Genomic DNA, 115,343 nt, shown 5'->3' with positions numbered 1-115,343 from the left:
TATTGAAATAGGGCATATTTTTTATTTTGGTGATAAATATTCGAAGCCTATGAAGGCAAGTGTTACTTCTCAAGATGGAAAAAATGTCAATATACATATGGGTTCGTATGGCATTGGGGTTTCAAGACTTGTTGGTGCAATAATAGAAGCTTTTCATGATGATAAAGGAATTATCTGGCCAGAATCGGTAGCTCCTTTCAGAATTGGTTTAATCAATTTACAACCGAAAGTAACGGAGGCTGCAGATAAAATATATAAAGCTTTGAAAAGCGATGAAGTGCTTTACGATGATACGGAAGGGAGTGTAGGAGTAAAATTTTCTAGAATGGATCTGATAGGCTTGCCGTGGCAAATAATTGTCGGAAAAAAGGCAATAGATGAAAAGATAGTTGAAGTAAAAAATAGAGCAACTGGAGAGGTAAAGGAAATGCAGATTGAAGAAGCAATAAATCACTTTAGCACAAAATGATACACGGTATCGGCACTGACATAGTATATATACCAAGAGTATCGAGGATATTACAAAAATACGGGGAAAAATTTCTCAATAGAATCTACACTGAAAAAGAAATAGAGCTAAGTAGAAAGTATAATAGTCAAGAAATGCGAGCAAGGTATTTTGCTAAACGCTTTGCAGCAAAGGAGGCTTTTGTTAAAGCACGAGGTAGTGGTCAGGGTATTATAATGAAAGATATAGAAATATACAATGATGTAAGAGGCAAGCCATATCTTACCGTTAGCAAGGATTTTATCTCCAAAATTCATCTTTCTCTAAGTGACGATGGAGATTACGCTACTGCATTTGTTGTAATTTGCGTCTATAGCTCACACAGATAAAGTTTACTCTTTTGTCATCCTATGGCTTACTGTATGAACATTCATTTTTAAAGGTAAACTGCACAGCAAATGGTCAGTGCTTGACACTGTCCTCCTTTGTCATCCCAGTGCCCAGACACTGGCTTTCTGCAATCTCATCGAAAACGTTTTTCTATGCTAGTTTGCTTGCTCACAAGCAAACTTTCCTGGATCCAAGTAGTCAGGGCACTGGGATGACATCTTTGTTGTGTTTAACAAAAACAAATGTTCGTACAGTTGTGGAATGAATCGCAGTATAGCTATAGCATACACAAACAACTAAAAAAACATAGCGGTTTTTCTATGATTTTAGTATAATTCTAGCTTTACCTAAACAAAAAGATGAATTATTTAATGGACTGTGTTTTAACGTCTCTTTCCTTACCATTTTCAATTACCGAGAATTATTTATTAATTACTGCGTTGATTCCACTTTTAAGTGCGTTAGTTATTTTTTTTACTGGTAAATGGCCCAGAGTGAACAATAGTATCACTGTCACTTCTTCTGTACTTCTATTTGCGTATACGTGTCTGTGCACTTTATATTGGGTGTACGGTGATCATTCTCAATTTATCCTCATGGATTTTGGTAATAATTTGCACATTAGTTTAAAGCTAGAGTCTACCGGAGTAATATTCAGTTTATTGATATCGTTTTTATGGATACTAACCAGTGTATATGCAATATGTTATATGCAGAATAACTATGCTGATAGCAATCACTCAAGTTTTCTATGCTTTTTTTCAATATCGATTAGCTGTGCAATGTTTATTGCTTTTTCTGGAGATTTGCTCACTACATTTGTCTTTTATGAGCTTCTAACTATTAGTACATACCCTCTGGTTACTTACAACTCAACAAATGAATCAATGATTGCAGGACGCTATTACTTTGGCGTGCTATTTTTCTCTTCTTTGGTATTATTTTTTCCTGCAATAGGCCTTTTATATAATGAATTTCATACTTTAGACTTTGTAAGTGGTGGAATATTCAAATTTGATACTTCACTCATCACTTTTATTGCAGTGTGTTTTGCTATGCTAATTTACGGAATAGGAAAAGCTGCATTAATGCCAATGCATTTTTGGTTACCAAAAGCAATGGTTGCACCAACTCCTGTGAGTGCACTACTGCATGCTGTTGCTGTTGTGAAATCCGGAGTTTTCATCATCATAAAAGTTATATTATACACTTTCGGCGTCGATAATATGCAACGTTTTGTGCAGCAAAATTGGTTTGCTGGAGGGTGGCTTCCGTACGCTGCTGGATTTACTATTATTACTGCATCATTGATTGCACTAAAGCAAAAAGAATTAAAGAAGTTGCTTGCTTACTCTACCATCTCTCAATTGTCGTATATTATATTATTCGCTTCAATTTTTAGTGATCTCAGCATGAGGGTTGCAATTTTTCAATTAGTTTGCCACGCATTTGCAAAAATCACTTTGTTTTTCGTTGCCGGAGCAATAATAACGAGAGCAGGTGAGAAATATATAGATAAGATTTACGGTATAGGACGCAGTATGCCAATTAGCATGACAGCATTTGCTATAGGTGCATTGTCTATGATAGGGGTGCCGCCTGCTCCGACTTTTTGGGGTAAATTTCTCATTTTTCAAGCTGTTTTCAACTCTGGCAATGTAATACTTTCTGTGTTTGTAACTCTAGTGTTAATTGTTAGTACTATACTCAACGCTCTGTACTTTTTACCGATAATTTACAATGCCTTTTTCTTAAAACCTTCTCAGAATTACTTTATTAAAAAAACACCAATTCTTCTAGTTTTACCTCTAGTTATTACTGCTATGTGCACTTTGGTTATTTTTTTTAGCTACCAAGTAATATTTTAAAATCTGTATTTATAACCATTAACAATAAATTTAAATGGTATTATACCAGCCAGAGTTGCTTTTATATTCGACAAAGTGAAGCTAATCTCCACAGTATCCTCCTTATTTTGCTCGGTTGTAAAAACTACAGTAGCATTTCCAGCAAATGTAACTAAGTCCTTGGTCGATCGATCAATAGATAATGTTATTACATTTATGTTGGCGATTTTTCTTTTAGATAAAGACAAATTACCAGCTTCATTATTCGTTTTTTCCTGAAAGCATTGATAGATTTTATGTATAGAATTGTTTCTTATAAAATTTTCTTGGTACTTCGGTTCAACGATCTTAATGGACTCGTATATTTCAATGTATTTACTTATTAAGTACCTCGCTGTGGAAGTGTATTCATCTTCCTTTTTACTGAAACTAAGCTTATGCATTGCAGAGAACTCATCTTCTGTGTGGTTCATATACTTCACAAAATTTAAATCTTTTTTAATAGGAAATAACAGGTATATGTTTAATGTTAATAAACATAAGCATACTAGGAGAAGCGATACTATTAATGCCATCCAAGATCTTTCTGCTACACAAAACAGATACCTATGGCAGTACCATTCGACTGCTTTACTGAAATAACTTTTGTTTTTTACTGATTCAAGCAATTTATCTTCCATAACACAATGCTACCAAATCCAATTATAATAACAACAAGATTAGATACTCTAAAAAACTTTAAAATATGTCTAAATTTTCCAAAATAGGATGAATGATTATATCACCTTGTTCCGCAATAAGGTAGAATTTGTCGATTTTGCTCACATCTATATTTATCATTTTTATACTGAAATTTTCAGGATTGTAAATATTACTTTCAGCACTTTTGTGATAATTATAATAATGTAATTTATTTTGATCATCAAAATAACCAAATTCATCAGCGAGGGTTCCCACTTTGCTACCTTTACCATCTTTGACTAGCCTAAGAGGTTGTCCGGAAACAAGTAAATTCAAGCATATTCCCTCTTTAACATAACCCTACTCATAGCTAGGTATATGAAATTCTCAGTGGATGTTGTGAGTAAATCATACTCCTTCGATAGCCTTCTATTCCTATTAACCCAAGCAAAAGTCCTTTCTACAACCCATCTTCTTGGCTGTACTTTAAACCCTTGTTCTCTTGTTGGTAGTAGCTCAGGTGGCGTATCTTTGTGCACCCAAAATCTACATGGAGGCCTTGTAACAATTTCAATATCTATGTCATATTCTTCCTTTATGTGATTCTTTAAATTTCTTCCTTGGTATCCCATGTCAGCCCACATTTTTTTAACTTTAGTATATTTTGTTCTCATATTGTTTAATGCTATTTTAATACCATCTCTATCATTTTCGTTAGCAGCGCCTACGTAACAACCTAGTATAAAACCCTGAGTGTCTGTAATTATATGCCTTTTTCTACCCTTTACTTTTTTACTTCCATCATAGCCTTTGATCCCCCCTTTTCTGTAGTCTTTACAGATTGACTATCTACTATACAGGCACTCGGCTGCTCATTCCTTCCTATTTTTCTTCTACTATATTTTGTAATTTCATAATTCATTTTCTCAAAAATTCCCTGCTTCTTCCATTGCCTGAACTGCTCATACACAGTCTTCCATAGCGGAAAATCATTTGGTAAATACCGCCATTGACACCCTGTACGCAATACATAGAAAATTGCTTCTAATATTTCTCTTTTGCTATACTTTGGCGGCCTTCCTCCTTTCTTGTATGATACTCTGAAGTGTTTTTCTATTCTTGCCCATTCCCTTTCGCTTAGATCTGTTGGATACTTTTTTCTCATCTTTACCCCGTACTAAAATTTCAGATATTATAGCCTTTTACTTGTTTCCGGACAACCTCTAAATAGATCAATTGCATGGTTTTGAGATCCAGGCTCAATAGGACCTTCTGCAGCAAAAAACTTAGGTGCATGACCAACATATTCCTTAAATTTTAGATTATGAGTCTTTTTTACACTACCAAAATCCACAAATTTATATTCATCTGAAACGCCAGAATATTGTGGATCATACTTTTTATATTCAAAAAACTCATTACCTAAAAAATTACAAAACGTTAATTTATAATTATCATGATCGGATTTAACGACTTTAAGGTAATGAAAATCTCCAGGAATCTTTACTTCCTCTTCCGTAATATGATTACGTACAACAAGCTCACCATTTAGCATATGATAGCCAATTTTTGGCAAAGTAGCTATATTGATTGTCTTGTTTAGCTTAAAATTTGCTTCATAAATGCCACTTAACAACTCCTTTCCTTTTTCTAGGGTTACGTCTTGATCTGAAGCTATATTCTTAATTAAGCTTAATTTTTTCTGCATGTTCAATATGGCTTTCGTCAAAACTTCTATTGATTGCCATACAGTTAATTTATTATCAGTCAAATTATATACTTCGAGTATTAAATTAACAGAATTTTATCATGAATTTATGTTAAAAGTATTATACTTCGTAAACTTATGTCATGATATTAACTACATTAGCTAAAACATGCTTTTTATCTAAGTGAAGTTGCTTAGCAACAACGAAAAGTTCATCTATTTTTTTCCACTGACTTAGCAGAATTTCAACACCATTTACCTCTCTCTTTATGCTTTCTAAAATGAAGGCCTGAATTATATATGATGCTAGTTCTAGTTCGATTTCGCTATTAATTACTTTATTAATCATATTGGGATTCTTTAAATCATGAAGAAATTTATAAAAGCATTTGTATGCTTCATAAGCATCACTACTTATTGTATTTATTATCATTCCTGGCATTCCAGGAAATAAAGTAATCATTTCGTCAAACGTTTGATTATCAAATTTACATTGAGATGAAGCAACTTGCTTTGTTTCATCATAAGTTAATGGGAGTAAATTTAGCTGAAAGCACCTACACAAGATAGTGGTTTGTATATCATATGGCTTATGGCTAATTATAAATATCTTAGAATTTTTTGGCGGCTCTTCTAATATTTTCAATATTGCGTTTTTAGCGTTATTAGTCATTGCCTCTAAGCTATCTATTATAGCTATTTTGTGTTCTGATTGAATGGGACTTAAGTGTAGAAAGTTTTTCATTTCTCTGACTTTTTCTATTCCGATAGTATCACCTTCAACAATGTGTAAGTCCAATGCTACTTCATTATAGTTTTTTATGAGTAACCAATTGGAGAAGGATTTTGCAAGTGTTGCTTTTCCTATACCTTTTTTACCACAGATCAGCCAAGACTGAACAGATAAGTTGTTCATTATTTTTTTTTTGGCTTGGTTGTGGCCTATTACTTTTTTCATTCTTTCTCCTATAGATTTTAGTTTGAAAATGCGTTGTTTACTGTTTGTAATGAAATTGCACCTTCCCTTAAAACCTTAATCTTATCTTCGGTTAAGTCAATAATAGTAGATTCTATACCAGAAACTAGTTCGTCATCTTCAATCACTACAGATAAATGTTGCTTAATGGATTGTGGTATATCGTTTGCCTTACATACACTTTCTTTTCCTGAAACATTTGTACTAGTTGCAACTATTGGAACTTTCAGTTTGTTTAGTATTGAAATTGCAATAGGATGCTCAGGAATTCTGATACCTATACTATCTTTAAAGAATTCGTTTGGCAATATGTTGTTGTTTTTAAGTGGTAAAATATAGGTAATTGGTCCAGGAGAAAAGTGGTTTATTAAATCAATATATCTTTCCTTTACCTTTGCTATTTTTGTCAAATTGTAAATATCACTAACAAATATAGACAGTGGTTTATTTTGAGAGCGTTTCTTTATCTGATATATTTTTCCTATAGATTCATTATCTAGTGCATTACAAGCAAGAGCATACACTGTTTCTGTTGGAAAACACACTAATAAATTGTTCTGTATTGCATTTATTATTTTAGATACCATATAGCTAAAAACTTATTCATAACAACTAGATCAGTTTTGTTGCACTGTATCTTATATAGTAACTGCTAGTTTTTGTAAACGTAATGCAACGCAGCTTACCATTTGTTATGCAGATTTGCTACAACCCAAACTCTTCATTGACTTTATCAATTATTGCCTGTGGTGGATCCTCTCCCCATCCTGAATACAAAATCTCTCCATAGTCTGCAACATCTATAGAGCCAGTTCTGCTTTTTGCTAGAAACATTTCTCTTTTCTCTTTATCAACTAATACATAATGCCACGCTGATTTTCCACGATCTTTACCACGGACTAAGTATACAAGATCTGACCTACTTCTTTTTGTTGCATCAGCAAAAGATCTTTCATTGACAGTTCTGCTTTTACTTTTTATGCCGCCACTTTCAGAAAAAGCTTCCTTGGATTCGGTTTTTTTGCCTGCTAATTCAGAAATTTTTCCTTTTTCCCCTAATGCCCGTTCTTTGGTGTTTTGAGACGAATACTTACTGGAAAAACCTTCCCCTGTACCGCCAGGAGTCCTGTTTGTGAAACGCTTAGTAAATGAATTATTGTCGTTGTTTTCTGCCATAAAAATCTCCAAACTTTAGATTGTAGAATCCAAACTTTTACTACACTCTATCATATGTTAATTAAATTAATATAAATGAAAAATAATATAGTAATTATTACAGGAATTACGGCCTCAGGTAAATCAGAATTATGCGATAACCTGATAGAAAAATATGGAAATATTAGTATAATAAATTGTGATTCAAAGCAGGTATATGAAGAAATTCCCATAATTACTGCTCAACCACCAAAGCAAGAAGTATTTTATAAACTATATGGTTATGTTTCAGCAAAAGAAAATTATTCCGTGGGTCTATGGTTAGAAGATTTAGAAAAAGAAGTTAATCACGCATTAGAAAATGCTCAAATACCTATCATCACTGGAGGAAGCGGGCTTTACATCAGCAGTTTAATCAAAGGCTTATCATCAATGCCACAAATAAGTCAGAAAGTGAGAAAAAACGTAAGTGAGCTCAGGAAAAATTTAAGTAAAGAGGAGTTTTACAAATTAGCGCTAAGCAAAGATCCAAGGATTCAAGGTAAAGTGTTCATGAATGACTCGCACCGCCTTTCAAGGGCACTTGAAGTTATCACTGAAACTGGCAAGTCAATTTTTGTATGGCAAGAGAATAGACAGCCTCCTTTATTCAACAATTTTAAGATATATACAATTCTGCCTAAACGTGAAGATGTATACCGAAAAATAAATTCTCGTTTCATTACAATGATTGAAAATGGAGCAATTGATGAAGTAAAAAAGCTACTTAGCATGAACCTAGCCCCACATTTGCCAGCTATGAAAGCACACGGAGTGCCAGAAATTATAAAGTACTTGAAAGGTGAGATTACTTTAGACGAAGCGATACAAATTGCTCAAACAAACACAAGACACTACGCGAAACGTCAGTATACCTGGTTTAAAAAACAATTTCTAAATGCTGAAGTGATTGATTGTGCAAACAAGCTCAAGATATTTTAATTCAGGCCGTGCTCATTACTACGAATAGGGGGTTCCATATTTTCCAGATGGTCGCTTACTTCTAGTGGATCGCCTAAACCATGCTCTATTTTTATTTTAAAAAATCCAAGCCTCTCGCACAATTTCTGAAAGTATTCTTTTATAATGTCAAATAAGCTTTTATCACCTATATTATAGTCCTTCAGTCTCTCAGGAACAGTAAGTGACAAGTTACCATTTGTGTATGTTACATTTTTATCATCTTGAGACTTAAGCGTGAATTCTAGTGAGCTGGATAGATCACACACCTTGTCACCGAATGTACCGTCACTCCTTTGGAAAAATATTGGTAATGTCATATCAGATTTAACACTCACATTATTTTGGCTAACACAGTCAATACTTATCACTTTTTCAGGGCTTTCTATTATGAATGAATGCTGGCTAAGTGCACCTTGAAACTCTATATGTACACCAGCTTCATATCCTGCTTGATTACAATTGATAACTAATTCTTCCAAGATAGAGTCACTTGGAACTTCTGCCTTAGCGTATTTGAACATCTCCTTAAAAACTTTTCTTGCAAATGGGCGGTAGTCTTCATTTTTACCTTCACTTTTTGGCAGTAAACTATCATGTTCTTTGTATAGCTCGGCAATCAAATCTCTACTTATACTTTTGCCGTTAATAACAAAATCCATTCTCTGAAAATCTAAGAACGCTGTATTACCAGAATTCGCTTCAGCATTGTCTTTACCAGCTCTTAACTTGCTAAAACCAAACTTTTCTGCTTGAGCTCTTAATGTAACTACTGGGTTTTCCTTTTCTTTTGGTGTAGAGCTGTTCATCATTAATACCTTGATATAGACTGCTAATGGTATAATAACACATAAAAATGATTAATAAGTTAATAAAATACCTACTATAAGCCCTATGATAGCAAATATAGTTAGGGGTAACTTAGGCTTACCGACGATTTTAAAAACAACAAATTCGTCATTCCGTTACGTGTTAGCGGCTGAGATACCGCGAATGAATCGCGGTATAACGTTAGAGAGCTGTGCTAGCTATAGTGCATACCTGACCATAAGGTGACAAGATTTTAAAAAGGCTCTATAACAGTTTTACACATGTATGAATCTCAATGAGCAATCAGATTTTTCTAAATAGCAGGCTGGAGAATATACCTAAATTTCATTCAGCAATATTACCTAAACTTTGTGGTGGGGACAAGGTGGTGGATCTGCTGTTTTATAAGCCACTTAGTTATGTGGATAGAAGCAAGTTACTATCTGATGCTCGAGTTGGAGAATTTACAACTTTCATTGCAAAAGTTTATGAACATCAGTCGCCCACTTTTAGAGGTAGACCATATAAAATAGTCGTTGAAAGTGAGAGTCAGTATATATTCATAGTCTTTTTTAATTACTCAGTTAAGTATTTATATAAACTATTTCCAATTGGAGCGAATGTGATCATCAGTGGCAAACTCGAAAAATTTGCTGAACATTGGCAAATTACTCATCCAGATTACGTGTCGCTTGACATCAACCAATTTAAAGAAATAGCTTGCATAGAGCCAGTTTACCAATTATGCCGTGGCATTACCAATAAGCGCATTGGGAACATAATAAGCTCTAATCTAAAGGAATTGCCTGATTTACCAGAGTGGATAGATGATACATTAATCAAGCAAAAAAAATGGTTAAGTTGGAGGGAAAGCATCATAAAGTTGCACAGACCAAGCTCATTGGCGGAAGCTGAGGTTTGTAGAAAAAGGCTTGCTTATGATGAATTGTTTGCGTATCAGCTAGCGCTGAAACTTGCAAGAAAAAATCATGTGAAAGAAAGGGGAAGAGAATTTATAATATTGAGTAAATACAAAGAGCAAGTTTTAAATGAATTGTCGTTTCAATTAACAAATGATCAAACTCGTGCAATAGATGAGATCTCAGAGAGACAAAAATCCAAGTATCGCATGATAAGCTTGCTGCAAGGTGATGTTGGTAGTGGCAAAACCGTAGTTGCACTTTTTGCAATGATAAATGTGGTAGAAAACAACATGCAGGCAGCTCTAATGGCACCGACTACTATCTTGGCGGAGCAACATTATAATTGGATTGAGGAAGTTTTATCCTGTACCGATATAAAAGTTGCGCTGCTTACTGGTAAAACTTCGCGCAAGGAAAGAAAGATTATCATGAACGAACTTGCAAGTGGTGTTTTAAATATAGTGATTGGCACTCATGCACTATTTCAAGCTAACGTTACATTTAAAAATTTAGGGCTTGCAGTCATAGACGAGCAACAGCGATTTGGAGTGATGCAGAGAAATCGCTTGGTAGGAAAAGGAGAAAATGCCGATATACTTTTCGTTACTGCAACTCCCATTCCAAGAACCTTGCAGCAAGCTATGTATGGTGATGTTGAATGTTCAATTTTGAAAGAAAAACCAAAATCCAGATTGCCAATAAAAACTGTAACTATGAACATTAGTAGGGTGCCAGATGTTATTGAAAAGCTAAAAGGTGCTATAAACAGGGGCGAAAAAGCATATTGGATTTGTCCATATATAGAAGAAAACGAAGAGACCAATATTGCTGCAGCAGAGATGCGTTTTCAGGAATTACAAAAAACATTTCTTGATAAAGTCGGGATAATACACGGAAAATTGACTCAGGAGCAGAAAGATCAAGTTATGTTTTCCTTCAAAAGGAATGAATTTTCTCTGCTTGTTGCAACCACTGTGATAGAAGTTGGTATAGATGTGCCAGATGCAACCATCATGATTATAGAAAATGCAGAGCAATTTGGGTTATCACAATTGCATCAGTTAAGAGGCAGAGTAGGGCGAGGAAACAAGCCATCTTTTTGTGTATTATTATACGATAATTTAAGTAAAAGCTCATCTTCAAAGTTAAAGATCATGTGTGAGTCACAAGATGGATTTTACATTGCTGAAAGGGATATGATGCTAAGAGGCAGTGGAGATATTTTAGGCACAAAACAATCAGGATGTATGGAATTTAAATTTGCTGATTTATATCAGGACAAAGAGCTGCTCAATCTCGCGTATAATAACGCAAAAGGCGCAATGGCTGATTTTGAATTACTGCTTGATATATTTGAATATAGGAGTAGATTACATTTTTCAAAATTTCAGTAGAAAAACCAGGTAGCCCGCAGAAACGAAAAAACTTCCTTGACAAACCTCACCAGCCCCCTTACCATGAAACTGAAGCTATTGTATTTGCTTTCGCCAATCTGCAGATTAAAAGGTAAGGATTACTTAATGTATCGGCGTCTTATGTTCAATTTTTTGCAGTATATAGATACTGTATGTCTTTACAAAACTTCATCTACATCTAGGTTTTTATCTAAATAAGCTGAACGCGCTTATAAAGCGTTACAAGACATCAAAAAATGCCAATACTCGACAGAGATAGTAAAAGACTAGCTAACTCGGGGATTCTTTGTCTTTTTTTCTGCTTAGTAAATTTCTTAAACATTTGCAGCGTAAGTTAGTTGCAATTAAAAGCGGCTGAATCTCGCTTGTCAAGCGTTTAAAACATAAAAAACGCCAATATTTTAAAGCGGATAATAACCACGGGGCTTCTTTTGCCTTTTTTTTCATTTGGTAAATTTCTTAATGTTTATGGCTAAACGACAACCGTCATCCCGCTGCTTGTTAGCGGGATCTCTTGTTAGCGGCTGAGATACCGCGAATGAATCGCGGTATGACGGTTCGTGGCGGGATGACGATAAGCTCGTCATCCCGCTGCTTGTTAGCGGAATCTGCTGTGGCGACATAAACTCAAATCATTTCAAATTTCAATCCAAAGAGGTATCATTATGTCAAACAACTTCAATTTTAAAGAATTTTTTAACCACTATGAAACAAATAGTACGTCAGATGATATACAAAGGTATTATTTGCTGTGGAAATCAGTAATAGCGCAGGCAATGATTGATGCAGCAAGTCACTGCAAAAAAACAGAAAGCTTGGTAGAAAAACGTAAGGCAATTTCTTGGTTATCAGACTTTAGTCAAGATTTTGTGCACACATGTATATTGGCTGATTGTGATCCGGTATACGTAAAAAATAAAATACAGCCAACCTTAAAAAGCCTTACTAGATAAAGCCTTTTTATATACTTAATGAGGTTTACTCCTTTTACCGAAAAAAATATAATTCAATCTCCTATCTATAGTTGCCTCTATATCTTTGATTAATAGCTGCTTTATCATGTTTACTTTTCGCTTTGCATCTTGAGCTTGACGCTCATTGTTACCACTGTTATTGCTGTAATTATTCTTATCACTATAACTACTGCCACTTGGTTTGCTACTGTTACTGAACTCACTACCCTTTTTTCTTCTTGTGTTGAGTATCTGTATTATCTTTTCCTTTAAAAAGGACTTCCAGCCTGTGCCAAGTAATAATTTATAGAGAAAATGCGGAGTAAGAAACGCCACTAATATTCGAATAGAAATTCCGTAACCGAGATCTTCCCTATTTTCATAATACCACTTGCAATATTGAAACAAACGGTAAAACGCATTTTTGAAAGAGCAAAATTCTACAGCATACCAAAAACCATTGCTGAGAAACATGAGCACAATGCTGAATGTGTAAAGATACATTGTGAAGAGAAACAGTTTCACAATTATATCTTTGAGACTACCTAATATATAATTCAATAATCTTAATTTATAGAAAAGTGATATCATTTCACACCCACTTCAATATGGCTGGGGTGGAAGGATTCGAACCTTCGCGTGGCGGTATCAAAAACCGCTGCCTTACCACTTGGCTACACCCCAATGCTACTTACATCAATAACACTATTAGCCCAATTAGTAAAAGATTTATTTGCTTTTTCTATGTGCATCACAGCAATAGCTGGCTGATCATAAGAATGCATTGCTTCGATTTTTTCTACAATTTTATCAACTTGATCATTCCTGCTCTTCATAATTGCCACTACTTCACAACTATTACTAATTTTACCTTCCCATAAATACAGAGAATTCACTTCGGGAAATATATTTACACATACAATTAATTTCTCGTTTAACAATTCTTCAGAAACAGTTTTAGCCTCCTCAAAATTTGAAAAAGTTGTATAAACCAAAACTAAATTATTCATTAGTAGCTACATAAATGCATTGCTACTATACTCTACCGAGATTTATTCATCAAGAGAAAATAACGCCAGCGCGTACTGTATGAACATTTGTTTGCAAAGGTAGTATGTTAAGTATTATAGCTAGTTTGCCTCAAACGTAAAGGTGTCATCCCAGTGCCCCTGTGATGTCATTCCAGTGCTTGACACTGGAATCCAGTTTTCCATATAATCTCATCGAAAACGTTGTAACCACTTTCTATGCTAGTTTGCTTGTAAACAAGCAAACTTTCCTGGATCCCAGTGGGCTTTGTTGCATCGCTAGCTATGATGGATTAAAGATAAAAAAGATAGCGAATATCAGTAGCTTATTATTCTGGTATTTATAACAAGAACGGTCAATGAATACCTAAATTTGAGTAAAAGAAATTTCACTACCATTTACCAATCCGGCTAAAATTCAAGAATTTCAATGCTTTAGCTATTTTCAATAGAATTAAATTTATTAATATAAATAACAAATTACTATTCTTAAATTTGATCAGATTGATTGCAAAAAAACAAGATTTTCAATAGGTTGCTTATAATCCTAACTATAGTTAGCCTTTCATAAGTAGCGATGCAACAAAGCCATCCCAGTGTCAGCTACTCGGATGACACCTTTCCTAGCAGAGAAATCACAATGTTCATACGGTTGTACGCATACCGCTGGGATCTAGGATTTTTCTATAGTTTAAAAACAAAAAAAGGACGTTACTCATTGAGTAACATCCTTTTGGAGAAGGTAGAAGTTTTACTTATTACACTGTTCCTGGAGTTGCTGTAGCTCTTGAGTTGACAGGTTCTGCACTAGGTTGATCTAGAGATGCGCGTCGTTTTGCCAACTTTTCTTCGAGTTCTCTGTCAAATTCTTCTTTTAAAGGAAGAACTTGTTTTCTTGTTAGCGTAGAAGAACCAGAACCCATTCCACTATCAGTAGAATTACTGTGAGTGAGAGTTCTGTTACTCAAACTATCCAGGTTTTGCTCCACAATAGGATCACTGAGAACATCTTCACTGAAAGAACTTTGTCCATTTAAGTTAGTCAATGAGGCGCTTCTAGGTAGTTCTGGTGGAGCAACTGGAGTAAGCTTAGGAGTTAAGCTACTAGATGAATTGCTTCTACGGACTGTTGCAAAGTTCTGAGAATCTGAATCAGAGACAGTAGCAGTACTTTCAGTTCCCATAGAATTTAGTGAATTGCTTTTTGACAAGCTGTTAGATTGTTCAGAGCCTTTTCTTCCCAGTGAAGAGAATGATGATGACACAGACCTAGTTAAACTTTTGACAGAAGGCCTGTTAGCTTTTTTCTCTGCTCTGTCAAACATATTGCTTACGCTTGAGTACAAATGATTTTCTCTACATTCTTTAATAACCTTCTTAATTTCATCGTGATGTTCAGAGAAAACACTGTCGATTAAATAACTACCTTTAGGTAATGACCTTTTTGTTAACAAGTTATGCAAGCTTTTTTCATTTAAATTATTAATGAATTCTTTCTGTATTTGCCATCCAGAAGTATGTTCAATCTCCCCTGATTTTGCCTTCTCTGCCATTTTTAAATCAATTTCTGACGATATTCCAGAAAGTATATTTTTCACTAACCCAGAATTATTTCCTTTATCAGCAAAAATTGCTTTCATATCATTTCTTATTTCGTCAGATTTCTTAATTGCATCTGGAGTAAACCTTTTTACCTTATCTAAATAGTCCGTCTCACCAGATGCCTTATGGAACTTATTTGCCACTCCTTCGCCTACAAAACTAGCGCCTTTTTTCAGTGAATCTACTGAATGTTCATAACCTTCTTTCACCTTATCTTTAACATGCATAGCACCATCTCTAACTTTTCCGGCAGCGTATGTTGATGCGTCCTTAACTTTCCCAGCAGTATATTTCGCCCCATCAACTGTTTTTTCTGCTGACCACTTGAGCCCTTTATATCCAGATTGAACTGCTTTTACAGCGACTTTTACAGCGAAATATAAAGCAAGACCAACTATAGCACCCGGTATAGCAAGTGTTGCACCAACTGCCAAAAGTGGTAGTACTGCCGTAAATAACCCACTTGCTGTACTTACTACAAGAATCTTATCTCCTTGTTTCATCTTAGAGAATTCTGTCTCTCCTTTTAACAGGTCAGTCATTCTTTCTTTTAGCTTCTTGTGATCATTAGCAATATCTGAATTTGATAGATTTTGCATAGTTTTATTCAAATCAAGACTACCTTCTTGTTGTAGGCCTATTTCAGTTTCAACAGAATTTAAACTTTTTTTATTAGGTAACATTTTTAACCTCACTATTAATTAAATATATTATAATTGTATTCCTTGATTCTTAAGTTAGTGTTAAATTGATTGCCAGTATTTATTTGTCTTCAAATAATTTCGCTTGACGTGTTTTTTGATAGTGTGGAAAATTAGGTCAAGAAGCTGCAGCATTTATGAAGTATAGAAAAAGAACACTCATCTTTTTGGCTGTTATAACTTTAATAATAATAGCTTTACTATTTAGGTATAATTCCCATTTTCACAAAGACGTAGTGCACTTAAAGAGTGACAACAAAGAATTCAAAAAAAAGCCAGAAAATTCCATAGAGTCGACCATATTACATAGAGAAAAGGAAGTGTACGATCATGTTTTCCATCCTGATGATTAATTTGTAAATAAAATAGCAATTTATGTTTGCATTTTCTTATTAAAGAAGTAATATTAGCGTATTAATTATAGAATCGATCATTATGTTTGATGATAATAATCCTTGGAATCTGGGAAAGAAACCGGTAGGGAACAAAACTCCTAATAATGAAGATATTTTAAGTAAAGCTGTATCTGATATAAGGTTCTTTCTTAATGGATTAACCAGAAACAGGGGCAAAAAACCTTATTTCATCATTTTCATTATTTTGCTGTTCTATGCTTGCACTGGCTTTTATATTGTCCATCCTAGTGAAGAAAGTATAGAACTTACCTTTGGTAAATATTCTAATACAGAAACACCTGGTTTGCGTTATCACTTCCCCTACCCTATTGGCAAGGTTTTTAAAGTGAACGTTAAGGAAGTAAATCGTGAAGAAATTGGGGTAAGTAGTTCTTATGGGCGAGATACAGATCGCGGTGAAGGCGTGATGCTAACTGGAGATGAAAATATAGTCAACGTTAACTTCGAGGTTCAATGGCGCGTTAGAGATGCTAAGGACTATTTATTCAAAGTGCGGGATTACAAACCCGGTTTCAGTGTTAAAAATGCTGCTGAGAGTGCCATGAGAGAAATAATAGGTAAAAACACGATCTCTTTTGCACTTGGTCAAGGCAGACCAGAAATTTCTAGAGATACTAGAATTCTATTGCAGCAGATTCTTGATGGATACCAAATGGGCATAGAGATTTTATCTGTTCAAATGAAAAAAATTGATCCACCAGAAAAAGTAATCAGTTCGTTTAGAGATGTACAAAGTGCTCGTGCAGACAAAGAGCGTACTATAAACGAAGCATATGCTTATAATAATGGTATTATACCTCGAGCAAAGGGTGAAGCGATAAAGATAAAATTAGATGCACAAGCATATGAAAATGAAGTAATAAATGAAGCAAAAGGTAATGCAAATCGCTTTTTATCTCTTTATGAGGAATATAGACAGAATCCTTCTCTCGTTAAGAATCGTATTTATCTTGAAACTATGGAAAATATTTTCAGTAAGGTAGACAAAGTTGTTGTAACTGATGATCTGAAAGGTATGTTTTCTTATTTACCTCTTACAAATTTAGGAAAATAACCATGAGTAGTAATATTAAAATTGTTTTTGTTTCTGTATTTGTTGTTTTATTGATTGTTTTATCTAATTCAATATTTGTTGTGCAAGAAACAAAGCAAGCAATAGTTATACAACTGGGTAAAGTTGTAAGGGATGTTAGGGAAAGTGGCTTATATTTTAAGTTACCATTCATAAATAGTGTAGAGTTTCTTGATAAAAGAGTTTTAGATTTAAGTCCTGATAAGATCCCAAGGGAAGTGATAACAGCGGATCAAAAACGTATTATAGTAGATGCGTATGCAAAATATAAAATAACAAATCCTGTTACTTTTTACCAGGCTGTGAGGAATGAATCAGGTCTGGTTAGAAGATTATATCCGGTTATAGAAGCTCACATAAGAGAAAATATAGGCAGATTTTCGTTGATTAGCTTGTTGAATGAAAAAAGATCAGAGGTTATGCAATTGATTCAGCGTGGAGTTTATTCTGAAGCTGAAAAATTTGGCATAGAAATAATAGACGTAAGAATTAAGAGAGCAGATTTACCAGAAGAAAATAGTTCTGCAATATTTCGCCGTATGCAAACTGAAAGGGAAAAAGAAGCAAAAGAAATCAGAGCAGAAGGAGAGCAAGCTGGGCAGGAAGTTAGATCAAAAGCTGATAAATTAAAAAGGGAAATTATCTCCAGTGCAGTAAAAGAATCGTACGAAATAAGGGGCCGTGGTTATGCTGAAGCAACTAGAATTTATAATGAGGCATTTAAGGTTGATGAAGAGTTCTTTAACTTTTATCGCTCTATGAGCGCTTACAGTAAATCATTTGCCGAAAATAATACTAAATTTGTACTTTCACCAAACAATAACTTTTTAGATATTTTAAATAAAGGATGGAAATAATTTATGAAAAGTAAGGCATTTATTTTATCTATATTTGCATATTTTCTAATTGCGTTTTCTTCGTATGCTAATATGTTTGATTGGAATGCAAAAAAGGTCGTTGATGCTAGCACTACTGCATGCAACTGTAATCAAGGACTTGCCGATTTAGTGGAAGAACTCATTCCTGCGGTTGTAAATATTTCAAGCGAACAAATCATCAAACAAGAAAATAACAGCAGAACTAGAGTTCCATCTATGCCAGGAAATAATTTTTTTGATGATTTTAGAGAGTTTTTTGAGCATTTTGATCAGTTTTTTATGGATAGGGGCCCTAGTGTTAACAAAGAGGTGGTGTTGCTTGGTTCTGGGTTTATTATAGATAAAGGTGGAAGTATAGTAACCAATTATCACGTTATTAAAAACGCCAAAGATATCACAGTTACTATGAACGATAATACTTATTTCAAAGCAGAAGTTTTAGGCTATGATGCAAGAACTGATCTTGCTGTGCTTAAGATTAATTCTGATAAAGATCTTTCTTCTGTTGCATTTGGTGATTCTGATAAAGCAAGGGTTGGTGATACGGTTATGGCAATAGGTAACCCATTTGGTTTGGGTGGCTCTGTAAGCACAGGAATTATATCTGCAAGGTCCAGGGACATTAGTATTGGCACTATGAATGAATTTATTCAAACTGATGCTGCAATTAATAGGGGTAACTCTGGAGGACCGTTATTTGATTTAAATGGAAAAGTTATAGGTATTAATACTGCTATCTATTCTCCATCTGAGTCTGGCGGCAACGTGGGTATAGGTTTTGCCATACCATCTAATTTAGCTATGTCAATTATTGACACATTAAAAAGTGGCAAAAAAATAAAACATGGTTGGCTTGGTGTGCAAGTTCAGCCTATAACGAAAGAATTTGCTGAGTCCTTGGGTTTAAAAGATATAAAAGGCGCATTGGTTGCAAGTATAGTAAAGGATAGTCCTGCAGAAAAAGGTGGGATTAAAGTAGGTGATATATTATTAGAATTTGACGGTAAAAAAATCGATAGAATGACACAATTACCTCAAATGGTTTCAAGAGCTGGACCTGAGAAAAAAGTGCAAGTTAAGTTACTTAGAAAGAGCAAAGAGGTTAATATTAAAGTTGTGATCGGAGAATCTACAAATGATGGCCAAGATAACAATCAAGAAGAAAATAAATCAACATCTGATTATGTAACCGGTTTAACTGTTTCAAATCTGCCAAAAGAATCAAAAGAAAGTAAAAATAATGTACCTACAAAAGGTGTGATAGTTACCAATGTAGATAGTAACAGTAATGCCACGCTGCGTGGCATTAAAAAAGGGGACATCATTATCCAATTGGATGGAACTGATATAGAAAATACTAACGATTTTCAAAAACAAGTTGATTTAGCAGTAAAGAAAAACGGTAAAGATTCAATAATGTTGCTCATTTACCGCAATGGAAATCAATTTTTCGCTTCAATAAAGTTAAAGAAGTAATTTTATTCACTAAATTTACAAAACAGTAGTGTTGTAAGCTCGCTACTGTAACACTTCAATCTTATAAAATAAATAAAAATCTACACTAGATTTCTTGCATAACCATATAAAAAATCAAAGGATGTCATTCCAGTGTCAGCTACTTGCATGACGCCGTCATAAAGGAACCAGTGTCGGCCACTTGGATAACACCATAGGGGTTACTTGGGTGATACTATAGGAGGTCTAACATGAACTTTCTAAAATTCATTGAACTGTGCTTTCAAACAGTGGTGCCGGGATGTGAGTATAATGATTATCAGTACATAAAAGTCATAGCAGACAGGCTGGAAGCAGCGAATGCTGGCGAAGTAAGGCGCATAATATTCAATATGCCTCCGCGTTCAATGAAGTCCATATGTATGAGTGTTGCGTGGCCCGCATGGATACTGGGAAATCAGCCAACTGCAAGAATAATAGTTGCAAGTTATTCTAAGTTGCTTAGTGAAAAACATTCGCTCGATACCAGGTGCATAATGCAATCTGATTGGTATAAAGAACTATTTCCAGAGGTAGAACTATCCAAAGACCAGAACACTAAATATAAATTCCAAACAGTGCAGAGAGGATTTAGAATCGCAACATCAGTTGGAGGAACATTAACCGGTGAAGGTGGTGACTTTATTATTGTGGATGATCCGCTTAACCCTGCTCAAACTTTGAGTGAAACATTTAGAAAACGTGCCACAAACTGGTTCGATCAGACTTTAGTAACGAGACTCAACGATAGAAAAAAAGGAGTAATTGTGCTTGTGATGCATAGGCTCCACCTGGAAGACTTAACTGGGCACCTCTTATCTAAGCCAAAAAACATATGGCATCACATTTGTTTGCCAATGATTTCTGAAAATAAGGAGGTTATTTATTCAATTAATAACCATACTGGTGTCATTCCAACCCCCCCTCCTGTCATCCCAGTGCCCAGACACTTGTATCTTGTATCTGGGATCTCGTTCCTTAACTTTATAGTGTAAATTATTTCAAATTGTGTCTAGCTGCAAGTATAATAATTTCCATTTATAGGTAAAGTATGTTGCAAATGTTATGCCAAAGAGTATAATAAAATCTATATCAAATACTTTACAAGAAAAAGCGGGATAGAGGCAAAAGCAAATATTAATAAGGATAATTTAAGAAAAGCGCATGCTAGAGTTTGAAGAAGCAGTAAAAATAAAAAATATTATTGAAAGGTTAAATAGCACATGATATAATATATATATAGTGTAAAAATGTAAATAATTTTATTGACATCTTTACATTAATAGTTCTTAAATATTTAGTACTGTAGAATTAAATTATTAAGTTTTATGAAGGAAGTAAAAATGGTGGAAAGCTTCTCAGATAATAATAAAGATAGTAATTTTATCGAGGGGCAAAAATAATGGAAAATTTTTCAGATAATAACGGAAACGGTAGCTCGATCTTCCAAGGAAAAATCAGGGAGCAAGATTTCTCTGCAGAGCAGAAGTTAAATGAACTAAAAGCAGCCATAGAGGAGCTCACCAGACAAGATTTGCTCAGGAGGCTCGAGTGTGAGCGTCAGGCTTCTAGTTGTATCGATGAAATGTCATCTCAAGCAGAGCTACATATCGGAGAAGGTGATGATGAGAATTACTTCACTGGTGAAAAAGGAAGAGTACTCGGAGATTTCTGGAATTTCTTTGAATCTCTCTTCAACCTTTTTGAAGTAGATGTAGATGATCCGAAAATCTACCAAATGCTCAAGGAGAAGAAAGAAAAAAATTGGCTTCTTTCGATAATTAAGTTTTTGCGTGATAAGCTTAAGGAGTTAATCAAGAAGATTTTTGCACGCGATTTAAGTTTCGATCAGAGGTTGGACAAAGAGATAAAAGAATTACAAGAGAAATTAGGCAGTGGTGAGTTATCAGAAGAAGAGTTTGCAAGGGCGTTAGAAAGATTAACTGCATTGCAAGATCTGAAACTCAGGTTACAAATGGCTGTTGTCGGATGGATTGTTACAATGTTCGCAGAAATGTTTGGAGTTGAGTTGGCGGCTGCGGTAGAGGCATCTACAGAAAAAGAAGATAAAAAAGCAGAAAAAACATCATTAAAGGAAGAAGCAATTAAAGAAGTTCATAAAGACGTAGAAATCAAGGTAGATGAAAGAGAAAAGCCTAAAGTGCCAGTTTTCCTTTTTGAAATTTCACCAGGATTTGTAAGGCCAATTCCTCTGAGCAAACCAGAGCTTGATCTTTTGTCGAATTCTCTGAAAGATCGAGTGCCTTTTGTGCAAACACATGATAGAGGTAAGGAGGATATTGAGAATTTGCCAAAACAAGAAGTAAATAAAGAAGACACAAAAGCGAAGCCGAAGAAAGGGGTGTGTCCACCTGATCCAAAGACTGCAACGAATACGACGGGGAAGGTACAAAAGCGGAGAGTGCAAAGATTCAATAGTGATTGGCAAATAAGAAAAAACCTAGAGACCCACGGAAGCACTCCAAGCCGGCCTGCTCAAAGCTCTATTTCCAGCAAAGAAGCTTCGAATCAATCTGTCAAAAGTTCTGTTGCTGATTATGAATACGATTTTATAGTTGGTGTTTGGAATGATGCTGAGAATGAAGGTTCTGTAAGTAATGCTCAGCCAGCAAGCAAATGTAGTAATGTAAAAGTTAATAATCATGTGGATTCAATGGGAAAGGCACCAGAAAGAGCACCATCAAGGGGATACTAGTGTAGCTTTAGATGACAAAAAGACTAGATCCCAGTGTCTGGGCACTGGGATGACACCCTTCTTAGTTGGGATGCCATTCTATGTTAGAATGGCTACTAAGGCGACAAGAAAAAGGAATTTTACTCTTTTTGGTACCTCTTTCTTGTCATTCCAGCGCGTGACGCTGGAATCTAGAAAACTGAATTTTATGAAAAAGAGTGAATAAAATTTTTTGAAAAAAAATATAAAAAAGTGCTTGCACTTAATTTTATTTTTAGTACAGTAATTACATAATATTTTTACTGGAGGGCAATGTGCCAAATGATAATGGTAAGGAAAGGTTCAAGGGAGAAAAAGAATGGGATGAGCGGAATAAGGGACCAGGTGGTGGACAATTGCTGGGAGTTAAAGGAGCAAGGCTTGATGATCATCGTGAAAAAGCCAAGGAGATAGAAGAAAGGAGGCGTCAGTCTGAGCAAAAAAATAATCCCGGTGGTCCTAGACGTTAAGTAAAGAGTAGCTGTTGTAATTTAAAAATGGGGAGGTTGGTATGCCTAATACAAAAACAGTAAGAGCATTGGTTAGTGCTTTTAATGTACATAATTATGCTCGTAATACAGTTAAAACTAATTTTACGCTGCAAAGCAGGTACGGGAAGGACTGTATCGTAGTCTCATTTGATAAAGGTATGGAGGATTATCAGTGTAGCGAATATCTTTACAATATGAAAAGGAAGATAGTAGGTGAGTTCTACGGTATTGAAGAAGGAGATACGGATGAGGTAGTGTTAAATACAGCCAAGTTAATTTTTGATGTTAAATCTTTTCCATTTAACGACTATAAAGGAGACTGGTCTGTAGGTAAACAAGGTAGGATTGAGTTTGTAGCACCTATAGATCAAGGTGTAATTTTTAATTTGAAGTCTCATTTGGCTTCTTCACTTGTAAAGGATGTTTTAGAAGATATGCCAACTTGTAGCATAGTTACTAACTCATTCAACAAGGAAAAATATTTGTGTCATTCTAAATTTCCTAATAAAAAATTACGCAAGGAATTTGAGCGTGAGTTTTTATCAAGGATGAGGGAAAAATATGAGAATGCTCCTAAGAACCCTCTGGGGGGTCGAGACAATAGTGTATATATCAGGGACGTTTTTGATGACGCTCGTTTTATTGATAGTGTAACACGGCGTGTCGCATGGCTTATAGGCCGTGATCTTCAAGCTGATAGCAAAAGTCGTAGTGATGTAAGGGCATTTAAAGATTTGATAGTGGAAGTTCTTGATCCATCAACACGTGTGGTGACAAGTGCCTTTTTGTGTGCCTCTCCTTTGAATAGAGAGGAAGCCTCAATTCTTATACCTGTTATACTAAGTAATAGAGGAACTAGGTTTTTAACAAAGGAAGAAGCACGTGATATAAATCATAAATTTAATAATCCTGTACTTGATGATATGAGTGATAAAACTCAAGCAACATTCAAAGTAAATGGAAGCAGTGGGGTATATGGCATAGACTTTTCTAATAAAGAAATTTCTCACTGTATGATAACTAAAATTATAGAAAGCTCTGTAATCAATGCAAAGCATGAACTGTCCATTGACCATGAGTTTCCTCGAACGCTATTAGCTGAAGCATCACCGACACGGGAGTTTCCCAAGCGAAGTCGTGGTGAAGGGTTAGAGAAGCATCCCAGGCGAAGATCGAAAAAAGAGGAAGAAACAGAGCCTTTCCGGGGGGTGCTGGGGGAAATAGATCCAAGTCAATCCACTTGTGATCAATCACAGCTATCTTTAGGTGCTTATGAAAGTATGCTAATAGAGATTCGGGGTCAGCAAGTGAGATATAGGCCATTATCGATTCCTTCTCCTAGAGCATGGGATAATTCAATATTCTTAAATCCTGGGGTTTCTAATGAGGAACCTGAAAAACAGCAAGTTACTGATAAAAGTGATCGAAAAAGTAGTGATGAGTGTTCTGAAGCAAAGTCACAAGAGAGTGAATCTCCGGAGAAGAAACATGGGGGTGGTCCTTTGTGTAGTAATTCGTTTATAGGTAGTGTGTGGTCAAAACTAAAAGGCAATGTGCCACCTTCTCTTGAGCGAAATAACAGAGAACGTAGTTCGGTGTGTTCGATATCTTCGAGTGTAAGTGCTCCTGTAACTCCTGTAACTGAAAAACCACCTGTGTCTAAGTCATCTTCTTCATTCCCAGGTAGAATAAGAGCAGAAAGTAATCCACCCTCAGAAGTGACTTCTCCTACGCATGAAGGTGGATCAGAGTGGCAACAACGTCTTAATCCTGATCAGAGAGAGGAACTACACCCATTTCTTTCTCCTGAGGAACAAAAGAAGCTAGACTCCAACTCTTTCTCCCCTGGGAAGGAGCAGCATTTATATTTGACGCGTACTCCTGAGGGGAAAAGGGAGCTAAGCAGATCTCTATGTGAGAGTGAAGAATCACAGTTACGGCGACTTGCAGAAGCACAATTATCGTCACCTGATAACTCTAGTTCTAAAAAAGTTGATAGAGATAGTGGTTTTTGTTCTATGGGTTCTCCTGCTGCGCAACATCAGGGAAGTGTCCCTTCAGAGGTTAAAGAGTGTGAGGTAGAGCCTGTATCAGAGGCTTTGAGAAAATAAATTTAGGTTTTTAGATATCCACCCAAGTGTTTTATTAGGGTTGGAGCCAAAATCCCTGACCCTGAAAGCACTGGTGTTAATTTTTCTCATCCATTGCAGATATTGCACGGTACTAAATATTTAAAAAGTATTAATATAAAGATATCAATAAAATTATTGTATCCGTTCAGCGAGTGGCAGAATAAGGTAGACAAGGTGATCTAAAAAGATAATCATAGAGCAAAAGTGAAATAATATGGTAAACCTTTTAGAACTTTGCAAAAATTTACAGCAAAAAATAGAAAGGTTAGAAGCAAAAATAGAAAGATTGGAAAAAGAGAATGAAAGTTTAAAAGCAGAAAATAAGGCTTTAAAGATAGAAAATGCTGAGTTAAGAGAAAGACTCGGTTTAAGCTCAAAAAATTCATCAATACCAAGTTCCAAAGAGTTGTATAAAATAAAAAAGAATAAGCCGAAAAGCGAAAGGAATATTGGCGGTCAGGTTGGTCATAAAGGAAGTTTTCGCGCCAACATGGATGCAGATAAAGTAGTAAAGATAGAGTTGCCTAATACTTGCGAATTCGGAGGAGAAATTGCAATATGTGAAAAACCATATATTCATCAGAAAGTTGATCTTCCAGAAATCAAGCCTTATGTAGTGGAATATCAGTTAGAACATGGCCGTTGTCGGAGATGCGGAAAGAGAAGAAGTAGCAAGTTACCAGAAGGTGTTACGCCAGATACATTTGGTCCAAGGGTTAAGTCAATAATTGCAGCGTTCAGCGGATTCTACAAAAATTCAAAACGCGAAATAGCGAGTGTCGTAAATGATATCTTCAATTTGAACATAAGCGTCGGTAGCATATCAAATAGTGAACATAGAGTTGCTTCAAAATGCAAAAAAATGTATGAGCAGATCGAACAAGAGATAAGTAGGAGTAAAGTTCTACATATTGATGAAACGAGCCATTATAACAAAGGTAAACTCGCTTGGTGTTGGATGTTTGCAAGCAATACGGCAAGTTTTGTAAAATTTACAGAGTCAAGAGGAATGAAAGTTTTACAAAATAGTAAATTCTGCAATCGCAATAGCTTGGTAATAACTGACAGGTATGCAGCATACAATTATTTTGCCGATAAAAACAGGCAAATCTGTTGGGCACATTTATCAAGAGATTTTGAAAGATTAGCACATAGTTGGAATATTGAAGTTAAAGTTCTGGGTTGTTACTTGAGAAACGTGGCCACTGAATTATTTGCACTAAAAAAAGCTTTACTAAAAAGTGAGATAGATGTTTTGAGGTTTGTCAGACGTGCCAGAAAATTAAGAAAACGTACAAAGTATTACTTGAAGGAGATATCTCGTTTACCTGAAGCAATTGGAGCCTCTCGAGTTGCAAAAAATGTTCTGAGATCTGAAAGAATGATGTGGAAATTTTTAGATGACCCAGAAAATATTCCGCTGACAAATAACCACGCTGAACGGCAAATTCGGCATTATGTCGTTTATCGCAAAAACTCATATTTTACACAATCAAAGCGGGGAAATACATTCCTTGAGCGGATAATTTCATTATACTTAACTTGGAAACAAAGGGGTCTCAATCCTTTCCAAAATCTCCTATCTATTGTTTCTTAAACCACTCTCCTGAACGGATACTATTTTTTTTCTAATATTCCCAACGCTAGTACTTCTTCATATAATGTACCTATACTAGCATAGCCCTACGTCATACCGTGATTCATTCCACAACTGTACAAACATTGCAATATGGCACGATATCACATAGTAAACGATGTCATTCCAGTGCGTGAGACTGGGATGACATCATCCTTTTTTTTGGATTCCAGCGTCACGCGCTGGAATGACACCTCTCTTGGGCTCTCTTAGCTATAAATATTAAGGAATTTACCAAACGAAAAAAAGGCAAAAGAAGCCCCGTGGTTGGCTAATTACTTACATTATACTTTCAAGTATGGCGTTTTTTTATTCTAAACGCTTAATAACCGCGATTTAGTTGCTTTTAAGCCGCAACTAATCTAAATTATAAACATTAAGAAATTTACTAAACAGAAAAAAAGGCAAAAGAAACCCTAGGGTAGCTAGTTATTCACTATCCATTTTTTAAATCGGCGTTTTTTGATGTTTTAAATAGCGCATTTCAGCTTATATTAGGTAAAAACCTAGAAATTTTATAAAGACATAAGGTGCACATAGTGCAAAAAATTAAACATGGGACGCCAGATACGTGAGTTTTTTTGTCATTTAATCTGTACAGAGAAGATAAATAAATAGCTTCAGTTTCATGATAAGGGGGCTGGCGGAGTTTGTCAAGGGATTTTTGACGAAATGATTTTGAAAGCAAAGAGCGGGAGAAGGGGTTCGAACCCTCGACCTCAACCTTGGCAAGGTTGCGCTCTACCAACTGAGCTACTCCCGCAATTAAATTAACCTAAATTTACTTAATTATAGGCATATACAGCGATTTGTAAACCCCGTGTACACGAAAAATGTGAGAGCCCATAAATTTGCGTGGTTCCTTCTATGATCTTTTCGTATACTTAAGACTCATTTTTGATTATCATAGGTTTTCAATTGTGCCAAAAAATGTATTAATTTTATGGGAATATTTTTATATAAAGACGACTTGCCAGCTAGTTCAATACCAGATGATATAAGGTCTATAGCTGTTGATACCGAGGCAATGGGGCTACTTCATAGCAGAGATAGATTATGCCTTGTGCAGCTCTCTTTTAATGATGGCAACGCTCACTTAGTTCAACTCAAGAACGATTATACAGCGCCAAATTTGAGAAAAATATTAGAGGATAAAAATATAACTAAAATATTTCACTTCGCGCGATTTGATGTAAGCATAATACGTTATTACTTGGAAACTTGGGCACTTCCGTGCTATTGCACAAAGATAGCTTCACGTTTAGTTCGTACTTACACAGATAATCATAGCTTAAAAGAGTTGTGCTTAGAGCTGCTTGATACCAAACTAAATAAGCAGCAGCAATCTTCTGATTGGGGAAATGAAAATTTAACAGACAAACAAAAAAGTTATGCTGCATCTGATGTTTTGTATCTCCACAGGATAAAGGAAAAGCTAGACTTAATGCTGGAACGTGAAAATAGAAAAGAATTGGCCCAAAAGTGCTTTGAATTTCTTCCTACTCGTATTGAGTTAGACTTAATGGGTTGGGAAAACGTGGATATCTTTAACCACCAGATGTAATAGAAGTTTTTTGTTTGTGCAAAACACTTTAGGGCAATTTTTCAAGCTCTGCGGTAAGAATTTAGTTGATTAACTGCTAATGGATACGCTATATTTTACAAAAATTTAGGTATTTTATGAGTGATGATATTACATCGGTAAATGATCAAAATTTCAAATCTGAAGTCACTGACTATAAAGGGTTTGTTCTGATAGACTTTTGGGCAGAATGGTGTGGGCCATGTAAAAGTCTAATGCCACGTATCGAACAATTGGCTAAAGACAGAAAAGGCAAGATTAAGATCTGCAAATTCGACATAGATGAAGGGACTGAAGTGCCAAGTAAGTATGGAGTGCAATCTATACCCACTTTAATCATATTTCAAGATGGTAAGGAAATTGCACGCAAAATTGGTGCAACAAATGATTTGTCAAGTTGGGTTGATAGTGAAATAAGCTAATAGACAAATTTGCTTTTGTGTGTATTATAAATATTGATAAAAGGGATTGTAGCTCAGTCGGTTAGAGCAGTTCGCTCATAACGAATTGGCCGTAGGTTCGAGTCCTACCAATCCCACCATTGTATTGATCTTAGCATGATCGTAACAATGAGAAAGCTATAGTATATGAACTATATATTAATGTAATGGGGGAAATGATGGAATTTACTAAGTCTCTAAATAACAAGTTAGATGAATTGCACTTACTAAATCATCCATTTTACCAGTCATGGAATACAGGAAGCTTAAGCTTGCAAGCTTTACAAACCTATGCTAAAGAATATTATCACCACGTTGCTGCGTTTCCTCGTTATATCAGTGGTATACATTTTTTGTGCCCAGATCTAAAAATGCGACAGGTTTTGCTTGGTAATTTGATAGAAGAAGAACAAGGTGATGAAAATCATCCAGAGTTATGGAAGCGTTTTGCTGAAGGACTTGGAGTAGCACGGTCTGATCTTCTTGAAGATGCACAAGTTAAGGAGACACAAGAATTAGTTGACGGTTACTTTGATATTGTACGATCAGATTTTGCTTCCGGTTTGGGTGCACTTTATGCTTATGAACGTCAAACTCCAGAGGTTTCTAAGTCTAAAATTGAAGGTTTAAAAAAACACTATTCAATAAGTGATGAGCGTTCTCTTCAATTTTTTACGGTCCATATGCATGCTGATGAATGGCATTCTGAGGAATGTGCAAATCTTATTGAAGATCTAGATGAAAAAGAGCAAGATAAAGTTATGCAGGGTGCTCAAAAGGGAGCAAGGCTCTTGTGGGGTTTTCTTGATGGAATGATGAATGCTAGCGTGTGTTAGTAGTTGTAAGTAGCTTAAACTCAGTGATGTTGGAATGCAATGTCTGCATGTAATCTTCTTATATCTGACTTACGGCTTTGGGTTCATTTAGGTTATAGTGCAGAAGAGAAGTATCATTCTCAATTAGTTAGTGTTAATATTGATTTTACCTTTAAATCCCCCCCTTTAGGACTTACAACTGACCGGCTTGAGGATACTATATGCTACTTGGAGGTAGTTCAGAGTATTCAATCTCTCGTTCAAAGCAAGCAATTCAACTTAATCGAGCATTTAACTCATGATATATACAGGACCATTAATAACCTTGTGATGCAAAAAAAGCTTATTATTTCTTCTATAGGCGTAACTATTCACAAAGTTGCACCACCTGTCCCCAGTGTGCATGGAGGTGTTTTCTTTACTTATCGTAATGCGTTGCAGGAATGATTTACATTTCTATTGGCTCAAATATGGGGAATCGCTTTTCCCATTTACAAAAGGCTGCTCAGTTACTGCAGGAACGCTATTTTAAAAATTTAAAATCTTCAATTATTCTGGAAACTAAGGCTATTTTACCAAATGATGCTCCACCTGGGTGGGACAGGCCATTTCTAAATATGGTTGTGTATGGAAGTTGTTCTTCTTCTCCTGAAGAGCTGTTAAAGGGCCTTAAACAAATTGAATGTGACATTGGCCGTCTGCAGGTCTATGAAAAATGGGCACCTCGCGTTATTGATTTGGATATTTTGTTATGGGATGACCTGACACTTGATACACCCTACCTTAAGATTCCTCACCCAGAATTGATAAACAGACCATTTTTGCTTCACTTGATGGCAATGCTGAGTCCCATGGCAGTAGTTAACAAAACGTTTGGTACTGTTAACCCTAACATTAAGGATTGCTTTTTAAGGAGTTTTACGCTTTCACCAGAGCTTATAGGTATTGTCAATATTACTCCTGATTCATTTTCAGATGGTGGTCTTTATTATGATGCAGATCAAGCAACCAAGCAGGCACTGCGGCTGTTATCAGATGGTGCAAGCATAGTTGAACTTGGTGCTCAATCAACAAGACCTGGCTCCTCAATACAAACTCCAAAAGCAGAGTATGCACGCTTAAAACCAGTGCTTGATGACCTTAATCAATATATGAAAGTTGGTGACATTAAAGTCAGCATTGATAGTTTCTGGCCAGATGTTATTTTGAACGTTTTGGAGCACTACAACATTGCCTGGGTAAACGATCAGAAGGGAGATCTAGATGATAATACCTTAAAAGCGATTGCTAGCAGTGGATGTAGTATCGTTATTATGCATTCACTCTCCATACCACCACATAGTGACAACATTATCCCAAGTGACATTGATCCAATTGATACCATAAGTAATTGGGCAGAAAGGAACATTAATAGATTACTAGCTCTAGGTTTTGATCAAAGCTCGATCATTATTGATCCTGGTATTGGTTTTGGCAAATCTATGTACCAGAATATCCAGATTTTACGCAGTATAGAAACGTTACAAAATTTTGGCTGCAAAGTTCTGGTTGGTCATTCTAGAAAGTCATTTATTTCTTCTTTTTCTACAGAACCTGTCTTTAACCGAGATTTAGAAACAATTGCTTTATCATCTGCATTGCACAACAAGGTTGATTTCCTTCGAGTGCATAATGTGCGTGATCACATGCGATTCTTTGTAGCTCAAGCTGCTTTACAGGGATGCTAGTTATCGGAATTATGGCTGTTGATCCCAAGGGGGTAATTGGAATAAATAATGGATTGCCCTGGCATTATCCAAGTGAGTTAGATCATTTTCGTCAGGTGACTGACAAACAAGTTATTGTTATGGGAAGAAAAACATTTGAAACTATGCCTCAAAACATATTGAAGGATCGTATCCCTGTTGTTTTTTCTCGTAACAAATTAAATTCTTGTTTTAACAGAGGAGTAAAATGCACTATTATTTCTTCTATGCAAGAGTTTTTGTCAATCCAAAGTAGTTCTAAAGTCTTCATGATTGGTGGAGCACAAATAGCGCACCTTTTTTTGGAGTATGATCTAATTTCAGAGTTTATCATAACAGAAATTCACAGACTTTATAAAGGTGATGTATATTTCAACTTAACACTTCTTGATGGATGGTATAAAACCGCTCTTGCTCAAACAAAAGATTATACTATATGCAAGCTGACACGTTAATATGCATGTTGAAGCAATTTATACCCACCGCATTGAATGTGGAGAAGTATTAGAGCAGGTTCTTGATTGCTATGTTTCAGAGTTGCTAAGAGAGGAAGTTGTTCTTGCTATCACATCAAAAATCATTTCTATTTGTCAAAAACAAGTGGTTTGCAAAACTGCTTGTTCTAAAGAAGAGCTAATCAAAAGAGAAGCTGATGCAATTGTTGATGTAGACCATAATTCTTACGGCATCTATTTAACAATCAAAGACAATATCTTAATTCCATCTGCTGGTATTGATGAATCAAATGGTAATGAAATGTATATTTTATACCCAAAGGATGTTCAGAAAACAGCTCTATCAATATGGAACTATCTCAAGACAAAACACTGCATAAAACATCTTGGTATTTTGATTACAGATAGTAACATAACACCTATGCGCCTTGGGGTTACGGGCGTTGCTCTTGGTTGGTGTGGATTTGAACCACTTTATTCCTATATAGGCAAGCCAGATCTTTATAATCAACCACTGCAAGTAACACAAGTCAATCTTCTTGATGCACTGGCAACATCTGCTGTTTTAGTTATGGGAGAAGGGGCAGAGCAAACACCGATGGCAATAATTAGTGGTGCACCAAAGGTTCACTTTCTTACTCATCCGCCAACTACAGAAGAAGAAAAAAGTGTGAAGATATCTATGGAAGAGGACCTTTACTCTCCTCTCCTCATGCGAGCCCGCTGGTTAAAGAGTTAAAGAGGAACTTAAAAATTTGCTATTAGACTTCTTAGAGGTTGTCCACAAACCAAGGAATACGTAGTATATAAAGAAAGAATATTGAGGTAAGAGATGAGGAAAAAATATCCAACAGATTTAAGTAAAAGGGAATGGGCAAGAATAGAAAAACACTTCAGAGTATCGTACAAGAAAGGAGGAAGGCCACCAAAATACAGTAAGTGTGAGATAGTAAATGCAATTCTTTATATACTGCGCACAGGATGTCAATGGCGCTATTTACCACACGATTTTCCGCCGTGGAAGGCTGTGCATGAACAGTTTAGAAGATGGAAAAAGCAGGGAATTTTTGAGAAAATGAACTATGATATCACTAAATATAGTAGGTCAAAAATGGGAAGCCGAGCGCATGCATAGTGGACAGTCAATCGGTAAAAACCACGGAAAAAGGGGGGGCAAAGGTTATGATGGTGCGAAAAAGGTAAAGGGGAGAAAAAGACATATAATCACAGATACTCAAGGATTTGTGCTTGGTTGCTATGTAGGAGCTGCAAGCGAAAATGACAGAGATGGGGTGAAGATGGCATTGGACAATATGAAGGAAAAATACAGCAATATTAAGAAAATGTGGGCTGATATGGGATACCAAGGAAAAGATTTAAAGGATTACGTAAAGAGAGAATATGGGATAGATATTGAAATTGTCAAAAGGCCTCCATGTAGGTTTTGGGTGCATAAAGATACACCACTAGAACTATTGCCACAACGGGATCCTGGATTTTCAGTACAGCCGAGAAGGTGGGTGGTAGAGAGGACTTTTGCTTGGATCAATAGAAATAGAAGGCTATCAAAGGAGTACGATTTACTTACAACATCTACTGAAAGTTTCATATATCTGGCTATGAGTAAAGTTATGTTAAGTAGGGAATATGCTTGATTTACTGGTTTGTGGACAACCTCTGATATGCTGCCAACACTTATGTTCAAATTAAAAATGTCATTTATGATACTAGCCACTTCACGCTTTGAGTTTTTGTAAAATCCGCTGAGTGCTGCAATTATAGACTTAACCCTTGGACCAAATGTATCTGGCGTAACACCTTCTGGTAACTTGCTACTTTTTCTTTTTCTGCATCTCCAACAACGACCATGTTCCAATTACTACATAAGGCCTAATTTCCGGAAGATCAACTTTTTGGTGAACATAAGGTTTTTCGCATATTACAAGCTCTCCTCCGCATTCGCAAATATTAGGCAACTCTATTTTTACTACTTTATCCGCTTCCATTGTGGCATGAAAATTTCCTTTATGCCCAACCTGATCGCCAACATTCCTTTCGCTTTTTGGCTTGTCCTTTTTTATTTTGTATAGCTCTTTTGAGCTGGGCAGGGATGAGTTTTTTGAATTTAAACCGAGCCTTTCCTTTAATTCAGCGTTCTCTATCTTTAAAGCTTTATTTTCTGCTTTTAAGTTTTCTATCTCTGCTTTCAGTTTTTCTATTTTTTGCTGTAAATTTTTGCAAAGTTCTCAAAGGTTTACCACATTACCTCACTTTTGCTCTATGATTATCTTTATTATCTTGCTTTGTCTACCTTATTCTACCACTCCGCTGAACGGATACAATTTACTAAACAGAAAAAAAGGCAAAAGAAACCCTAGGGTAGCTAGTTATTCACTATCCATTTTTTAAGTTGGCGTTTTTTAATGTTTTAAATAGCGCATTTCAGCTTATATTAGGTAAAAACCTAGAAATTTTATAAAGACATAAGGTGCACATAGTGCAAAAAATTAAGCATGATTTACGCCAAATACATTAAGTTTTTTGTCATTAATCCACTGCAGAGATTGCGAAGATAAATAAATAGCTTCAGTGTTATAATAAGGGGGCTGGCGAAGCTTGTCAAGGAAGTTTTTATGATTTATCTAACGAACTTTACACTTGCTAAAGTTGTACCATCTTGGTAACTTTAACTGAAAGAAGTTATTTTTTATCCAATATGAAAAAAGCCTTTATATTCACATCCTTAATAGCAATTATATTGATAGTTATTACTTATTTATACAGAAACGACGGAACTAATGACTCACAAGTGGTAAATGTTTATTCATCGCGCAAAGAAGAATTAGTACGTACTTTGTTTGATGAATTCACGAAAAATACAGGTATTAAAGTACGTTACATCATTGATGATTATTCTCAGCTACTTTCACGAATGGAAAACGGTGGTGAAGCTGACTTATTTTTGACTGCTGATGCAATCAACTTAATTCTAGCAAAAAAAAGAGGACTTTTATCTCAAGTAGATTCAGGGGTTTTAAAAAGTGTTATACCTGCAAGATTTAGAGACAGTGAAGATTATTGGTTTGGTCTTACAAAAAGAGCTAGGATATTGGTTTACAATAAAGAGTCAGTAGACCCTAAGGACTTAAGTACTTATGAAGATTTAGCAAATGAAAAATGGAAAGGAAAAATATTAGTGCGTTCTTCTACAAGTCCATATAACAGATCGTTAATTGCTTTTATGATTGCAAATAATGGTTTTGAAAAGACGAAAGAATGGGTAAGCGGAATTGTGAGCAATATGGCAAGAAAACCAAGTGGTGGTGATACTGATCAAATTTACGCCGTAGCAGCGGGTGAGGGAGATGTTGCAATAGTAAACAGCTACTACTTTGCGAGAATTCTTTCATCAGAAAATAAAAAGAATGTTGCAGACAAGCTAGGGGCTTTTTTTCCTAATCGCAACGATCACGGTGTAATGGTAAACATCAGTGGTGCAGCAGTAACAAAAAACGCAAAAAACAGGGAAAATGCTATAGTCTTATTGGAATTTTTAGTAAGCAAGCAGGCTCAAGAGTTATACGCTAAAAAAAACCAAGAATATCCTATTATTGAAGGCGTTGAAACTTCCGATATACTAAAATCTTGGGGAAATTATTCACAAAGTGATTTGCCTCTAAGTGAACTTGAGAAGCATCTTTTTGAGGCTGTTATGATAGCGGATGAGTGTAAGTGGAAGTAATCCCCAGCGCCACTAAACATTGGGATGAAAGATTTATGCTAATATACCTTACTCTTGACTCGCTGAACTTTTTCTTCCTTCTAACTTAATTTTGACTTTACTATCTTTTTCCGTTCTTTCACCAAAACAATTGCTGCACAAGAAGTCTATTGAAAAAAGGTAATAAGAAAGTAGAATAGGTTCAAATAGTTGAAAAGGAAACTATGAACAAGAGAAGGAATTTGTTAAACATCTCAGACCTTACAGTCGATGATGTAGAAAATATAACTAAGTTGGCCAACCAGTACCTTAAAAAAGAAGTTGCAAATAGTCATATCTTGGAAAATAAGACAGTAATAAATTTATTCTTTGAAGATTCAACGCGTACACTTGCGTCTTTTGAAATAGCAGCAAAAAGCCTTGGAGCAAATGTTGTAACTTTGCCAATAAGATCTTCTTCTATTAACAAGGGAGAAGATCTAAAAGACATGATCAAAACATTAAATGCAATGAATCCTGATTACATAATAATCAGGCATAAAAGTAGTGGTATCATTAATACACTGGCAAAGTATGTTAACTGCTCGCTAATCAATGCAGGCGATGGAAGTAGTGAACATCCAACTCAAGCTCTTGCAGACTATCTTGTAATCAGCAATCACAAAAAGCAAATAAAGGACCTCAAAGTTGTGATATGTGGAGATATTCTGCACAGTAGAGTTGCAAGATCAAATATAAGATTGCTAAAAATGTTTGGAGCAGAGATAAACTTGGTCGCACCACCAACTTTGATTTGTAAGCATTTTCCTGAAGTAGATTCAGTCCATTATTCATTAATTGAAGGTATAAAGGATGCTGACGTAATTATGCTTTTGAGATTGCAGAAAGAGCGCATGAATAATAGTTCTTCAGAGAAAGAATATTTTTATTTGTATGGACTTGATTCACAAAAGCTATCATACGCAAAACCAGATGCGATTGTTATGCACCCAGGGCCAATAAACAGAGGGATTGAGATTAGCAGCGATGTAGCAGATTGTGTTATTTTACAGCAAGTAGAATTTGGATTGGCAATACGTAAGGCAGTGTTGCACTATTATAGGCCTTGCTAATATTAAAAGATGCTACACAACTAATGCAAAAAGGGGGGGCATGAAATGACAAGGCTTGTAAATGGTTTGAGAATGGCCATTAAGATGTTAAGGCCGAGGATATGGTGTGGAAGTTTTTACGAAAGCCTGAAGTCAATCAACAACCTTGCAGAACGGCAAATTAGACGGCTATCGTAAAAACAGCTTTTTCACCTGGTCGGAACATGGAGAAAGATTTGTGGAAAGAATGTTGTCGATATTTTTGACATCACGTCTCAATGGCCAAAATCCCTTCCAAAAGTTACGACTGCTTAGTTCTTTATTCATTCTCACAATCCGTGAACGGTTACAACCTGGATTCCAGTGGGCTTTGTTGCATCGCTAGCTATGATGGATTAAAGATAAAAAAGATAGCGAATATCAGTAGCTTATTATTCTGGTATTTATAACAAGAACGGTCAATGAATACCTAAATTTGAGTAAAAGAAATTTCACTACCATTTACCAATCCGGCTAAAATTCAAGAATTTCAATGCTTTAGCTATTTTCAATAGAATTAAATTTATTAATATAAATAACAAATTACTATTCTTAAATTTGATCAGATTGATTGCAAAAAAACAAGATTTTCAATAGGTTGCTTATAATCCTAACTATAGTTAGCCTTTCATAAGTAGCGATGCAACAAAGCCATTCCAGTGTCAGCTACTTTCATAACACCATATTACCTTAACAAAAGCAAATGTTCGTACAGATGTGCATCAGCTACTTTCATCTGCCACCTGCAAATTGCAATGTTCGTACAGTTATGTGTCACGCTACTTGGATGACGCCGTTGAAAGAAATGAACCGCCTTTTCAAAATTGTTTTGAATAGAGGAATAACATTCACAAGTAAAATTTCATATTACCATTTTTTAATTTATGTATTATAATAAGCTTAATCTATAAGAAAAACAAAGTTGGAAAAGTTGGAAGAACTAAGCAAAAACTGGGTGATAAGAGCGGGAAGATTTTTATCTTCATTGTTTTTTTTACTGTTGATTGTGCTATCAATACGTAGTTTTTTATTCGAGCCATTTCATATACCTTCTGGTTCAATGAAAAGCACCCTACTTGAAGGGGATTACATTTTTACTAGTAAATATTCATACGGTTACAGTAAACACTCCTTTCCATTTTCTCCAAACATTTTTAGCGGCAGGATTTTTTATACCCCTCCAAAGCGTGGCGACATAGTAGTTTTCAAACCCACAAGAAATGACAGCATCAGGTTTGTTAAGCGAGTAATAGGAACACCAGGTGACAAAGTGCAAATGATAGAGGGAGAATTATACCTAAATGATCAGAAAGTAGAGCGAAGGCAAATTGAAAGTTTTTTTGATTATGAGTCGAATCGTAACATACCAAGGTATATAGAAACGCTTTTAAGTGGCAAGGAGCATGAGATTTTGGTAGATAACATTTCTAATAAGCTATCATATAACACTCCGGTTTATTATGTACCTAACGATCAATTTTTTGTTATGGGAGACAATAGAAATAATTCTTTGGATAGCAGGTTTCCTGAAGTTGGTTTTGTACCAATGGAAAATATCATTGGGCGTGTAAGCATAGTTGGTTTATCATTTAAATTAGGAAAGGTCGATTGGTTACCATTTAATTTCAGGTTACCTGTTGCCTTGAGGTTAAATAGGGTATTGCACAAGGTTGTGTAAGCTTTTTCTGTATCCGTTCAGCGGAGTGGCAGAATAAGGTAGACAAGGTGATCTAAGAAGATAATCATAGAGCAAAAGTGAAGTAATATGGTAAACCTTTTAGAACTTTGCAAAAATTTACAGCAAAAAATAGAAAGGTTAGAAGCAAAAATAGAAAGATTGGAAAAAGAGAATGAAAGTTTAAAAGCAGAAAATAAGGCTTTAAAGATAGAAAATGCTGAGTTAAGAGAAAGACTCGGTTTAAGCTCAAAAAATTCATCAATACCAAGTTCCAAAGAGTTGTATAAAATAAAAAAGAATAAGCCGAAAAGCGAAAGGAATATTGGCGGTCAGGTTGGTCATAAAGGAAGTTTTCGCGCCAACATGGATGCAGATAAAGTAGTAAAGATAGAGTTGCCTAATACTTGCGAATTCGGAGGAGAAATTGCAATATGTGAAAAACCATATATTCATCAGAAAGTTGATCTTCCAGAAATCAAGCCTTATGTAGTGGAATATCAGTTAGAACATGGCCGTTGTCGGAGATGCGGAAAGAGAAGAAGTAGCAAGTTACCAGAAGGTGTTACGCCAGATACATTTGGTCCAAGGGTTAAGTCAATAATTGCAGCGTTCAGCGGATTCTACAAAAATTCAAAACGCGAAATAGCGAGTGTCGTAAATGATATCTTCAATTTGAACATAAGCGTCGGTAGCATATCAAATAGTGAACATAGAGTTGCTTCAAAATGCAAAAAAATGTATGAGCAGATCGAACAAGAGATAAGTAGGAGTAAAGTTCTACATATTGATGAAACGAGCCATTATAACAAAGGTAAACTCGCTTGGTGTTGGATGTTTGCAAGCAATACGGCAAGTTTTGTAAAATTTACAGAGTCAAGAGGAATGAAAGTTTTACAAAATAGTAAATTCTGCAATCGCAATAGCTTGGTAATAACTGACAGGTATGCAGCATACAATTATTTTGCCGATAAAAACAGGCAAATCTGTTGGGCACATTTATCAAGAGATTTTGAAAGATTAGCACATAGTTGGAATATTGAAGTTAAAGTTCTGGGTTGTTACTTGAGAAACGTGGCCACTGAATTATTTGCACTAAAAAAAGCTTTACTAAAAAGTGAGATAGATGTTTTGAGGTTTGTCAGACGTGCCAGAAAATTAAGAAAACGTACAAAGTATTACTTGAAGGAGATATCTCGTTTACCTGAAGCAATTGGAGCCTCTCGAGTTGCAAAAAATGTTCTGAGATCTGAAAGAATGATGTGGAAATTTTTAGATGACCCAGAAAATATTCCGCTGACAAATAACCACGCTGAACGGCAAATTCGGCATTATGTCGTTTATCGCAAAAACTCATATTTTACACAATCAAAGCGGGGAAATACATTCCTTGAGCGGATAATTTCATTATACTTAACTTGGAAACAAAGGGGTCTCAATCCTTTCCAAAATCTCCTATCTATTGTTTCTTAAACCACTCTCCTGAACGGATACAAATTATTTACATTTTTATACTATGCACATTACATCATGTGTTATTTAACCTTACAATAATTTTTTTATTCTTGCTGCTTCTTCAAATTCTAAATTTTCAGCATGCTCTATCATTTGCTTTCTCAAATCATCCTTATTAGTATTTACTTTCGGTTCTGCTATTGCCCTCTCCTGTAAGGTGTTTGATATAGGTTTTATTATAGTCTTTGGGACAATATTATGCAATATATTATGTTCTTCTTGTTTTTTTCTTCTTCTTTCGGTCTCTTTTAACGCACGATCCAGAGAACCAGTGATTTTATCTGCATACAAAATTACTCTACCTTCAGCATTACGCGCAGCACGACCGATCGTTTGAATTAATGAAGTTTCCGATCGCAAAAATCCTTCTTTATCAGCATCCAAAATTGCAACCAACCCACACTCTGGAATATCAAGACCTTCCCTCAGCAAGTTAACACCTACTAAAACATCGATTTCTTTAGATCTTAATTTACATATAATTTCTATTCTCTCCAGCGCACCAATATCAGAATGCAAATAACTCACTTTCATATTCAATTCACTCATATATTCAGCTAAATTTTCAGCCATTTTTTTCGTCAATGTAGTGATTAAAACACAAAATCCCTTCCCTATTGTCACTTGTGCCTCATGAATTACATCATCAATTTGACTCTCTATTGGTTTTACAATGCAGATTGGGTCCGTAAGCCCTGTTGGACGGATAACTTGCTCTATAAATACATTATTGGTCTTTGCCAACTCATACTTTCCTGGAGTGGCTGAAATGTAAACAGTCTGCGGCCTAACTCCCTCCCACTCTTCAAATTTTAATGGACGATTATCAAAAGCGGAAGGGAGCCTGAAGCCATAGTCAATCAATTTCTTTTTACGCGCCTCATTACCACTGTACATCGCACCAACCTGAGGAACGGTGACATGACTCTCATCAACAAATAAAATTACTTCTTTGGGTAAATATTCAAACAAAGTAGGCGGTGGATCCCCAGCTTCCATTCCATAGAGATAACGCGAATAATTTTCAATACCTTTACATATTCCTGTTGTTCTCATCATTTCGATATCAAAATTAGTGCGTTGCTCGAGGCGCTTTGCTTCAACAATCTTGTTTTGCGAGTAGTAATAATCCAAGCGTTCATGCAGCTCTTTTTTGACTAGTTCAATTGCCTGCAACAAAGCCTCACGCGGGGTTATGTAATAGCTATTTGGAAAAATGGTGATTTTATTTACGCCTTTGGTAACATTGCCCGTTATAGCATCAACTTCAGAAATTTCTTCTATTTCATCGCCAAATAACGATAAACGCCAAGCTTTATTTTCATAATGGGAAGGAAATATATCAACAATATCGCCGCGCACTCTGAAGTATCCTCTCTCAAACCTGGCATCAGAGCGCTTGTATTGAAGATCAGTTAAGTTGCTCAGGAAATCATTAATACGAATTTTATTTCCAACACTAAGCGGTATGATCATGCTGCGGTAGCTCTCAGGCGAACCAAGACCGTATATGCAGGAAACACTGGCAACTACGATCGTATCCCTGCGCTCCAAAAGGGAGCAGACGGTGGAATAACGCAGCATCTCAATTCTTTCGTTAATTGCAGAATCTTTTTCGATATAAGTATCAGTTTGTGGTAAATAGGCTTCAGGTTGATAATAATCATAATAAGAAATGAAGTATTCAACAGCATTATGGGGAAACAATCCTTTCATTTCCTCATAAAGCTGTGCTGCTAAAGTTTTATTGTGTGCCATAATTAATGCAGGCCTGTTTGTCCTTGCAATAACATTTGCCATAGTAAAAGTTTTCCCAGAACCAGTAACTCCAAGCAAAACCTGATCTCTTTTATTGCTATTTAGCCCTGCAATTAAGCTATCGATTGCCTGTGGTTGATCCCCAGCCGGTTGAAAATGTGTAGCGATTTGAAATTCCATAGACTTTACTTACTATCTTTGATTCATTGTATAGTAAACACTATATTGCTTTTAAGATAAGTTGTATAGCTATCGTAAAGCCATAAAACATTAACCAACAATGTCATGCAAGTAGCTGACACTGGAATCTTGTTTCAATGTTAGATGTATGGTCCCAGAGTGTGATGGTGTGGATTTAGTATAAATAATTCTGGAGACTGTGTCCACTGATAACATATAAATTCATAAGGAGTAAGACCCTTAAGAGTTTTGAGTCTCTTTGCATAATTATAAGCCATAACAAAGTTATAAAGGTGTTCTTTAAGTTGCTGGTGCGATTGATAGTAATACTTCTTAACTGTAGCATCCTTTAAAGTTTTATTCATACGCTCGACTTGCCCATTCGTCCAAGGATGGCTAACTTTTGTCAAACGATGTTCAATAACATTCTCTTCGCAAACTCTATCAAATATATGTTGGAAAGCATACTTATGACGCTTCTGGTTTGTAAATTGTATACCGTTATCTGTCAAAATAGTATGGATTTTATACGGTAAAATTCTAATCAAATTACGTAAGAACTCAGCAGCTATGGGTTTTGTAGCACTGTTACACAACTCAACATAGGTAAATTTGGATGTCCTATCAATAGCAACAAACAAATGTAATTTGCCCTCCTCAGTTCTAACTTCAGCAATATCAATATGAAAGTAACCGATAGGATATTGTTTGAATTTCTTTTTTGACTTAACTTCTCCATCAACAGTTGGTAATCTGCTAATGTTGTGTCTTTGTAAACAACGATGCAAGCTAGAGCGAGTCAAATGCGGAATTGTAGACTGCAGAGCGTAAAGGCAATCATCTAGTGGCAGTAGTGTATACTTGCGAAATGTAACTATTATAGCTTCCTCTTCTAGCGTTAAAACAGTTGATCTTGGATGCTTTGGACCCATATCAGCATCTTTCGTAAATGAACGTTTTCTCCACTTAATAATAGTTTTTGGATTAAGGTTATAATGCTTGGAGAGTTTTGCTATGCTCTCTTTTCTATTTTGTATTGCTCTACGAATCGTCTGTGTTGTTTTGGCGCACCCATGTAATATCTGTCCCATAATGACTCCTTAAATGATGATGATAGTATACCATCACTCTCTGGGACCATACATCTGAGTATCGTTTAAATTTTTCAGTTTTATTTAGTGTAATGAGACAGAAACTCTATCAGGTACTTATTGCACCAAAAAACTTTCAAGCCCTTTTTAAGTATACGCGCTAAAGTTAAAATCCGACCGGGACAGCCGCAATAAAGTAGATAAGCCTAAACGCCATCATGTCTTTAGGAGAGTTTGCTAATGAAAGTTCTTAAGTTGACGCCATTGGCTGAACGGATACGGAATGACACCATCCTTTTTTTTGGATTCCAGACTGGAATGACACCTCTGGACACTTCCGTCGTAAAGGAACCAGTGTCAGCTACTCGGATGACACCTTTTTTCTACTTAGTTTGGGTTATGCAAGAAGTCTAATGAAGTGAAAATAAATTTATTTACCAAAATAGAGTTGCCTTGGTCTACAGATCTTAGTTTCTTTATCATTTATCATTTCATACCACTGAGTAACCCAACCAGTGGTTCTTGCAAGTGCAAAAATAGGCGTGAACATATTTGAGGGAATATCGATAGCATTCATTATTATACCTGAGTAAAAATCAACATTTGGATATAACTTACGCACAATAAAATATTCATCCTTTAAAGCTATTTCTTCAAGTTTTTTTGCAATTTTAAGCAGTTCATTATTTTGTTCTAGTTTACTTAGAACCTCATGGCAAGCGCCTTTCAATATACGCGCGCGCGGATCATAATTTTTATAAACACGATGTCCAAATCCCATCAATTTAAATGGATCTTTATCATCTTTAGCTTTTTCGATGAATTTATCTATATCTCCACTTTGCTCTATCTCTTTTAGCATATTTATAACTGCCTCATTAGCTCCACCATGTGCTGGTCCCCAAAGTGTAGCAACTCCTGCAGAGAGGCTTGCAAACAGATTAGAACCAGCCGATCCCACCAATCTGACAGCCGCCGTAGAAGCATTCTGTTCATGATCAGCATGGAGAGTAAATATTTTATCCAGAGCTTTTGCAAAAAGGGTGCTTTTATCATTATCAACAGCATCGCCAAATATCATCTTTAAGAAATTTTCACTGTAACTTAATTCATTGTTAGCATTTATGAATTCCTGATTGTTGATATGCCTATAAATCATTGCAATAATTGTGGAAACTTGCGCTATTGCAGAAATTCCAAAATCTAGATCTTCACCATTGATATTGTTGCCATGCTTTTCATGGTAAGATGCTGACAAACTTGCAAAACATGCAACTAAGATTGACATAGGGTGAGCAGTTTTTGGAAATGCTTTAATTACATTTGTAACTTGCTCTGATACTTTGGATGATTCTTGTATTTTGAGAAGAAATTTTTTGTGTTGCTCTGAACTGGGTAATTCACCATAGAGCAATAAATAAATCACAGCAGTAAAATTATTATTCTCTGCCAAATCAGCTATATTATGTCCCCTATATTTAAGAACTCCTTCATCTCCATCAATGAATGTAATTGTAGAAGAGCATGAAGCTGTAGAAACAAACCCTGGATCGTAAGTGAATAATCCTGTCATCTTATATAAATCCTTGATATTTAACACATCAGGACCTGTTGTTCCGCTTAATACAGGTAGCTCGATTTTTAATCCATTACTTAGTTCTAATAGCACTTTTTTATCCATTACTTAAGCTACTTAAATTTTATACAGAATATACAAACTGAGGAGTATATATTAATACAGTTAACTTTACATTAACCGTATTAAGCGGTTATCAATGCTTTTACTTTTGCATTTAAGCGACTTATTTTACGCGCAGCAGTATTCCTATGAATAACACCTTTATTCACACACTTGTGTAAATTAGATTCAGCATTCCGAAATGCCAGAACAACATTTTCTTTGTCGCCAGACTTGATTATATCAACCAATTTTCTAATAGCGGTGCGAGTTTTACTTTTCCGCATCTTATTTATTAAAGTGCGTTTTGCTATTACCTTTATCATTTTTTTAGCACTCTTATGATTTGCCATATATTAATACCTAAAATACTGTACTTTCCTTTTAATTATAAAGTTTTTTTGTTAATTTGCAATATCAGTTTTTTCTATGGTTAATCTACTGCTTCTCTCTTCAATAATTTTTTCTAAACTTTGCAAGAATTCATTTTTGTTTAACCCAGAATATATTGGGGGCAATATTTCTATTACTGCCTTTCCGGGATTTTTTCTCAGAGAAAGTATGCTTTTTGGCCAAAACAAACCAGTGTTTAAAGCAACCGGTAACACAGGAACAGATAATACGCTATATAAAGCAGCAATACCTGGTTGATATTTTATATTTTGGTTTATAGTTGTTCTTGTACCTTCAGGAAATATTATTATGCTTCTATTTTCTTTTATACGCATTTTTGCTAGTTTGATTATATGGCGTATAGAACTGATACCATCTGAACGGTTAATAAAAATCATTTTCAGCGCTATAAGATGCAAACCAATGAATGGAATCCATTTCAATTCACGTTTTAAAATAAAAACCGCTTTTCTAAATAGTAGTATAAAAATAAATGTTTCAAATGGAGATTGGTGTTTAGATGCAATGATAAAAGGTTGCTTAGGGATGTTTTCCATTCCCCTCACTTCATATTTAATGCCACATAATAAACGCAGCATGAATAATACAACTCTCACCGAACAGACGAGGAAAATGGTTATTACACACTCAGAAAAGAAAATTACAGGGAGAGTAATGAAAGTATAGAATACCTCCCATAATATAAGAAAGAAATTAAACAATAAACTTGAAATCACAAACTCACATAAATTTATTTAAATTTAACTTTATTACAAATTAAAAACAATAAATTTAATTATTGATCATCTGAGTAATAGGATGCGAATCAGCTAATTTGTCCTTTAACTTTTCGTTAGCAATATGAGTATATATTTGTGTTGTAGAAAGGTTAGTATGGCCAAGAACTTTCTGTATCAACACAATATTTGCTCCGCTATCCAGTAGATGGGTAGCAAAAGAATGCCTAATCACGTGTGGAGAGATCTTATTTTCATCAATATTGCATTTTCTTGCTAACTCCTTCATTAATTGACCGACCCTCTGCCTTGTAATTGGTTTATTAGGTTTATCACCTGGGAATAGCCAATCAGACTCCTTTCTGTTAGAGAGCAGATTGTCACGAACTGATAAATAATTTCTAAGGCTCTGCAATGCTTGTTCATTAAAAAGAATTTGCCTCTCTCTACCACTTTTTCCTTTTATTATTATATAGCATTCTTTGTTATTACTGTTTATTAAATGCGACACTTCACATAATTTCATACTAATTAGTTCAGAAACACGCATTCCAGAAGAGTAAAGGATATCTAAAATCGCACATAGCCTTTTACTGCTTATCTCTTTATTCGATTCGCTTGCTGATTTTCTCACTGCGTCCATTAGCAAAAATATTTCTTCGACACTTAAATACTTAGGCAAAGGACGAGAAACTTTTGGATTCTTTAATTCAGCATCATTAGCCGGCGCTGGATTAAAATCTATTATTCCGTCATTAAATAGACACTTATAGAAATTTTTCATAGCGGATATTTTTCTTGATATAGAGCTACTTTTATATTTTTTTTGTGTACATAAAGATTTCACATAATCTTTAATATTGGTTTTGTTTACACCAACCAAGGTAGTGCCGCTTTCCAATAAAAATTCTTCAAACTGGTGTAAATCCGAACGATAACTTTCCAGAGTATTTTGTGTAGCGGACCTCTCTGAAGCTAAAGCATCTATGTAATATGTTATGTAAAGATTTTCTTTTTTATTTTGCGACTGTTTATTTTTCATTATCAGCTCCTATATTTATTTCTTTGGCTATAATTTGATTAGAAGTGTTCCCTGTGTTTCTTATGAGGAAATATGAGACAAATAAAGCATTTATCAATAGAGTGAACATCACAAACTTTTGCTTTAACCTTTTTCTTAAATTTAATCTTACTCTTATCATAGTTAAATTATAACGTTAAATCTATAAAAAACACCTTATAAAGTGAGCTCTACTATAAATATAGAATACTTCTTAGCTGTATCTATCTATATTTATTATAACATAACATTGATTATAATTCTAACATGGACAGATAGAGATTTCAATTACGTTAGTGTTATGGGTGTTAATAAATTTTTAATATACACCTTTACAAAAGAAGAAATCAAATGGCATCTTTTTTTAATAAAGTGCTAATAAAAGGAACGGTCACATTCGACCCTATAGATTCATTATCTATCTTCTCTATAATTTTATCAATGCTATAGAAAGAACGTTCTATTCTTGCTAAAATATAATTAATCACTTTTAAATCAATTTTTAACTGTTTATCTGAAAATCGTTTTATTAGCATAATTCTTAATAATTCCTCGCTTGCAGGCAAAATTTTTACGCTGATAGTTGATAATATTCGAGAACTTAAATCTCTTAATTTGAAGTTAAGCTTTTTTGGTGAAATTGAAGAAGTGATTAGCAGCCTCTTGTCACTTTCTTTCATGTAATTGTAACAATGTAATAACATTGCTTCATCTTTAATGTTTTGTACGTCTTCTAAAATAAAAGCATCGCTATACCTAATCTCGCTTACGAAGTTATTCACATTGATAAAAATTGCATCGTTTATTGATTGCCAAATATGAGCAAGATGAGTTTTACCGGAGCTTTTAGGTCCAAAAAGAATCAGACATTTCCAAGATAAATCATTAACTACCGAATTATACACGTGCTTATTTTCATCTAAGACGATGTAATTCTGCCGACTATAATCAGCTTGATTGTTGTTAAATAAATTTAATTGCACGTTGAACCTCTTACGTAACCTCTTTCTGGTAGTAATTTTTGCGCAGAAATTTACTTACGCTCCTCAAATGTGTCAGGTATTCTGGGCTCATTTCTCCTCTTACCATAAATTGATTATGCAAAAGGTCTGTTAGCCGTTTTTATAAAGCTCACTTTTAAAATATTTATTGATTGCATATTCTACTGATACATTGAACATTGCTATTATTGGAATAAAAAGTAATATACCTATAAATCCAAAATATGAAGCGCATATAGTAATTCCCAGAATAATTACAGTTGGATGTATATGAACTTTTTTTCCTATTAATAAAGGAACTAATATGTTTGAATCTATTAATTGCCCAACACCAAATAATAGCAAAACAGCAGCACTTTCAAACCATCCACTAAATTTAGTGATAGCGCTCAAAAACCCAATAATGGTATATAATAATGGCCCTACGTAAGGTATGAACGTTAACATTCCTGATAAAATTCCAATAACAATAGAGTGTTTCAATCCGATTATGCTCAGGCTTACAGAGTAAAAGATCATCATGACAATACATACATTTACCTGCCCCTTTAGATAATTAGATATAATGAAATCCACTTTGAAAAAATAATCTGCAATTTTTCCCCTGTAAGGAATAGGGATTAATTTATTAGCTTTTTCCATAATTAAAGGCCAATCACGTAATATATAGAAAAACACTACAGGAGTAATCACCATTAATGATACCGTGTTAAAGCTTGAACTTAACACTTGGATTATAAAGTTACTAGCAATATCAAGAGCATTCATGAAATAAGATACATAGTTGCTGTAATTTTCTGCTAGATTTTTAGATAAGTGATCAAATAAGCTATCCTCGATTTTTATATTAAGAAATTCTAATACAGAGGGGATTACTTTAAGCTCTAATGAAGGCACTTTACTCACTAAGAAATTTAATATTGAAGTAATTTGAACATATATAATAGGTAAAACAAATGTTATGACTAGTATAAAAGCTATTAATAAAACAAGTATTATAAAAATTACAGAACATGAACGTGGTATTCTATACTTTTCAAACTTAATTACTAGCGGATTAAACAAATATGCAATAATAATAGATATTAAACATGGAAAAATCATAGTACGCATCAGGAATAACATCCCTATTATAAAAAGCAGTATGAAACAAATAGTTATATGACGTTTTTGCATGTGTTTAGCATAGCTAATTTACTGAAAAATATGCAATTTATTTTTCCTATGTTGAAAGTATTTTACGATTTGTAATACTATCGTTTTTTACTAAAATTTAGTTGTTTAATCCGCAGGCAAAGATAGATTTTGAGCTCTCTAAATATCTCTTTTGCTATTATAATTATGCTAGTTAATAGGGGAAGTAACTTTTATATGATGTCAGAAATTTTATTTTTCGGAAAGAATCTTGGATAGAGAGGAAAGCTTCTACAAAAAGAAATATGTGCGCTAAGAAATACAAAATAGCAGCATTAATAGTTGCAGCGGGAGTAGGCAGTAGATGCAATTCTACGATTCCTAAGCAATATATAAAACTGGCAGGTAAATCTGTTTTATTTCATACAATTAAAAGATTTCTGGCTAACCAATATATAGATTACATAAGAATAGCAATTAATAGAGACCATGAAAGTTTCTATGAGAAAGCTATATCACTAATTACAGACACTAAATTACTAAGCCCTGTATACGGAGGAGAAAACAGGCAAAGTTCAGTTAAACTAGGGCTTGAAAGCTTACAAAAAGTTAACCCAGATTTTGTAGTTATACACGATGCTTGTAGGCCTTTTGTGTCAGATGTTCTGATAGATAACTTGGTTGAATCTATGATTAATGATCAATATACAGGAGTAGTTCCAGCAATAGAAGTTGAAGACACTATGTCATTGGTGAGTAATAGTTTTATTGAATCTACGATTTCAAGAGGAAAGCTCAGAGCCATACAAACCCCTCAAATTTTTAATTTCAAAGAATTATTATCATGCCATCAATCAGTCAAAGAATTTACTGACGATTCATCACTAATGGTAGAGCACAAAAAACATGTTGCGATTATTAAAGGTGAGAAAAGCAATTTTAAGTTAACCACAAAAGAGGATATCAATATGGCAAAGCTTCTTTTTGAAGAGCCAAAATTTCGTGTCGGAGCCGGTTATGATATACATAAGTTCATTAAAGTTCAAAATGGTGCTGAAAGCTTTATAAAAATTTGCGGTGTGAAAATTGAACACAACATGGCAATAGAAGCGCACTCTGATGGTGATGTTGCAATACATGCAATCGTTGATGCAATACTCGGAGCACTGGGATGTGGCGACATAGGAGAGCACTTTCCTCCTAGTTCCTCTGAATGGAAAGATTGCAATTCATCTCACTTTCTTGACTTTGCTGCTAAAAAAGCAAAAGAAAAAGGGTACAGCGTGTCTAATTTAGATATTACTATAGTTTGTGAAGAGCCTAAAATATCGCCTTACAAAGTAGAAATGAAGAAATTCATATCAAAAGCATTAGAAATTGATGATGAATTTGTAAATATCAAAGCAACCACTGCAGAGAAATTAGGTTATATTGGAAGAAATGAAGGAATAGCAGTGCATGCTTCTGTGTTATTGCATACAAACTTTTATTGGGAATAGAAACGAAAAAACTTACTTGACACCCTTCGCCAGTCCCCTTATCATGAAACTGAAGCTATTTATTTATCTTCGCAATCTGTGCAGGTTAATGACAAAAAACTTAGGGTATTTGGCGTCTCATGTTTAATTTTTCGCACTACGTGCATCGCATGTCTTTAAAAATTTTTAGGTTTTTACCTATATAAGCCGAAACGCGCTTACAAAGCGTTTAAGACAGCAAAAAACGTCAAATTGACAAGGGAGAATTGGAATGCTAGCTACTACGGGGTTTCTTTGCCTTTTTTCCTGCTTAGTAAATTTCTTAAACACTTGCGGTGTAGGTTAGTTGCAAGTTAAAAGCAGCTAAATCGCTCTTAATCAAGCGTTTTAGAATAAAAAAAACGCCGATATTTTAGTACATAGTAAATAGCCAACCACCACGGGGCTTCTTTTGCCTTTTTTTTATTTGGTAAATTTCTTAATATTTATGGCTAAACGACAATCGTCATCCCGCTACTTGTTAGCGGGATCTAGAGATACCGCGGCGGCATGACGTAGGACTGCTGTCATTCAAGTAGCTGACGCTGGAACCCAGCCTTGCTGTAATCTCATCAAGAACGTTGTGTTTTAACATAAGATCAGCCACTTTTATGCTTACCAACTTAATAAAATTCCTGGATCCAAGTAGTCAGGCTACTCGGATGACACCTTCACAAAGTGAAATGAGATCCCGCTAACAAGCAGCGGGATGACGGGAAAAGAGGTGCTAGAATGACACCGTTTACTATGTAACATCTCATCATATCACAATGTTCGTACAGTTGTGGCGGTATGACGTAGAAAAACTGTTAACTTAAATCTATATTGACATGTCCCATTTTACGCTTATCCCTAACCTCTTTTTTCCCATATATGGTTAAACTAGCTTTTTCGTTGCTCAAATACTTATGAGAATCATATATATCATTACCTATTATATTTTTCGTCATACAAGGAAAGCGTAATACTACTTCCTGCATAGGTAACCCGCATATTATCCTAACTAGCTGTTCAAATTGACTAACGTTACATGCATCCAAGCTCCAGTGGCAAGAATTGTGAGGTCTGGGAGCTAGTTCATTAACTAACAATTCGTTATCTTTAGTAACAAAAAATTCAATAGCCAGAATTCCTATTACATCAAGCGCATTTGCTATTTTCTTTGCAGCTCGTTGTACCTCTTGAGTTAATTTGCTATCTATTTTAGCTGGCACTGTTGAAGTATCAAGTATTCCATCAACGTGGTAATTTTCTGCTATAGGAAAAAAAGCTACTTTACAGTTTTTATCTCTTGCAACGACTATTGAAACCTCTTTCAGTAAATCAACACTTGCTTCAAGAATGTACTCTGTATTCCAATCAAAGGAAGCAAATTGCTTCACTTCAGAATCATTCTCAAGCACATATTGTCCTTTTCCATCGTAACCCATTTCTGTTGTTTTCAGCCTTATTGGATAGCCAAAAGCTCTACTGCTTTTCAGTAGCTCATTATAATTTTGTATACTCTTATAGTTAGCAGTTTTTATACCCAAGTTTTTAATAAAATCCTTTTCTCTCAGTCTGTTCTGCGAAATGTGTAACGCTTTTTTACCCGGATAAAAATTTACATCGATATCAATTGCACTACATGGAATATTTTCAGACTCAATAGTAACTAAATCCACACTCTGTGCAAAAGATTCAAGAGCTTTCTTATCAGAGAAATCTGCTATTGTGAAATCATCAGCAACAGAGCAAGCCGGATCGTCTTTAGCACTGGCAAAAACATGTGTTTTTTGTCCAAGTTTTGTTGCAGCGATAGCAGTCATTTTACCTAATTGTCCACCACCTATTATTCCTATTACTTTTTTGCTAAGCGCATCTGGTTCGTTCATACTATAAATTGATATTTCCTAATTAAAGTATACTTGAAAAATCTATGAAAAAAGCATATAATTAGAATATTATCTTTTTATCATGAATATTCTATAATGATTCTAGAATACACATTGACTACCAACTTTGTTGAAGTTACAGTTTTACCAATTTACATTGAAGAGCAATCCATTCCTTATGAAAATTGCTATGTATGGATGTATAACGTTAAGATAAAAAACAAAAGCCAATCAACTATTCAATTGTTAAGTCGTCATTGGCAAATAATAGATTATAAGGGCAAAGTAAATGAAATTGCCGGAGTTGGTGTTATCGGAGAACAGCCTGTGATAAAATCTGGAGAGGTATTTAAATACACAAGTGGAACATACTTAAATGTACCGTCAGGAATAATGCAGGGTAAGTATGAATTTCTGAATGAAGAAAGCATAAAAGTTTTTGAAGTTATGATACCACCCTTTTCTTTGGATAGTCCATACATCAAAACTAGACCCCATTAACTGTCAAAATAGTTTATTTGTAACCAGACTGCATTCTGTGATTTTTAGCAAAGCACGATCTTTCATTTGAGCTTTCTTCAATTTAAAATAAATACAGAAACTAGCTATCTTCAAAAATATGGTTGAATAATTGTGTGTATAATTATTAATATTTTCAAGCATTTTTGCCATGGCTCTTTCAAAATTTCTCGATCCTCGCAATGATTTGTGTTTCAAAAAAATCTTTGGAACGGAAAAAATAAGAATATCCTGATCCACTTTTTGAACGATATTTTAGGGTTTACTGAGATAAATGCAATACAAGAAGTTGAGTTTCTTAGCACTATTATGGATCCCGAAGTTGCCTCTGATAAACAAAGTATTGTTGATGTTCTCTGCAAGGATTCTCACGGAAATAGATATATAGCAGAAATGGTGCGACCTGAAAGTCTTCGGTCATATTGTTTAAAAGGAGAGGAATTCATTCAGAAAGAAACTGAAAGGATTCTAAAACTTATTAAACCAGATGTTTTGCCGTCTGAGTCTACGCATCAGTGCGAATCGGGCAACCGGTTGGTGCCAAGCGATGCGGACAATGAACCTCCTCTTGAAAAAGAAGATGCTCAATCGTGAGAGGGGCATAAACTGCAAGCATCATGTGGTTGGAGGGCTAGGCTAGTGGTATGGTGAACGTAAGTGAAGCTTTATAAGTACCGATACGATGAAAGAGCTAAAGATGCTGATAAGCTCTGACCAAAAGGTAATGTGACATTTTTCATTTCTAGATGTACGCAAATAATAACTCCACCGGTATAGAGAAGCCACCTAACCCACTATTGTATGACTGGAGAAACAGGGTAAGCCTGTATTTTCGCCTACATGGCAAGCAAACCGCAAGGAATGCTGATGGAAGTGCAGGTAAAGGAGAATGGAGAAAGCGAATGCCATTTTGTAACGAAATGGATAGAATTTGTAACATTAATTCGCGTGAAAACGAGCAGACTTCCGTTTGGTCCCTCGTGACAAGAAACTTTGTTAACCACTTAAGGTAGGAAAGCAGATGATTACAAGTAAACCTGTAAGTGCATCTACCAAAAGCTTTGAAGCATGGAAGCAGTTGCCATGGAAGAAATGCCAGAAAGTTATTGTGAGGCTACAAAGACGTATTGTTAAGGCTGTCCAAGAAGGAAGATGGGGTAAGGTAAAAACTTTACAACATCTTCTCACACGCTCTTTTAGCGGAAAAGCTTTGGCTGTTAAGAGAGTAACTGAAAACCAAGGAAAAAACACAGCGGGTGTAGATCGTCAACTATGGTCAACTTGCAATGCTAAATTTCAAGGAATAAAGCAGTTAAAGCAAAGAGGATATAAACCTTCTCCGCTAAAACGGATTTATATCAGTAAATCTAATGGCAAAAGAAGACCTCTTGGAATACCCACGATAAAAGATAGAGCCATGCAAGCATTATATCTGTTTGCTCTGGAACCGATAGCTGAAACGATCAGTGATCGTCACTCCTATGGCTTTAGACCTAAAAGATCCTGTGCAGATGCTACAGTAGCTTGTCATTTGTTACTGGCAAGTCGTAATCAACTACAATGGATACTTGAAGGTGATATCAAAGGATGCTTTGACAACATTAATCATGAATGGCTTATGAAGCATATTCCTATGGAGAAAAAAATTCTGCATAGTTGGTTCAAAGCTGGCTTCCTAGAATCAAAAACTCTGTATCCCACAACTGCAGGTACCCCGCAAGGTGGTATAATTTCTCCAATACTAGCCAATTTAGCCTTAAACGGACTTGAAAAGTTATTGGAAAGTCGATTTGGTAAACTCGGCAGTAGAAAAAGAAACAAAATCAGAAGTGGAGTGAATGTAATCAGATACGCAGACGACTTTATTATTTCAGGTTTCACACATGAAGTACTGGAAAAGGAAGTTAAGCCTTTAGTATCATCTTTTCTTCATGAGCGAGGTTTAATTCTGTCAGAAGAGAAGACAAAGATTACATCTATCACAACAGGGTTTGACTTTCTTGGTTGTAATGTACGTAGATATAATAAGAAGTTAATTATTAAACCTTCGAAAGAAAGTATTAAAAGACTTCTTAATAAAGCACGTACATTGATAAAAGCAAATATAGCGAACACTCAGGCTATAGTAATTAAGTCACTCGACTCTCTACTGAGAGGATGGGGAAATTACTATCACCATGTGTGTGCTAAAAAAGCGTTTAGAAAGATCGACAATGAAATTTGGCATAGTTTATGGAAATGGGCAAAGAAAAGACATCCTCGTAAAGGATTACGTTGGATAAAGAATCGTTACTTCAAAGTAATGGGTCAACGCCAATGGGTTTTTGCTGCACCCCTATGCAAGAACAAACCAAAAGAGATACGGTATTTAAGACTGCTTAAGCTGATTGATATACCTATCAGACGACATGTTAAAATCAGAGCGGATGCAAATCCCCTTGACTTAAAATGGAAAAAGTATTTTGATGAGAGAGTGAAACGAACAAGAATGTTAGCAAGCTCTTTCTCAAGAGAAGGTTCTCTACTGTTGGTGTCACCATTAAGAATGATGTTTCCTGAGGAATCATGAAGGACAAGCCGGTTCTAGAAAAGAAGAACTTAGATAAGGGGCTCAAGCGTAGTGTTGGGAAACCTGCATGCTGCGTTTCTAAGGGAGGGGGTAGTAGTAATACTGCTTCCTTACCTGACCAGCTCGCTAGAGACAAGAGCTTCGAAAAACGCGCTCAATTATATGCCGCTAAAGCCTACTCAAGACAATTAGATAAATCTGGCAACTACATTGATTTAAAGAAAGTCTTCTTTATTGCTATATCAAATTGTAACTTACTTCCTGAAGAAGTTGATTATATTTCTACTCACAATATACGTGATATAAAAACTAACGGCCATTACTTAAAAGATTTTCAGTTTGTCTTTATTGAGTTGCCTAAATTCGCAAAAAATAAAGTAGAGCAGTTAGAAAGTATAGTAGAAAGGTGGTGTTTCTTTTTTAAATACGCAGAAGAAACAACAGAAGAGGACTTAAAAGAGATAGCAGAAAAAGCGCCAATAATAAAGCTAGCATATGATGAATTAGACAAGTTTCGTTGGAACGAAAAAGATTTAGTAGCCTATGAAGAAAGGATAATGGATCTACGCAAAGAAGAAGCTATTCTTGAATACAGACTTGACCTTGCTACTGAAAAAGGCATCCAAATTGGCGAAGAAAGAGGCATCAAAATCGGTAAAGAGGAAGGGAAAATTGAAGGGAAAATTGAAGTTGCAAAAGCAATGCTGGCTAATAATGTTGATGTCAACACTATTGTCAAGTTTACTGGCCTTTCTATTAGTGAGATTGAAGAATTAAGTGGAAATCTGTGAACAGTTACGTTTATTTTTTATCCTTATCATCAAGTGTAAATAAGGTTATTGTAGAGATTAAGCCTATTATAACTATTATTAACGAAAATGGTGCAGCTTCTCTATAGCGCTCATCGCTTACAAGTTCATATATTCTAGTTGATATAGTTTCAAAATTAAATGGTCTTATAATAAGTGTTGCTGTGAGCTCTTTGATAGTATCCATAAATACGAGCAAAAATCCCGATAATATACTCTTCTTGATGAGAGGGATATGAACATTCAAACATGTGGAAATAGGTCCATGACCCATAGTATATGCAGTCCACTCAATTTCATTTGGTGTTTTTTTGAGCCCTGACTCTACCGCCTTGAAAGATATAGCAAAAAAACGGAATAAATATGAGTAAACTAATGCGCCAATAGTTCCTACTAAGCTAATTTCCACAACATATTGAGTAATGAAAGAGGATATTCTGCTTAAAAATATTATTATACTAATTGCGATAATTGCATTTGGAATTGCGTAGCCTAAAGAAATGAGACGCGCTATATTGTTGATTACCTTATTTTTACGCGCCGTATATCCAATCATTATTGCAATGCTAATTGAGATTAATGCGGTGATAAATGATAAACTAATGCTACTTGCTATTATGTTATAGAATCTTGCTTCGTATATGAAAAACCCCTTCTCTATGCTCCAATATATGAGCGGAATCATTGGCAAAATAAAACCTATTAATATCGGCAATACACACATAAGATAAGCAAAGATCAACGGTATAGCGCCACTTATACTCCGTTTGTTGTGATAATCTGAATTGGTATTGATTGAAGAGTAGGATATTCCTTTTTTTTGTAGTTTTTTTTCGATAGCTATTAGTGTTGCAACGAAAATCAACTCTGCAACTGCTAAAACAGTAGTTGAATATTTGTCATGCAGTAAAAACCAGGTGCGATATATTCCTGTCGTAAAAGTATCGATAGCAAGAAACTGTGGTGTGCCGAAATCTGTAATTACTTCCATTAGTACCAAAGACAACCCAGCTATAATTGATGGGCGTATGGAGGGTATGATGACAGAAAACAGGCTCTTCAATGAGGAGAACCCAAGTGTTGACGCAATAGTGACTGAGTTACTAACATTCTTTAGACTTGAGCGGACTAACATATAAACGTATGGATATAGGCTGAATCCCATTACTAATATTCCACCACCTAGGGATTTTATTTCAGGAAACCAATAGTCACCTTTGCTCCACTCTAAAATGTCTCTTAATGAGCTCTGCACCGGACCTGAAAACTCTAGTGTATTTACATAGACGAACGCTACTATATATCCAGGAATCGATATTGGAAAGAACAAAGCAATCTCAAAAATTTTACTTCCAGGAAATGAAAAAAATGTGGTAAGCCAAGCTGGAATTACTCCAAATATAAAGGATATTCCCCCCACTCCTATCATCAAAATTAACGTATTCAGTATATATTCAGGGAAAAGTGTGCTGATTACCCATCCAGAATTTGCTGATTCTGTAAATAGAATCGATATTAACGATAGTATAGGACAGACGAATAATATACTTACTGAAAATAAGAATATATTTTTAAATACTCTCAAAAACATTAATTTGGATCTATATTTGATATTAAAATGTTATATGTAAAAACTAAAGATATCCAGTAATTAACAGCCGTACTATTGAATATCTTTATAATTTTGTATATCATGTTTTTAGTTGATAAGTGAATAATCATGAGCTTCGTCATTGCAACTTTCTATCACTTTGTAGAACTCTCTAATTATTATGACATGAAAGACGAAATAAAAACTGCATGCGACAACATTGAATTAAAGGGTACTATACTCCTTGCAGAAGAGGGTATTAATGCAACCGTATCTGGTGAAAGAAACGCGATTGATAAAATATTCGATTTTCTACGTTCTGATTATAGGCTAAGGGACCTTACATGGAAAGAGAGTGCAGCAGAATATCAACCATTTAGCAAGATGAAGGTAAAATTAAAAAGAGAGATTGTGAATCTTGGTGTAGGCAATCTTGATATTTCCCTTAAGGGTAAATATGTTGATCCAGAGCATTGGGATGATTTTACTTCTCAACCTGACGTTTTAGTAATAGATACACGAAATGAGTATGAAGTGAAATTAGGCAAGTTTAAGAATGCAATTAATCCACACACACAATGTTTCCGTGAGTTTCCTCAGTGGACAGAGTCATTTTCTGAGAGTAAAGACCTGAAAGTGGCTATGTACTGCACTGGTGGGATTAGATGCGAAAAATCTACAGCATATATGAAAAGCCTTGGATTTAGTGATGTTTACCATCTTAAAGGCGGCATTCTTTCTTACCTTGAAAAAACTGATAATAAAAATGGTAATTGGAAAGGAGAATGTTTTGTTTTTGATGATAGAATTGCTGTTGATAACTCACTTACTCCAAGCAACACAATAAAATGCATATTCTGCTCAAATCAAGTTTCAACTGATAAACTGAAATCAGTTCCACGTGGCCAAGTGGTTTGTTTCAACTGTAAACTTTAGCATTAGAAAAAAGCTCCTGTACTAGAATTTAACACGGATCTTCAACAACTCCTTCGTGGTTGCATATTGTTTAATTCAGTGCTTTCAAGATATGTACTCACAGCATAACCCACCCCAGCTCCGAGTAACGCGCCAACCACAGCAGATGCAATAAACGCTGCAACAGAAACACCAACAGGAGTTAAAGCAGCAGCCCCTAAACAATATGCTGCAACTAGACCAATAACTAAACCAACTGTTGCTCCACAAATATAGTATTTGCTACTGCTTTTAAGTTTTTCTTGCGAGTTTGATACCTCATCCTGCAATTTTACGTTTGCACCTTTACCGCTAATCTTGTAACCAATTATATTAAGTGAAGGAAGATTTTTTTTGAGTTTATCTAATTCTTTTGCAACTTCATTGCTAATCTTGCACTCACTTAAATCAAGTGAAGTAAGATTTTTGAGCTCAGCTAATTCTTTTACAATTTCAACACTAATCTTGCACTCAGTTAAATCAAGTCTTGTGATATTTGGTATGCCTACTAACTTACTTACATCCGTGTAATCTAACCTACATAAAGCTGGAGTGTCGCCCTGTGTGTAAAATATCATTTATCCCACCGCATTATTAGAGTATATTTTAACTTTACCTAATATTTCAATAAAAGTCTACTTCTTACCCTTAATCAACTCTAAAGCCTTCTCCAGATCTATACTCTCAATATCTGCACTCTTGCCCAAAGCAACGTTTGTTTTACCGCATTTTATATAGAATCCGTACCTACCGTTGCAGATAAAAACTTCTTTTCCCTTTTCATTAACCCCGAGAGATTTTAACTCTTTGCGTGGACTGTTTGCAATAATTTGTACAGCTTCGCTCAATTCTGTATTCAGCACCTCTTTGGAGCTTTTCTTAAGAGAAAAGTATCTACCATCATAGAAAATATAGTACCCAAATCGCCCAAGGCCTATTTTTACTTCCTTTCCGGTTTCAGGGTGTTCTCCGATTACTTTTGGCAAGGAAAGTAACTGAGTAGCGGTGCTCAGATCAATCTCATTAACATTTATATCTTTTGGTATGGAAACCGTTTTTTTCTTTTTTAACTCGTTATTAAACTCCAGATAAAGTCCAAAAGGACCCTTTTTGATCATCACTTCTTGGTTTGTTATATCATCTATACCTAAACTTTTTGGATATTCTGAATTGTCGTTACTGCCCGTAATTTCTTTTGTATGGTTGCATTCAGGATAGTTAGAACATCCAAGGAACACCCCGGCTTTTCCAAAGTTCAATTTCAATATGCCACCTAAGCAAGCAGGACATTTCGTATTCACCTCTTTTTTTCCTTCTTCTGAACAAAACCAATCGATTACCAAATCGTGAATGCCGCTGAAAACTTCATCATGCGTCATTTGCTTAACAGAGTTTACATGACCAAAAAATGGCACCCAAAAGTGGCCTAATTCTTTTTTCCAATCTGCATGTCCATTTGAAATTAAATCAAGCTTTTCTTCCATTTGTGCTGTGAAATCATACTCTACACAACGCTGAAAAAAAGTTTCTAAAAATATAGTAACGATTTTACCACGACTGCTTGGAATAAACCTTTTGCTATCCAATGAAACGTACTCACGATCTTGTAATACCGAAATAATTGTTGCATAAGTTGATGGTCGACCTATACCGATTTCTTCCATTTTTTTTACGATACTTGCTTCACTATAACGAGGTGGCGGTTGAGTGAAATGTTGTTTTGGCTCAACTGAAATCAGCTTGCATGCTTCCCCTTCCTTCATGGCAGGTAGCAGGCCTTCATTTTCGGCTTCCATGTTATCTTGATAGACTCTATAAAAACCATCAAAGAATATACTCGACCCACTTGCTCGCAGAACTACTTTTTGATCAGTAGAACTAATTTCAACTACCACTTGATCAAGGATCGCCGACTCCATTTGACTTGCAATGGTCCTTTTCCAGATTAAATCGTACAATTTAAATTGCTCTGGCGTTAAGTAATCCTTAATACTACCCGGCGTTCTATTGATATCAGTTGGACGAATTGCTTCATGTGCTTCTTGAGCATTTTTGACCTTTTTTACATATTTACGAGGAGACTGCGGTAAATATTTATCACCATATAATGACTTAATTGACCCTCTAATTGAGTTTATAGCCTCATCTGCAATATGAAACCCATCTGTACGCATGTAAGTTATCAACCCTACAGTTTCACCACCAATATCGATACCTTCATATAAATTTTGCGCTATGCGCATAACACTTTTCACATTAAAATACAGTTTATTCACTGCATCTTGCTGAAGACTTGAAGTAATAAACGGAGGAAGTGGGTTTCTCTTAACTTGCTTGCGTTCTACTGTGCTTACAGCATATTGCCTTGACTCAATCTCCCTGACTAAGTTCTTTGCTTCTTCTTCATTCTTAATATCAAATTTTTCTAGCTTTTTATTGTCATAGTGGCTTAGCATAGCAAAAAAAGCCTCATCTTTGCTATTTTGCATTTCTGCCTTTATGCTCCAATACTCCTGTGTTATAAATTTACTAATTTCATCTTCTCGTTCGCATATAATCTTTAATGCAACAGACTGCACGCGTCCTGCAGACTTGCTCCCCGACAATTTTGTCCACAGCAGTGGTGACAAACTAAACCCAACTAGATAATCCAAAGCTCTACGTGCTTGTTGTGCACGCACTAAATCCATATTTATTTCACGTGGATTTTTTATAGCCTCTTGTACTGCTCTTTTTGTTATCTCATTAAAGACTACTCTATAAATGTTGTTTTCATTACTGATTGCTTTCTTTTCTTTTAATGTCTCTATCACATGCCAAGCCATTGCTTCCCCTTCTCTGTCTGGGTCTGTTGCAAGATATATATCTGATGTTTTGCTTGCGGCTTTTACTAGCTCTTTTATATATTTTTCTGCTTTTTCAATGGTTTCATACTTTATAGCAAAATCATTATCCGGATCGACAGAGCCGTTTTTTGCTGGAAGATCCCTCACATGTCCAAAGGATGCAGCTACTTTGAACTCTTTACTCAAATATTTACCTATTGTCTTTGCTTTCGCAGGTGATTCAACTATTAATAATGCCATATTGTTAATTATTTTAGTACTTAAAGATAATATGTTGAGAAATATACGATGAAAAGTAAAAAAATATTTTAATAGGTCTTGTGAATTTTACACAGTAGGTTGTTCATGGTTTCCAGAAAACCCTTGGACGTTGCTATTTTCAAGTGACTTTGAAGGCTGATTACAATAGTATATGATCGCAGCAGCAACCAGACAACAAGCTCCAACCACTATTCCCACCGCTAACATTTCTAAGTGAACTGCAATAGCTACTCCTAAAGCAACTCCAGCCACTGCCAGTACAGAGGCAGTTACAATAGGCAGTTTGCTCCTCTTTTCACTTCGTGAACTTGGTTGTATATTATTGTTCTGGATGTCATTTTCTTGATCTGAAACTAGTATTTTAGTACTGCCACTTTCAGAAGCTATGCTACTAGAGTTACCGTTGGTTGTTAAAAATTCTGGTTGTGTACTTTGTTGATTACCATTACTTTCGAGTTCTGAAGAAGCCTCACTATTACTTGCACCTATGTGTTTAATAATGCCAGTTATTTCACTTACAGGCTGAGGAACTTGCTCATCAACACTAGAAGAACAAGCTTGATCAATGTTTTGATCATCAGGGCTCTCGCTTGATAGGTTATTCTCTATAACCTTTGCAAACGCTCTTACTTTCAATGTAGGAGCATGCCTTTCTGCAAAATTTTCAAAATCTACGAAGTTAATTAGAGTGATTCCTCCATTTCCTAACTCTTTTCTAAAGTCATCTTTGTGAACTTTAAAAAAGTTTTCTATACCAGCAAATATCATTGCTTGAAAATCACGCCTATAATGCGTTGATAAAGCATCAATTAGCGGCTCATGATTGTGCAGAAAAATTTCTTTTTTTATTTCGTTAGCTTTATTAATTAGAGTATAAGCATATTCTGGATATTGCCTTTGTAAGCTTTTTTGGTTATCAAACTTACTGCATATATCTTCATTTTTTTTCCATATACTTACTAATGTACTAGTGTCACTTTCCTTCAAAAAGTCATGTAGTAACTTATCTTCCTCCTCAAGTTTTTCGTATTCACCTAGGCACCTATTCCAATATTCTGACATTTCCCTTGTAAAATTAGAATTATGTTGTACTAGATATTCTGGCTTTTGTGCATTGGAACCTTGTAACTTAATTTCATGTGCTATCAGAAACTCCGCTGCACTTTTGTGTTTCTTTTCAACAGCCAAATGCAAAGGAGTTTTGCCATCTGCGTTTTGTAAATTAACATCAGCCTCTGCTGCTAATAGAGCATTCACTGTATCTGTATGGCCATTCACAGTAGCCCAATGTAAAGGAGTTTTGCCACGCGCGTTTTGTAAATTAACATCAGCCTCTGCTGCTAATAGAGCATTCACTGCATCTGTATGGCCATTTTCAGCAGCCAAATGTAAAGGAGTCCATCCATTTTCACTCTTCGTATTAACACTAGCTTTACTTGCTATTAGAACTTCTACTATCTTTTTATGGTCATTTGCAATAACCCAATGTAAAAGAGCCCATCCATAATTCCATAAACCATCACTCGTATTAATATTAAATTCTTCTGCCTCCAATAGAGCATTTACTGCTTTTGTATGGCCATTTTTAATAGCCAAACGTAAAGGAGTTTCTCCATTATCATCTATTGCATCAATATCAGCCCCTTTTGCTAATAAAGCATTTATTGCACCCGTATGGCCTGTTTCAGCAGCCCTATGCAAAGAAGTTTGTTCCTTCTTACTTTTTGCATTAATATTAACCCCCGCCCCCGCTTTTATTAGAGCATTTACTACCTCCTTGTGACCAATTTTGGCAGCCCAATATAAAGGGGTCAGTCCATTCATATCTTTCGTATTAACATCAGCTCCATTTGATATCAGAGCTTCTACTACCTTTTTGCAGCCATCCCTAGTAGCCAAATATAACAATGTAAGTTTAAAAGAGGCAAGACCTGTATATAAGGTGAATTTATAATTTATGTTAAATCTATCATTTTTCCAATCCTGGAATGTACTTAAATCTATCCTCTGTAACCTCTCTTTTATCTTTTCGATTATGTTACTCTGATTTAAATCACCATCAGCATTTACTGCACTTAATATTTTTATCCACTGTTCATATTTCATAACTTTTCTCTACTAAACACTATACAAGCGTTTTATCCAGTATTTCAGCAACTGTCAATTTTGCTAACAAATCACGTAAAAATTTGTAGAAAACACTGGACTCCGTAGCATTACAAAAAATCCAATTATTTTCTTGCATTACTCTCTGTCATTCTGTTGCTCCTTTCTTGTCATCCCGCCGCGAACCGTCATACTGCCGCGGTATCTTAGCATAGATCCCGCTAACAAGCAGCGGGATGACGAGCTTATCGTCACGCCGCCGCGAACCGTCATACCGCCGCGGTATCTCTAGATCCCGCTAACAAGCAGCGGGATGACGAGCTTATCTTCATGCCGCCACGAACCGTCATGCCGCCGCGGTATCTCTTAGCCGCTAACACGTAGCGGGATGACGGTTGTCGTTTAGCTACAAACGTTAAGAAATTTACCAAATAAAAAAAAAGGCAAAAGAAGCCCTGGGGTTATTATCCGCTTTAAAATATTGGCGTTTTTTATGTTTTAAACGCTTGACAAGCAAGATTAAGCTGCTTTTAATTGCAACTAACTTACGCTGCAAATGTTTAAGAAGTTTACTAAGCAGGAAAAAAGACAAAGAATCCCCGAGTTAGCTAGTCTTTTACTATCTCTGTCGAGTATTGGCATTTTTTGATGTCTTGTAACGCTTTATAAGCGCGTTCAGCTTATTTAGATAAAAATCTAGATGTAGATGAAGTTTTGTAAAGACATACAGTATCTATATACTGCAAAAAATTGAACATAAGACGCCGATACATTAAGTAATCCTTACCTTTTAATCTGCAGATTGGCGAAAGCAAATACAATAGCTTCAGTTTCATGATAAGGGGACTGGCAAGGCTTGTCAAGCAAGTTTCTATATAATATTTTCTAAAATAAATAGACTTCTCACATCCAATTTTGGCAGCGCGCGACACACAACTGCAATGACAAGGTGTTGCAAGATAAACATCATATTCACACGAAGTACTTGACTTCACTTGTACTAAGAAGCATTTTATATATGTTGTGTGCCCGTAGCTCAGCTGGATAGAGCAACAGCCTTCTAAGCTGTGGGTCGTAGGTTCGAATCCCACCGGGCACACTCTTCTATCAATACTTTCTATAAATCTTCAAGTACTCTGGCACCACATTTTCAATTGCTAATGGTCGAACCTTCATTGTTTCAAGGTCAACTGACTTTTCGATTGAACTATTCATCATAACTTTCACCTGATCTTGAGTAAGCATAGGGTTCGTATCTCCGGTTATTGGTTTTAGCAGCATAGAAATAATTTTATTTTCTAAAAAGAAAGCTATTAACTTTGCCATTGGAAAAGATACATTGATCAACAAACACTTTCTGTTAGTAACATTCAGAATAAACTTCAATAAGCTTTTGAAAGAGTAAACCTTTGGTCCGCCCATGTTATAAATTTTCTTGTCTTGCTTATTAAAACTGATAATACGATATACCACTTCAGCTAAGTCTGTTACACATATGGGCTGAAATTTAGTCGTTCCATTGCCAATTAGTGGTAAGAAAGGAAGAATAGTTGCTAATCTTGCAAATTTATTAAAGAAGTTATCTTCCTTACCAAATACAAGACTTGGCCTAATTATTATTGCTTCTTGAAATGCTGAAGTTACAGCTTTTTCACCTTCCAATTTACTTTGAGCATATTTTGACAACTTGCTATTTTCTATTCCCATAGCAGAAAAATGTATCATCATAGGTACATTTTTCATTTTTGCAGCTTTTGCTATCCTTTCAGCTATTTTAACGTGAACAGCGTAAAAATCGTGCTTTTTTGCTTCATATAATATTCCCACTAAGTTTATAGCTACATCACATTCTTCCATACCCTCCAGAACTGATTTTTCATCAAAAAAATCGCCTTTAAATATTGATATTTGTCCTAAATTGCCACACAATTTTAAACAAGCAGCTTTTTCCTGATTACGAGTGAATATCTTTATTAAATATCCTTCTTCTGCCAAGCGTCTTACGATGTGTTTCCCTATAAACCCCGTTCCACCAAAAATAATTACACGTTTTGTCACAATTAAAGTTCCTAATAATTTGTTACTGTAAATTAATACAATGATTTCGCTTAATATTTTATTACGAATTCCCGTACAATAAGATCCATTTTCATTCCTCGTGAGCCTTTAACTAGAATTGCATCATTATTCTGAATAATGTTAGCTAAATCACTTTTCAATTGATTAGAATCATTAAAATGCGTGCCTCTTGTATTATCTGGCAAAAGCTCATGCAATTCTAACATAAATTTACCAACTGTATAAACTTTATCTATATTATTTTCTGTGATAATCTTAACCAAATCTGTATGAAACTCTATGCTTTCATCACCAAGTTCCAACATATCACCAAGCAAAGCTATTTTTCTCTGATTAGAATATGTACTCAAAGTTTTTATTGCAGTTTTCATCGAAGCAGGGCTGGCGTTATAGGAGTCATCAATTAAATGTATATATTTTTTATTGTATTTGACCTTATGAATATTGCCTCTACCTTTCGCTACACTAAAATTCTTAAGTGCAAGTGGTAATTTTGATAAATCAAGTCCGAGGCTTTGCACAACTGCTGCAACAGCAAGTAGCGAATAAGCAAAATGCTCACCTTGTACACGTAAATTACAGTTTATAATTTGATTATCACTCAGCCTGATTTTTAAACTTAATCTATTAGCAACTCGGTTTGATGTCATTCCAGCGCGTGACGCTGGAATCCAGTCTTTATTATACAACCGTCTGATATGCTCATTTGCAATTGAACTTCCTGGATCCAAGTAGTCAAGCACTAGGATGACAGAAGATAGTGCTGAAATGACAGAAGATTCATCGTTTCTTATTAAGTTTAGTAAACAAACTTCAGCATTTTTATCTTTACCGAAGCTTATTACATTTCTATTGGCGTGTGATGAGAGATAATCATAATATTTATTATCTCTGCTTAAAACCAAAGTACCGTTATTTTTCATACCATACAGAATTTCTAACTTCGCTTGTGCAACGTCAAATAGTGATGAAAAATTTTCAGTATGTGCAGGTTCGATGTTGGTAATAACTGCAATATTCGGATTACTAATTTTTGATAATTCTTTTATTTCACCAGCTTTATTCATTCCCATTTCAAGAATTAAGTACTGGCAGTTTTTTGGAGCTTTCAGAATTGTCAAAGGCAATCCTATATTATTATTTAAGTTACCTTCATTTACATGAGATACTCCATATTGCGATAAAACAGTGTGCAGCATATCCTTTGTAGTGGTTTTCCCAACACTGCCTGTAATTGCAATAACTTTAGCATCAACAAGAACATTTCTAATGTAGTATGATGCCATACCGTGCAAAGCTTTCAGGGTATCTTGTACAATAATGAGAGGGAAATTTTTATATTTACCCTCACTCACTATTGCAGCGACAGCCCCTTTTAAAAACGCTTCATGCAAAAAATTATGGCCATCAAAATTCTTTCCCTTGAGGGCAATAAATAAATCACCTTTTTTTATGCTTCTTGTGTCCGTTGAAATATTTGAGCTGTGTATCCAATTACAACCATTTACGTCTCTTCCGCCAGTTGCATCAATGATATTATTTGTGTTCCATTTAAACATAATTTAGAGTATTCTTTATAATAAATTGAACAATAAAAGTAGCGAAAATACTACATGTTTTAGACAATGTGCAAATAATGGTTGCAATCCCTATAATTCTATCTTATAATGGATATAGAAGTTTAAATTTTTTCGTCTATAATTAAAATGTATTTAGTTATAGAAAGTACCTTGGAGGTATGTATGGCAGAATCTATTTGGGCTAAGATAGGCGGAGCAGTTAAAACAGGTGTAGAAGCTACAGGTCGGGTGTTTGCTCTTCTGCCTAAAGCACTTATTTACCCTATAAAGAAGCCGTTTGCTTCAACGGGTGAAATGAAACATGATGCTACAGTTTCGTTAAAGAAAGCTGTTGGTATAGATGTACCTGAAGAAGAAAGGGAATATGATCCACCTATAGAAACCACACAGGCTAGTAAGGATCTTGGTGTACAAATAACAGAGCAAAAGAAAGGGATAGGAAAGGTAAGTTTTTTAGTGTCAAGAACTCTGACGGGAGATATACCTTATTTGAATGATGAACAATTGAATAAAATAAAAGCACTAAAAAGTGAGTATTCAAACATCACTATACATAGAGAAGAAAATAAAATTGTAATTGAAATTAACGTTGAGGAAATAGCTAACACTATTAAAACTAATCCTGATAATACAGGCAAGAGCGAGAAAGAAATAAAAGAGCTTGTTCTTAAAGGAATTGCTAATAAAGTTGACGAAGACCTTAAGAAGCTGGCAAAAATTACCGGTGGAGAATTTAAAATTCATACAGACTTAAAATTGCTGAATGGTATTGCAGAAAAATTGTATTATGATAATCAAAAGCAGTCATCAGACAAAGTTGTGAAGTCTGATGTTGGTCAGCCTTCAGAAACTATAGCTTCAGGTGAGAAAAAATGGGCGCAAGAAGCTATAAAAGCAGGTAAGTCGCAAAGTTGTGGAATGCAAAAATAAGTTATAGGGGAGTATTATGAGTGAAGCTAAAAAAATAGAGGAAAGACATCATAGTCTAACTGTTCCTGGGGATATGTATCACTTACAACCAGGAGTTATTACTGGAAAAAGGGTAAGTGGAATAGAACCCTTTTTGAAAGAACAGCAGGACATGGTAAAAGTAAGGGAACTTGTAAGCTCTTTAAATCTTGAAGATGCTTCTGGTGAAGCGATAAAACCACTATCTACACCTAATGTAGAGAAAAACGAAGAAAGAGGGAAAGGTCGCTCTTAAAATATGAGCAATGAAGCTTATGATAGCGATAACATCTTTGCTCAAATATTAAGAGGTGAGTTACCTTGTGGGAAGGTACATGAAAATGAAAATGTACTAGCTTTTCATGATAAGTACCCTGACGCGCCAGTTCATATTTTAGTTATACCAAAAAATCAATATATTTCATATGATGACTTCATTCTAAAAGCTCCTGAAGAGGAAATAGTGGATTTCTTCAAAACTGTAAGAGAGATAGCACACAAATATAATCTAGAAAAAACAGGATATAGATTAGTCACTAACTACGGTGAAAATGGAGAGCAGGTTGTACCACACTTTCACGTGCATATTTTAGGTGGTAAAAAGTTAGGAAAGCATGTAAACTCATAGTGTTATATGTTTTGTTAAATGAGCGAATATTTAACCATAGTAATCTTTATCTGCGTATCAATTGTAGTATCTTTTGCTTTAGGTATATTGCCTATGTTTCTTGCAGTGAGTAAGCCAGATGGTGAAAAGCTTTCCACATATGAGTGTGGCTTCAATCCACTATCTAGTGCAAGAAAAAATTTTGACATTAAATTTTATCTAGTTTCAATATTATTTATAATATTTGACTTAGAAATTGCTTTTCTTTTTCCTTGGGCTGTTTCTTTATCTAAGATAAGCTATGGTGGATTTTGGTCTATGATGGTATTTCTTGCAATACTCACTATAGGTTTTATCTATGAATGGTGTAAAGGTGCATTAGAGTGGGAGTAGTTTATGACAAATCAAATTCTATCTAATGATGACTGGGGTCGTTATAAAAAAGAAGGGTTTCTTGTCACTAAATTTGGTGATTTAACAGATTATGTAATGAATTGGGCAAGGTCTGGTTCATTGTGGCCAATGACATTTGGTCTTGCATGTTGCGCAGTTGAGATGATGCATACTGCATCCAGCCGTTATGATCTTGATAGATATGGTATAATGTTTCGTGCAAGCCCACGTCAATCAGATGTGATGATTGTTGCTGGCACACTAACTAATAAAATGGCAGCAGCATTGCGCAAGGTTTATGATCAAATGGCAGACCCGAAGTATGTTATTTCCATGGGAAGTTGTGCAAATGGTGGTGGTTATTACCATTACTCTTATTCAGTAGTTCGAGGCTGTGATAGAATTGTGCCAGTTGACGTGTATGTCCCTGGATGCCCACCAACCGCTGAGGCGTTGCTATATGGAATGCTATGCCTACAAAACAAAATAAAACGGACTCGGAATGGATAAAACTGCAAAGTATATACAAAAAAAGACCAAATGCGAGTGCATTCAAAAAGATGATGGCATTATTGTAATATATTCAACTTTAGATGAAATTGAAAAGTACCTATTCTTTCTACGTGATGATGAAAAGTGTAGGTTTGAACTATTAGTTGATATTTTTGGGGTTGACTATCCAAATAGAGAGAAGCGTTTCGAGCTAATATACAATCTGCTCAGCATTGTGCATAATATTAGAGTACACATAAAGCTTCAGTTATGTGAAAGCGACATGCCTCCAAGTGTAGCGAAGATATTTAGTACGGCTTTGTGGTTTGAGCGTGAAGTGTTTGATATGTATGGAATAGAGTTTTCTGATCACCCTGATTTGCGTAGGATTCTAACAGACTATGGATTCAAAGGTCATCCAATGTTAAAAGATTTCCCTCTCACTGGTTATGAGGAAGTAAGATATGATATAGAGACAAAAAAGGTTGTATATAATCCTATAGATTTACCGCAAGATTTTCGTATGTTTGATAGCTTATCGCCTTGGGAAGGTAAAACCATAAAAGTAAATACAAAGGAGTAGAAAATGACAGTACAAAGAAAAAAAATATCTTTAATCGGTGCAGGAAATATCGGTGGAACTCTCACCCATATGATTGCACTAAGGGAACTCGGTGATGTTGTTTTACTTGATATTAGTGATGGAATACCACAAGGTAAAGCACTCGACATAGCAGAATCATCCCCTATTGATGGATTTGATGTCAATATTACTGGCACAAATAGGTATGAAGATATAAAAAACTCCGATGCAATTATAATAACCGCTGGCATTGCCAGAAAACCAGGAATGAGCAGAGATGACCTCCTGCAAACCAATGCTAAAGTAATGAAGGAGGTTGGCGAAAATATTAAAAAATATTCTCCAAGCACGTTTGTAATAGTGGTTACCAACCCTTTGGATGCCATGGTTTCAGTGGTGCATAAATTTTCAAACCTTCCAACTAATATGATTGTTGGCATGGCAGGAGTGCTTGATTCTTCCCGTTTTCGTTACTTTCTTGCAAGTGAGTTAAATATCTCAGTTGAAGATATATCTGCTTTTGTGCTTGGAGGACATGGCGACACTATGGTACCACTAATCAATTGTACTTCAGTTGCTGGAATTCCACTTACTCAAATTATCGATATGGGTCTTATCACACAGAAAAAAGTCGATGAAATAGTTGAACGCACTCGCAATGGCGGTAAAGAAATAGTTGATCTGCTTAAGTCTGGATCTGCATACTACGCTCCTGCATCTTCAGCTATATGCATGTTAGAATCATATTTAAAAGATAAGAGGCGCATATTACCATGTGCTGCTTACCTTAATGGTGAATATGGTGTAGAAGATTTGTTTATTGGTGTTCCTGTAATTATTGGAAAAAACGGAATTGAAAAGATCCTAGAAGTTAAAATGAATGATAGTGAACAAGAAATGTTTAATAAGTCTGTAAACTCGGTGAGAGAGCTGGTGAAATCTTTAGGTTCATAAGCAAATTAATGGTTTTATAGAGCTTCTTTATAGCTCAAACGTATCCGTTCAGCGGAGTGGCAGAATAAGGTAGACAAGGTGATCTAAGAAGATAATCATAGAGCAAAAGTGAAGTAATATGGTAAACCTTTTAGAACTTTGCAAAAATTTACAGCAAAAAATAGAAAGGTTAGAAGCAAAAATAGAAAGATTGGAAAAAGAGAATGAAAGTTTAAAAGCAGAAAATAAGGCTTTAAAGATAGAAAATGCTGAGTTAAGAGAAAGACTCGGTTTAAGCTCAAAAAATTCATCAATACCAAGTTCCAAAGAGTTGTATAAAATAAAAAAGAATAAGCCGAAAAGCGAAAGGAATATTGGCGGTCAGGTTGGTCATAAAGGAAGTTTTCGCGCCAACATGGATGCAGATAAAGTAGTAAAGATAGAGTTGCCTAATACTTGCGAATGCGGAGGAGAAATTGCAATATGTGAAAAACCATATATTCATCAGAAAGTTGATCTTCCAGAAATCAAGCCTTATGTAGTGGAATATCAGTTAGAACATGGCCGTTGTCGGAGATGCGGAAAGAGAAGAAGTAGCAAGTTACCGGAAGGTGTTACGCCAGATACATTTGGTCCAAGGGTTAAGTCAATAATTGCAGCGTTCAGCGGATTCTACAAAAATTCAAAACGCGAAATAGCGAGTGTCGTAAATGATATCTTCAATTTGAACATAAGCGTCGGTAGCATATCAAATAGTGAACATAGAGTTGCTTCAAAATGCAAAAAAATGTATGAGCAGATCGAACAAGAGATAAGTAGGAGTAAAGTTCTACATATTGATGAAACGAGCCATTATAACAAAGGTAAACTCGCTTGGTGTTGGATGTTTGCAAGCAATACGGCAAGTTTTGTAAAATTTACAGAGTCAAGAGGAATGAAAGTTTTACAAAATAGTAAATTCTGCAATCGCAATAGCTTGGTAATAACTGACAGGTATGCAGCATACAATTATTTTGCCGATAAAAACAGGCAAATCTGTTGGGCACATTTATCAAGAGATTTTGAAAGATTAGCACATAGTTGGAATATTGAAGTTAAAGTTCTGGGTTGTTACTTGAGAAACGTGGCCACTGAATTATTTGCACTAAAAAAAGCTTTACTAAAAAGTGAGATAGATGTTTTGAGGTTTGTCAGACGTGCCAGAAAATTAAGAAAACGTACAAAGTATTACTTGAAGGAGATATCTCGTTTACCTGAAGCAATTGGAGCCTCTCGAGTTGCAAAAAATGTTCTGAGATCTGAAAGAATGATGTGGAAATTTTTAGATGACCCAGAAAATATTCCGCTGACAAATAACCACGCTGAACGGCAAATTCGGCATTATGTCGTTTATCGCAAAAACTCATATTTTACACAATCAAAGCGGGGAAATACATTCCTTGAGCGGATAATTTCATTATACTTAACTTGGAAACAAAGGGGTCTCAATCCTTTCCAAAATCTCCTATCTATTGTTTCTTAAACCACTCTCCTGAACGGATACGCTCAAACAGCCTAAAAAAGTTGCTTGTGGTTACCTTCGCTACTTGTTCTGGTGACTCATTCCACAACTCTGCCAAACAATCAACAACGTATTTCACCATTGCTGGTTCATTCTTTTTTCCCCTATAAGGCTCAGGTGATAGATATGGTGCATCAGTTTCGACTAAAACACGCTCGCGTGGTACATTTTGTGCAATTTCTCTGAGTAAGCTCGCATTTTTAAAAGTAATAATTCCAGAAAATGAAATATATAACCCCAAATCTATAGATTGATAAGCAAGTTCTTTAGAGGAAGCAAAGCAGTGCATTACTCCACTAAAAGCACCGGCTTTCATTTCTGACCTTAACATATCGATCATCTCATTATCAGCGCTTCTTGTGTGAATAACTAAAGGTAGTCCAGTTATTCTTGACGCTTCTATATGTAATGCAAAACTTTTTTTCTGATTGTCTTTGTTGTCAGATTTATAAAAATCTAACCCGGTTTCACCGATACTAATTACCTTTTGGTTCTTGGTAAATTCAACTAATTCATCAACATGTATACACTCACCGTTTTCTATAGCAGCATCAAGCGGATGTATACCAACAGAGGAGTAGACCTGATCATAGGATGAAGAAATTTTTAATAACTTAGGAACATCGTCAATGCTTACGCATATGTTATGCAAAACCTTTACACCATTTTGCTCTGCCCTTGAAATTACTTTTGGTATTTCATCGTCAGAAAAATAAATCAAGTGGCAATGAGAATCTACTATCATGAGCTTATTGTTGAGGCTTTTATTATAGAAGAAAACTCTTCTATCACTGTTTTATAAACTTCTTTTTTAAATGATATAGCACTGGCTACTAAACTATCTATACCTTGCCAACGCCACTCTTTGAACTCTGGATGACCAGTATAATTAATATCAATGTCCTCATCCTCTCCGCAAAACTTCATTAAGAACCACCTTTGCTTTTGACCAGAATATTTTCCATTCCAGCATATTGGTATAACTTCTTCAGGCAAGTTGTAGTATATCCAATCCTTGCTTTTAGTTATAACCTTTACTTTATTAGTACCAACCTCCTCTAGCAACTCACGTAACGCTGCTTGTTCCAGTTCCTCACCATCATCAACACCTCCTTGTGGCATCTGCCAGTAAGAATCGCTATCAAAGCGTTTTCCAATAAAGGCATGTCCTTGTCTGTCAAATAGCATTATGCCAACACAAGGACGGTACTTATCTTTCTGCTCAACCACGAGTACGCTCTGTTTTTAAATGATTTGTTACAGAAGTTTTAATTAATTTTCCATTTTTTTCTTTCTTCATCTCTTCAACAATTTTCTTTGCAACTTCCTTTGCACTCAAGTTCGAGTTATCAATTTCAAGCGAACCCTCAGGTATAAATAGCCTTTTCCCTTCAATTTTCTTTATAGCAAAATCCGGATCAGTAATTTTATTTTCCTGATATCTCTCTTCTGATTGGACACGTCTTACTAGTTTTTCATTATTACAATGTAATACTACAGAAAAAATTTCCATGTCCATTTTTTTACTTAAATTTACCACTGAGTTATATAATCTTTGGTCATAGGGATCACCCTCTATCAATTCATTTGTAAATATATAATGTTTTGATTTTACGTAGTGTTTTTCCAGTATTGCTAATACATTTTCCCTAACTGCAAAAATTTTTTCCCATAGGTCATCTGGAACTTCAGCGTTTTGTAATTTAACAATATCAAATATAATATTATTGAATAGATTATTGCTTACTATTACTGCACCAATGATTTTACACAGTTCCTTTGCAGTAGTAAACTTACCACTGCCTGGAAAGCCGATTAAGTAGATGAGAGTCTTGCCCATAATGAATACTAGTAAAAAGCTATTTTCAATTATATAAAAAGTATATACATTGTACATACTAAAAACATGATGATAAAATAGATGCAGGTAATACCTTTAACAAGTAGTTGCGTTGAAAATAGTTCATATTTAGAAATTTTGAGTATATAATTATAAATGAATCATATAACCTGTAAACAATGCTTAGCGATATGGAATCGATAAGAAGTACAATTGAAGAGATAATAGATCAAAATAAAGGTCATGATATAGTAACTTTTGATGTGCAGAATAAAACCGTTATTGCAAAATATATGATTATTGCATCTGGTGATTCAAGCCGTCACGTTAAAGCTTTAGCTGAGCACGTAATAAAAAGCCTCAAGCCACATGATAAAATAGATGTAGAAGGTATGGATGAAGGCAATTGGGTGGTTTTGAATTTTCAAGGCATAATGGTTCACATATTCAGGCCGGAAGTAAGGGAGTATTATAAAATAGAAGAGTTATGCAATTGATTATCCAGATAGCTGGTACACAATTGCACAAACGTTGTAATTTTGAAGGCAACTCCTGCACAGGTAGTGGTGTCATGAAAGTAGCTGACACTGGAATCCAGTTTTTCATGCAATTTCATCGAAAACGTTGTATAGTGTGCTTGTTTATAATTAAGTTCCAGTGTCTGGGCACTGGCTTCTCTATTAGGGTTACCTTCGGCATTAATGACAGGATAGACTGGGGTTTATAAAATGAAACACGCATCTGAATTTTTAAATTTCATCCAAGAAAGAGGGTACCTATACCAATGCACAAACATTGAAGGACTAGATCAATTATTATTGCAGAGCAATTATATAGTTGCATACATTGGGTTTGATTGCACAGCACCAAGTCTTCATGCTGGTCACCTAATTCAGATTATGATGCTCTGTCACCTACAAAAATTTGGTTATAAGCCGATAGTCTTACTTGGAGGTGGCACAACAAAAATTGGTGACCCATCCTTCAAAGATAAAGCAAGAAGCATCTTGCCTGTAGAGAACATCAATCAAAATACATCCAGTATAAGGAGAATATTAGAGAAAATGGTGTCTTTTAATGACAGCAAGACTGGTGCAATGATAGTAAATAACGCAGATTGGTTGGATAACATAAAATACATAGATTTTTTGCGTGATATAGGAGCTTATTTTTCTGTAAATCGTATGCTAAGTTTTGATAGTGTGAAAACCAGGCTGGATAGAGAGCAAACCTTAAGCTTTCTGGAATTTAATTACATGCTATTGCAAGCTTACGACTTTATTGAATTAAACAAAAAATATGATTGTCGTCTGCAGATTGGAGGGTCAGACCAGTGGGGAAATATAGTAAACGGAATTGAACTTGGAAAAAAGTTGAATTTACCTGAGCTATTTGGCCTTACCATGCCTCTTTTATTAAATGCACAAGGAAAAAAAATGGGCAAAACTGAAAGTGGAGCAGTGTGGCTTGATGATAATATGCTAAAGCCTTACGACTACTGGCAATATTTTCGCAACGTTGATGATCAAGATGTTGGACGTTTTTTAAGATTGCTCACTGATGTGCCAATTGATGAGATTAGAAAATTAGAGTCTTTAAAGGATCAAGAAATAAATGAAGCAAAAAAGGTCTTGGCAACAGAAGTGACAAAAATATGTCATGGTGACAAAGAAGCGGAACTTGCACAATTTGCTGCAATTTCTGCTTTTGAGAATGAAGATAGCTCACTACTTCCTGATTACATCATAAAAAAAGAACAAGTTGCAAGCGGCATATCCTTAGTAGACCTACTACATGACACCGGTTTTGAACCTTCAAAAGGCGCTGCAAAGCGTTTAATACAGGGCAACGGATGCAAGATTAATGATAATGTTGTAAACAATATTGATCATGTAATAAATTTCGAAAGCTTTAAAGATCAGCCATTTATAAAATTATCTGCAGGAAAGAAACGCCATATAAAAGTTGTGGTAGATTAGGTCTCGAAGTAAGAAAACAAATTTTATACAAGTGAGAAATTAGATATGGAGCAAATTTTCAAAATTCGAGAATTATGTATAAAACAACTGGAAAGATAGTAGAAAGCGAAATTCTATTATATATAGCTAAAGTGGCTTAGGTTTACCTACAATTTGAAAAACAACAAATTCGTCATTCCGCTACTCAGAGGTTGTCCGGAAACAAGTAAAAGGCTATAATATCTGAAATTTTAGTACGGGGTAAAGATGAGAAAAAAGTATCCAACAGATCTAAGCGAAAGGGAATGGGCAAGAATAGAAAAACACTTCAGAGTATCATACAAGAAAGGAGGAAGGCCGCCAAAGTATAGCAAAAGAGAAATATTAGAAGCAATTTTCTATGTATTGCGTACAGGGTGTCAATGGCGGTATTTACCAAATGATTTTCCGCTATGGAAGACTGTGTATGAGCAGTTCAGGCAATGGAAGAAGCAGGGAATTTTTGAGAAAATGAATTATGAAATTACAAAATATAGTAGAAGAAAAATAGGAAGGAATGAGCAGCCGAGTGCCTGTATAGTAGATAGTCAATCTGTAAAGACTACAGAAAAGGGGGGATCAAAGGCTATGATGGAAGTAAAAAAGTAAAGGGTAGAAAAAGGCATATAATTACAGACACTCAGGGTTTTATACTAGGTTGTTACGTAGGCGCTGCTAACGAAAATGATAGAGATGGTATTAAAATAGCATTAAACAATATGAGAACAAAATATACTAAAGTTAAAAAAATGTGGGCTGACATGGGATACCAAGGAAGAAATTTAAAGAATCACACAAAGGAAGAATATGACATAGATATTGAAATTGTTACAAGGCCTCCATGTAGATTTTGGGTGCACAAAGATACGCCACCTGAGCTACTACCAACAAGAGAACAAGGGTTTAAAGTACAGCCAAGAAGATGGGTTGTAGAAAGGACTTTTGCTTGGGTTAATAGGAATAGAAGGCTATCGAAGGAGTATGATTTACTCACAACATCCACTGAGAATTTCATATACCTAGCTATGAGTAGGGTTATGTTAAAGAGGGAATATGCTTGAATTTACTAGTTTCCGGACAACCTCTTATACCAATTCCCATTACAGGGCAAACAGATGGACAATGATGGAAGAAAAGCCATACTGAAGTAAGTAAAATAGCGAGGTTTAAATGGCATTAAGATCAAAATTATTGGATGAAAAAGTAGTAGAATCAGCAAAAGAAATGCTGAAGAAAGTAAGGAATAATGCATATGTTTCAAAAAAACTAAATGCTGTAATTGCAGCAAAAAAGTACAGTATAACGGCTGTAGCAAAAATATATTGCATTTCAAGAAGCGCACTAACTTCGTGGGTAAAACTCTTGAAAATTGGCAGAGAAGAAAAACTGTTTGCTCCTTCACAACGTCGTAGAAAAACTAAATTAAATCAGGCTCAACTACAGCAAATTGAAGAGTGGATAGAAGAAAATCCTAATATCACCATTAAAGAAATGAGAATAAGAATCCAGGAAAAGTTCGGATTAAATATCAGCAAATCTACAGTACACCGCCATATGCAAAAGATGAAATTCTCATATATTACACCAAGACCAGTTCATAATGGACAAGATAAAAGCAAACAAGAGGAATTCAAAAAAAAATCTCAATGGAGCTATTAGCAAGTATCCAGAAAAAGAGCTATTTTTCTTTGATGAATCACGGTTTGGCACACATTCAAAAGTTGGACATGGGTGGTTTAAAAAGGGGATTAGAACACAGGTTAAAACAAAATTAGGTAGGCAAAATTTCTATCTCTATAGTGCAGTTAATCCTAGAAATGGAGAGAGTTCTAGCTTATTTGCACCAAATGTCAACACTGATTGCATGAACATATTTCTTGAGCAAATTTCGCAATATCTAGAAACACGAGAGGCTTTTCTCGTTATGGACTGTGCTAGTTGGCATAGGTCAAAAAATTTAAAGGTACCTAAAAATATCGACATTATATACCTACCTCCATACTCACCTGAGCTAAATCCTGTTGAGAGGCTTTGGTTATATATAAAACAGAACATTTTGCGCAATAAAATATACGATACAATTGCTCTACTTGAGGGTGCTTTGTGCAAATTTATTACTTCTCTTGCCAGCTCCACAATTAAACAACTCTGCAATGTTTCCTATTTGACTGGACAACAATGAGAATTGGTATTAGCTTCATATTAGCCGTAAATATTTAAGAAATTTACCAAACGAAAAAAAAGGCAAAAGAAGCCCTGGGGTTATTATCCGCTTTAAAATATTGGCGTTTTTTATGTTTTAAACGCTTGACAAGCGAGATTCAGCCGCTTTTAATTGCAACTAACTTACGCTGCAAATGTTTAAGAAATTTACTAAGCAGAAAAAAAGACAAAGAATCCCCGAGTTAGCTAGTCTTTTACTATCTCTGTCGAGTATTGGCATTTTTTGATGTCTTGTAACGCTTTATAAGCGCGTTCAGCTTATTTAGATAAAAACCTAGATGTAGATGAAGTTTTGTAAAGACATACAGTATCTATATACTGCAAAAAATTGAACATAAGACGCCGATACATTAAGTAATCCTTACCTTTTAATCTGCAGATTGGCGAAAGCAAATACAATAGCTTCACTATCATGATAAGTGGGCTGGCGAAGTTTGTCAAGTAAGTTTTTTCGTTTCTATTTCCAATAAAAGTTCGTTATATGGTTATGCAAGAAGTCTAATGAATCGCGGCATGACGTCTTAGCTATAGATGCTGGTCTGTGTGATTTCAAGAGAAGCTTAGTAGATAAGTTGTGTTTTAAACCAGATTCGGTATTTTAAACTGAACATTTTCAATAATACCACCTGGCATAACTGAAATTTTTACACTCAGGTTTACTTTTAGGTAGTCCATTAATTCATCAACCAATATGTCAGGAGCGGAAGCACCTGCAGTGATTCCTATCTTTTCTACGCCCTGGAACCAGCTTTTATTTACACATCTGTAATTATCAATCAAGTAGGCTCTTTTTCCTCTAGCAGTGCACAGATCTAATAAGCGGTTTGAATTTGAGCTATTTTTACTTCCTACAACTAATACCATGTCTACAATTTCAGCTAGCTTTTTAACAGCATTTTGTCTGTTTTGCGTTGCATAGCATATGTCCTTTAAATCTGGACCTGTTATGCCTGGAAACCTTAATTTCAAGGCAGCAATAATGTCACGGGTATCGTCGATGCTTAACGTAGTTTGTGTAACATAAGACAAATTATCTGGATCTTTAACCTTTAAATCATATACATCCTGCAAAGTTTGCACTAAAGTGATAGGATTGTTTACTCTTCCCCTAATTCCCTTAACTTCTGGATGGTTTTCATGCCCAATGAGAATTAATTCTTTACCACTGTTTTCATACCTTTTTGCTTCTTTATGCACTTTGTTGACTAAAGGACATGTTGCATCAATCACTTGAATACCCTTTCTTTTTGCCTCATCTTCTATATTTTTTGATACTCCGTGCGCGCTGAAGATCAGTATTCCTTCATTATCTTCAATTTCCTCGATACTGCTTACAAAAACCACTCCTTGTTTCTTAAAGTCCTCTACTATATATTTATTGTGAACAATTTCGTGTAGCACATAAACTTGGCGCTCGTTTTTGTATTTTTCTAAAGTAATAGCTAATATGTCCACAGCTCTTTTTACCCCGGCACAAAAACCTCGTGGTTCAGCTAAGATGATTTCCATTTTTGTCAAATCAAGTAAATATGCAAGCATTACTTAAAAATAAGCTCCGCTCACTGTGTTTTATAGTACCATTATTTATATTTTATATAATAATTATTTTTCGCATATTCTCTTTAACATTTGATCAACTTACTACTTCAGAAAATTTTAGAAAAGATAATATAGTACATAAACAACCTGATATTTTAGATAGAAATGGAGTGGTAATAGCAACAAATGTGCCCACAACATCACTATATATAGATGCAACCAAAGTAAAGAATCCGGAAAGTATAGCAGCACAACTGTGTTCTACTTTGCATGACCTCGAATACAAGAACTTATATAGAGTACTTACTTCAGAAAAGAAATTTGCTTGGATAAAGCGGCACTTGACTCCAAAAGAATTACTAGCGATCAAAAACGCTGGTGTACCAGGAGTAAATTTTTATGACGACATAAAGCGTATATATCCTCACAGTAATTTATTTTCACACGTGCTTGGTTATACTGACATAGATGGCAACGGTATTGCAGGAGTTGAGGCATATATAAGTAAAAACAAACAACATTCTGTTATCCAAGTACCTGATATACAGTTGTATGAATGTTGCAACTTGAAAGCAATTCCTGCACAACAATTCCCCACACAACAGATGGTGTCATCCCAGTGCGTGACACTGGGATCCAGATATAAAAATACTGACAAATTACGTGATGAACAACGGATTCCAGAAACATATGTCAAAAACAATGTTTGTGATGAAATTGCGCATAAAACTGGATTCCAGTGTCAGTGCACTGGAATGACACCAGACCAAGCTTCTGCACAATCTTCTGTCATCCGACAGGGATGGTCACGCTCTGCTGATCAATATGTTCAACTATCCTTAGATACACGAGTGCAAAGCATAGTGCATGAAGAGCTAACTAAAGCTGTAAGCAGATATCAGGCACTTGGCGGAGTAGGAATTGTTTTAAATGTGAGAAATAGTGAAGTCATCTCGATGGTCAGCCTACCTGATTTTAATCCCAACTTACAGAATAAGGCAGAAGACGTACAAAAGTTTAATCGCGCCAGTCTTGGGGTATATGAGATGGGGTCGGTATTAAAATACTTTACAATAGCCGCAGCGCTTGATGCGAACGCTACAAAAACTAGCGATTTATATGACGTATCAACACCAATCACCATTGGAAAGTATAAAATTCAGGATTTTCATAAATCTAAAATTCCAAAAATTACTGTGCAAGATATATTTGTAAAATCATCCAACATTGGTGCAGCAAAAATTGCAGTCAAACTAGGTATTGAAAAACAGGTAGAATACTTTAAAGCTATGAAGCTATTTTCTCCTTTGAAAATAGAAATACCAGAAAAATCCACACCGATAATCCCGGATAAATGGAGTGAAAACACTTTAATAACAGCATCTTATGGTTATGGCATAGCTGTAACTCCTATACATCTTGCACAAACTGCAGCAGCATTAATCAACAATGGGATATTTCATAACGCAACCTTGATGTTGAATAAAAGAAGTATAGGAGAGCAAATTATCTCAAGAAGAACTTCCAGGGAAATGAGAAAATTATTACGTGCAGCAGTAACAGATGGCACTGGCAGAAAAGCAAAAATAAAGGAATATTCAATAGGAGGAAAAACTGGATCGGCGGAAAAAGTTGTAGATGGTAAATATAGCAAAGATGCAAACATAGCATCATTTATAGGAGTGCTAACTATGCTTGACCCAAGGTACATAGTGCTAATTGCTATTGATGAGCCTCAAGGGATGCACCATACCGGGGGAGTAATTGCTGCGCCTATAGTAAGAAACATTATAAATAGAGTAGCACCTATACTAAATGTTACACCTGAGATGTAAAATTATGATTGCTTTACTATAATTTCAAATTTATCATTACCAAAATCCTTATTAATATACCAAGAACCATCATCTTTAGTTACAAATTCAAGACCTTTAAGGTCTTTTTTTATTGTCTTTCCATTTTGACCATCAATAGCGATATTAATATCGAATGTAATAATGTCTAGATTTATCATAGCTTCTTTCCCGCTGCACGAATTTAGACTGAACTTGCCTAACATGACATCATTAAAACTCACTTCCCCTGTATAGACATCACACTGACCGTCCACACAACACGTAGTTTCAATATAGAAAAGATCTGACATACAAAATACCTTAAAAAAAAGAACTAAACATATATGGCCACTACACCACACCGCTAACAAGTAGTAAAGCGTCGATAAACCTAAGTTACTTTAGCTACGTAGCCATAATACAGCTAGAAATGTAAAATTCAACAGTTAATTGTGTGATTAATAGAGAAGTCTTATTTAGTACACCTTATAGGAATGGCTGTTTAGTTTTTTTGTTAATCTTTTTTACCATGCTGTCAATCATATGCTTTATCCCTTGATATACAGAGTATGTACTTTCGTCGCTACGCATATAAGCAGAACAGGAAAATACATTATGTTCTTCGTCTTCTATTGATAACTCTGTATCGCATTTTATGTGCTCGCCGCCAAGCCTTTCTATCAACTGTTCTCTGTCATCTCCTATAGTTACCTTAACCTTACTTTCTTCTTTACCTATCTTGCTACTTAAAATTGAAACAATGATGGCTGGAGATATGCATATCGCTCCTATTGGCTTTTTTGTAACAAAAAATTCTGAAACTAATCTTTCAAATTCAGGCATTACTGTCACCATGTCTTTACTTTCAGCTAAGTCAGATAAATTTTTCGCAACCCCGTATCCACCAGGTACAACTAGCATGTCAAAATTTTCAGCTTTGGCTTCTTTTAAGTCATATATTTCGCCTCTTGCGATTCTTGCTGCTTCCACAAGTACATTCCTTTTTTCTTTTGTTGCCTCTTTTGTTCTATGATTCATAACTTGTGTGATATTGATATCAGGTGCAAAGCATTTAACATCCACTTCCTGCTGATCAAGCACAAGCAAACTTAAAACCGCTTCTCTTACCTCTGCACCGTCAAGGTGACCACACCCTGATAAGACCACAGCAGCTTTTAATTTTTTTTCACCCATAAAGTACCTTGATTTCATATAATCTAGATATTTTAATACAAATTCTATATTTGGAAAGGGGTATGTTATATCAATTATAATATAATTAATGATTAGTATGTATAATTAGGCATATTTATAATCAACGAAGCTGAATATGGAATCTAGCAATAGTATGTTTTTTGACACTGACTATCCAGAACTAAGAAAAGCTATTTCAGATATAATAGAAAGTATTGCACAATCCTCACAAGAGGGGAAAAAAGAGTTATTTACAACCCTATCAGAACAAGTTAAAGGGATGAACCTCAAAGATTTAGGTTTAGCGATTAATGACCAAGGCTTGCAAAAGGAAGTAAATAAAGAATTATTTATAAAACTCATTGAAGAAGCACTTAAAGGGTTAACTTCTGAAAACGTTGACTCAAAAATAATAGAAGAGGCGTTAAAATCTGTTAATCAGCAAGCAATAAGTAATGTTATAAATAGTAATAAAGGTCCGCTGGACAATCTAGTCAATTATTTTAAATCAGCATCTGCAAATGAAAAAATAGGAATAGCTTCTGCTGGAATGGTATTAGGAGCAGCATTTTCTCCGCTTATTGTGCTTGCTACATTAATAGCGCTTGTAGCTATTGGAGCACGTTATGTAGGAATAGGTATAGGAAAGGCAGGGGAAAAAATAAAAGAAGGTGCGATTGAAACAGGAAAAGCAGTAAAAAGTTCATATAAGGATTTAATAGATAAATTACCTACGATTCAAGACAGAGAGAATAACTTTAGTAGATTAAGAACAAACGTGCTTGAAACTATTGCAAACATTAGTCTTAAAGATAACGAAGGCGTTGACGCTAAAAAAGGTTTTGATGATGGGAAAAAAATATTAGAAATGCTTCAAAATGAAAGGCAGCGATCTGCTATACAAGAGTTAGTAAAGAATGGAACCATTCAAAATTTTTCAGAAGATGATATGAGCAGACTTCTGGAAAAGGGCCTCAGTACTCATGTAGCAGATATGAAAGCACTTAATGATCTTATAAATAAATTTCAACCTGCAATTATGGCTATTGGTAACGGTAAAATAGAAGATGTAGAACAAAAAGTTAATGAGAAAGCTCAGGAAATGGAGCCAGATTCTCAATTAGGTGATTCAAGTACTGAACGAGTGAGTGAAGAAGAAAATAAAAACCTCTGATGGCTTGGGGAGGGAATGGGAAAGATAGGGATCTACTCCTTTCTATCCACTTTCTTGAGCAATCCACTTCCACATCTAAGATGTATGGTCCCAGAGTGTGATGGTGTGGATTTAGTATAAATAATTCTGGAGACTGTGTCCACTGATAACATATAAATTCATAAGGAGTAAGACCCTTAAGAGTTTTGAGTCTCTTTGCATAATTATAAGCCATAACAAAGTTATAAAGGTGTTCTTTAAGTTGCTGGTGCGATTGATAGTAATACTTCTTAACTGTAGCATCCTTTAAAGTTTTATTCATACGCTCGACTTGCCCATTCGTCCAAGGATGGCTAACTTTTGTCAAACGATGTTCAATAACATTCTCTTCGCAAACTCTATCAAATATATGTTGGAAAGCATACTTATGACGCTTCTGGTTTGTAAATTGTATACCGTTATCTGTCAAAATAGTATGGATTTTATACGGTAAAATTCTAATCAAATTACGTAAGAACTCAGCAGCTATGGGTTTTGTAGCACTGTTACACAACTCAACATAGGTAAATTTGGATGTCCTATCAATAGCAACAAACAAATGTAATTTGCCCTCCTCAGTTCTAACTTCAGCAATATCAATATGAAAGTAACCGATAGGATATTGTTTGAATTTCTTTTTTGACTTAACTTCTCCATCAACAGTTGGTAATCTGCTAATGTTGTGTCTTTGTAAACAACGATGCAAGCTAGAGCGAGTCAAATGCGGAATTGTAGACTGCAGAGCGTAAAGGCAATCATCTAGTGGCAGTAGTGTATACTTGCGAAATGTAACTATTATAGCTTCCTCTTCTAGCGTTAAAACAGTTGATCTTGGATGCTTTGGACCCATATCAGCATCTTTCGTAAATGAACGTTTTCTCCACTTAATAATAGTTTTTGGATTAAGGTTATAATGCTTGGAGAGTTTTGCTATGCTCTCTTTTCTATTTTGTATTGCTCTACGAATCGTCTGTGTTGTTTTGGCGCACCCATGTAATATCTGTCCCATAATGACTCCTTAAATGATGATGATAGTATACCATCACTCTCTGGGACCATACATCTAAATGTACAATAAGAACTAGATTCCAGACTGGAATGACAGCAGTCCTACGTCATACCGCGATTCATTCTCGGTATCTCTAGATCCCGCTAACAAGTAGCGGGATGACGGTTGTCAGGCTAGCTGTCATCCCAGTGCCCAGACACTGGGATCCAGAAATTTTAATTGTAAGTAAGCATACTGGGTTGATAAGTATAAAAGTAGCTAGAAAATAAACATTTTTGATGAGATTATATGGAAAACTGGATGCCAGTGTCAAGCACTGGCATGACACCCTTCACGGACTTTTAAATTACTTTAGCTATAAATATTAAGAAATTTACCAAATGAAAAAAAAGGCAAAAGAAGCCCTGGGGTTATTATCCGCTTTAAAATATTGGCGTTTTTTATGTTTTAAACGCTTGACAAGCGAGATTCAGCCGCTTTTAATTGCAACTAACTTACGCTGCAAATGTTTAAGAAATTTACTAAGCAGAAAAAAAGACAAAGAATCCCCGAGTTAGCTAGTCTTTTACTATCTCTGTCGAGTATTGGCATTTTTTGATGTCTTGTAACGCTTTATAAGCGCGTTCAGCTTATTTAGATAAAAACCTAGATGTAGATGAAGTTTTGTAAAGACATACAGTATCTATATACTGCAAAAAATTGAACATAAGACGCCGATACATTAAGTAATCCTTACCTTTTAATCTGCAGATTGGCGAAAGCAAATACAATAGCTTCAGTTTCATGATAAGGGGGCTGGTGAGGTTTGTCAAGGAAGTTTTTTCGTTTCTATGTTGTCAGCTACTTGGATGACGCCAATCTGAGTTAACTACACCAACTCACATTCAGCAAAAAAGAAAGCTATCTCCTTACGAGCATTTTCTAGACTATCCGAGCCGTGGACTCTATTTTCACTAATATCATCAGCAAAATCACCCCTGATTGTGCCTTTATCTGCCTGCTTTGGATTGGTAGCTCCCATGATTTGTCTGTATTTACTTACTGCATTTTCACCAACTAAAACTTGAACTACCACAGAACTAGAGGTCATAAACTCTACTAATTCCCCAAAAAAAGGCCTATCTTTATGAATTTCATAAAACAGCTCTGCTTGTTTTTTTGTTAGTAACATCATTTTTTGTGCTGTGATTTTCAGCCCAGATTGTTCGATGTAGGAATTTATATTGCCTGTAATATTATTTTTTACTGCATCAGGTTTTAAGATTGAAAGTGTCTTCTCAATTGCCATATTATTTCCTTATATAGAATAGTACATTTATAGATTTATTTTATTACAAATTTTAATTTCATAGAAGTGATTTTTTATCTATAATTAAGAACAAATCATCAAGGAGGTATTGTATGGGTAAATGTTATAAAAATAACACTACTAAACAAGCTGAATCTACTACTAAAAAATTAGTAAGTAACTTTAAGTCATCGCTTTTGTGTGGAACAAAAGGGTTTTTGACTTTTAGTCTGGCATTTTTAAGTTATTTGGAATATAGTTCACATCATAATACAAAATTAAAAGAAGGTGCTGCCTTTGCAATGAAAAGAAACACTATTCCATTTCTTGAAATGACAATCATAGCACCGCTTGTTTGTTTTGCACTGCCAGCTATGCTAGGCAGTATGAGCCTCATGCAATGCGCACTTTTATGTGCTGCCTTAATGATTGCCACATGTTTTATTGTCAGAACTTTTCATCTGCGTGAGAAGTTAATGGAAAAAATCACTAACCATAGTAGAAAAGAAATAGACGCGGAATTTAAGAAAGATACTATAAAATTTCCTATTTTTGATCAAAATAGAAAACACATCGAGTATAATTCGCCCAATTCAGGGCAACCACTGAATGAAACGAGTAGCACCTCTCTTTTCGTTAAAGTTTTACTTTTCCCTCTAAAGGTTCTTTTGAAGGTCCTGCAAAGTTGTATAATGCTATCTTTAGCTGCTGTTGAACTTCTTGAAACCGTGCCAAGTTTTTGTGTTGATCTGTTTTTTGATAGAAGTTTTGAATCCACACAGAGTAACATGCAGAGATTTGGCCACTTATTGTATGCAAATGTGAGAAATTTAGTGCCTATAACTAAATTTGATGAGTGTGTAGCTAATTTTATAGGTACCCCGAAAGTAACTTGTTGTAGTAGTGCGTAGGTGAAAAAGGCAGTTATCTTATTTAATCTTGGCGGGCCTGATTCACTAAATGCGGTCCGTCCTTTTTTATTCAACCTTTTTTATGACAGGAGAATAATCAATCTACCGAACCCCTTTCGGTTTCTTTTAGCAAAGTTTATATCTGCGAAACGAGAAAATACTGCACGAAAAATATACGAGGAAATTGGAGGTAAATCGCCAATTCTAGAGAATACAAAAATGCAAGCTAATGCTTTAGAACTAAAATTAAACGAAAATAGAAACCATGTACACAAGGTATTCATCTGCATGCGCTATTGGCGTCCATTTGCTGACGAAGTTATTGAAAGTGTAAAACAGTTTGATCCTGATGAAGTGATTCTGCTGCCACTGTATCCACAATATTCAACTACCACAACTCTGTCATCCATCGAGAATTGGCAAAAAAATGCTAAACGGTATGGCCTAAAATGCAATACAAAAATGATTTACCGTTATTATGATAACCAAGATTTTATTGAAGCTCACGCTAATCTGATAGCTAAGTACTATAAATTGGCTAGCAAAATCGGTAAACCAAGAGTCCTATTTTCAGCCCATAGCTTACCTCTTAGTATTATTAAAAAAGGCGACCCTTACGCTTCACAGGTAGAAAGAAGCGTAGAGTTAATAGTAGAAAAGTTAGCTATTAATAACTTAGATTGGTCAATATGTTATCAGAGTAAGATTGGTCCTGTAAACTGGCTAGAGCCAAGCACTGAAAGTGAGCTATTACGCGCAAAAATTGATGGTGTACCTGTAGTTCTATCACCTATATCTTTTGTTTCTGAGCATTCAGAAACTCTAGTTGAACTTGATATAGAATATAAAGCAATTATCAAGGATGGATATTACTTTCGCGTGCCAACTCTCAGTGCCGATTCTTTGTTTATTAAATGCTTGGCTGATTTATGCATAAATCTCCCTTAAAGCCCTGATTTATAGTGCTTTTCTTTTAGGATTTTATGTGATAGAATAACAGAAAGTTATTATTTTATTAACTATTTCATGCCAAGCAAGCTAAAAGAAAAATCAAATACGGTTGCACAAAAGGTACATGATGCTTATAATCATGATATCAGGAAGGTAATCTGCATCACAACAGGTTTAACAGCCCTATTGTGTAAGATTTCACTGCAATTTTGCTGCGAGTTCATTGACAATAATAGATCCAATATCTTTCTTATACGGAATGTTGCTCGACTAGTAAAGTTTCCGACATCTATTCTATACATTGCCCATTCTGCATTTACTCTACAGGATCTAATTAAGGATTACAGAAACCCTGAGAGTAAAAAAGAGCTGGCAAAAATTGTGGGTAAATCGGCTAATCTTGCAAGCAGCATCATAGAAGCATTGATGATGTTGAAAGTCATCCATTTTTTTACTAGGAGTAATGCAGACGTAATAAGTCACATTCACTTAACATCAACGATCCTATTTCTGTTTATTTCGGAACCTATAAGCTACTATTATTCATGGAGAAAATACCTAGATAATAAGGATCCTGAAAAGTCTGCTAAGTGTAAGAAGGACCTTATTATCAGCACATTAACTTTGTCATTAGGTTTGTTAAACTTCATATTAAAAAGAATGGAGACTGCAACCATACCAATAAACTTAGGTAATGGTATAATCTATAATTTCAACTTAAGCGTAACAGTTAGCATAATATATAGTGCAGTATTTCTGGCAGTTCAGCTTGACAAATTGTTTCAACAACCTGTCAATGATGATCCTTCCACTGAACTTGATAGTGCTGGCCATAACCATATTCAGCACGGTAATGATGGTAATGATCTGCCCGATGGTAACGCTGTGGGAATGTAAGGGTTAGAGGTGAAAAGATTTTATTTCTACTGCCAACGCTAGTACTGCTAATTTGCTAACAATACTCCAAAGTGACAGAATTTTACCTTCCACAACCTGGCTAACATCATGAAACTCACAGTCAGTGGCATTCAAGCTAGAATATACATCTTTTCTGCTATTACATCGGTATAAGTAACATGTTGGAGTATCTCCTATATAGTATATTAGCGGTTCTGCAGAACTGCTTTTAAACATGTCAATGGTTGGTACACCTTCTTGTATAATAACGCTATTGATTGCTATTCCTTCTTTTATCTTTTTCATTTTATGACGCTTTTTTTTATTGAGGTTTAATATTTCCTCTCCACTTGTTGCTGTTATAATGCCCATCCCATATGTGCCATTGCTTGCTTTGATAAAAACGTAAGGTTGTGTTTTTATTTCATATTCCTCATATTTTTTTTGCACTAGAGATAATATTTGGTCAACTTTAGTTGCTACTGCTCCTAGTGACAAATCATCATCAAAATCAACTCCATCACAGCTCTCTGTAAGCACAGAAATTAGCCATGGGTCTATTTTAAATTCGCCACAAAACTCAGATGCTAATTCTTGATAGATTTCAAAATACTTAAATTTCTGCCTGCTATGCCAACCGTATAGTGGGCTTGGTACTATATCTTGCTTTACGTCTTTCAGCGTGTCTGGAATGTGGCTCGTCATATCACGGTTCAGTATAATAACATCAGGCACAAATCCTGAAGTTGTCTTTAGCAGAGAGTTTTCTTTCACAACAGTTTCATACTGTTCTATTAAATTGTATACTTCATTATATAAAAGGCCAATTCTAGCTTCAAAACCTGCGAGTTGCAGTACTTTCTCTATAACAAATACGTTTTCTATATACATTTTATTGCGTGTATAATTTTCCGGTATTATAAGAACCTTTTTGTATTGATGTCTTTTAAAGTAGCTTTCTATCAATCTTGCTGCCATTGTTCTTGATTCTTCACTTAAGTTATTGAATCCTGCAGGAAATAAATTAGCGTCCACTGGGGCAATTTTGTAGCTGGAGTTTCTAAGATCTATAGAGCTATAAAATGGCGATGTAAGGCCATTAAATTTTGCTTCGAACCAATTATTTATACTTTTTTCCAAATCTGGGTGAATTATGTTTTGCATCTGCACTTTAAATGTTATAAGGAAGGTATTATATTATAAGCTATAGTTGAACATATTTAGTAAATTTGACTAAAGATTAAAGTATAATGAGATTCTTATTTAAAGTGATAGAAAAATGATTCAACACGATAACAATAAAATGTATGGCACTACTATACTGTCAATTAGAAAAGATAAAAGTGTAGTAGTAATAGGTGACGGACAAGTTTCACTGGGCCACACTGTTATAAAATCTGGAGCAAAAAAAGTTAGGCGTCTTTCTGGTGATTCCGTAATTGCTGGATTTGCCGGGGCAACAGCCGACGCATTTACTCTTTTTGAAAGATTAGAATCTAAACTTGACAAGCACCCAGGGCAATTAATGAGAGCATGTGTTGAACTTGCAAAAGACTGGAGAATGGATAAATATCTGAGGAAATTAGAAGCTATGATGATCGTTGCAGATAAATCTATTTCATTAGTAATTACGGGAACAGGTGATGTTCTTGAACCTGAAGATGGAATCGCAGCTATTGGCTCTGGGGGAAATTTTGCTCTATCTGCAGCAAGAGCTTTAATTGACATTAAAGGAATATCAATAGAGGAAATTGCGAAAAAGGCTATGAAGATAGCTGCTGATATATGTGTTTATACAAATCATAATGTGATTATTGAAAAAATAGAGGAGTGATATGTCTTCCAAGCAAAAAACTTTATGCACCAATTTTTCCAATCAGCCTATAACCCTTTCAGAAGGACGGTCTTGTAGTAGTGACACCTACGATGAAAAAAATGACCTCTATAAAGATACTAAGAGTGGTTTTGATTCAAATGACAGCGATGTTCAAGTTAATGACAGTACTCAAGTTTTGTTAGATGACCTGCCACCACAGAAGATAGTTAAAGAATTGGACAGATTCATAATCGGACAGGATGATGCAAAGCGTGCTGTTGCTATTGCGCTCAGAAATCGTTGGCGTCGCAATCAGGTTCCATTTCCATTGCGTGATGAAATCATACCTAAGAATATATTGATGATCGGTCATACAGGGGTTGGTAAAACTGAAATAGCTCGCCGCTTAGCAAAACTTGCCGGTGCACCGTTTATAAAAATTGAGGCAACGAAGTTTACTGAAATAGGATACGTTGGACGTGACGTTGATTCGATAATACGTGATTTAGTTGATGCAGCAATAGTTTTAGTTAAAGAGAAAGCCCGTAAAGCCTTAGCTAAAAAGGCTTTAATTTTAGCTGAGAAAACAATAGTAAACTCTATGGTAGGCGAAGATGCAACCGAAGAGAGTAAAAAAATTTTTAGAGAAAGGTTGAGGAATAAAGAGTTTGAGGACGGAGAAGTTTCTATTAACGTCAGAGAGAGCAAGAGTATGTTACCTACTTTCGATATACCAGGCATGCCAGGTGGGCAAGTTGGTGTGATGAATGTAACAGAAATAATGGGCAAGATGTTTAACGGGGGCAAAAAAACAAAAACTATTACGGTGAAGGTAAAAGAAGCGCGTGAAATATTAATTAATGAAGAAAGTGAAAGGCTAATGGATGAAGATAAGATGATCAAAGAAGCCATTGATCTTGTTAGTAATGACGGTATAGTATTTTTGGATGAAATAGACAAAATTGCAGCGCGTACAGAAGTAAAAGGTGAAGTAAACAGAGAAGGAGTGCAACGCGATCTGTTACCATTACTTGAAGGAACAACTGTTACAACTAAGTATGGCCATGTAAAAACAGACTATATATTATTTATTGCATCTGGTGCTTTTCATCAGTCTAAACCATCTGACCTCTTACCGGAATTGCAGGGCAGATTACCGATCAGGGTAGAACTTAAGGCACTTACTCAAGAAGATTTAATAAGAATATTAAAGGAACCAGAATCTAGTTTGTTAAAGCAGTACATAGCTTTAATGAAAACAGAAAATGTGACACTTGAGTTCACTGATGATGGTATAAAAACCATAGCTGAAATAGCGTTTACAGTTAATAGGCAAGTGGAAAATATAGGCGCAAGAAGGCTTCACACTGTTATGGAGAAGCTTTTAGATGAGATAAGTTTCATTGCTTCTGAGAAAAATAGCGAAAAATTCATTATAGACAGCAAGCATGTAAAAGATAAACTTGAGTCAATTTCGAAGCAGCTTGATTTATCTAAGTTTATACTTTAGGAAAAACGAAAAGCCTACTTTAAGTAGTATAGAAAGTGTTCAGAAGGTCAGCCAGTAGACCTAAAATTTCAGCTATATTCTTTAGGCTGTTTTTCAACAGTAGAATGGTGTGCTGCGACCTCTTGCTTAACATCTAAGCTTAAGTCAATTATTGAGATATTTTCTTCATCATAATCTATGTCTTTTATTAACATATCGTATCCGTTCAGGAGAGTGGTTTAAGAAACAATAGATAGGAGATTTTGGAAAGGATTGAGACCCCTTTGTTTCCAAGTTAAGTATAATGAAATTATCCGCTCAAGGAATGTATTTCCCCGCTTTGATTGTGTAAAATATGAGTTTTTGCGATAAACGACATAATGCCGAATTTGCCGTTCAGCGTGGTTATTTGTCAGCGGAATATTTTCTGGGTCATCTAAAAATTTCCACATCATTCTTTCAGATCTCAGAACATTTTTTGCAACTCGAGAGGCTCCAATTGCTTCAGGTAAACGAGATATCTCCTTCAAGTAATACTTTGTACGTTTTCTTAATTTTCTGGCACGTCTGACAAACCTCAAAACATCTATCTCACTTTTTAGTAAAGCTTTTTTTAGTGCAAATAATTCAGTGGCCACGTTTCTCAAGTAACAACCCAGAACTTTAACTTCAATATTCCAACTATGTGCTAATCTTTCAAAATCTCTTGATAAATGTGCCCAACAGATTTGCCTGTTTTTATCGGCAAAATAATTGTATGCTGCATACCTGTCAGTTATTACCAAGCTATTGCGATTGCAGAATTTACTATTTTGTAAAACTTTCATTCCTCTTGACTCTGTAAATTTTACAAAACTTGCCGTATTGCTTGCAAACATCCAACACCAAGCGAGTTTACCTTTGTTATAATGGCTCGTTTCATCAATATGTAGAACTTTACTCCTACTTATCTCTTGTTCGATCTGCTCATACATTTTTTTGCATTTTGAAGCAACTCTATGTTCACTATTTGATATGCTACCGACGCTTATGTTCAAATTGAAGATATCATTTACGACACTCGCTATTTCGCGTTTTGAATTTTTGTAGAATCCGCTGAACGCTGCAATTATTGACTTAACCCTTGGACCAAATGTATCTGGCGTAACACCTTCCGGTAACTTGCTACTTCTTCTCTTTCCGCATCTCCGACAACGGCCATGTTCTAACTGATATTCCACTACATAAGGCTTGATTTCTGGAAGATCAACTTTCTGATGAATATATGGTTTTTCACGTATTGCAATTTCTCCTCCGCATTCGCAAGTATTAGGCAACTCTATCTTTACTACTTTATCTGCATCCATGTTGGCGCGAAAACTTCCTTTATGACCAACCTGACCGCCAATATTCCTTTCGCTTTTCGGCTTATTCTTTTTTATTTTATACAACTCTTTGGAACTTGGTATTGATGAATTTTTTGAGCTTAAACCGAGTCTTTCTCTTAACTCAGCATTTTCTATCTTTAAAGCCTTATTTTCTGCTTTTAAACTTTCATTCTCTTTTTCCAATCTTTCTATTTTTGCTTCTAACCTTTCTATTTTTTGCTGTAAATTTTTGCAAAGTTCTAAAAGGTTTACCATATTACTTCACTTTTGCTCTATGATTATCTTTTTAGATCACCTTGTCTACCTTATTCTGCCACTCCGCTGAACGGATACATGTCAAAACCTAACACTAAAATGGAAGAAACAGAGAGTTTTGTGCAGAAAGTTGGCCAGAATATATAGGTCAAGATGCAACTTTATTTTTAATAACCTCAACATCGCTAAATTCAAAAGTTTGGTTGCCTATAATTTGAAATTTCTCATTTCCCTTTCCTGCAACTAGCAGAATCATACCCTCGTTATAGGCAATATCTACGCCTTTCTCTATAGCTTCTCTCCTACCTCCTATCTCCAGTGCATCAGGGCAATGTAGCAAAATATCGTGGCGAATTTTTGCCGGATCTTCATCACGCGAATTATCATCTGTAATTATTACTTTATCTGCATACATTTGTGCTATTTTGCCCATTTCTGAACGTTTCGTCTGATCGCGATTTCCACCGCATCCAAAAACTAGAATTATTTTTTTGTTGATATGCCATTTTAAAGACAATAGGGCTTGTTTAAGCGCACTTGGAGTATGAGCGTAATCCACGAATGCAAAAGGTTTCACTTTTTCCATTCTTCCTGGTGGAGAAACGAGTTTTTCTACGCATATTTCTCTGTAATTTAATCCAGATATACCAATTGCACATAGCAGATTATATGCTTGAAATTTTCCTAAAACTGGGAAAAATGTATTGTAAATTTGGTTATCAATTTTTACTGTAAGATGTTGACCATTAGGGGTTGATGTTTGCTCTAATAAAGTAATATCAGAGCCTTTTTTTCCATAAGTCACAACTTTATTACTGCGTTTTTCAGCTATTTTAAGCAATGCGCCATATTCATCTATATCCGCATTTAAAATCGCTGTTTTTCCTTCTGGTAATACTTCGTAAAATAACCTTTTTTTAGTTTCTAAATATCCACCAAGACTTTTATGGTAATCTAAATGATCTTGCGAGAAATTAGTAAAAGCTGCAGCACTCAACTTTAATCCATGGATTCTGTATTGATCAATCCCATGACTTGATGATTCCAACACTAAGTGTTCTACACTTATACCACGCAATGTTGCGTAAAGGTCTTCTGCACCTGGAGTGGTAAGGCTGTTGCTATTACCTTTTCTGCCATTATTGATGCATGTTCCAAGTGTTCCAATAGACGCAGCATTATAGCCAGAGTTTTGCCAGATCTGGCGGCAAAATTCTACTACTGAAGTTTTACCATTTGTACCAGTTACAGCAGCAACATATTTGGGCTGTTTGAATTGATAAAACCTGCTGACTATTTCGCTGTATATTTCTTGAGGGTTTAGGTGTTCAAGCACTGCAAAACCCGGAGTATTTGTCATGCAAGTAGCTGACACTGGAATCCAGTTTTTATTATACAATTGCTTAGTGTGTTCATTTACAATTAAATTTTCTGGATCCAAGTAGTCAAGCACTGGGATGACATCTTTCTTGGCCCCTTGTATCACAACGTCTACACAGTTGTGTACGTAACACTGTGATTCAGTAGGAAGGATATGGATTCCAGTATCGCATGTTGCGTATTCTTTACTCCTTTCTGACACACAAACAAAAAGATAACCTTCCTTGACTCTCTTGGGGTTACATGTAACGCCCTTGATTTCAATATCAAAGTTAACATCAATAATGTTATGCAGTAATTCTCTCAGTTTCATCTGCCAGCTTTGATATTCAAACATGGCAGTCTTGCTAGTGCAGCATTTAAATCAGAGATCAAATCCTCAGAATCTTCTAGTCCACAAAATATCCGCATGAAACTTCCACCATAATCTGAATTCATTACAGATCTTGACATAGATCTACGATCTATTGGTAATATCAAACTGTCACACCCTCCCCAAGAAGCACCAATACTAAAAATTTTCATATGATCAACCATGCAGCTTAGTTCTTCACATGAATATTCTCTATCCAGTATTATACTAAATACGCTACTTGCTCCTTTGAAGTAACTTTTCCATAATTCGTGTTGAGGATGGGAGGGAAGTGCTGGATACAAAACTTTTTTGATTTTTGAATGTTTTTCTAGCCACTTTGCCACTTCCATTGCTGTATTTTGGTGCCTTGCCATACGTGCATGCAGTGTTCTTAGTCCCCTATGTGCAAGGTAGCAGTCGTGCGATTGAATGGTTACTCCATAATTTTTATAGCTCTCATAAAGCAATTTAAAAGTTTCACCTTCAGCAACCATAGCTCCCATCACTAAATCTGAGTGACCGGCTAGATACTTTGTCACCGCATATAGTGCAACATCAACTCCATAATCAAGCGGCTTAAATAACAAAGGAGTGGCCCATGAATTGTCACAAACGGTTACAATTCCACGTTCTTTAGCAACTTTTACTATATGCTCTATATTCGAAATCTCAAACGTTACAGAACCAGGAGTCTCGATCATTATCAATGAAGTATTACTCTGAATTAAATCAGTTATATCCTGTGTTGGATCATAAAAAGTTACTTCTGTTCCTCTTTTTGGTAGCTCATTTTCTGCAAACCTCCTAAGCCTATAATAACTATTATCTTGAATTAAAACGTGCGAGCCTGCTTTAGCGAAAGTTAGAATAGCAAAAGTAAGTGCAAATAGTCCGGAAGGATAAATAAGCGCTTGTCCACTCCCTTCAATTTCAGCCAGTGCATTTGAAAGATAATGAACAGTAGGAGTACCAACATTACTGTAGCTATAATCCCTTGCAACACCATCGTTGATTACATCGTATATACTTTCTCCATTTGCTGCATTTAAGTAGTCCTTGTAAGTAGGGAATAATATGGTAGAAGAATGATAAACTGGCGGGTTCATGGAACCTTTATAGTCATTAAATTTTCTTCCTGCTTTAACTAATATAGACTCTTCCTTCACATTTTTATTATTTATTTTTTAAATTGTACTCATCTTGCGTATACAAGTGAAGAGAAATTGCATGTATTAGCTCTATCTCACCCTTCAATAACTCATAAATCAACTTGTGTCTTTTTAGAACGCTCATTCCAATAAAGCCGTCAGATATTAATATTAATTTAATGTGCGAAGGTAATGTTGAAGATGAAGCAAAATAATGATCAGCATGCTTTGCTGATTCATCGATAATGTTGATATCAATTACATCTATCGAATCGCGTATCTTTTCTTCTATTGTTTTAATAATATCCATAATGGTTTCTTTAAGCAACAATATGCTCTTCTTGTCATCCCAGTATCAGCTACTTGGATGACAATCGCAATTACTTATTCTCTTCTTTATTATCTATGTCTTGATAATCAGAATCTACTACTTTTTCCTCTTTATCATTTGGATTTCCTTCTGATGAAAAGCCATTTTCAGCACTATTTTGTTGAGATGCTTGATACATAGCTTCTCCAAGTTTCATAGATAATTGAGAAAGATTAGTGACTTTCTGCTGTATTGAATCAGCGTCATCAATGTTATCAGATTTACTAACTTCTTTTAATTCGTTAACTGCATTTTCAATAGCAGATCTATCTTCTGGTGAAACTTTATCACCATACTCTGTCAGAGACTTTTCTGTAGAATGGACTAAGCTATCCGCTTGATTCTTCACTTCAATAAACTTTTTGCGCTTTTCATCTTCTTGCGCTTTTTCTTCAGCTTCTTTTACCATGCGATTTATTTCATCATCAGATAAACCACCTGAAGATTGAATGCGTATTTTTTGCTCTTTTCCAGTAGCTTTATCTTTTGCAGAAACGTGTGCTATTCCATTTGCATCTATATCAAATGTCACTTCAATTTGTGGCCTTCCGCGCGGAGCAGGAGGTATCCCTTCCAAACTAAACTGACCGAGTAGCTTATTATCAACTGCCAGTTTTCTTTCACCCTGATGCACCTTAATTGTAACAGCTGTTTGGTTATCTTCTGCAGTTGAAAACACCTGAGATTTTTTAGTAGGAATTGTAGTATTACGCTCAATAAGTGGAGTGAATACTCCTCCTAGAGTTTCAATACCAAGAGAAAGTGGGGTCACATCAAGTAGTAACACATCTCTTACATCACCTTGAATGATCCCCGCCTGTATTGCAGCTCCAATTGCTACAACTTCATCAGGGTTAACTCCTCTATGTGGATCTTTGCCAAAGAATTCTTTAACTTTCTCTATGACTTTTGGCATACGAGTCATGCCACCAACAAGAACCACTTCGCCAATTTGACTAGCAGATAAACCAGCATCCTCAAGAGCTTTTTTACAAGGAGCCATAGTTCTTTCGATTAAATCATTCACTAAGCTTTCAAGTTTTGCTCTCGTTAATTTCATATTTAAGTGTTTTGGACCACTTGCATCAGCTGTAATAAACGGTAGATTTATTTCCGTTTCCATTGCACTTGATAATTCAATTTTCGCTTTTTCAGCAGCTTCTTTGATTCTTTGCATAGCCATTGGATCATTTTTCAAATCAATGCCATTACTTTTCTTGAATTCATCTAGTAAATAACTCACTACTCCATTATCAAAGTCTTCACCTCCAAGATGGGTATCACCGTTTGTTGCTTTCACTTCGAAAACTCCATCACCTATTTCAAGTATTGAAACGTCAAATGTACCACCACCAAGGTCATATACTACTATTGTGTGCCCATGTTTCTTATCAAGACCATAAGCAAGTGCTGCAGCAGTCGGTTCATTTACTATTCTGAGTACATTTAATCCGGCAATTTTTCCTGCATCTTTTGTTGCTTGACGTTGAGAGTCGTTGAAGTATGCTGGCACTGTTATCACAGCATCTTTTACTTCCTCTCCAAGATAAGCTTCTGCTGCCTCTTTCATGTTTTGTAGTATAAATGCACCAATTTGACTAGGAGAATATTCTTTATTATCAGTTGTTTTAACCCATGCATCACCACTTTTTGCTGCAAATACTTTGTATGGTACACTTAGATTTTTCATCTCAGGATCACTATATTGACGGCCTATTAATCTCTTAGTAGCAAAAAAGGTATTACTTGCATTGGTGGTTGCTTGCCTTTTTGCTGGAGCACCAATCAACCTTTCTCCTGAAGAAGTAAATGCAACTATAGATGGAGTAGTTCTTGCTCCTTCTTTATTCTCTATTACCTTTGTATCTTTGCCCTGCATTATTGCAACACAAGAATTTGTTGTTCCGAGATCTATGCCTATTGCTCTTCCCATAATGAGTACCCCATTGTAAATATTATCTGATATAAGAATATATAAGTATAGGGCTCATTAATTACAAGCCCAATTTAGGTTTCTAATTAGTTATTAGAACTTAAAAGGCGCGAAAGCCACTTAGTCAGCCAAAAATTGCCTCGTAGTTTATTTGAATTATCAGCTTCTTCATTGCTGCTATCCCCAATTTGGTATCCAGAGTTCTGTAATGGCTTATAACCGTTTAAATTAACATCATCTCCTTGTTTTAAAATAAATGTATTTACATCTAAACTGTTATCAATACTAACGTTCAATGTAATATTAAACTCTTTTTCGATTGTAGAAACTGTATTGCGTTTGTTATTAAAAATGTGCGCTATAACTGCACTGTGTGCTACTAAATCAAAAGACTTATTTCGATTCTTGTTAGCAATATGTTGTAAGTCCCTTAGTATTGATGAAACAATTACTTCGTTTGATTTTATTCTTCCAGTACCTTTGCAGTGTAAACATTCTGTAGTATTAATTTCTTGTATGTTTGGTTTAATTCTTTGTCTTGAAAATACCATTAAACCAAAGTCATTTATGTAGCTAAATTGAACTTTAGCTTTATCGTCTTTAAACGCTTGCTTTATAGCAGACTCAACAGCTCTGCAATACTGATATTTCAACATATCAATAAAATCGACTACTATTAATCCTGATAGGCCCCTAAGATTCACCTGTCTTGATATTTCAGGTACTGCTTCCATGTTGGTTCTATAAGCTGTTTCTTCTATGCTATCTTCTCCTGTCATCTTTCCTGAATTTACGTCTATTGAAACAAACGCCTCAGTTAAAGTTATTATCAAAGACCCACCAGATGGCAATTCTACTCTATTGCTATATAACTCAGAAATTTGATCTTCGATTCCGTAGTAAGTAAAGATCGGAGCATAACCTCTATACAATCTATAGCGCAACTTACTACCTTTTAGTGCATTGTTAGCATATTGCTTAACTGCTTCAAAAGATTCCTTTCCAGACACTATAACTTCTATACCATCGCTACAAAAATCACGAACAGATCTCATAATTACATCTGCTTCGTTGTAAATTAATGATGGAGCATTTACAGAGAAGGCATTTTTTTGAATGCTCTGCCATAATGAGGATAAGTAATTGTAATCTTGCTCAATTTCTTTCTTACTTTTTCCTGAACCAACAGTTCTTACTATTAAACCTGATCTTTTTGGCAAGTTTATTAAATTTAGTATATCCTTTAACTGCTTTCTGACATTAGCATCTTCAATTCTGCGGGACACTCCACCTTTGCTCATGGAATTTGGCATGAAAACACAGTATCTACCCACTAAAGTTATGTATGTTGTAAATGAAGCTCCTTTATTGCCTCGTTCCTCTTTAGTTAGCTGAACCAATATTTTTTGATTTACTGAAATAACATCTTGTAATTTGTATTTTTTATATAAAGGTACCTCTCTTACAAAACCACTACCTGATTCGTTGACATTCTTACTAGCTGCAGAATCTGAAGAAACATTTGCTGAGGCTTCTTCTATACAATCGTCATTTGAGTAGCCCTCAAAGATAGTTTCCTTTTCTTTTTCTGGAATGTTGAAGTAATCTAGAGATATCTCGGAAAAAGACAAAAAACCTTGCTTATTTTTTCCATATTCAATAAATACGGCTTGCAAAGAAGGCTCTATACGCTTTATATAAGCAACGTATATATTACCTCTTAATTGTTTTTTTTCCTTGAATTCTTGTTCAAATTCTACAACCTTGTTATTAATTGACAAGGCAACTCTTACCTCATTAGAACAGATAGAATTTTCTATCAATAATACCCTTTTACCACTATTTATCACTTATTTACCGTTTGCTTTTTATTCTGAAGTTAACTTTATGCTACTTAATGCACTGTTGATTGTCAAGGATTTTGCAATCTGCATTATTCGATTGACTTTTAGTATTTTGCGTAATAAACTCGCATAGAATTTATTATATCATTATAAGTATGGCGAAAAAAAATGCTTCTTTGCTTGTTAAGTTAGTCAGCACTGCAATCAAGACAACAAGAGCTGGTGAAGAAAAATCAACAGGCTATTTTTATGTAAAAAAGCGTAATCCAAAAAAGCTCACCAGAAAACTGGAGTTTAGAAAGTATGACCCAGTAGTCAGAAGGCATGTGCTATTTAAAGAAGAAAAATTGAAGTAGTTTTTTTATAGGAAAGTTTATTATTATGCAAAATTTACAATTAAGTTATCCTGTGATAATAGAGTTGGACAATGTAAAGGATACAAAACTGAAATTAATAAAGGTCATTGCACAATTAATAGGTAAGAGATACACAACACAGAAAAAAGCAGCAAACGCTCTAAAGATTGATCAGCCTAAAGTATCTCAAATCAATAGGTCAAAAATCGAAGGGTTCTCCTTAGAATACTTGCTTAACTTATTGATTGTATTGGGCCAAGACATAAACGTAAGAATAAAGCATAATTCTAAACCTGCACAATATGTAAAGGACAAATAAATGCAGAACAATAAAACAGTAAGCTAAAAGGGAACTTATTACTCAACAAAACAAGACTTAAAATTTTGTGCAATGTTATTGATTATAGCTAGATATGCATCTTTTCCAGGCTCTATGTCTGATCCAATAGGATCAAGAACTACCATTTTTGCGTCATTAGAAAGAGCATTAGGCTTTATGCTGTCTTCCTGTGAATGAGCAAATATACATTTAACGTTTTCTTCCTTCATTATCTTTTTTAGCTTCATTAAACTCCTCATACCTATGTAAGAATCCTCTTCTATGGAAAGAATGGCGCTTGGGTGATTTAAACCAAAATATTTTTCAAAATATTGATAAGCATCGTGAGTGACGATATATTTTTGATTTTTAAAATCATTCAGTTCTTTCATGATTTCTTTTACTTCTTGGTCTATTTTTTTTATAGCTTTTGTTGCATTAGAGTTGTATCGATGGGAATTTTCTTTATCTATGTTAGACAATGTTGCACTTACAGAAAGTATCATGCTCTTTGCATTTTCGGGACTCAGCCAAATGTGTAAATCTTTTTCATCTTTAATGTGAGTAATTTTTCTAGAAAATGAATGTGGCCGAGTAGGAAGTAGGTTGATTGCCTTTGACAATTGCACTAGTTCTTTATTATTTTTGGCGAAAGTTTGAACAAACGTCTCTAAGTTATCGTCAACATAAAATATAACGTCACTTGATTCTAAATTACTCGCATCAGATGGCTTTAATATATAATTATGCGCAGATGTTGCATAGCCAAGCAATTCCGGTTCTAAAATCCCTTCTGTAATAGAAGCTACAAGTGAGTGGATAGGTTTGATTGTAGCTACAACTTTTAAATTGGATGAAAAGGCGATATTATAGTATAGTGTAAATGAAAGTAATAGAAAAAAAGTCAGTAAATGTCTCATATAAACGTTGAGAAGAAGTTAAATTTTGTCAATAAATTGAATAATGTCAATAATCGTGTTCTAAAAATAGAAAATCTTGCTCTCACATATGATGGTAAAAGAATCCTTGACAATATCAATATGTTCATGGAAAGAGGAGACATAATTACAATACTTGGTCCAAATGGTGGAGGTAAAACCTCTTTAGTGAAAGCAATTGCTGGCATAAATAAAAGCTGTACCGGTAATATCGTATTTGCTGACAACATAAAAATTGGCTATATGCCGCAAAATTTTAGTATTAGTAATTTGATGCCAATAACAGTTGAATATTTCCTTTTAAATAGCTCCTTGAAAAGACTAAAGAAAAATCAATCCATTATTACAGAAACGATAGAGTTGGTTGGTATCGGTAACATTTTGAAGAATCAAGTGTTAGAAATTTCTGCAGGGCAAACACAATTATTGCTACTTGCACGTTGTTTAATTGCAGAGCCTGACTTGATCATTCTAGATGAACCAGTTAGTGCAATGGATATTAACGCGCGGGCTAAATTTTATGATATTATAAATAAAATAGCAAAAAAACGATTGGTATCGATTCTTATGACTTCTCATGATCTTAACTCTGCTCTACCATCCTCAGATTACATAATTTGTATAAATAATACTATCTATTGCCAAGGCAAGCCTGATGAGATTATGAAAAATAGAACCCTAAATGAAATATTTAGCAGTTACGCAGCGAAATGATTCAAAATATTTTGCGTCTTCTGCACATAACTACGGTGCTGACGCGTTACAATATATTACCTTATTTACTTCCACCATCAAAAAAATCAATAAATAAAATACAAGGCCACAAGCTAAAGTGTGCTCTTGAAAAATTAGGTCCGGTGTTCATTAAGTTTGGGCAGTCTATCTCATCACGTACTGATGTTTTAAATGAAGATATAACAAATAACTTGTTATTGATATGTGATAGATTGCCATCATTTTCACATAAAATAGCAGTTAAAACTATAGAAAGTGAGTTTAATTGTAAATTGAGCGACATTTTTTCAAGCTTTTCTGAAAAGCCAATTGCAGCAGCATCGATTTCTCAGGTGCATAGAGCGGTTACAACTGAGGGTAAGGAAGTTGCTGTGAAGGTTTTAAGGCCAAATATTGAGAAAACATTCTCAAGAGATATAAAAATGCTTTCTTGGCTTGCAGAAATTGCAGAAAAATTTAGCGAACAATCAAAAAGGCTGAGGCCAATTGAATTAGTTAAAACTTTTGCTGAAATTTGCCGATTAGAGTTAGATCTACGTTTTGAAGCTGCTCACTCTTCGGAACTAAAGAAAAACACAAAAAATGACAGAGGTTTTTATGTACCTGAAATAGATTGGAATAGAACTGCAAAAAAGGTTTTAACATTAGAATGGATAGAAGCAACGCCAATATACGAAGTTGAAAAACTGAATAATCATAAGCAAATAGCTATCAATCTTATAGAATCGTTTTGTAATCAGGTATACAGGGATTGTTTTTTTCATGCTGATATGCATCCTGGAAATCTAATGGTTGATAGTAATAACAATATTATTGCTCTGGATTGTGGAATCATGGGTAGAATAGATCGTGAGACATGCTATTACGTTATAGAGATACTCAAAGGCTTTTTAAATCGGGATTATGATCACGTTGCAAAAATGCACTTTAAAGCTGGTTACGTTTCATCACAGCATAGAAATTTTGTCACAGCTTGCAGGGCAATAGGTGAACCCATTATTGGGCAGCCTATACAGAAGATTTCATTTGCTAGTTTACTTGCTCAGCTATTAAAAATAACTGGTGATTTTGATATGAAAGTTCAAACACAATTGTTATTGCTGCAGAAAACTATGATTTTACTGGAAGGGACATGTAGAAAGATCTACCCAGAAATCAATATGTGGAAAGTAGTTGAAGCGTGGATAAGCAGTCAACATGAAAGTAAAATAGGGTATAGGGAAAAAATTAGAAGTTCTTATCCTGTAAAAACAATCCAAGGGATATTTAGCCTTATAGAAAAATTAAACCTAATAGCTGATAAAAAATTAGAAAACATCCAAATTAAAAATAAATCAAATGGAAAAGTCTATTTTTTATTGTGGTTTGTAATTATAATTCTAATCGTTAAACTTTTAATTTCTTAAACTATGGGAAAAAACTGCGTCAAATCCAATTTTTATTCAACTTAATTTTTAATCTGCAGGAGCCGAGTTGAGAATGTCCAATTTTCCACTTTCTTTATGTATCTGTTCAGCAGAGTGGCAAAATAAGGTAGACGAGAAAAGACAACTATAGGAACAAATGGGTGTCATGCCAGTGCGTGACACTGGCCTCTTGTTTCAATGTTAAACAAAATACCATAGAATTCAAAAAGACAATTCCTAGAAAATTTCTACATCTAAAAAAGGCATAAGTTATGTTAATGCTGTTTGAATGAGATGATATAAAGATAAGTCAAATTTTTACAAAGAAAACATTTCAAGCAGCAAGACACCTTTGATTGAAAGAGAGCACCAAATTTATGGGGTGAGTAACTGTGCTATTTCAACTATAGTATTTTCTAAAACGAATGATAAACGTCTAAAATGGTATTACCAACTAAAAGGTGTAAGTCTGTACATTGATGCATTAGAGGTCTGAGGCAACTTTTGATGGTGTGCCAACAATGCTCTATCGGATTTAGATCAGGTGAATATGTTGGAAGATAAAGCAAATGACAGCCAAAAGACTCTATTAATGACTTTGTTTTGGGAGTTTTATGGAATGTAGCATTATCCATAACTATGGTTGTATCACGCTGTAATTGTGGAAGTAATCTTCGCTCTAACCATACATTAAATATATCTTTATTACACCCTCCTGTGAAGGTCATTGGTGCAATAAACTTCTCATCCACCTATTATACTCACTCTTTCCCGCTTTTTTCCTGGAACATCAGCATATATTTTTTCTCCTCTTGGAGCTCGTGCATATTCTCGGTATAGTCTATTATCAACTCCTGCTTCATCTATATATAAAATGCTACAGTGGTCTATTTTTGAGACTTTATCGATAAATTGCTGCCTATCTTCTTGATTGCGCTCTTGATAGAATGTGACTTTTTTTAAAGGTTATTTTTAGCTGTCTTAATCTATAACAAATTGCACTTATCCCAAAGCCAAGGTTTTGTTTCATTTCTGCTAGTGTGTGATCTGGGTGTTTTTTGACATATTCTTTGAGTATTTCTGGATCTATTTTTCGAATAAAACCAGTACTTTTTACCGCTTTGAGACCTTGGCCAGTAGCTTTCTTTTTTAGCCATCTATATAGTGTTGCTATCCCTATCTCAAAAACCTCTGCAACTTCAACCTTTGACTTTCCTTTTTCTACCAAAGACACTGCTTTTTCCCTTAAATCTACACTATATACCATCGCTTTCCCTACTTTAAAAAAACATATTATACCTTTATCATTCGCTTTCGAAAATACTATAGTTAGCGGAATGACGGTTTTTCAAATTGTCGGTAAATCTAAGTCAGTTTAGCTATAATTTCCTAAATTTGCTCACAATCTCTTGACTTGACACATATGTTTTTTTCCCAAATGTTACTATCTTCCTCCTTTTCCTTTCTCAATTTGTGCAACCATTTCCTTTACATTTGCATGCGTGAGAAGGGAATTTTTGCTGACATGAGATTTTGGATCAGATTTTGCTGTTACGTGTTTCGTTGCAGATCTTTTATTCTCTGTTAGAAATGAATGAGATTGTTTTTTCTTCACACCGATATCCGCTTGTGCTGCTGGAGTGGTTTTGCTTTCAGCAAGCTGTACATTAGCATTTCCTTTTGCTTGATTTTGCTCAAATTTTTCTTTTAATGCCTTTACTTTACTGCCCATCTCGCGATTAGCTCCTCCTTTCATAGTAGCTGCTGCTACTTTTGGTATCGCCTTACCAGCAGCTTTTTGTGCTGATTTCCTATTGTCTTGATTTTCAGATTTTAGTGGTACTCTTTCAGCTGATTTTTTAAGAATTACTCCTACTACTTTTGGCTCTGTGCTTACTTTTTGATTAGCACGGCTTAGATTTTTAGGCTTTGGCGGTACTGCAGGTTTATCTTTGATTACCACTTTCGATTCTTGTCTAACTTCTTGACCAGTAGTAAACATTTTTTTTGGCACTTGCGGTGGTTTTGGTGGTACGAGGGATTGAGGTTGTTGTTTCTGCTTACGTTCTCTTTTTGCTTCTATATGTTCTTTAGGAACTGTTGCATAAATTGGCTCTTCTTTGGGCGATTTTGAACTCTGCGAATTTTCTATTAAAATTTTACTCTTCTTCTCTTGATAATTTGATATCTCTTTGTATACAGACTCTTCATTTAATGAACTTCCATAGCCTGAATCCTCAGAAGGATTTTCCTTAGCATCAGGCATACTAAAACTATTAGCTCCTTTTAGTAAAGAAGATGTAGACTTTGCCTTGCTTTCTCCATCTGAGGATATTTCTGATTTAAAGCGTACCTTCCTCGAATCTGGAGCAGCCGGAGGTGCTGTTGTTGGTCGCTTTATTTGCCTCATGCGATTACCACCTAATTTTTCTTTCGGCTGTTCTTCTTTTCGCAGCTCAAAAGTACCTTCCTTTTGCTTTCTACCTTCCAAACTCACTTCGTGTGATCTATCTTTTCCTTGACTCTTTTCACTTTGTTCTAAATTTAAAGAATCTTTTAAAATATTATTTTTTCTGAAATCTTTTTCTAATTGTTCCAAGAGATCAATTTTTTTTAAAATTCTTGTATACTTAGCTGCTGTTTCTAAAGTGAAACTTGACAACTCATCATTTATAAAATTACTTATACTACTGTTCTTGGTTGGAAAATTTTTTCCCAAAATTCTATTCATTAATGTTTTAAAAAGACCTAATGGCTGTTCTACATAATTGTTCAAGTCAGTATATATAACAAACTCAGCTATACCTTTTGCCTCACCTGTAAAACCTTCTAATGCATGAGATAAATCCCTTAACGTTTTGTTATATTGTTTCTCTGCATTTCCTAGCTTTACAGCTTTGATCAGAGAATCGAGATTTTTTTTATAGTTCTCACTTTTAAATGGATTATTCATACTAATTACAGCTCATTATTTATTAAAATATAGATCTAAAATATTAAGATCTAGTAAATGTTACTTTTGTAATTCATGTAGAACTATAGCTATAATAAGTAAGATTTCCCTACGTCATACCGCCGCGGTATCTCCAGATACCGCTAACAACTTACTATTACCAACAAATATGAGGTTCGTGAGCAAGTCGCCATCCTTCTGCTAAATCAAAGAGACGTTTATATCCTTTCCAAAGAGTAATTGGTCCTGGTTTTGGGTCGCTTTTTCTTGCTAAATGACCTCCAAGTTCACGAAACGGCTTCTTTTATAGTAGGGGCTATATTTGGACATGGTTTCCTGTGTATTTTAACATATAAAACTTTCCATTCTTCCTCAGCTAATAAGGCAGTACATGGTAATGTTGGGTTAGTTCTTGCAATTGATGTAATAAAGAAAATTCTCCAAGCAATAATCCTCATGACTGTTAAATACCTCATTAATCTTTCTGCTGTTCCAAGTCTACATTCCTCAACTTTGAGACCGGATTTAAAATTTTATGTAATATATCTATTTTCCATCTAAGGCAATTGTAAGTTAAAAACGTGATATAAAAGAGATAAGAGAGAAAGATAACCCTGCTCACTAGGAATAGCGGGCGTGCGCGACCGAAAGGAAATTGGTATTACAACCGTTGGTATCAAGGTACGCTAGCCCTATCTCTCGATACGTTTGAATAGTTGCTTGGGACATATATATGCACCCGTTTACAATCTTAAATTAACTAAAACTATCGAGGTTTATTATGGTTACATCTTATCAAAATTTTATTGGCATTGACATCGGAAAATTTAAAAATGTCGTTGCAATTCACAAACAGAAGAATGCTGTCGAATTTGATAATAATGCTTCTGGTTGGCAACAATTATTTCAAGAGTTTTCAGATATTCTACCTAATGCTTTAGTGACTTTAGAAAATACAGGGAAATATGAGCTTGGCTTATCACATTTTCTTACCGACAAAAATATTGCCGTGCATCGAGCTAATACTCGTAAAGTAAAAAGCTTTATTTTATCTCACGGAACTTTAGCAAAGTCTGATAGATCAGATGCAAGAGCTCTTGCTCAATATGGATTTGAACGCCATAGAACTATCTCTCTATTTGTACCTACCTCTACAGAACAATCAACTTTGGCTGCACTTTGTCAACGTCGTGATGATATTACGCAAATGAGAACTCAAGAAAAATGCAGACTTGAAGCACCGGAAAATGATCATATAAAAGAAAGCTGTCAAAAGACCATTGAGTTTTTCGATAGTCAAATAAACGAACTCAATGATACTATACAAAAGATTATTGATGAAAGCCGCGAATTACAACAACGCCAAAAAATTCTTAAAACAGTTCCTGGAATAGGTAAAAAGTTATCACAAGATTTTTTGTGTTTAATGCCAGAGCTTGGTTACTTAAATAGAAAAGAAGTAGCAAGTCTTGCCGGAGTTGCACCGCATCCAAAAGAAAGTGGTAAAGCTGTTGGTTACCGAAGGATTACAGGTGGTAGAAGTAACGTTCGTTCAAAGCTGTTTACAGCCGCTATGGCTGCTACAAGGTCAAAATCTATACTTGGCGCCTTTTATTCTAAGCTTGTTGAAAGTGGTAAGAAGAAGATGGTGGCTATAACAGCCCTAATGCGTAAAATTATAGTAATTGCTAATACAAGACTTAAAGAAGCAATTAATTTGCATACTTAAAAATCTTCACAACGGTAACTGAAATTGGCTAATGAATATGTGCGTCCACACAGACTTAAAGCACATATTCATTAGCTTAAGCAGAAATTGCTGTGGTAGCTGTTTGATATAAAATTCTATTTCTATGACAAACGGGTTTTTATTGCCCATATAATTTGCAAAATTACACAAATAAAAAAATTTTTAAAAAACATAGTTGATATCAACTAATTTTTTCAACAGCTTCATCGAAAGTATTAACTGAAAGATTCGTTAATAGCATCCATTCTAGCGGTTTTTTTTTAAGGGAAGGGGAGTTTTCTCAACAACATAAACTGCATAAAGTGGTAATTTAGGTAGTTCTTCCGTCTTATGCCTAATATTATTCTTAGATGGATTCATCATAAACTTTCCAAATCTAACTTCCAAACGTGCTGTTCTTTTTGGCTTATTATCTTTTACAGGAACTTCAACTTCTACCGTACCTGCACAATGAGAGGATTTAATAAATGCCCATAACTTCTGCTCACCTTTTTCAGGATATCGAGATTTTCTATTTACTGCTCTATCTCTGCATGCTCTAACTAGCACTGCCGAATTAAGACTATGTGCAAGCTCAAAAAAGTCATATATATCTGCTTCTCTATCGCATACAGTTATAGTCTCAGTTTGAGTTGGATCAATAATATTATTTGTTTTTCTTAAAGTTTCCAACCACTTTACGCTTTCTTTATCTTCAATGCGATCGCTCTTTTTTTTAAGGTTCTCATTTTCTTCAGGTCTTGAATAAACTTTTTGATCTAGTATCCCTAGTACCAAACCTTCTATACTAACGGCAAGATCTGTATGCATTATAATACCTTTTGCAGTATCATAACTGGACAAATTTGCTAATCCGCTTGTTTTTTATGGTTATTATATACAATGTAACTGGTATCTTGAATGACAAGAACCCTCTTGTGAGCTTTTGTTCTCTCAACTGTTTTATCAATGTGTGAAGCTAGAATATCGACTTCTTTTACGTTCTCATTTAAAAAAAACGATATGCTGCTTTTGCTTCTGACCAACTTCCGCATGCCTCATTAATTGAGCTTTCAGGTAAACTTATCAAACTGTCAGCAATATTTACTAATCGGTCAGTTAATCTTTTATCTCCAAGTACAGCATCTCCAAATTCATTTTTAGCCCATTCATTACTCTCGTTTGCCATTTTTATACCCTCAATATTTGCAAACTCTAATATTGTAATACTTTATTTATAAGTACATTTATATTTGTGGGTAATAGTAAGGAATGACACCGTCTTGGATGGAAACCAGTGTCAGCTACTTTCATGACAGAGGGGGGTGGGATGACAGAAGATGATGGAGTGACAGGGAGTAATACAAAAAGTTTCGTCATCCCCATTGAATCGGCTTTAAAATCGATGTTCAAAGTTGAAATTTCCCTAGAAGATGCGGGAAAAATCAGAAAAGGTCAGGAAGTTGTATTAAATAACTTGCGTAATTTAAAGAATCATGATATTTGTTGTGCGGTGGTGGGTAGTGTACCTATTGCAATCTGCAGTTTTATTTATGGTTGTGTGAAACCTATTCGTGTTTTTAATATTTAAAATGAGGTTTAGATGTCGATAACATCCGAAAAGAAAAAGAGTTTGATAAATATATATGCAATTAAAGAAGATGATACAGGCTCATCTTTTGTACAATGTGCAATTTTGACCGAGAGGATCAGTAACTTAACTGAGCATTTTAAAGTGCACAAGCATGACCATCACTCTAAGCGTGGTTTACTTATATTGATAGGTAGAAGACGCAAGCACTTAAATTATATAAAGCGTAAATTTGGTAATGAAGCCTATCAGGAATTAATAGAGAAGTTAGGCATTAGAAAATAATCGAGGAATTTAATATGTTTAAAATTATAAAAAAATCTATAGAGTGGGGTGGTCGTCCCTTATCTTTAGAAACAGGAAAAATAGCACGCCAAGCTCATGGTTCAGTAGTTGTAAATTACGGTGATACTTCTGTTTTAGTAACTGTTGTACGTAAAAAGAAGGAAGAAAGCGTTGATTTCCTACCTTTAAATGTGCAGTTTATCGCAAAAAGCTATGCCATGGGTAAGATCCCTGGCGGGTTTTTTAAAAGAGAAGGCAAGCCATCTGATAGAGAAACTTTAATCTCAAGAGTAATAGATAGAAGTATAAGACCACTATTCCCAGAAGGATTTCATGATGAAATTAGTGTGGTGTGCAATCTATTAACTTATGATACAGTCAATCCTCCTGAAGTGCCAGCATTGATTGGTGCTGTTGCAGCTCTTGCAATTTCTGGTGTTCCCTTTCACTTTACTATAGCTGGAGTGATGGTTGGTTGTGATGAAAATAATAACTATATACTCAACCCTTCTGTTCAAGAGATGAAAGCAAGCAGCTTGGATCTGTTTTTGTCTGGTGATGAAAATTCAATTTTAATGGTTGAATCAGAAGTGAAAGAGCTCTCTGAAGAAAATGTTTTTAATGCAATAAAATTTGGCCATGAACACCTTAAGCCTGTCATTAAGCTCATAAAAGAGTTTGCTGATACAATTGGCAATAAACCTGAGAGCTTTGCCCCTATTGATGCATCAGATATAACACAAAAGCTCGAAAAATACGGTAAAGATTTTGAAAAAGCATATTCGCAAACAGTAAAACAAGAGCGAGTTCAAGCTCTAGAAGCGATCAGAGAGAATATATTGAATACTCTTAAAGAAACTGGAAAAGACGAAAAGTTAATTACGTATGCAGTAAAAAACTTTGAAAGATCTTTAGTACGTGAAATAATTAGGAAGAAAAGTGTAAGGATAGACGGTCGTAAGCATGATGAGATACGTCAGATAGAAGTTGAAGTTGATATTCTGTCCAAAACTCACGGTTCTGCACTATTTACAAGAGGCAATACTCAGGCACTGGTTGTTACTGCTCTTGGCACCACTCAAGATGAGCAAATTGTGGATGATATTGAAGGGGATAGACGTGAGCATTTCATGTTGCATTATAACTTTCCCTCATTTGCTGTTGGAGAAACTTCTGCTGCGCGTGCACCAGGAAGAAGAGAAATCGGTCATGGCAAACTTGCTTGGAAAGCAATTCATCCTGTTTTACCCGATAAGTCTGAATTTCCTTATACAATAAGAGTAGTGTCCGAAATTTTGGAGTCTGATGGTTCTTCTTCTATGGCAACAGTTTGTGGGACTTCTCTTGCTTTAATGGATACGGGTGTGCCAATAAAGGCCCCTGTTGCTGGAATTGCTATGGGTCTCATCAAAGATAAAGACGAGTATGTAATACTTTCCGATATACTTGGTGATGAAGATTATCTTGGTGATATGGACTTTAAAGTAGCAGGAACTAGTGAAGGGGTTACGGCGCTACAAATGGACATGAAAATTTCTGGTATAAGCTTTGAAATTGTTGAAAAATCTTTAGAACAGGCAAAAGCTGGAAGATTACATATTTTAGAAAAAATGAATGCAGTGATTTCAGAACACAGTGATGATGTCAAAGACCATGCACCAAGGATGTTATCATTTTACATAGATAAAGACAAAATTTCTGCTGCTATAGGTTCTAAGGGGAAAAATATACGCAGTGTGTGTGAAAGAAGTAATGCAAAAATTGAAATAGGAGATGATGGTAAAGTTTCTGTTTTTGCTACGAGTGGCACTGAAGCTGAAATTGCAAAGAGTATGATGATTGATTCAATAACAGAACTAGAACAAGGTTCTATAGTTGATGTCAAGGTTGTAAGAATAGAGAAGTCTATTGTAGAGCTTGAATTTCTTAATGGCAGAAAAGGAAAAATGCACATAAGTGAAGTAGCTAATGAACATATAGATTCTATAGAGAGCGTACTTAAACAAGATGATACTTTCAAAGCACTAGTAATTGACTTCGAAAAAGGTGGGTGTCCAAAGTTGTCAAGACGTCGGGTTGATCAAGAGACGGGAGAGTTTTTTGAAGGTGAGCTTTACAACGAGGAAAGGAAAGATGGTCCAAATGACAGGGATAATTATTACAATAATTCATTTAGTAGAAAACCTGGAGGAAGTCACCATAAGAGGCCTCCTCGTCCTCGTTCTGGTTTCAGCAATAGAAATAGGCCGAAATTTGGTAATAATGATTCATCATCAGGTTTTTATTAAGAGTAAACTTCTTGCGTTACCTCTCGTCATTCCAGTGCTTAACACTGGAATGACACCCTTTCTGGTGAAGGTTGTTCTCAAATCACAATGTTAGTACAATTGTGGTGTTAGCTATAGCTAACCCAAGGTATCCGTTCAGCGGAGTGGTAGAATAAGGTAGACAAAGTGATCTAAAAAGATAATCATAGAGCAAAAGTGAGGTAATGTGGTAAACCTTTTAGAACTTTGCAAAAATTTACAGCAAAAAATAGAAAAACTGAAAGCAGAGATAGAAAACTTAAAAGCAGAAAATAAAGCTTTAAAGATAGAGAACGCTGAATTAAAGGAAAGGCTTGGTTTAAACTCGAAAAATTCATCTCTACCGAGCTCTAAAGAATTGTACAAAACAAAAAAGGACAAGCCAAAAAGCGAAAGGAATGTTGGCGATCAGGTTGGGCATAAAGGAAATTTTCATGCTACAATGGAAGCGGATAAAGTAGTAAAAATAGAGTTGCCTAATATTTGCGAATGCGGAGGAGAGCTTGTAATATGCGAAAAACCTTATGTTCACCAAAAAGTTGATCTTCCGGAAATTAGGCCTTATGTAGTATAGCATTTCTCATAATAGTCCGAACAGGTCATAGGAAGGCAGAATCAACAGCACGACGAAAGGATTCGAATAGAGGAATGTTTTTCCTGGCTCTGTTTTTTATAGCAAACCAATGATGCTCAATTTTGTTGAAATCTGGAGAATAAGGCGGCAGATACAAAATTTCTGCACCAACCCCTTTAGCAAGCTTTATCAGACTTATGAAAAGTAGCATTGTCAAGAATGACAGTCTGTCCAGGTTCCAAGATCGGTGTCAAAAATTGCTCAAACCATCCATTAAAAACATCCATATTACAGTGGCCTTCAAAGGTTAACGGAACAACTATCTTTCTTCCACTTAAGGCTGCAACCATACTGATTCGTTGAGTTTTCTTTCCAGATTTTAAGGCATAAAACCGCTGTCCTTTCTGGCAATATCCGTAGGGGTAGTCTTCGGTGTTATCAATGCCAGACTCATCTATATACACTAAGTTTTTAGGTTCTTTTGTCGCTATAATTTT

Annotated in this window: 103 protein-coding genes, 4 tRNA genes and 14 pseudogenes (2 of these 121 running past the window's edge); 67 read left to right on the top strand and 54 right to left on the bottom strand. The window is 35.1% G+C overall.

The window, feature by feature from the left end; genetic code table 11:
* Positions 1-469, top strand: the 3' end of a protein-coding gene (gene proS / locus AAGD74_RS01160; RefSeq protein ID WP_236514297.1) for a proline--tRNA ligase. Its footprint begins 800 nt before the window's first position; 469 of the gene's 1,269 nt are visible here — the last part of the coding sequence; the start codon falls outside the window, past its left edge; the stop codon is at positions 467-469.
* Positions 466-837, top strand: coding sequence for a holo-[acyl-carrier-protein] synthase (locus AAGD74_RS01155; protein ID WP_006279473.1), 372 nt, complete (start codon positions 466-468; stop codon positions 835-837). Before proS ends, AAGD74_RS01155 begins: the two co-directional genes overlap by 4 nt.
* 156 nt (positions 838-993) lie before the next feature.
* On the opposite strand, the gene AAGD74_RS01150 is transcribed toward AAGD74_RS01155, so the two are convergent.
* A complete protein-coding gene (locus AAGD74_RS01150; protein ID WP_341810678.1) occupies positions 994-1,128 on the bottom strand; it encodes a hypothetical protein in 135 nt (44 codons plus the stop codon).
* An 81-nt stretch (positions 1,129-1,209) separates the two neighbouring features.
* Here AAGD74_RS01150 and AAGD74_RS01145 point away from each other — a divergent pair, with 81 nt between their 5' ends.
* Positions 1,210-2,706 carry a proton-conducting transporter membrane subunit gene (locus tag AAGD74_RS01145; protein ID WP_077188396.1) on the top strand — a complete coding sequence of 499 codons (1,497 nt, stop codon included), beginning with the start codon at positions 1,210-1,212 and terminating at the stop codon, positions 2,704-2,706.
* Here the strand turns inward: AAGD74_RS01145 and AAGD74_RS01140 are convergent.
* The 7 genes and pseudogenes from AAGD74_RS01140 to AAGD74_RS01110 form a co-directional block, all read right to left on the bottom strand.
* Positions 2,703-3,365, bottom strand: a complete 663-nt coding sequence (locus AAGD74_RS01140; protein WP_236514296.1) for a conjugal transfer protein TraJ — start codon at positions 3,363-3,365, stop codon at positions 2,703-2,705. The two genes, AAGD74_RS01145 and AAGD74_RS01140, sit on opposite strands and share 4 nt — an antisense overlap.
* Before the next feature lie 58 nt (positions 3,366-3,423).
* Positions 3,424-3,669, bottom strand: a pseudogene (locus AAGD74_RS01135) (hypothetical protein); the annotation flags it as partial.
* A gap of 29 nt (positions 3,670-3,698) precedes the next feature.
* Positions 3,699-4,531 (bottom strand): annotated as a pseudogene (locus AAGD74_RS01130) (IS5 family transposase).
* Positions 4,532-4,591: 60 nt separating this feature from the next.
* A pseudogene (locus tag AAGD74_RS01125) lies at positions 4,592-5,137 on the bottom strand (hypothetical protein); the annotation flags it as partial.
* 73 nt (positions 5,138-5,210) lie between these two features.
* Positions 5,211-6,032: an AAA family ATPase gene (locus tag AAGD74_RS01120; protein ID WP_077188393.1), complete on the bottom strand. Its 822-nt coding sequence runs from the start codon at positions 6,030-6,032 to the stop codon at positions 5,211-5,213.
* A gap of 17 nt (positions 6,033-6,049) precedes the next feature.
* Positions 6,050-6,637 (bottom strand): L-threonylcarbamoyladenylate synthase, encoded by a 588-nt coding sequence (locus tag AAGD74_RS01115; protein ID WP_341810677.1) that lies wholly within the window; start codon positions 6,635-6,637, stop codon positions 6,050-6,052.
* Between the two features lie 118 nt (positions 6,638-6,755).
* Entirely contained in the window at positions 6,756-7,226 is a 471-nt protein-coding gene (locus tag AAGD74_RS01110; protein ID WP_015589217.1) for a hypothetical protein, read from the bottom strand.
* 75 nt (positions 7,227-7,301) lie between these two features.
* On the opposite strand from AAGD74_RS01110, the gene miaA reads away from it, so the two are divergent.
* Positions 7,302-8,186: a tRNA (adenosine(37)-N6)-dimethylallyltransferase MiaA gene (gene miaA / locus AAGD74_RS01105; RefSeq protein ID WP_006280293.1), complete on the top strand. Its 885-nt coding sequence runs from the start codon at positions 7,302-7,304 to the stop codon at positions 8,184-8,186.
* On the opposite strand, the gene AAGD74_RS01100 is transcribed toward miaA, so the two are convergent.
* Positions 8,183-9,013: a hypothetical protein gene (locus AAGD74_RS01100; protein WP_236515191.1), complete on the bottom strand. Its 831-nt coding sequence runs from the start codon at positions 9,011-9,013 to the stop codon at positions 8,183-8,185. The two genes, miaA and AAGD74_RS01100, sit on opposite strands and share 4 nt — an antisense overlap.
* A 296-nt stretch (positions 9,014-9,309) precedes the next feature.
* Between AAGD74_RS01100 and recG the strand changes: the two genes are divergently transcribed.
* Entirely contained in the window at positions 9,310-11,331 is a 2,022-nt protein-coding gene (gene recG / locus AAGD74_RS01095) for an ATP-dependent DNA helicase RecG (RefSeq protein ID WP_209472617.1), read from the top strand.
* Between the two features lie 291 nt (positions 11,332-11,622).
* On the opposite strand, the gene AAGD74_RS01090 is transcribed toward recG, so the two are convergent.
* On the bottom strand, positions 11,623-11,799 hold the full coding sequence (locus AAGD74_RS01090) for a hypothetical protein (RefSeq protein ID WP_155968519.1): 177 nt from the start codon (positions 11,797-11,799) through the stop codon (positions 11,623-11,625).
* Positions 11,800-12,017: 218 nt separating this feature from the next.
* Here AAGD74_RS01090 and AAGD74_RS01085 point away from each other — a divergent pair, with 218 nt between their 5' ends.
* Positions 12,018-12,305, top strand: a complete 288-nt coding sequence (locus tag AAGD74_RS01085) for a hypothetical protein (protein WP_007549783.1) — start codon at positions 12,018-12,020, stop codon at positions 12,303-12,305.
* A 15-nt stretch (positions 12,306-12,320) separates the two neighbouring features.
* Here AAGD74_RS01085 and AAGD74_RS01080 read toward each other — a convergent pair whose 3' ends face one another.
* From AAGD74_RS01080 to walE1, 4 genes are all read right to left on the bottom strand, one after another.
* Positions 12,321-12,779: a hypothetical protein gene (locus AAGD74_RS01080; protein WP_022626355.1), complete on the bottom strand. Its 459-nt coding sequence runs from the start codon at positions 12,777-12,779 to the stop codon at positions 12,321-12,323.
* Positions 12,780-12,914: 135 nt separating this feature from the next.
* Positions 12,915-12,989 (bottom strand) — tRNA-Gln (locus AAGD74_RS01075).
* Entirely contained in the window at positions 12,980-13,315 is a 336-nt protein-coding gene (cutA, locus tag AAGD74_RS01070; RefSeq protein ID WP_338482505.1) for a divalent-cation tolerance protein CutA, read from the bottom strand. Before cutA ends, AAGD74_RS01075 begins: the two co-directional genes overlap by 10 nt.
* Positions 13,316-14,091: 776 nt before the next feature.
* On the bottom strand, positions 14,092-15,618 hold the full coding sequence (walE1, locus tag AAGD74_RS01065) for an actin bundler (protein WP_341810676.1): 1,527 nt from the start codon (positions 15,616-15,618) through the stop codon (positions 14,092-14,094).
* A 155-nt stretch (positions 15,619-15,773) separates the two neighbouring features.
* On the opposite strand from walE1, the gene AAGD74_RS01060 reads away from it, so the two are divergent.
* The 9 genes and pseudogenes from AAGD74_RS01060 to AAGD74_RS01020 all read left to right on the top strand — a co-directional run bounded on the left by AAGD74_RS01060 (position 15,774) and on the right by AAGD74_RS01020 (position 26,450).
* Positions 15,774-15,989: a hypothetical protein gene (locus AAGD74_RS01060; protein WP_006279848.1), complete on the top strand. Its 216-nt coding sequence runs from the start codon at positions 15,774-15,776 to the stop codon at positions 15,987-15,989.
* An 82-nt stretch (positions 15,990-16,071) separates the two neighbouring features.
* Positions 16,072-17,106, top strand: a complete 1,035-nt coding sequence (hflK, locus tag AAGD74_RS01055; protein WP_341810675.1) for an FtsH protease activity modulator HflK — start codon at positions 16,072-16,074, stop codon at positions 17,104-17,106.
* A gap of 2 nt (positions 17,107-17,108) precedes the next feature.
* Complete coding sequence (gene hflC, locus AAGD74_RS01050) at positions 17,109-17,981, top strand: protease modulator HflC (RefSeq protein ID WP_012673275.1); 873 nt, start codon at positions 17,109-17,111, stop codon at positions 17,979-17,981.
* Positions 17,982-17,984: 3 nt separating this feature from the next.
* Positions 17,985-19,478, top strand: coding sequence for a DegQ family serine endoprotease (locus tag AAGD74_RS01045; protein WP_338482502.1), 1,494 nt, complete (start codon positions 17,985-17,987; stop codon positions 19,476-19,478).
* A gap of 230 nt (positions 19,479-19,708) precedes the next feature.
* A pseudogene (locus AAGD74_RS01040) lies at positions 19,709-20,437 on the top strand (hypothetical protein); the annotation flags it as partial.
* A gap of 461 nt (positions 20,438-20,898) precedes the next feature.
* Positions 20,899-22,212, top strand: coding sequence for a hypothetical protein (locus AAGD74_RS01035; RefSeq protein ID WP_341810674.1), 1,314 nt, complete (start codon positions 20,899-20,901; stop codon positions 22,210-22,212).
* A gap of 293 nt (positions 22,213-22,505) precedes the next feature.
* On the top strand, positions 22,506-22,700 hold the full coding sequence (locus tag AAGD74_RS01030; RefSeq protein ID WP_236515158.1) for a hypothetical protein: 195 nt from the start codon (positions 22,506-22,508) through the stop codon (positions 22,698-22,700).
* Positions 22,701-22,741: 41 nt separating this feature from the next.
* The gene (locus AAGD74_RS01025; protein WP_341810673.1) at positions 22,742-24,832 is read left to right on the top strand and encodes a hypothetical protein; all 2,091 of its coding nucleotides are present in this window, start codon (positions 22,742-22,744) and stop codon (positions 24,830-24,832) included.
* Between the two features lie 235 nt (positions 24,833-25,067).
* Positions 25,068-26,450, top strand: coding sequence for an IS66-like element ISWen3 family transposase (locus AAGD74_RS01020; RefSeq protein ID WP_341810574.1), 1,383 nt, complete (start codon positions 25,068-25,070; stop codon positions 26,448-26,450).
* A gap of 729 nt (positions 26,451-27,179) precedes the next feature.
* Here the strand turns inward: AAGD74_RS01020 and AAGD74_RS01015 are convergent.
* A tRNA-Gly gene (locus AAGD74_RS01015) sits at positions 27,180-27,252 on the bottom strand.
* Between the two features lie 180 nt (positions 27,253-27,432).
* Between AAGD74_RS01015 and AAGD74_RS01010 the strand changes: the two genes are divergently transcribed.
* The 9 genes and pseudogenes from AAGD74_RS01010 to AAGD74_RS00970 all read left to right on the top strand — a co-directional run bounded on the left by AAGD74_RS01010 (position 27,433) and on the right by AAGD74_RS00970 (position 33,181).
* Positions 27,433-28,053, top strand: coding sequence for a ribonuclease D (locus AAGD74_RS01010; RefSeq protein ID WP_010962900.1), 621 nt, complete (start codon positions 27,433-27,435; stop codon positions 28,051-28,053).
* A gap of 116 nt (positions 28,054-28,169) precedes the next feature.
* The gene (trxA, locus tag AAGD74_RS01005; protein ID WP_006279168.1) at positions 28,170-28,493 is read left to right on the top strand and encodes a thioredoxin; all 324 of its coding nucleotides are present in this window, start codon (positions 28,170-28,172) and stop codon (positions 28,491-28,493) included.
* 42 nt (positions 28,494-28,535) lie between these two features.
* A tRNA-Ile gene (locus tag AAGD74_RS01000) sits at positions 28,536-28,612 on the top strand.
* A 78-nt stretch (positions 28,613-28,690) separates the two neighbouring features.
* Entirely contained in the window at positions 28,691-29,347 is a 657-nt protein-coding gene (locus AAGD74_RS00995; RefSeq protein ID WP_077188312.1) for a CADD family putative folate metabolism protein, read from the top strand.
* Between the two features lie 39 nt (positions 29,348-29,386).
* Positions 29,387-29,773 carry a dihydroneopterin aldolase gene (locus AAGD74_RS00990; RefSeq protein WP_007548841.1) on the top strand — a complete coding sequence of 129 codons (387 nt, stop codon included), beginning with the start codon at positions 29,387-29,389 and terminating at the stop codon, positions 29,771-29,773.
* Positions 29,770-31,053 (top strand): dihydropteroate synthase, encoded by a 1,284-nt coding sequence (folP, locus tag AAGD74_RS00985; RefSeq protein ID WP_077190481.1) that lies wholly within the window; start codon positions 29,770-29,772, stop codon positions 31,051-31,053. Before AAGD74_RS00990 ends, folP begins: the two co-directional genes overlap by 4 nt.
* Positions 31,047-31,526 (top strand): dihydrofolate reductase, encoded by a 480-nt coding sequence (locus AAGD74_RS00980; protein ID WP_006279286.1) that lies wholly within the window; start codon positions 31,047-31,049, stop codon positions 31,524-31,526. The genes folP and AAGD74_RS00980 overlap by 7 nt, the downstream gene beginning before the upstream one ends.
* A gap of 1 nt (position 31,527) precedes the next feature.
* Positions 31,528-32,265 carry a putative folate metabolism gamma-glutamate ligase gene (locus AAGD74_RS00975; protein WP_338482543.1) on the top strand — a complete coding sequence of 246 codons (738 nt, stop codon included), beginning with the start codon at positions 31,528-31,530 and terminating at the stop codon, positions 32,263-32,265.
* Between the two features lie 93 nt (positions 32,266-32,358).
* Positions 32,359-33,181: pseudogene (locus tag AAGD74_RS00970) on the top strand (IS5 family transposase).
* A 16-nt stretch (positions 33,182-33,197) separates the two neighbouring features.
* On the opposite strand, the pseudogene AAGD74_RS00965 reads toward AAGD74_RS00970, so the two are convergent.
* Positions 33,198-33,745 (bottom strand): annotated as a pseudogene (locus tag AAGD74_RS00965) (DUF6444 domain-containing protein); the annotation flags it as partial.
* A 497-nt stretch (positions 33,746-34,242) separates the two neighbouring features.
* Here AAGD74_RS00965 and AAGD74_RS00960 point away from each other — a divergent pair.
* From AAGD74_RS00960 to AAGD74_RS00940, 5 genes are all read left to right on the top strand, one after another.
* Complete coding sequence (locus AAGD74_RS00960) at positions 34,243-35,268, top strand: Fe(3+) ABC transporter substrate-binding protein (RefSeq protein ID WP_006279947.1); 1,026 nt, start codon at positions 34,243-34,245, stop codon at positions 35,266-35,268.
* A gap of 203 nt (positions 35,269-35,471) precedes the next feature.
* Positions 35,472-36,359, top strand: a complete 888-nt coding sequence (locus tag AAGD74_RS00955) for an aspartate carbamoyltransferase catalytic subunit (protein ID WP_006280416.1) — start codon at positions 35,472-35,474, stop codon at positions 36,357-36,359.
* A gap of 45 nt (positions 36,360-36,404) precedes the next feature.
* A complete protein-coding gene (locus tag AAGD74_RS00950) occupies positions 36,405-36,536 on the top strand; it encodes a hypothetical protein (RefSeq protein ID WP_255317428.1) in 132 nt (43 codons plus the stop codon).
* A 772-nt stretch (positions 36,537-37,308) separates the two neighbouring features.
* Entirely contained in the window at positions 37,309-38,055 is a 747-nt protein-coding gene (gene lepB / locus AAGD74_RS00945) for a signal peptidase I (RefSeq protein WP_338482834.1), read from the top strand.
* An 87-nt stretch (positions 38,056-38,142) separates the two neighbouring features.
* The gene (locus AAGD74_RS00940; RefSeq protein WP_341810574.1) at positions 38,143-39,525 is read left to right on the top strand and encodes an IS66-like element ISWen3 family transposase; all 1,383 of its coding nucleotides are present in this window, start codon (positions 38,143-38,145) and stop codon (positions 39,523-39,525) included.
* 72 nt (positions 39,526-39,597) lie between these two features.
* Here AAGD74_RS00940 and uvrB read toward each other — a convergent pair whose 3' ends face one another.
* On the bottom strand, positions 39,598-41,505 hold the full coding sequence (gene uvrB / locus AAGD74_RS00935; protein ID WP_341810672.1) for an excinuclease ABC subunit UvrB: 1,908 nt from the start codon (positions 41,503-41,505) through the stop codon (positions 39,598-39,600).
* Positions 41,506-41,645: 140 nt separating this feature from the next.
* The gene (locus AAGD74_RS00930; RefSeq protein WP_338482200.1) at positions 41,646-42,596 is read right to left on the bottom strand and encodes an IS481 family transposase; all 951 of its coding nucleotides are present in this window, start codon (positions 42,594-42,596) and stop codon (positions 41,646-41,648) included.
* A gap of 44 nt (positions 42,597-42,640) precedes the next feature.
* Between AAGD74_RS00930 and AAGD74_RS00925 the strand changes: the two are divergent.
* A pseudogene (locus AAGD74_RS00925) lies at positions 42,641-42,837 on the top strand (IS4 family transposase); the annotation flags it as partial.
* 189 nt (positions 42,838-43,026) lie between these two features.
* On the opposite strand, the gene AAGD74_RS00920 reads toward AAGD74_RS00925, so the two are convergent.
* The 6 genes from AAGD74_RS00920 to AAGD74_RS00895 form a co-directional block, all read right to left on the bottom strand.
* Positions 43,027-44,277, bottom strand: a complete 1,251-nt coding sequence (locus tag AAGD74_RS00920) for a citrate synthase (RefSeq protein WP_077188600.1) — start codon at positions 44,275-44,277, stop codon at positions 43,027-43,029.
* An 80-nt stretch (positions 44,278-44,357) separates the two neighbouring features.
* Entirely contained in the window at positions 44,358-44,627 is a 270-nt protein-coding gene (rpsT, locus tag AAGD74_RS00915; RefSeq protein ID WP_338482553.1) for a 30S ribosomal protein S20, read from the bottom strand.
* 51 nt (positions 44,628-44,678) lie between these two features.
* Positions 44,679-45,404: a lysophospholipid acyltransferase family protein gene (locus AAGD74_RS00910; RefSeq protein ID WP_006279235.1), complete on the bottom strand. Its 726-nt coding sequence runs from the start codon at positions 45,402-45,404 to the stop codon at positions 44,679-44,681.
* A 55-nt stretch (positions 45,405-45,459) separates the two neighbouring features.
* A complete protein-coding gene (locus AAGD74_RS00905; protein WP_265023569.1) occupies positions 45,460-46,446 on the bottom strand; it encodes a tyrosine recombinase in 987 nt (328 codons plus the stop codon).
* A gap of 365 nt (positions 46,447-46,811) precedes the next feature.
* Positions 46,812-47,447 carry a DnaA ATPase domain-containing protein gene (locus tag AAGD74_RS00900; protein WP_077188602.1) on the bottom strand — a complete coding sequence of 212 codons (636 nt, stop codon included), beginning with the start codon at positions 47,445-47,447 and terminating at the stop codon, positions 46,812-46,814.
* A gap of 129 nt (positions 47,448-47,576) precedes the next feature.
* Positions 47,577-48,641: an AI-2E family transporter gene (locus AAGD74_RS00895; protein ID WP_341810671.1), complete on the bottom strand. Its 1,065-nt coding sequence runs from the start codon at positions 48,639-48,641 to the stop codon at positions 47,577-47,579.
* 263 nt (positions 48,642-48,904) lie between these two features.
* On the opposite strand from AAGD74_RS00895, the gene AAGD74_RS00890 reads away from it, so the two are divergent.
* Entirely contained in the window at positions 48,905-50,098 is a 1,194-nt protein-coding gene (locus tag AAGD74_RS00890) for a bifunctional 2-C-methyl-D-erythritol 4-phosphate cytidylyltransferase/2-C-methyl-D-erythritol 2,4-cyclodiphosphate synthase (RefSeq protein WP_077188604.1), read from the top strand.
* An 827-nt stretch (positions 50,099-50,925) separates the two neighbouring features.
* Here AAGD74_RS00890 and AAGD74_RS00885 read toward each other — a convergent pair.
* Positions 50,926-51,990, bottom strand: coding sequence for a 5-(carboxyamino)imidazole ribonucleotide synthase (locus tag AAGD74_RS00885; protein WP_006279559.1), 1,065 nt, complete (start codon positions 51,988-51,990; stop codon positions 50,926-50,928).
* 99 nt (positions 51,991-52,089) lie between these two features.
* Here AAGD74_RS00885 and apaG point away from each other — a divergent pair, with 99 nt between their 5' ends.
* The 5 genes and pseudogenes from apaG (at position 52,090) to AAGD74_RS00860 (ending at position 55,869) form a co-directional block, all read left to right on the top strand.
* Entirely contained in the window at positions 52,090-52,491 is a 402-nt protein-coding gene (apaG, locus tag AAGD74_RS00880; RefSeq protein WP_179951370.1) for a Co2+/Mg2+ efflux protein ApaG, read from the top strand.
* 169 nt (positions 52,492-52,660) lie between these two features.
* Positions 52,661-52,905, top strand: a pseudogene (locus AAGD74_RS00875) (PD-(D/E)XK nuclease family transposase); the annotation flags it as partial.
* Between the two features lie 350 nt (positions 52,906-53,255).
* Complete coding sequence (locus AAGD74_RS00870) at positions 53,256-53,522, top strand: hypothetical protein (protein ID WP_338482311.1); 267 nt, start codon at positions 53,256-53,258, stop codon at positions 53,520-53,522.
* 8 nt (positions 53,523-53,530) lie between these two features.
* On the top strand, positions 53,531-55,078 hold the full coding sequence (ltrA, locus tag AAGD74_RS00865; RefSeq protein ID WP_341810519.1) for a group II intron reverse transcriptase/maturase: 1,548 nt from the start codon (positions 53,531-53,533) through the stop codon (positions 55,076-55,078).
* On the top strand, positions 55,075-55,869 hold the full coding sequence (locus AAGD74_RS00860; protein WP_341810670.1) for an Rpn family recombination-promoting nuclease/putative transposase: 795 nt from the start codon (positions 55,075-55,077) through the stop codon (positions 55,867-55,869). The genes ltrA and AAGD74_RS00860 overlap by 4 nt, the downstream gene beginning before the upstream one ends.
* A 10-nt stretch (positions 55,870-55,879) precedes the next feature.
* Here AAGD74_RS00860 and AAGD74_RS00855 read toward each other — a convergent pair whose 3' ends face one another.
* Entirely contained in the window at positions 55,880-57,478 is a 1,599-nt protein-coding gene (locus AAGD74_RS00855) for an iron ABC transporter permease (protein WP_341810669.1), read from the bottom strand.
* 129 nt (positions 57,479-57,607) lie between these two features.
* On the opposite strand from AAGD74_RS00855, the gene AAGD74_RS00850 reads away from it, so the two are divergent.
* Positions 57,608-58,414: a rhodanese-related sulfurtransferase gene (locus tag AAGD74_RS00850; RefSeq protein ID WP_338976822.1), complete on the top strand. Its 807-nt coding sequence runs from the start codon at positions 57,608-57,610 to the stop codon at positions 58,412-58,414.
* 41 nt (positions 58,415-58,455) lie between these two features.
* Here AAGD74_RS00850 and AAGD74_RS00845 read toward each other — a convergent pair whose 3' ends face one another.
* From AAGD74_RS00845 to AAGD74_RS00835, 3 genes are all read right to left on the bottom strand, one after another.
* Positions 58,456-59,010 carry a hypothetical protein gene (locus AAGD74_RS00845; RefSeq protein ID WP_341810668.1) on the bottom strand — a complete coding sequence of 185 codons (555 nt, stop codon included), beginning with the start codon at positions 59,008-59,010 and terminating at the stop codon, positions 58,456-58,458.
* 57 nt (positions 59,011-59,067) lie between these two features.
* The gene (topA, locus tag AAGD74_RS00840; protein WP_077188609.1) at positions 59,068-61,518 is read right to left on the bottom strand and encodes a type I DNA topoisomerase; all 2,451 of its coding nucleotides are present in this window, start codon (positions 61,516-61,518) and stop codon (positions 59,068-59,070) included.
* A gap of 87 nt (positions 61,519-61,605) precedes the next feature.
* Positions 61,606-63,645 carry an ankyrin repeat domain-containing protein gene (locus tag AAGD74_RS00835; protein ID WP_338976824.1) on the bottom strand — a complete coding sequence of 680 codons (2,040 nt, stop codon included), beginning with the start codon at positions 63,643-63,645 and terminating at the stop codon, positions 61,606-61,608.
* A 1,025-nt stretch (positions 63,646-64,670) separates the two neighbouring features.
* Between AAGD74_RS00835 and AAGD74_RS00830 the strand changes: the two genes are divergently transcribed.
* Positions 64,671-64,744: transfer RNA gene (locus AAGD74_RS00830), tRNA-Arg, on the top strand.
* Positions 64,745-64,752: 8 nt separating this feature from the next.
* On the opposite strand, the gene AAGD74_RS00825 is transcribed toward AAGD74_RS00830, so the two are convergent.
* Together AAGD74_RS00825 and AAGD74_RS00820 are read right to left on the bottom strand one after the other, a co-directional pair.
* Positions 64,753-65,703 carry a complex I NDUFA9 subunit family protein gene (locus AAGD74_RS00825; RefSeq protein ID WP_236514355.1) on the bottom strand — a complete coding sequence of 317 codons (951 nt, stop codon included), beginning with the start codon at positions 65,701-65,703 and terminating at the stop codon, positions 64,753-64,755.
* Positions 65,704-65,753: 50 nt separating this feature from the next.
* Positions 65,754-67,283: a UDP-N-acetylmuramoyl-tripeptide--D-alanyl-D-alanine ligase gene (locus tag AAGD74_RS00820; protein WP_341810667.1), complete on the bottom strand. Its 1,530-nt coding sequence runs from the start codon at positions 67,281-67,283 to the stop codon at positions 65,754-65,756.
* A gap of 183 nt (positions 67,284-67,466) precedes the next feature.
* Here AAGD74_RS00820 and AAGD74_RS00815 point away from each other — a divergent pair, with 183 nt between their 5' ends.
* The 8 genes from AAGD74_RS00815 to AAGD74_RS00780 all read left to right on the top strand — a co-directional run bounded on the left by AAGD74_RS00815 (position 67,467) and on the right by AAGD74_RS00780 (position 72,782).
* A complete protein-coding gene (locus AAGD74_RS00815) occupies positions 67,467-68,234 on the top strand; it encodes a hypothetical protein (RefSeq protein ID WP_338482555.1) in 768 nt (255 codons plus the stop codon).
* Between the two features lie 16 nt (positions 68,235-68,250).
* On the top strand, positions 68,251-68,508 hold the full coding sequence (locus tag AAGD74_RS00810; protein ID WP_006279579.1) for a hypothetical protein: 258 nt from the start codon (positions 68,251-68,253) through the stop codon (positions 68,506-68,508).
* Between the two features lie 3 nt (positions 68,509-68,511).
* A complete protein-coding gene (locus tag AAGD74_RS00805) occupies positions 68,512-68,880 on the top strand; it encodes an HIT domain-containing protein (RefSeq protein ID WP_338482554.1) in 369 nt (122 codons plus the stop codon).
* Positions 68,881-68,898: 18 nt separating this feature from the next.
* Positions 68,899-69,252, top strand: coding sequence for an NADH-quinone oxidoreductase subunit A (locus AAGD74_RS00800; protein ID WP_006279576.1), 354 nt, complete (start codon positions 68,899-68,901; stop codon positions 69,250-69,252).
* A gap of 3 nt (positions 69,253-69,255) precedes the next feature.
* On the top strand, positions 69,256-69,762 hold the full coding sequence (locus AAGD74_RS00795; protein WP_006279574.1) for a NuoB/complex I 20 kDa subunit family protein: 507 nt from the start codon (positions 69,256-69,258) through the stop codon (positions 69,760-69,762).
* Positions 69,755-70,327, top strand: coding sequence for an NADH-quinone oxidoreductase subunit C (locus AAGD74_RS00790; protein ID WP_006279573.1), 573 nt, complete (start codon positions 69,755-69,757; stop codon positions 70,325-70,327). The genes AAGD74_RS00795 and AAGD74_RS00790 overlap by 8 nt, the downstream gene beginning before the upstream one ends.
* Before the next feature lie 3 nt (positions 70,328-70,330).
* On the top strand, positions 70,331-71,281 hold the full coding sequence (gene mdh / locus AAGD74_RS00785; RefSeq protein ID WP_341810666.1) for a malate dehydrogenase: 951 nt from the start codon (positions 70,331-70,333) through the stop codon (positions 71,279-71,281).
* A 118-nt stretch (positions 71,282-71,399) separates the two neighbouring features.
* Positions 71,400-72,782, top strand: coding sequence for an IS66-like element ISWen3 family transposase (locus tag AAGD74_RS00780; RefSeq protein ID WP_007548562.1), 1,383 nt, complete (start codon positions 71,400-71,402; stop codon positions 72,780-72,782).
* Here the strand turns inward: AAGD74_RS00780 and AAGD74_RS00775 are convergent.
* From AAGD74_RS00775 to AAGD74_RS00765, 3 genes are read right to left on the bottom strand one after another with little or no spacing between them, the layout of a single operon-like run.
* Entirely contained in the window at positions 72,769-73,566 is a 798-nt protein-coding gene (locus AAGD74_RS00775) for a TatD family hydrolase (protein WP_338482499.1), read from the bottom strand. The genes AAGD74_RS00780 and AAGD74_RS00775 overlap by 14 nt on opposite strands.
* Complete coding sequence (locus AAGD74_RS00770) at positions 73,563-74,009, bottom strand: RNA pyrophosphohydrolase (RefSeq protein WP_410529904.1); 447 nt, start codon at positions 74,007-74,009, stop codon at positions 73,563-73,565. Before AAGD74_RS00770 ends, AAGD74_RS00775 begins: the two co-directional genes overlap by 4 nt.
* 34 nt (positions 74,010-74,043) lie before the next feature.
* Positions 74,044-74,661: an AAA family ATPase gene (locus tag AAGD74_RS00765; protein WP_022626414.1), complete on the bottom strand. Its 618-nt coding sequence runs from the start codon at positions 74,659-74,661 to the stop codon at positions 74,044-74,046.
* A gap of 179 nt (positions 74,662-74,840) precedes the next feature.
* Between AAGD74_RS00765 and rsfS the strand changes: the two genes are divergently transcribed.
* From rsfS to AAGD74_RS00745, 4 genes are all read left to right on the top strand, one after another.
* Complete coding sequence (gene rsfS, locus AAGD74_RS00760) at positions 74,841-75,158, top strand: ribosome silencing factor (protein ID WP_338482496.1); 318 nt, start codon at positions 74,841-74,843, stop codon at positions 75,156-75,158.
* A gap of 231 nt (positions 75,159-75,389) precedes the next feature.
* A complete protein-coding gene (gene tyrS, locus AAGD74_RS00755) occupies positions 75,390-76,640 on the top strand; it encodes a tyrosine--tRNA ligase (protein WP_007548582.1) in 1,251 nt (416 codons plus the stop codon).
* Between the two features lie 246 nt (positions 76,641-76,886).
* Positions 76,887-77,719 (top strand): IS5-like element ISWpi1 family transposase gene (locus AAGD74_RS00750; RefSeq protein WP_338482219.1). Its coding sequence is split into 2 segments (ribosomal slippage): positions 76,887-77,256 and positions 77,256-77,719, totalling 834 coding nucleotides; the frame shifts between segments, so codons are not numbered across the junction.
* Between the two features lie 109 nt (positions 77,720-77,828).
* Positions 77,829-78,840 (top strand): IS630 family transposase gene (locus AAGD74_RS00745; protein WP_265029767.1). Its coding sequence is split into 2 segments (ribosomal slippage): positions 77,829-78,290 and positions 78,292-78,840, totalling 1,011 coding nucleotides; the frame shifts between segments, so codons are not numbered across the junction.
* Between the two features lie 620 nt (positions 78,841-79,460).
* Here AAGD74_RS00745 and ispH read toward each other — a convergent pair.
* A complete protein-coding gene (ispH, locus tag AAGD74_RS00740; protein ID WP_264329845.1) occupies positions 79,461-80,390 on the bottom strand; it encodes a 4-hydroxy-3-methylbut-2-enyl diphosphate reductase in 930 nt (309 codons plus the stop codon).
* A 20-nt stretch (positions 80,391-80,410) separates the two neighbouring features.
* On the opposite strand from ispH, the gene AAGD74_RS00735 reads away from it, so the two are divergent.
* Positions 80,411-82,255, top strand: a complete 1,845-nt coding sequence (locus tag AAGD74_RS00735) for a penicillin-binding protein 2 (RefSeq protein ID WP_338482599.1) — start codon at positions 80,411-80,413, stop codon at positions 82,253-82,255.
* A gap of 2 nt (positions 82,256-82,257) precedes the next feature.
* On the opposite strand, the gene AAGD74_RS00730 is transcribed toward AAGD74_RS00735, so the two are convergent.
* Positions 82,258-82,566 carry a hypothetical protein gene (locus AAGD74_RS00730; protein ID WP_039963709.1) on the bottom strand — a complete coding sequence of 103 codons (309 nt, stop codon included), beginning with the start codon at positions 82,564-82,566 and terminating at the stop codon, positions 82,258-82,260.
* Positions 82,567-82,741: 175 nt separating this feature from the next.
* A complete protein-coding gene (elbB, locus tag AAGD74_RS00725; RefSeq protein WP_022626165.1) occupies positions 82,742-83,449 on the bottom strand; it encodes an isoprenoid biosynthesis glyoxalase ElbB in 708 nt (235 codons plus the stop codon).
* Positions 83,450-83,585: 136 nt separating this feature from the next.
* On the opposite strand from elbB, the gene AAGD74_RS00720 reads away from it, so the two are divergent.
* Positions 83,586-84,623: a hypothetical protein gene (locus AAGD74_RS00720; protein WP_341810664.1), complete on the top strand. Its 1,038-nt coding sequence runs from the start codon at positions 83,586-83,588 to the stop codon at positions 84,621-84,623.
* 82 nt (positions 84,624-84,705) lie between these two features.
* Here AAGD74_RS00720 and AAGD74_RS00715 read toward each other — a convergent pair.
* A pseudogene (locus tag AAGD74_RS00715) lies at positions 84,706-85,650 on the bottom strand (IS481 family transposase); the annotation flags it as partial.
* A gap of 380 nt (positions 85,651-86,030) precedes the next feature.
* Here AAGD74_RS00715 and AAGD74_RS00710 point away from each other — a divergent pair.
* Positions 86,031-86,207: a hypothetical protein gene (locus tag AAGD74_RS00710; protein WP_179945710.1), complete on the top strand. Its 177-nt coding sequence runs from the start codon at positions 86,031-86,033 to the stop codon at positions 86,205-86,207.
* Positions 86,208-86,518: 311 nt separating this feature from the next.
* Here the strand turns inward: AAGD74_RS00710 and ndk are convergent, their stop codons facing one another.
* Complete coding sequence (gene ndk, locus AAGD74_RS00705) at positions 86,519-86,938, bottom strand: nucleoside-diphosphate kinase (protein ID WP_006279846.1); 420 nt, start codon at positions 86,936-86,938, stop codon at positions 86,519-86,521.
* 113 nt (positions 86,939-87,051) lie between these two features.
* On the opposite strand from ndk, the gene AAGD74_RS00700 reads away from it, so the two are divergent.
* The 3 genes from AAGD74_RS00700 to AAGD74_RS00690 all read left to right on the top strand — a co-directional run bounded on the left by AAGD74_RS00700 (position 87,052) and on the right by AAGD74_RS00690 (position 89,697).
* Positions 87,052-87,849, top strand: coding sequence for a hypothetical protein (locus AAGD74_RS00700; protein WP_338976869.1), 798 nt, complete (start codon positions 87,052-87,054; stop codon positions 87,847-87,849).
* Positions 87,850-88,797: a ferrochelatase gene (gene hemH, locus AAGD74_RS00695; RefSeq protein ID WP_236514410.1), complete on the top strand. Its 948-nt coding sequence runs from the start codon at positions 87,850-87,852 to the stop codon at positions 88,795-88,797.
* Positions 88,798-88,875: 78 nt separating this feature from the next.
* Positions 88,876-89,697 (top strand): hypothetical protein, encoded by an 822-nt coding sequence (locus AAGD74_RS00690; protein WP_265029904.1) that lies wholly within the window; start codon positions 88,876-88,878, stop codon positions 89,695-89,697.
* Between the two features lie 3 nt (positions 89,698-89,700).
* Here AAGD74_RS00690 and gshA read toward each other — a convergent pair whose 3' ends face one another.
* A complete protein-coding gene (gene gshA / locus AAGD74_RS00685; RefSeq protein WP_338482604.1) occupies positions 89,701-90,861 on the bottom strand; it encodes a glutamate--cysteine ligase in 1,161 nt (386 codons plus the stop codon).
* A gap of 115 nt (positions 90,862-90,976) precedes the next feature.
* Between gshA and hslV the strand changes: the two genes are divergently transcribed.
* Both hslV and hslU read left to right on the top strand, forming a co-directional pair.
* The gene (gene hslV, locus AAGD74_RS00680; protein ID WP_077188416.1) at positions 90,977-91,531 is read left to right on the top strand and encodes an ATP-dependent protease subunit HslV; all 555 of its coding nucleotides are present in this window, start codon (positions 90,977-90,979) and stop codon (positions 91,529-91,531) included.
* 1 nt (position 91,532) lies between these two features.
* The gene (gene hslU, locus AAGD74_RS00675; RefSeq protein ID WP_341810663.1) at positions 91,533-93,023 is read left to right on the top strand and encodes an ATP-dependent protease ATPase subunit HslU; all 1,491 of its coding nucleotides are present in this window, start codon (positions 91,533-91,535) and stop codon (positions 93,021-93,023) included.
* Between the two features lie 68 nt (positions 93,024-93,091).
* On the opposite strand, the gene AAGD74_RS00670 is transcribed toward hslU, so the two are convergent.
* The 7 genes and pseudogenes from AAGD74_RS00670 to AAGD74_RS00640 form a co-directional block, all read right to left on the bottom strand.
* The gene (locus AAGD74_RS00670) at positions 93,092-93,217 is read right to left on the bottom strand and encodes a hypothetical protein (protein WP_341810662.1); all 126 of its coding nucleotides are present in this window, start codon (positions 93,215-93,217) and stop codon (positions 93,092-93,094) included.
* Between the two features lie 24 nt (positions 93,218-93,241).
* Complete coding sequence (locus AAGD74_RS00665; RefSeq protein WP_341810549.1) at positions 93,242-94,624, bottom strand: IS66-like element ISWen3 family transposase; 1,383 nt, start codon at positions 94,622-94,624, stop codon at positions 93,242-93,244.
* 148 nt (positions 94,625-94,772) lie between these two features.
* Complete coding sequence (locus AAGD74_RS00660; RefSeq protein WP_236515210.1) at positions 94,773-96,317, bottom strand: UDP-N-acetylmuramoyl-L-alanyl-D-glutamate--2,6-diaminopimelate ligase; 1,545 nt, start codon at positions 96,315-96,317, stop codon at positions 94,773-94,775.
* Positions 96,292-97,525: pseudogene (gene metC, locus AAGD74_RS00655) on the bottom strand (cystathionine beta-lyase). Before metC ends, AAGD74_RS00660 begins: the two are co-directional and overlap by 26 nt.
* Positions 97,526-97,532: 7 nt before the next feature.
* Complete coding sequence (locus AAGD74_RS00650) at positions 97,533-97,817, bottom strand: BolA family protein (RefSeq protein ID WP_077188332.1); 285 nt, start codon at positions 97,815-97,817, stop codon at positions 97,533-97,535.
* A 70-nt stretch (positions 97,818-97,887) separates the two neighbouring features.
* The gene (gene dnaK, locus AAGD74_RS00645) at positions 97,888-99,810 is read right to left on the bottom strand and encodes a molecular chaperone DnaK (RefSeq protein ID WP_077188333.1); all 1,923 of its coding nucleotides are present in this window, start codon (positions 99,808-99,810) and stop codon (positions 97,888-97,890) included.
* An 86-nt stretch (positions 99,811-99,896) separates the two neighbouring features.
* Positions 99,897-101,660 carry an Rne/Rng family ribonuclease gene (locus AAGD74_RS00640; RefSeq protein ID WP_338482641.1) on the bottom strand — a complete coding sequence of 588 codons (1,764 nt, stop codon included), beginning with the start codon at positions 101,658-101,660 and terminating at the stop codon, positions 99,897-99,899.
* Between the two features lie 149 nt (positions 101,661-101,809).
* Between AAGD74_RS00640 and rpmG the strand changes: the two genes are divergently transcribed.
* Together rpmG and AAGD74_RS00630 are read left to right on the top strand one after the other, a co-directional pair.
* Entirely contained in the window at positions 101,810-102,010 is a 201-nt protein-coding gene (gene rpmG / locus AAGD74_RS00635; RefSeq protein ID WP_006279743.1) for a 50S ribosomal protein L33, read from the top strand.
* Between the two features lie 25 nt (positions 102,011-102,035).
* Entirely contained in the window at positions 102,036-102,329 is a 294-nt protein-coding gene (locus AAGD74_RS00630; RefSeq protein WP_338482639.1) for a helix-turn-helix domain-containing protein, read from the top strand.
* Positions 102,330-102,367: 38 nt separating this feature from the next.
* On the opposite strand, the gene AAGD74_RS00625 is transcribed toward AAGD74_RS00630, so the two are convergent.
* Positions 102,368-103,249: a zinc ABC transporter substrate-binding protein gene (locus AAGD74_RS00625; RefSeq protein WP_012673303.1), complete on the bottom strand. Its 882-nt coding sequence runs from the start codon at positions 103,247-103,249 to the stop codon at positions 102,368-102,370.
* Between AAGD74_RS00625 and AAGD74_RS00620 the strand changes: the two genes are divergently transcribed.
* Both AAGD74_RS00620 and ubiB read left to right on the top strand, forming a co-directional pair.
* Positions 103,241-103,981: a metal ABC transporter ATP-binding protein gene (locus AAGD74_RS00620; protein ID WP_006279528.1), complete on the top strand. Its 741-nt coding sequence runs from the start codon at positions 103,241-103,243 to the stop codon at positions 103,979-103,981. The genes AAGD74_RS00625 and AAGD74_RS00620 overlap by 9 nt on opposite strands.
* Positions 103,978-105,408, top strand: a complete 1,431-nt coding sequence (ubiB, locus tag AAGD74_RS00615) for a 2-polyprenylphenol 6-hydroxylase (protein WP_236514429.1) — start codon at positions 103,978-103,980, stop codon at positions 105,406-105,408. The genes AAGD74_RS00620 and ubiB overlap by 4 nt, the downstream gene beginning before the upstream one ends.
* 416 nt (positions 105,409-105,824) lie before the next feature.
* Here ubiB and AAGD74_RS07225 read toward each other — a convergent pair whose 3' ends face one another.
* The 4 genes and pseudogenes from AAGD74_RS07225 to AAGD74_RS00600 form a co-directional block, all read right to left on the bottom strand.
* Positions 105,825-106,136, bottom strand: coding sequence for a transposase (locus tag AAGD74_RS07225; protein WP_022626381.1), 312 nt, complete (start codon positions 106,134-106,136; stop codon positions 105,825-105,827).
* Between the two features lie 191 nt (positions 106,137-106,327).
* Positions 106,328-106,675, bottom strand: coding sequence for an IS630 transposase-related protein (locus tag AAGD74_RS00610; RefSeq protein WP_338482638.1), 348 nt, complete (start codon positions 106,673-106,675; stop codon positions 106,328-106,330).
* Between the two features lie 177 nt (positions 106,676-106,852).
* Positions 106,853-108,361, bottom strand: a complete 1,509-nt coding sequence (locus AAGD74_RS00605) for a hypothetical protein (protein ID WP_341810661.1) — start codon at positions 108,359-108,361, stop codon at positions 106,853-106,855.
* 157 nt (positions 108,362-108,518) lie between these two features.
* A pseudogene (locus tag AAGD74_RS00600) lies at positions 108,519-108,926 on the bottom strand (IS4 family transposase); the annotation flags it as partial.
* A gap of 216 nt (positions 108,927-109,142) precedes the next feature.
* Here AAGD74_RS00600 and AAGD74_RS00595 point away from each other — a divergent pair.
* Complete coding sequence (locus tag AAGD74_RS00595) at positions 109,143-110,090, top strand: IS110 family transposase (protein ID WP_209472550.1); 948 nt, start codon at positions 109,143-109,145, stop codon at positions 110,088-110,090.
* 208 nt (positions 110,091-110,298) lie between these two features.
* On the opposite strand, the pseudogene AAGD74_RS00590 reads toward AAGD74_RS00595, so the two are convergent.
* Positions 110,299-111,279, bottom strand: a pseudogene (locus tag AAGD74_RS00590) (IS4 family transposase); the annotation flags it as partial.
* A 141-nt stretch (positions 111,280-111,420) separates the two neighbouring features.
* Between AAGD74_RS00590 and AAGD74_RS00585 the strand changes: the two are divergent.
* From AAGD74_RS00585 to AAGD74_RS00570, 4 genes and pseudogenes are all read left to right on the top strand, one after another.
* Positions 111,421-111,681 carry a hypothetical protein gene (locus AAGD74_RS00585; RefSeq protein WP_006279945.1) on the top strand — a complete coding sequence of 87 codons (261 nt, stop codon included), beginning with the start codon at positions 111,421-111,423 and terminating at the stop codon, positions 111,679-111,681.
* Between the two features lie 12 nt (positions 111,682-111,693).
* The gene (rpsO, locus tag AAGD74_RS00580) at positions 111,694-111,966 is read left to right on the top strand and encodes a 30S ribosomal protein S15 (protein ID WP_006279944.1); all 273 of its coding nucleotides are present in this window, start codon (positions 111,694-111,696) and stop codon (positions 111,964-111,966) included.
* Between the two features lie 14 nt (positions 111,967-111,980).
* Entirely contained in the window at positions 111,981-114,254 is a 2,274-nt protein-coding gene (gene pnp, locus AAGD74_RS00575; protein ID WP_338976910.1) for a polyribonucleotide nucleotidyltransferase, read from the top strand.
* Positions 114,255-114,459: 205 nt separating this feature from the next.
* Positions 114,460-114,843 (top strand): annotated as a pseudogene (locus AAGD74_RS00570) (IS66 family transposase); the annotation flags it as partial.
* Positions 114,844-114,871: 28 nt separating this feature from the next.
* Here AAGD74_RS00570 and AAGD74_RS00565 read toward each other — a convergent pair.
* Positions 114,872-115,343: pseudogene (locus AAGD74_RS00565) on the bottom strand (IS630 family transposase); it runs 380 nt beyond the window's last position.

It is taken from the genome of Wolbachia endosymbiont (group A) of Campoletis raptor (genome assembly GCF_964026755.1).
GTDB lineage: Bacteria > Pseudomonadota > Alphaproteobacteria > Rickettsiales > Anaplasmataceae > Wolbachia > Wolbachia pipientis.
This window is presented reverse-complemented; position numbering and strand designations above follow the sequence as displayed.

Coding starts and splice junctions, on each gene's coding strand:
- AAGD74_RS01155 (WP_006279473.1), top strand. CDS start 466: ATGATACACGGTATCGGCACTGACATAGTATATATACCAAGAGTATCG.
- AAGD74_RS01145 (WP_077188396.1), top strand. CDS start 1,210: ATGGACTGTGTTTTAACGTCTCTTTCCTTACCATTTTCAATTACCGAG.
- AAGD74_RS01140 (WP_236514296.1), bottom strand. CDS start 3,365: ATGGAAGATAAATTGCTTGAATCAGTAAAAAACAAAAGTTATTTCAGT.
- AAGD74_RS01120 (WP_077188393.1), bottom strand. CDS start 6,032: ATGAAAAAAGTAATAGGCCACAACCAAGCCAAAAAAAAAATAATGAAC.
- AAGD74_RS01115 (WP_341810677.1), bottom strand. CDS start 6,637: ATGGTATCTAAAATAATAAATGCAATACAGAACAATTTATTAGTGTGT.
- AAGD74_RS01110 (WP_015589217.1), bottom strand. CDS start 7,226: ATGGCAGAAAACAACGACAATAATTCATTTACTAAGCGTTTCACAAAC.
- miaA (WP_006280293.1), top strand. CDS start 7,302: ATGAAAAATAATATAGTAATTATTACAGGAATTACGGCCTCAGGTAAA.
- AAGD74_RS01100 (WP_236515191.1), bottom strand. CDS start 9,013: ATGAACAGCTCTACACCAAAAGAAAAGGAAAACCCAGTAGTTACATTA.
- recG (WP_209472617.1), top strand. CDS start 9,310: ATGAGCAATCAGATTTTTCTAAATAGCAGGCTGGAGAATATACCTAAA.
- AAGD74_RS01090 (WP_155968519.1), bottom strand. CDS start 11,799: ATGAAAAAAAAGGCAAAAGAAGCCCCGTGGTTATTATCCGCTTTAAAA.
- AAGD74_RS01085 (WP_007549783.1), top strand. CDS start 12,018: ATGTCAAACAACTTCAATTTTAAAGAATTTTTTAACCACTATGAAACA.
- AAGD74_RS01080 (WP_022626355.1), bottom strand. CDS start 12,779: ATGTTTCTCAGCAATGGTTTTTGGTATGCTGTAGAATTTTGCTCTTTC.
- cutA (WP_338482505.1), bottom strand. CDS start 13,315: ATGAATAATTTAGTTTTGGTTTATACAACTTTTTCAAATTTTGAGGAG.
- walE1 (WP_341810676.1), bottom strand. CDS start 15,618: ATGTTACCTAATAAAAAAAGTTTAAATTCTGTTGAAACTGAAATAGGC.
- AAGD74_RS01060 (WP_006279848.1), top strand. CDS start 15,774: ATGAAGTATAGAAAAAGAACACTCATCTTTTTGGCTGTTATAACTTTA.
- hflK (WP_341810675.1), top strand. CDS start 16,072: ATGTTTGATGATAATAATCCTTGGAATCTGGGAAAGAAACCGGTAGGG.
- hflC (WP_012673275.1), top strand. CDS start 17,109: ATGAGTAGTAATATTAAAATTGTTTTTGTTTCTGTATTTGTTGTTTTA.
- AAGD74_RS01045 (WP_338482502.1), top strand. CDS start 17,985: ATGAAAAGTAAGGCATTTATTTTATCTATATTTGCATATTTTCTAATT.
- AAGD74_RS01035 (WP_341810674.1), top strand. CDS start 20,899: ATGGAAAATTTTTCAGATAATAACGGAAACGGTAGCTCGATCTTCCAA.
- AAGD74_RS01025 (WP_341810673.1), top strand. CDS start 22,742: ATGCCTAATACAAAAACAGTAAGAGCATTGGTTAGTGCTTTTAATGTA.
- AAGD74_RS01020 (WP_341810574.1), top strand. CDS start 25,068: ATGGTAAACCTTTTAGAACTTTGCAAAAATTTACAGCAAAAAATAGAA.
- AAGD74_RS01010 (WP_010962900.1), top strand. CDS start 27,433: ATGGGAATATTTTTATATAAAGACGACTTGCCAGCTAGTTCAATACCA.
- trxA (WP_006279168.1), top strand. CDS start 28,170: ATGAGTGATGATATTACATCGGTAAATGATCAAAATTTCAAATCTGAA.
- AAGD74_RS00995 (WP_077188312.1), top strand. CDS start 28,691: ATGGAATTTACTAAGTCTCTAAATAACAAGTTAGATGAATTGCACTTA.
- AAGD74_RS00990 (WP_007548841.1), top strand. CDS start 29,387: ATGTCTGCATGTAATCTTCTTATATCTGACTTACGGCTTTGGGTTCAT.
- folP (WP_077190481.1), top strand. CDS start 29,770: ATGATTTACATTTCTATTGGCTCAAATATGGGGAATCGCTTTTCCCAT.
- AAGD74_RS00980 (WP_006279286.1), top strand. CDS start 31,047: ATGCTAGTTATCGGAATTATGGCTGTTGATCCCAAGGGGGTAATTGGA.
- AAGD74_RS00975 (WP_338482543.1), top strand. CDS start 31,528: ATGCATGTTGAAGCAATTTATACCCACCGCATTGAATGTGGAGAAGTA.
- AAGD74_RS00960 (WP_006279947.1), top strand. CDS start 34,243: ATGAAAAAAGCCTTTATATTCACATCCTTAATAGCAATTATATTGATA.
- AAGD74_RS00955 (WP_006280416.1), top strand. CDS start 35,472: ATGAACAAGAGAAGGAATTTGTTAAACATCTCAGACCTTACAGTCGAT.
- AAGD74_RS00950 (WP_255317428.1), top strand. CDS start 36,405: ATGACAAGGCTTGTAAATGGTTTGAGAATGGCCATTAAGATGTTAAGG.
- AAGD74_RS00940 (WP_341810574.1), top strand. CDS start 38,143: ATGGTAAACCTTTTAGAACTTTGCAAAAATTTACAGCAAAAAATAGAA.
- uvrB (WP_341810672.1), bottom strand. CDS start 41,505: ATGGAATTTCAAATCGCTACACATTTTCAACCGGCTGGGGATCAACCA.
- AAGD74_RS00930 (WP_338482200.1), bottom strand. CDS start 42,596: ATGGGACAGATATTACATGGGTGCGCCAAAACAACACAGACGATTCGT.
- AAGD74_RS00920 (WP_077188600.1), bottom strand. CDS start 44,277: ATGGATAAAAAAGTGCTATTAGAACTAAGTAATGGATTAAAAATCGAG.
- rpsT (WP_338482553.1), bottom strand. CDS start 44,627: ATGGCAAATCATAAGAGTGCTAAAAAAATGATAAAGGTAATAGCAAAA.
- AAGD74_RS00905 (WP_265023569.1), bottom strand. CDS start 46,446: ATGAAAAATAAACAGTCGCAAAATAAAAAAGAAAATCTTTACATAACA.
- AAGD74_RS00895 (WP_341810671.1), bottom strand. CDS start 48,641: ATGCAAAAACGTCATATAACTATTTGTTTCATACTGCTTTTTATAATA.
- AAGD74_RS00890 (WP_077188604.1), top strand. CDS start 48,905: ATGTGCGCTAAGAAATACAAAATAGCAGCATTAATAGTTGCAGCGGGA.
- AAGD74_RS00885 (WP_006279559.1), bottom strand. CDS start 51,990: ATGAACGAACCAGATGCGCTTAGCAAAAAAGTAATAGGAATAATAGGT.
- AAGD74_RS00870 (WP_338482311.1), top strand. CDS start 53,256: ATGTACGCAAATAATAACTCCACCGGTATAGAGAAGCCACCTAACCCA.
- ltrA (WP_341810519.1), top strand. CDS start 53,531: ATGATTACAAGTAAACCTGTAAGTGCATCTACCAAAAGCTTTGAAGCA.
- AAGD74_RS00860 (WP_341810670.1), top strand. CDS start 55,075: ATGAAGGACAAGCCGGTTCTAGAAAAGAAGAACTTAGATAAGGGGCTC.
- AAGD74_RS00855 (WP_341810669.1), bottom strand. CDS start 57,478: ATGTTTTTGAGAGTATTTAAAAATATATTCTTATTTTCAGTAAGTATA.
- AAGD74_RS00850 (WP_338976822.1), top strand. CDS start 57,608: ATGAGCTTCGTCATTGCAACTTTCTATCACTTTGTAGAACTCTCTAAT.
- AAGD74_RS00845 (WP_341810668.1), bottom strand. CDS start 59,010: ATGATATTTTACACACAGGGCGACACTCCAGCTTTATGTAGGTTAGAT.
- topA (WP_077188609.1), bottom strand. CDS start 61,518: ATGGCATTATTAATAGTTGAATCACCTGCGAAAGCAAAGACAATAGGT.
- AAGD74_RS00835 (WP_338976824.1), bottom strand. CDS start 63,645: ATGAAATATGAACAGTGGATAAAAATATTAAGTGCAGTAAATGCTGAT.
- AAGD74_RS00820 (WP_341810667.1), bottom strand. CDS start 67,283: ATGTTTAAATGGAACACAAATAATATCATTGATGCAACTGGCGGAAGA.
- AAGD74_RS00815 (WP_338482555.1), top strand. CDS start 67,467: ATGGCAGAATCTATTTGGGCTAAGATAGGCGGAGCAGTTAAAACAGGT.
- AAGD74_RS00810 (WP_006279579.1), top strand. CDS start 68,251: ATGAGTGAAGCTAAAAAAATAGAGGAAAGACATCATAGTCTAACTGTT.
- AAGD74_RS00805 (WP_338482554.1), top strand. CDS start 68,512: ATGAGCAATGAAGCTTATGATAGCGATAACATCTTTGCTCAAATATTA.
- AAGD74_RS00800 (WP_006279576.1), top strand. CDS start 68,899: ATGAGCGAATATTTAACCATAGTAATCTTTATCTGCGTATCAATTGTA.
- AAGD74_RS00795 (WP_006279574.1), top strand. CDS start 69,256: ATGACAAATCAAATTCTATCTAATGATGACTGGGGTCGTTATAAAAAA.
- AAGD74_RS00790 (WP_006279573.1), top strand. CDS start 69,755: ATGGATAAAACTGCAAAGTATATACAAAAAAAGACCAAATGCGAGTGC.
- mdh (WP_341810666.1), top strand. CDS start 70,331: ATGACAGTACAAAGAAAAAAAATATCTTTAATCGGTGCAGGAAATATC.
- AAGD74_RS00780 (WP_007548562.1), top strand. CDS start 71,400: ATGGTAAACCTTTTAGAACTTTGCAAAAATTTACAGCAAAAAATAGAA.
- AAGD74_RS00775 (WP_338482499.1), bottom strand. CDS start 73,566: ATGATAGTAGATTCTCATTGCCACTTGATTTATTTTTCTGACGATGAA.
- AAGD74_RS00770 (WP_410529904.1), bottom strand. CDS start 74,009: ATGCTATTTGACAGACAAGGACATGCCTTTATTGGAAAACGCTTTGAT.
- AAGD74_RS00765 (WP_022626414.1), bottom strand. CDS start 74,661: ATGGGCAAGACTCTCATCTACTTAATCGGCTTTCCAGGCAGTGGTAAG.
- rsfS (WP_338482496.1), top strand. CDS start 74,841: ATGCTTAGCGATATGGAATCGATAAGAAGTACAATTGAAGAGATAATA.
- tyrS (WP_007548582.1), top strand. CDS start 75,390: ATGAAACACGCATCTGAATTTTTAAATTTCATCCAAGAAAGAGGGTAC.
- ispH (WP_264329845.1), bottom strand. CDS start 80,390: ATGGAAATCATCTTAGCTGAACCACGAGGTTTTTGTGCCGGGGTAAAA.
- AAGD74_RS00735 (WP_338482599.1), top strand. CDS start 80,411: ATGCAAGCATTACTTAAAAATAAGCTCCGCTCACTGTGTTTTATAGTA.
- AAGD74_RS00730 (WP_039963709.1), bottom strand. CDS start 82,566: ATGTCAGATCTTTTCTATATTGAAACTACGTGTTGTGTGGACGGTCAG.
- elbB (WP_022626165.1), bottom strand. CDS start 83,449: ATGGGTGAAAAAAAATTAAAAGCTGCTGTGGTCTTATCAGGGTGTGGT.
- AAGD74_RS00720 (WP_341810664.1), top strand. CDS start 83,586: ATGGAATCTAGCAATAGTATGTTTTTTGACACTGACTATCCAGAACTA.
- AAGD74_RS00710 (WP_179945710.1), top strand. CDS start 86,031: ATGAAAAAAAAGGCAAAAGAAGCCCTGGGGTTATTATCCGCTTTAAAA.
- ndk (WP_006279846.1), bottom strand. CDS start 86,938: ATGGCAATTGAGAAGACACTTTCAATCTTAAAACCTGATGCAGTAAAA.
- AAGD74_RS00700 (WP_338976869.1), top strand. CDS start 87,052: ATGGGTAAATGTTATAAAAATAACACTACTAAACAAGCTGAATCTACT.
- AAGD74_RS00690 (WP_265029904.1), top strand. CDS start 88,876: ATGCCAAGCAAGCTAAAAGAAAAATCAAATACGGTTGCACAAAAGGTA.
- gshA (WP_338482604.1), bottom strand. CDS start 90,861: ATGCAAAACATAATTCACCCAGATTTGGAAAAAAGTATAAATAATTGG.
- hslV (WP_077188416.1), top strand. CDS start 90,977: ATGATTCAACACGATAACAATAAAATGTATGGCACTACTATACTGTCA.
- hslU (WP_341810663.1), top strand. CDS start 91,533: ATGTCTTCCAAGCAAAAAACTTTATGCACCAATTTTTCCAATCAGCCT.
- AAGD74_RS00670 (WP_341810662.1), bottom strand. CDS start 93,217: ATGTTAATAAAAGACATAGATTATGATGAAGAAAATATCTCAATAATT.
- AAGD74_RS00665 (WP_341810549.1), bottom strand. CDS start 94,624: ATGGTAAACCTTTTAGAACTTTGCAAAAATTTACAGCAAAAAATAGAA.
- AAGD74_RS00660 (WP_236515210.1), bottom strand. CDS start 96,317: ATGAAACTGAGAGAATTACTGCATAACATTATTGATGTTAACTTTGAT.
- AAGD74_RS00650 (WP_077188332.1), bottom strand. CDS start 97,817: ATGGATATTATTAAAACAATAGAAGAAAAGATACGCGATTCGATAGAT.
- dnaK (WP_077188333.1), bottom strand. CDS start 99,810: ATGGGAAGAGCAATAGGCATAGATCTCGGAACAACAAATTCTTGTGTT.
- rpmG (WP_006279743.1), top strand. CDS start 101,810: ATGGCGAAAAAAAATGCTTCTTTGCTTGTTAAGTTAGTCAGCACTGCA.
- AAGD74_RS00630 (WP_338482639.1), top strand. CDS start 102,036: ATGCAAAATTTACAATTAAGTTATCCTGTGATAATAGAGTTGGACAAT.
- AAGD74_RS00620 (WP_006279528.1), top strand. CDS start 103,241: ATGTCTCATATAAACGTTGAGAAGAAGTTAAATTTTGTCAATAAATTG.
- AAGD74_RS00625 (WP_012673303.1), bottom strand. CDS start 103,249: ATGAGACATTTACTGACTTTTTTTCTATTACTTTCATTTACACTATAC.
- ubiB (WP_236514429.1), top strand. CDS start 103,978: ATGATTCAAAATATTTTGCGTCTTCTGCACATAACTACGGTGCTGACG.
- AAGD74_RS07225 (WP_022626381.1), bottom strand. CDS start 106,136: ATGACCTTCACAGGAGGGTGTAATAAAGATATATTTAATGTATGGTTA.
- AAGD74_RS00610 (WP_338482638.1), bottom strand. CDS start 106,675: ATGGTATATAGTGTAGATTTAAGGGAAAAAGCAGTGTCTTTGGTAGAA.
- AAGD74_RS00605 (WP_341810661.1), bottom strand. CDS start 108,361: ATGAATAATCCATTTAAAAGTGAGAACTATAAAAAAAATCTCGATTCT.
- AAGD74_RS00595 (WP_209472550.1), top strand. CDS start 109,143: ATGGTTACATCTTATCAAAATTTTATTGGCATTGACATCGGAAAATTT.
- AAGD74_RS00585 (WP_006279945.1), top strand. CDS start 111,421: ATGACAGAAGATGATGGAGTGACAGGGAGTAATACAAAAAGTTTCGTC.
- rpsO (WP_006279944.1), top strand. CDS start 111,694: ATGTCGATAACATCCGAAAAGAAAAAGAGTTTGATAAATATATATGCA.
- pnp (WP_338976910.1), top strand. CDS start 111,981: ATGTTTAAAATTATAAAAAAATCTATAGAGTGGGGTGGTCGTCCCTTA.